Annotated in this window: 85 protein-coding genes and 1 pseudogene; 52 read left to right on the top strand and 34 right to left on the bottom strand. The window is 70.7% G+C overall.

Annotated features, from left to right (window positions below; all coding sequences use genetic code 11):
• Positions 1-114, top strand: a pseudogene (gene araD / locus ACIBK3_RS44690) (L-ribulose-5-phosphate 4-epimerase); the annotation flags it as partial.
• A gap of 25 nt (positions 115-139) precedes the next feature.
• On the opposite strand, the gene ACIBK3_RS44685 reads toward araD, so the two are convergent.
• Positions 140-1,471 (bottom strand): cytochrome P450, encoded by a 1,332-nt coding sequence (locus ACIBK3_RS44685; protein ID WP_399374255.1) that lies wholly within the window; start codon positions 1,469-1,471, stop codon positions 140-142.
• A gap of 232 nt (positions 1,472-1,703) precedes the next feature.
• Here ACIBK3_RS44685 and ACIBK3_RS44680 point away from each other — a divergent pair, with 232 nt between their 5' ends.
• Positions 1,704-2,597: a glycosyltransferase family 2 protein gene (locus ACIBK3_RS44680; protein ID WP_399374254.1), complete on the top strand. Its 894-nt coding sequence runs from the start codon at positions 1,704-1,706 to the stop codon at positions 2,595-2,597.
• A 269-nt stretch (positions 2,598-2,866) separates the two neighbouring features.
• Here the strand turns inward: ACIBK3_RS44680 and ACIBK3_RS44675 are convergent, their stop codons facing one another.
• Both ACIBK3_RS44675 and ACIBK3_RS44670 read right to left on the bottom strand, forming a co-directional pair.
• Entirely contained in the window at positions 2,867-4,546 is a 1,680-nt protein-coding gene (locus tag ACIBK3_RS44675) for a bifunctional 3'-5' exonuclease/DNA polymerase (protein ID WP_399374253.1), read from the bottom strand.
• A gap of 124 nt (positions 4,547-4,670) precedes the next feature.
• Complete coding sequence (locus tag ACIBK3_RS44670; protein ID WP_399374252.1) at positions 4,671-5,408, bottom strand: Clp protease N-terminal domain-containing protein; 738 nt, start codon at positions 5,406-5,408, stop codon at positions 4,671-4,673.
• A gap of 79 nt (positions 5,409-5,487) precedes the next feature.
• Here ACIBK3_RS44670 and ACIBK3_RS44665 point away from each other — a divergent pair, with 79 nt between their 5' ends.
• Positions 5,488-6,699 carry a DUF2786 domain-containing protein gene (locus ACIBK3_RS44665; RefSeq protein WP_399374251.1) on the top strand — a complete coding sequence of 404 codons (1,212 nt, stop codon included), beginning with the start codon at positions 5,488-5,490 and terminating at the stop codon, positions 6,697-6,699.
• An 89-nt stretch (positions 6,700-6,788) separates the two neighbouring features.
• On the opposite strand, the gene ACIBK3_RS44660 is transcribed toward ACIBK3_RS44665, so the two are convergent.
• Entirely contained in the window at positions 6,789-7,340 is a 552-nt protein-coding gene (locus tag ACIBK3_RS44660; RefSeq protein WP_399374249.1) for a DUF4232 domain-containing protein, read from the bottom strand.
• 154 nt (positions 7,341-7,494) lie between these two features.
• On the bottom strand, positions 7,495-7,977 hold the full coding sequence (locus ACIBK3_RS44655; protein ID WP_399374248.1) for a hypothetical protein: 483 nt from the start codon (positions 7,975-7,977) through the stop codon (positions 7,495-7,497).
• Between the two features lie 552 nt (positions 7,978-8,529).
• Here ACIBK3_RS44655 and ACIBK3_RS44650 point away from each other — a divergent pair.
• Positions 8,530-8,805, top strand: coding sequence for a DUF397 domain-containing protein (locus ACIBK3_RS44650; RefSeq protein WP_399374246.1), 276 nt, complete (start codon positions 8,530-8,532; stop codon positions 8,803-8,805).
• Positions 8,806-8,906: 101 nt separating this feature from the next.
• Here the strand turns inward: ACIBK3_RS44650 and ACIBK3_RS44645 are convergent, their stop codons facing one another.
• Positions 8,907-9,404, bottom strand: coding sequence for an ATP-binding protein (locus tag ACIBK3_RS44645; RefSeq protein ID WP_399374244.1), 498 nt, complete (start codon positions 9,402-9,404; stop codon positions 8,907-8,909).
• A gap of 355 nt (positions 9,405-9,759) precedes the next feature.
• On the opposite strand from ACIBK3_RS44645, the gene ACIBK3_RS44640 reads away from it, so the two are divergent.
• From ACIBK3_RS44640 to ACIBK3_RS44610, 7 genes are all read left to right on the top strand, one after another.
• Positions 9,760-10,584 (top strand): helix-turn-helix domain-containing protein, encoded by an 825-nt coding sequence (locus ACIBK3_RS44640; RefSeq protein ID WP_399374262.1) that lies wholly within the window; start codon positions 9,760-9,762, stop codon positions 10,582-10,584.
• Between the two features lie 112 nt (positions 10,585-10,696).
• Entirely contained in the window at positions 10,697-12,157 is a 1,461-nt protein-coding gene (locus ACIBK3_RS44635; RefSeq protein ID WP_399374243.1) for an aldehyde dehydrogenase family protein, read from the top strand.
• Positions 12,158-12,211: 54 nt separating this feature from the next.
• A complete protein-coding gene (locus ACIBK3_RS44630) occupies positions 12,212-12,475 on the top strand; it encodes a type II toxin-antitoxin system prevent-host-death family antitoxin (RefSeq protein WP_399374241.1) in 264 nt (87 codons plus the stop codon).
• Positions 12,472-12,723: a type II toxin-antitoxin system RelE/ParE family toxin gene (locus ACIBK3_RS44625; RefSeq protein ID WP_399374239.1), complete on the top strand. Its 252-nt coding sequence runs from the start codon at positions 12,472-12,474 to the stop codon at positions 12,721-12,723. The genes ACIBK3_RS44630 and ACIBK3_RS44625 overlap by 4 nt, the downstream gene beginning before the upstream one ends.
• A gap of 100 nt (positions 12,724-12,823) precedes the next feature.
• Positions 12,824-13,465: a PadR family transcriptional regulator gene (locus ACIBK3_RS44620; protein ID WP_399374238.1), complete on the top strand. Its 642-nt coding sequence runs from the start codon at positions 12,824-12,826 to the stop codon at positions 13,463-13,465.
• A gap of 116 nt (positions 13,466-13,581) precedes the next feature.
• Entirely contained in the window at positions 13,582-14,532 is a 951-nt protein-coding gene (locus tag ACIBK3_RS44615; RefSeq protein ID WP_399374237.1) for an ATP-binding cassette domain-containing protein, read from the top strand.
• Positions 14,529-15,290: an ABC transporter permease gene (locus tag ACIBK3_RS44610; RefSeq protein ID WP_399374235.1), complete on the top strand. Its 762-nt coding sequence runs from the start codon at positions 14,529-14,531 to the stop codon at positions 15,288-15,290. The genes ACIBK3_RS44615 and ACIBK3_RS44610 overlap by 4 nt, the downstream gene beginning before the upstream one ends.
• Positions 15,291-15,337: 47 nt before the next feature.
• Here ACIBK3_RS44610 and ACIBK3_RS44605 read toward each other — a convergent pair whose 3' ends face one another.
• A complete protein-coding gene (locus ACIBK3_RS44605; protein ID WP_399374234.1) occupies positions 15,338-16,750 on the bottom strand; it encodes a glutamate decarboxylase in 1,413 nt (470 codons plus the stop codon).
• Positions 16,751-17,048: 298 nt separating this feature from the next.
• On the opposite strand from ACIBK3_RS44605, the gene ACIBK3_RS44600 reads away from it, so the two are divergent.
• Positions 17,049-17,819 (top strand): MerR family transcriptional regulator, encoded by a 771-nt coding sequence (locus ACIBK3_RS44600; RefSeq protein WP_399374233.1) that lies wholly within the window; start codon positions 17,049-17,051, stop codon positions 17,817-17,819.
• Between the two features lie 67 nt (positions 17,820-17,886).
• Here the strand turns inward: ACIBK3_RS44600 and ACIBK3_RS44595 are convergent, their stop codons facing one another.
• The gene (locus tag ACIBK3_RS44595; RefSeq protein WP_030939664.1) at positions 17,887-18,252 is read right to left on the bottom strand and encodes a YbjQ family protein; all 366 of its coding nucleotides are present in this window, start codon (positions 18,250-18,252) and stop codon (positions 17,887-17,889) included.
• Between the two features lie 141 nt (positions 18,253-18,393).
• Between ACIBK3_RS44595 and ACIBK3_RS44590 the strand changes: the two genes are divergently transcribed.
• Entirely contained in the window at positions 18,394-19,287 is an 894-nt protein-coding gene (locus tag ACIBK3_RS44590) for a DedA family protein (protein WP_399374231.1), read from the top strand.
• A 141-nt stretch (positions 19,288-19,428) separates the two neighbouring features.
• On the opposite strand, the gene ACIBK3_RS44585 is transcribed toward ACIBK3_RS44590, so the two are convergent.
• Both ACIBK3_RS44585 and ACIBK3_RS44580 read right to left on the bottom strand, forming a co-directional pair.
• On the bottom strand, positions 19,429-21,090 hold the full coding sequence (locus ACIBK3_RS44585) for a threonine/serine exporter ThrE family protein (RefSeq protein WP_399374229.1): 1,662 nt from the start codon (positions 21,088-21,090) through the stop codon (positions 19,429-19,431).
• Positions 21,091-21,202: 112 nt separating this feature from the next.
• Positions 21,203-21,694, bottom strand: coding sequence for an inorganic diphosphatase (locus ACIBK3_RS44580; RefSeq protein ID WP_030680026.1), 492 nt, complete (start codon positions 21,692-21,694; stop codon positions 21,203-21,205).
• Positions 21,695-21,773: 79 nt separating this feature from the next.
• On the opposite strand from ACIBK3_RS44580, the gene dacB reads away from it, so the two are divergent.
• From dacB to folE, 6 genes are all read left to right on the top strand, one after another.
• Positions 21,774-23,468, top strand: coding sequence for a D-alanyl-D-alanine carboxypeptidase/D-alanyl-D-alanine-endopeptidase (gene dacB / locus ACIBK3_RS44575; RefSeq protein WP_399374227.1), 1,695 nt, complete (start codon positions 21,774-21,776; stop codon positions 23,466-23,468).
• Positions 23,469-23,576: 108 nt separating this feature from the next.
• Positions 23,577-24,698, top strand: coding sequence for a zinc-dependent metalloprotease (locus ACIBK3_RS44570; protein WP_399374225.1), 1,122 nt, complete (start codon positions 23,577-23,579; stop codon positions 24,696-24,698).
• Positions 24,699-24,892: 194 nt separating this feature from the next.
• Complete coding sequence (tilS, locus tag ACIBK3_RS44565; RefSeq protein WP_399374223.1) at positions 24,893-25,990, top strand: tRNA lysidine(34) synthetase TilS; 1,098 nt, start codon at positions 24,893-24,895, stop codon at positions 25,988-25,990.
• Between the two features lie 75 nt (positions 25,991-26,065).
• A complete protein-coding gene (hpt, locus tag ACIBK3_RS44560; protein ID WP_030939680.1) occupies positions 26,066-26,626 on the top strand; it encodes a hypoxanthine phosphoribosyltransferase in 561 nt (186 codons plus the stop codon).
• A gap of 185 nt (positions 26,627-26,811) precedes the next feature.
• The gene (gene ftsH, locus ACIBK3_RS44555; RefSeq protein ID WP_030680049.1) at positions 26,812-28,851 is read left to right on the top strand and encodes an ATP-dependent zinc metalloprotease FtsH; all 2,040 of its coding nucleotides are present in this window, start codon (positions 26,812-26,814) and stop codon (positions 28,849-28,851) included.
• Positions 28,852-29,011: 160 nt separating this feature from the next.
• Complete coding sequence (gene folE, locus ACIBK3_RS44550) at positions 29,012-29,617, top strand: GTP cyclohydrolase I FolE (RefSeq protein ID WP_399374221.1); 606 nt, start codon at positions 29,012-29,014, stop codon at positions 29,615-29,617.
• A 24-nt stretch (positions 29,618-29,641) separates the two neighbouring features.
• Here folE and ACIBK3_RS44545 read toward each other — a convergent pair whose 3' ends face one another.
• The 6 genes from ACIBK3_RS44545 to ACIBK3_RS44520 form a co-directional block, all read right to left on the bottom strand.
• Positions 29,642-30,127, bottom strand: a complete 486-nt coding sequence (locus ACIBK3_RS44545; RefSeq protein WP_399374220.1) for a DUF3180 domain-containing protein — start codon at positions 30,125-30,127, stop codon at positions 29,642-29,644.
• A 56-nt stretch (positions 30,128-30,183) separates the two neighbouring features.
• Positions 30,184-30,795: a 2-amino-4-hydroxy-6-hydroxymethyldihydropteridine diphosphokinase gene (folK, locus tag ACIBK3_RS44540; protein WP_399374218.1), complete on the bottom strand. Its 612-nt coding sequence runs from the start codon at positions 30,793-30,795 to the stop codon at positions 30,184-30,186.
• Entirely contained in the window at positions 30,792-31,151 is a 360-nt protein-coding gene (gene folB / locus ACIBK3_RS44535; protein ID WP_399374217.1) for a dihydroneopterin aldolase, read from the bottom strand. The genes folK and folB overlap by 4 nt, the downstream gene beginning before the upstream one ends.
• Before the next feature lie 295 nt (positions 31,152-31,446).
• Positions 31,447-31,950 carry a nuclear transport factor 2 family protein gene (locus ACIBK3_RS44530; RefSeq protein WP_399374215.1) on the bottom strand — a complete coding sequence of 168 codons (504 nt, stop codon included), beginning with the start codon at positions 31,948-31,950 and terminating at the stop codon, positions 31,447-31,449.
• On the bottom strand, positions 31,947-32,837 hold the full coding sequence (gene folP / locus ACIBK3_RS44525; RefSeq protein WP_399374213.1) for a dihydropteroate synthase: 891 nt from the start codon (positions 32,835-32,837) through the stop codon (positions 31,947-31,949). Before folP ends, ACIBK3_RS44530 begins: the two co-directional genes overlap by 4 nt.
• 166 nt (positions 32,838-33,003) lie before the next feature.
• Complete coding sequence (locus ACIBK3_RS44520; protein WP_399374211.1) at positions 33,004-34,815, bottom strand: phosphatidylglycerol lysyltransferase domain-containing protein; 1,812 nt, start codon at positions 34,813-34,815, stop codon at positions 33,004-33,006.
• 172 nt (positions 34,816-34,987) lie between these two features.
• On the opposite strand from ACIBK3_RS44520, the gene ACIBK3_RS44515 reads away from it, so the two are divergent.
• Entirely contained in the window at positions 34,988-36,115 is a 1,128-nt protein-coding gene (locus ACIBK3_RS44515) for an alpha/beta hydrolase (RefSeq protein WP_399374209.1), read from the top strand.
• 214 nt (positions 36,116-36,329) lie between these two features.
• Entirely contained in the window at positions 36,330-37,640 is a 1,311-nt protein-coding gene (locus ACIBK3_RS44510) for a hypothetical protein (protein WP_399374208.1), read from the top strand.
• A 46-nt stretch (positions 37,641-37,686) separates the two neighbouring features.
• On the opposite strand, the gene ACIBK3_RS44505 is transcribed toward ACIBK3_RS44510, so the two are convergent.
• Positions 37,687-39,024, bottom strand: coding sequence for a PH domain-containing protein (locus tag ACIBK3_RS44505; RefSeq protein ID WP_399374207.1), 1,338 nt, complete (start codon positions 39,022-39,024; stop codon positions 37,687-37,689).
• A complete protein-coding gene (locus ACIBK3_RS44500; protein ID WP_399374205.1) occupies positions 39,021-39,524 on the bottom strand; it encodes a PH domain-containing protein in 504 nt (167 codons plus the stop codon). Before ACIBK3_RS44500 ends, ACIBK3_RS44505 begins: the two co-directional genes overlap by 4 nt.
• Positions 39,525-39,555: 31 nt before the next feature.
• Between ACIBK3_RS44500 and ACIBK3_RS44495 the strand changes: the two genes are divergently transcribed.
• Positions 39,556-40,707, top strand: a complete 1,152-nt coding sequence (locus ACIBK3_RS44495; protein ID WP_399374203.1) for an NADH-quinone oxidoreductase subunit D — start codon at positions 39,556-39,558, stop codon at positions 40,705-40,707.
• Positions 40,708-40,816: 109 nt separating this feature from the next.
• Here ACIBK3_RS44495 and ACIBK3_RS44490 read toward each other — a convergent pair whose 3' ends face one another.
• Positions 40,817-41,821 (bottom strand): SAM-dependent methyltransferase, encoded by a 1,005-nt coding sequence (locus tag ACIBK3_RS44490; RefSeq protein WP_399374201.1) that lies wholly within the window; start codon positions 41,819-41,821, stop codon positions 40,817-40,819.
• A 117-nt stretch (positions 41,822-41,938) separates the two neighbouring features.
• Between ACIBK3_RS44490 and ACIBK3_RS44485 the strand changes: the two genes are divergently transcribed.
• A complete protein-coding gene (locus tag ACIBK3_RS44485) occupies positions 41,939-43,141 on the top strand; it encodes a sensor histidine kinase (RefSeq protein WP_399374200.1) in 1,203 nt (400 codons plus the stop codon).
• Between the two features lie 76 nt (positions 43,142-43,217).
• Entirely contained in the window at positions 43,218-43,889 is a 672-nt protein-coding gene (locus tag ACIBK3_RS44480) for a response regulator (protein WP_399374199.1), read from the top strand.
• Between the two features lie 84 nt (positions 43,890-43,973).
• On the opposite strand, the gene ACIBK3_RS44475 is transcribed toward ACIBK3_RS44480, so the two are convergent.
• Together ACIBK3_RS44475 and ACIBK3_RS44470 are read right to left on the bottom strand one after the other, a co-directional pair.
• Positions 43,974-44,111, bottom strand: coding sequence for a hypothetical protein (locus ACIBK3_RS44475; RefSeq protein ID WP_399374197.1), 138 nt, complete (start codon positions 44,109-44,111; stop codon positions 43,974-43,976).
• 102 nt (positions 44,112-44,213) lie between these two features.
• Complete coding sequence (locus ACIBK3_RS44470) at positions 44,214-45,416, bottom strand: threonine aldolase family protein (protein WP_399374195.1); 1,203 nt, start codon at positions 45,414-45,416, stop codon at positions 44,214-44,216.
• A 185-nt stretch (positions 45,417-45,601) separates the two neighbouring features.
• On the opposite strand from ACIBK3_RS44470, the gene ACIBK3_RS44465 reads away from it, so the two are divergent.
• The 10 genes from ACIBK3_RS44465 (at position 45,602) to ACIBK3_RS44420 (ending at position 54,238) form a co-directional block, all read left to right on the top strand.
• The gene (locus ACIBK3_RS44465) at positions 45,602-46,531 is read left to right on the top strand and encodes a Rossmann-like and DUF2520 domain-containing protein (protein WP_399374193.1); all 930 of its coding nucleotides are present in this window, start codon (positions 45,602-45,604) and stop codon (positions 46,529-46,531) included.
• A complete protein-coding gene (gene panC, locus ACIBK3_RS44460; protein WP_399374191.1) occupies positions 46,528-47,520 on the top strand; it encodes a pantoate--beta-alanine ligase in 993 nt (330 codons plus the stop codon). Before ACIBK3_RS44465 ends, panC begins: the two co-directional genes overlap by 4 nt.
• A gap of 11 nt (positions 47,521-47,531) precedes the next feature.
• The gene (locus ACIBK3_RS44455) at positions 47,532-49,295 is read left to right on the top strand and encodes an L-aspartate oxidase (protein WP_399374261.1); all 1,764 of its coding nucleotides are present in this window, start codon (positions 47,532-47,534) and stop codon (positions 49,293-49,295) included.
• 5 nt (positions 49,296-49,300) lie between these two features.
• Positions 49,301-50,287, top strand: a complete 987-nt coding sequence (gene nadC, locus ACIBK3_RS44450) for a carboxylating nicotinate-nucleotide diphosphorylase (protein ID WP_399374189.1) — start codon at positions 49,301-49,303, stop codon at positions 50,285-50,287.
• A gap of 5 nt (positions 50,288-50,292) precedes the next feature.
• The gene (locus ACIBK3_RS44445; RefSeq protein ID WP_399374187.1) at positions 50,293-51,090 is read left to right on the top strand and encodes a type III pantothenate kinase; all 798 of its coding nucleotides are present in this window, start codon (positions 50,293-50,295) and stop codon (positions 51,088-51,090) included.
• 349 nt (positions 51,091-51,439) lie between these two features.
• A complete protein-coding gene (locus ACIBK3_RS44440; protein ID WP_399374260.1) occupies positions 51,440-52,213 on the top strand; it encodes a hypothetical protein in 774 nt (257 codons plus the stop codon).
• 76 nt (positions 52,214-52,289) lie between these two features.
• Positions 52,290-52,469: a hypothetical protein gene (locus tag ACIBK3_RS44435; protein ID WP_399374186.1), complete on the top strand. Its 180-nt coding sequence runs from the start codon at positions 52,290-52,292 to the stop codon at positions 52,467-52,469.
• Between the two features lie 146 nt (positions 52,470-52,615).
• The gene (locus tag ACIBK3_RS44430; protein WP_399374184.1) at positions 52,616-53,047 is read left to right on the top strand and encodes a BlaI/MecI/CopY family transcriptional regulator; all 432 of its coding nucleotides are present in this window, start codon (positions 52,616-52,618) and stop codon (positions 53,045-53,047) included.
• A 9-nt stretch (positions 53,048-53,056) separates the two neighbouring features.
• Positions 53,057-53,641 carry an amino-acid N-acetyltransferase gene (locus tag ACIBK3_RS44425; protein WP_399374182.1) on the top strand — a complete coding sequence of 195 codons (585 nt, stop codon included), beginning with the start codon at positions 53,057-53,059 and terminating at the stop codon, positions 53,639-53,641.
• 261 nt (positions 53,642-53,902) lie between these two features.
• Positions 53,903-54,238 carry an Lsr2 family protein gene (locus ACIBK3_RS44420; RefSeq protein WP_399374180.1) on the top strand — a complete coding sequence of 112 codons (336 nt, stop codon included), beginning with the start codon at positions 53,903-53,905 and terminating at the stop codon, positions 54,236-54,238.
• A 63-nt stretch (positions 54,239-54,301) separates the two neighbouring features.
• Here ACIBK3_RS44420 and ACIBK3_RS44415 read toward each other — a convergent pair whose 3' ends face one another.
• Positions 54,302-55,153 carry an SCO3374 family protein gene (locus ACIBK3_RS44415; protein WP_399374178.1) on the bottom strand — a complete coding sequence of 284 codons (852 nt, stop codon included), beginning with the start codon at positions 55,151-55,153 and terminating at the stop codon, positions 54,302-54,304.
• Positions 55,154-55,594: 441 nt separating this feature from the next.
• Here ACIBK3_RS44415 and ACIBK3_RS44410 point away from each other — a divergent pair, with 441 nt between their 5' ends.
• Positions 55,595-58,120 (top strand): ATP-dependent Clp protease ATP-binding subunit, encoded by a 2,526-nt coding sequence (locus ACIBK3_RS44410; RefSeq protein ID WP_399374177.1) that lies wholly within the window; start codon positions 55,595-55,597, stop codon positions 58,118-58,120.
• A 101-nt stretch (positions 58,121-58,221) separates the two neighbouring features.
• Here the strand turns inward: ACIBK3_RS44410 and ACIBK3_RS44405 are convergent, their stop codons facing one another.
• Complete coding sequence (locus tag ACIBK3_RS44405; RefSeq protein ID WP_399374175.1) at positions 58,222-58,884, bottom strand: HAD family acid phosphatase; 663 nt, start codon at positions 58,882-58,884, stop codon at positions 58,222-58,224.
• Between the two features lie 452 nt (positions 58,885-59,336).
• Here ACIBK3_RS44405 and ACIBK3_RS44400 point away from each other — a divergent pair, with 452 nt between their 5' ends.
• A complete protein-coding gene (locus ACIBK3_RS44400; protein WP_399374174.1) occupies positions 59,337-59,939 on the top strand; it encodes a M23 family metallopeptidase in 603 nt (200 codons plus the stop codon).
• A gap of 49 nt (positions 59,940-59,988) precedes the next feature.
• Here the strand turns inward: ACIBK3_RS44400 and ACIBK3_RS44395 are convergent, their stop codons facing one another.
• On the bottom strand, positions 59,989-60,597 hold the full coding sequence (locus ACIBK3_RS44395; RefSeq protein WP_399374173.1) for a TetR/AcrR family transcriptional regulator: 609 nt from the start codon (positions 60,595-60,597) through the stop codon (positions 59,989-59,991).
• A gap of 121 nt (positions 60,598-60,718) precedes the next feature.
• On the opposite strand from ACIBK3_RS44395, the gene ACIBK3_RS44390 reads away from it, so the two are divergent.
• The 3 genes from ACIBK3_RS44390 (at position 60,719) to ACIBK3_RS44380 (ending at position 63,477) form a co-directional block, all read left to right on the top strand.
• A complete protein-coding gene (locus ACIBK3_RS44390; RefSeq protein ID WP_399374171.1) occupies positions 60,719-62,257 on the top strand; it encodes an MDR family MFS transporter in 1,539 nt (512 codons plus the stop codon).
• A gap of 296 nt (positions 62,258-62,553) precedes the next feature.
• Positions 62,554-62,976: a helix-turn-helix transcriptional regulator gene (locus ACIBK3_RS44385; RefSeq protein ID WP_399374259.1), complete on the top strand. Its 423-nt coding sequence runs from the start codon at positions 62,554-62,556 to the stop codon at positions 62,974-62,976.
• A 57-nt stretch (positions 62,977-63,033) separates the two neighbouring features.
• A complete protein-coding gene (locus tag ACIBK3_RS44380) occupies positions 63,034-63,477 on the top strand; it encodes a VOC family protein (protein ID WP_399374169.1) in 444 nt (147 codons plus the stop codon).
• A 9-nt stretch (positions 63,478-63,486) separates the two neighbouring features.
• On the opposite strand, the gene cseC is transcribed toward ACIBK3_RS44380, so the two are convergent.
• From cseC to ACIBK3_RS44355, 5 genes are all read right to left on the bottom strand, one after another.
• Positions 63,487-64,830 (bottom strand): two-component system sensor histidine kinase CseC, encoded by a 1,344-nt coding sequence (gene cseC / locus ACIBK3_RS44375; protein ID WP_399374167.1) that lies wholly within the window; start codon positions 64,828-64,830, stop codon positions 63,487-63,489.
• Between the two features lie 17 nt (positions 64,831-64,847).
• Positions 64,848-65,555 carry a two-component system response regulator CseB gene (gene cseB / locus ACIBK3_RS44370; RefSeq protein WP_399374165.1) on the bottom strand — a complete coding sequence of 236 codons (708 nt, stop codon included), beginning with the start codon at positions 65,553-65,555 and terminating at the stop codon, positions 64,848-64,850.
• Positions 65,556-65,759: 204 nt separating this feature from the next.
• Complete coding sequence (locus ACIBK3_RS44365; RefSeq protein ID WP_399374164.1) at positions 65,760-66,467, bottom strand: hypothetical protein; 708 nt, start codon at positions 66,465-66,467, stop codon at positions 65,760-65,762.
• The gene (locus ACIBK3_RS44360) at positions 66,455-67,003 is read right to left on the bottom strand and encodes a SigE family RNA polymerase sigma factor (protein ID WP_399374162.1); all 549 of its coding nucleotides are present in this window, start codon (positions 67,001-67,003) and stop codon (positions 66,455-66,457) included. The genes ACIBK3_RS44365 and ACIBK3_RS44360 overlap by 13 nt, the downstream gene beginning before the upstream one ends.
• Before the next feature lie 221 nt (positions 67,004-67,224).
• On the bottom strand, positions 67,225-68,178 hold the full coding sequence (locus tag ACIBK3_RS44355) for an A/G-specific adenine glycosylase (RefSeq protein WP_399374160.1): 954 nt from the start codon (positions 68,176-68,178) through the stop codon (positions 67,225-67,227).
• 525 nt (positions 68,179-68,703) lie between these two features.
• Here ACIBK3_RS44355 and ACIBK3_RS44350 point away from each other — a divergent pair.
• Positions 68,704-69,555: a hypothetical protein gene (locus ACIBK3_RS44350; RefSeq protein WP_399374158.1), complete on the top strand. Its 852-nt coding sequence runs from the start codon at positions 68,704-68,706 to the stop codon at positions 69,553-69,555.
• Between the two features lie 183 nt (positions 69,556-69,738).
• On the opposite strand, the gene disA is transcribed toward ACIBK3_RS44350, so the two are convergent.
• The gene (gene disA / locus ACIBK3_RS44345) at positions 69,739-70,863 is read right to left on the bottom strand and encodes a DNA integrity scanning diadenylate cyclase DisA (RefSeq protein WP_399374156.1); all 1,125 of its coding nucleotides are present in this window, start codon (positions 70,861-70,863) and stop codon (positions 69,739-69,741) included.
• Positions 70,864-70,944: 81 nt separating this feature from the next.
• Positions 70,945-72,354, bottom strand: coding sequence for a DNA repair protein RadA (radA, locus tag ACIBK3_RS44340; RefSeq protein ID WP_399374155.1), 1,410 nt, complete (start codon positions 72,352-72,354; stop codon positions 70,945-70,947).
• Positions 72,355-72,644: 290 nt separating this feature from the next.
• Here radA and ACIBK3_RS44335 point away from each other — a divergent pair, with 290 nt between their 5' ends.
• Entirely contained in the window at positions 72,645-74,411 is a 1,767-nt protein-coding gene (locus ACIBK3_RS44335; RefSeq protein WP_399374153.1) for a hypothetical protein, read from the top strand.
• A gap of 132 nt (positions 74,412-74,543) precedes the next feature.
• Here the strand turns inward: ACIBK3_RS44335 and ACIBK3_RS44330 are convergent, their stop codons facing one another.
• Positions 74,544-75,392 (bottom strand): hypothetical protein, encoded by an 849-nt coding sequence (locus ACIBK3_RS44330; RefSeq protein WP_399374152.1) that lies wholly within the window; start codon positions 75,390-75,392, stop codon positions 74,544-74,546.
• Positions 75,393-75,487: 95 nt separating this feature from the next.
• Between ACIBK3_RS44330 and ACIBK3_RS44325 the strand changes: the two genes are divergently transcribed.
• From ACIBK3_RS44325 to ilvD, 4 genes are all read left to right on the top strand, one after another.
• Positions 75,488-76,420: a Ppx/GppA family phosphatase gene (locus tag ACIBK3_RS44325; RefSeq protein WP_399374150.1), complete on the top strand. Its 933-nt coding sequence runs from the start codon at positions 75,488-75,490 to the stop codon at positions 76,418-76,420.
• Between the two features lie 180 nt (positions 76,421-76,600).
• On the top strand, positions 76,601-77,431 hold the full coding sequence (locus ACIBK3_RS44320; RefSeq protein ID WP_399374148.1) for a sugar phosphate isomerase/epimerase family protein: 831 nt from the start codon (positions 76,601-76,603) through the stop codon (positions 77,429-77,431).
• A 13-nt stretch (positions 77,432-77,444) separates the two neighbouring features.
• A complete protein-coding gene (locus tag ACIBK3_RS44315) occupies positions 77,445-78,050 on the top strand; it encodes a TetR family transcriptional regulator (RefSeq protein WP_399374147.1) in 606 nt (201 codons plus the stop codon).
• 325 nt (positions 78,051-78,375) lie between these two features.
• Positions 78,376-80,229, top strand: coding sequence for a dihydroxy-acid dehydratase (gene ilvD, locus ACIBK3_RS44310; RefSeq protein WP_399374145.1), 1,854 nt, complete (start codon positions 78,376-78,378; stop codon positions 80,227-80,229).
• Between the two features lie 131 nt (positions 80,230-80,360).
• On the opposite strand, the gene ACIBK3_RS44305 is transcribed toward ilvD, so the two are convergent.
• A complete protein-coding gene (locus ACIBK3_RS44305; protein WP_399374144.1) occupies positions 80,361-82,442 on the bottom strand; it encodes a serine/threonine-protein kinase in 2,082 nt (693 codons plus the stop codon).
• Positions 82,443-82,624: 182 nt separating this feature from the next.
• On the opposite strand from ACIBK3_RS44305, the gene ACIBK3_RS44300 reads away from it, so the two are divergent.
• From ACIBK3_RS44300 to proC, 7 genes are all read left to right on the top strand, one after another.
• Positions 82,625-82,948 carry an SH3 domain-containing protein gene (locus ACIBK3_RS44300; protein WP_399374142.1) on the top strand — a complete coding sequence of 108 codons (324 nt, stop codon included), beginning with the start codon at positions 82,625-82,627 and terminating at the stop codon, positions 82,946-82,948.
• 55 nt (positions 82,949-83,003) lie between these two features.
• Positions 83,004-83,309, top strand: coding sequence for an SH3 domain-containing protein (locus ACIBK3_RS44295; RefSeq protein WP_399374257.1), 306 nt, complete (start codon positions 83,004-83,006; stop codon positions 83,307-83,309).
• Positions 83,310-83,352: 43 nt separating this feature from the next.
• A complete protein-coding gene (locus ACIBK3_RS44290) occupies positions 83,353-83,859 on the top strand; it encodes an EamA/RhaT family transporter (protein ID WP_399374140.1) in 507 nt (168 codons plus the stop codon).
• Between the two features lie 192 nt (positions 83,860-84,051).
• On the top strand, positions 84,052-84,813 hold the full coding sequence (locus ACIBK3_RS44285; protein WP_399374138.1) for a class I SAM-dependent methyltransferase: 762 nt from the start codon (positions 84,052-84,054) through the stop codon (positions 84,811-84,813).
• 289 nt (positions 84,814-85,102) lie between these two features.
• Positions 85,103-85,915, top strand: a complete 813-nt coding sequence (locus ACIBK3_RS44280) for an ABC transporter ATP-binding protein (RefSeq protein WP_399374137.1) — start codon at positions 85,103-85,105, stop codon at positions 85,913-85,915.
• Positions 85,912-86,724 (top strand): ABC transporter permease, encoded by an 813-nt coding sequence (locus ACIBK3_RS44275; RefSeq protein WP_399374135.1) that lies wholly within the window; start codon positions 85,912-85,914, stop codon positions 86,722-86,724. Before ACIBK3_RS44280 ends, ACIBK3_RS44275 begins: the two co-directional genes overlap by 4 nt.
• A 208-nt stretch (positions 86,725-86,932) precedes the next feature.
• Complete coding sequence (gene proC, locus ACIBK3_RS44270; RefSeq protein ID WP_399374134.1) at positions 86,933-87,745, top strand: pyrroline-5-carboxylate reductase; 813 nt, start codon at positions 86,933-86,935, stop codon at positions 87,743-87,745.
• Between the two features lie 43 nt (positions 87,746-87,788).
• On the opposite strand, the gene trpS is transcribed toward proC, so the two are convergent.
• A complete protein-coding gene (gene trpS / locus ACIBK3_RS44265; protein WP_399374133.1) occupies positions 87,789-88,814 on the bottom strand; it encodes a tryptophan--tRNA ligase in 1,026 nt (341 codons plus the stop codon).
• Positions 88,815-89,420 lie beyond the last annotated feature (606 nt).

The raw sequence follows: 89,420 nt of genomic DNA, 5'->3' as shown, positions 1-89,420 counted from the left end.
ACCCTGGCCCCGGCGGGAGCCCCCCCGCCCCGCCACCTCCTCGACCGCCACTACACCCGCAAACACGGCCCCGACGCCTACTACGGCAACCCGGACCCGGCGACGTCCCTGTGACGGGGCGCCGCCCGCAGGTCAGGTCTCAGGTGAGCGAGGCTTCCTCCAAGGTCGCCGGCGTCGGCCCGTCAGGGCGGACCGTGATGCCGTAGGACGTTTTCGGGGGAGGGGAGTGGAACGTCAGGGTGTAGGCCGGGAGCAGGAGTTCGAGCAGGGTGGTGGATTCGCGGAGGGCGAATTGCAGGCCGAGGCAGGCGCGGGGGCCGATCCCGAAGGGCAGGTAGGCACCCGGGTGGCTGGGGCGGGCGGCCGGGGTGAGGAAGCGCCGGGGATCGAAGTGCTCCGGGCCGGGCCACAGTTCGGGGTCGCGGTGGGTGAGGTACGGGCAGATCAGGATGTCGGTGCCCGCCTCGACGGTGTAGCCGGCGAGGGTGTCGTCCTCGGTGGCGTGGCGGGGCAGGAGCCAGGCTGACGGGTAGAGGCGGAGCGTCTCGTGGACCAGGGCCTGGACGGCCAGGCGGCGTCGAGCCGGGTCCGCGCTGTCGGCGAGTGCGTGTTCGCGGGCCGCGGGGTGTCGGTCGAGGAGCAGGTAGAGCCAGGTCAGGGTGGTGGCGGTGGTCTCGTGCCCGGCCGCCAGCAAGGTGACCAGTTCGTCGCGGATCAGCCGGTCGGTGTACTCCGGTTGCTCCGTGGCGGCGTCGATCAGGACATGCAGCAGGCCCGGGCCGTCGGGGCCGGCCGCCCCGTTTCTCGCGGCCTCGATGGCGTGCCGGGCGACCGTGTCGATGCGGGCGAGATCGGCGGCGACGGCGTTGTGGGCGTCGGTGGGATCGGCGGGCAGAGTCGGAAGGGCGGCCCCCACGGCGGCCACGGCGGACAGTTCGTGCTCGGTCTCGTCGTCGAGGGGGTGCCCGGTGAGAGAGCGCCAGATGGCGTCCAGGGCGAAGCGGTGCATCTCCTGTCCGACGTCGAAGGTCTGCCCGGTACGGGCGTACGCGCCCCAGCGCTCCGCGGTGGTCCGGGCTGCCGCCGTGATCCGGTGTTCGTAGCGGCGCATGCCGGTACCGGTGAACTGGGACTGCAACAGGCGGCGTTGCCGCTTCCACGCCGTACCGGTCGCGGCGAGGACGCCGTCGCCGACCAGCAGGCGGGCGCGGTGGGAGCGCTTGACGTACTGCTCCGGACACACGGCGAGAACGTGCCGGACCGCCTGCGGGTCGGTGACGAGAACCGTGGGGGCCGGCCCGAGGCGGAACGCGGCGACGCCGCCGAGCTCCTCGCGCACCTGGGACAGCAGGTCGACCAGTTCGCCTCCCCCCGAACGCCACCGCGCCACGAGTCCGGGGTCGGCCTCGGGGGCCGGCCGTCCCGTTCCGGGAACGTACGGGACAGGGCCGGGACCGGCTTCGGTGTCCATGTTTCTGCTCCTGGTCAGCGCGTCTGCTTCTGGTCAGCCACGGGGGTGGCCGCTCACATTCTGTCGCTCGGGGCGCCGCGGAACGCACGGGAGCGTTGAAGCCGGTGTGGGGCTTCCGCGCTGACCCTTCGTCCGGCGGACCGACCCGCCCACCATCAGGCGTACTTGAAAAGTCCTTACCGTGAACGGCTAGCATCACGGGCGCCGTTGTCGGCCGGGATGGGGTGAGGACGTGGAGCTGCCAAGGGTCGCCGTGGCCGTCGTGACCATGGGGAACCGGCCCGAGGAGGTCGACGCGCTGCTGGAGTCCGTGGCCAAGCAGGACCTCGCCCCCGTAAGGATCGTGATCGTCGGCAACGGCTGCCGGCTGCCCGAGTTCGCCGGGCGGATCTCGTTGCCGTGCGAGGTCACCGCCATCGACGTCGAGGAGAACCTCGGGTGTCCCGGCGGGCGGAACGTGGCACTGGCCCGGCTCCGGGAGTTCGGGGACGTCGACGTGGTCGTCGAACTCGACGACGACGGGCTGCTGGTCGACCCTCATGTGCTGCGCCGGGTGGGGGAACTGTTCGCCGCCGACCCGCGCCTCGGCATCGTCGGCTTCCGCATCGCCGACGAGCACGGACAGACCCAGCAGCGGCACGTGCCGCGGATCGGCTCGTCGGACCCGCTGCGGGGCGGCTACGTCACCGGGTTCCTCGGCGGTGGGCACGGTTTCCGCATGGCGATGCTCGACCAGACGGGGGACTGGCCCGCCGAGTTCTTCTTCGCCCACGAGGAGATCGACCTGGCCTGGCGGGCCGTCGACCGCGGCTGGCGCATCCTGTACGCGCCCGAACTGCTGCTCCGGCACCCCAGGACCTCGCCCGCCCGGCACGCCATCTACTACCGGGTGAACGCCCGCAACCGGGTCTGGCTGGTCCGCCGCCGGCTCCCATGGGCGCTCATCCCCGTACATCTGGGCGTGTGGATCGCGCTCACCCTGCTGCGGGTGCGCTCGACAGCCGGGCTGCGGGCCTGGTTCGGCGGCTTCGTGGAGGGGCTGCGGGAACCCGCCGGCGAGCGGCGGCCGATGCGCTGGCGGACCGTGTGGCGGCTGACCCGGCTGGGGCGACCACCGGTGATCTGACGGACGTACACGGACGCCGTGTACGTCCGTCCACGGCGTCCGTGCACGTCCGCACGGCGTCCGTAGGACGGCCCGGCACTACGGCTCGCACGGCGGGCGCGCGGGAACGGCGGTAACCGGGCGACCGTGACCCCGCGAGCCCGTCGGCCACCCCGAGCACGGCCCTTCACTTCGGCTACCCGAGCCGAAGCCTCGCTCCGGCTACCCGAGCCGAAGCCTCGCTCCGGCTACCCGAGCCGGCCCCTAACTTGGGCCACCGAGCCGGCCCCTCATTTCGCGTCCGCATAACACTCCACCACCGCCGTGCTGAACGGAAACCGCACCGGCGTCTCCCCGAACGTCAACCGTCCCGCCAGGTCGGCCGCCTCCCGGATCGCCGCCGCCACCGTCTGCGCCTCCTCCTCGGGACAGTGCACGATCACCTCGTCGTGCTGGAAGAAGACCAGCTCGGCCGCCAGGTCCGCGCAGCTGCGGCGCAGCGCGGCGAGCAGGAGCAGGGCCCAGTCGGCGGCGCTGCCCTGGACGACGAAGTTACGGGCGAAGCGTCCGCGGGCCCGGGCGTCGGAGGAGGCGTAGCCGGGCACCCACTGCCGGCCGTCGGTCTCGTCCTCCCCGACGGGGATGCCGGCCTCCTCCGCCCCCGCGTCCGCCCCGACCGCCGGCGGGCAGGTCCGCCCCAGCCAGGTCCGCACCAGCCGCCCCTCCTCACCGGCCCGTGCCGCGTCGTCGACGTAGGCCACCGCGCGCGGGAAACGGCGTCTGAGCGCGGCGAGGTTCTTCAGACCGTCGCCGGAGGTCTGGCCGTACACCGCGCCGAGGACCGCGAGTTTGGCCTGGGCCCGGTCGCCCGAGAAGGCGCGCTCGGAGACGGACTGGTACAGGTCGCTCTCGCGGCCGGCCACCTCCATCAGCCCGGGGTCGCGGGAGATGGCGGCCAGCACCCTGGGTTCCATCTGGTCGGCGTCGGCGACGACGAGCCGCCAGCCGGGGTCGGCGACCACGGCCCGCCGGATCACCTTGGGGATCTGCAGCGCACCCCCGCCGTTGGTGACCCATCGGCCGGTGACCGTACCGCCCGCCAGGAACTCGGGCCGGAACCGTCCGTCGCGCACCCAGTCCTGCAGCCAGGACCAGCCGTGGGCGACCCGGATGCGATACAGCTTCTTGTACTCGAGCAGCGGTTTCACGGCCGGATGGTCGATCGACTCGATCTCCCACCGCCGGGTCGACCTCACCTTGATCCCGGCCTGCGCGAACGCCTTGATGACGTCGGCGGGGAGGTCCGGGCGGACCCGGCGGCCGAAGGCGGCGGACACCTCGTCGGCGAGTTCGGCCAGGCGCCGGGGCTCGCCGCCCGCGTACCGCTCGCCGAGCAGGTCGTGCAGCACCCGGCGGTGCACCTCGGCGCTCCACGGCAGCCCGGACCGGTTCATCTCGGCGGCCACCAGCATGCCCGCCGACTCGGCCGCGGTCAGCAGCCGCATACGGTCGGGATGCGCGGTGGCGTCATGCCGGCGCTGCTGGTCGGCGTACACCTCCACGAGGTCGGCCAGCGGCACGTGCACGGCCTGCGGCTCGAACAGGGGCGACTGCGAACCCGGTTCGGCGGACCGCTGCGGCGGATCGGGCGGTACCGGACCGCCACGCAGCCGGGCCAGGGCGGCGGCCGCCGACCGGGGTTCGCCGTAGCGCCCCTCGTGACCGAGGAGGAGCGTCTCCGCGTCCTCCACGTCGTAGCACCGCTCCACTCGCACCCCCGCGGCGAGCAGGCGCGGATACGTCTCGGTCGTCGACCGCCACACCCAGCGCGTGACCTCCGGCAGACCGCGCACGGCCTCGGCGGCGTCCGCCGCCCACCGCACCGGCCCCGCGAGCACCCCACCGGGGCCGAGGGGGGCGAACTCCACGCCACCACCCTCGGCCGGAGCGAGAGCCCACCGATCGGTCATGGTCATGAGTGTTGCAGGAGGGTCTGACAACGGGCCGTTCACCGAAAAGGCACCGCGGCCCACCGCCCGCGGTCCGTGGTCTGCGGCCCGCCGCCGGGCCGGACCGCAGCCCGCAGCCCGCGCCTCAGCTCTCCTCCTCCCCGAGCTTCACCGTGATCCTGGTGAGCACCGCGGCGAAGTACTCCTCCGCCGCCGGCTTGGTGATGCCGAGGCCGGACAGGACGCCCTCGCCGTTCTCGAACTCCAGCAGGGCGAGCAGGAGGTGCTCGGTGCCGATGTAGTTGTGGCCCAGACGCAGGGCCTCGCGGAAGGTGAGCTCCAGGACTTTCTTGGCGTCGGAGCCGTACGGGACGAGCTCCGGGACCTCTTCCGAGGCGGGCGGCAGCGCGGCGGTGGCGGCCTGGCGCACGGTGTCGAGGAGGACGCCCTGCGCGGTGATCGCCTTGGCGGCCAGCCCCTCCGGCTCGGCCAGCAGGCCGAGGACCAGGTGCTCGGGGCGGCCCTCGGGGTTGCGGGCGGCGATGGCCTCGTTGTGGGCGGCCATCACCACGTTGCGGGCGCGCGGGGTGTACCTGCCGAAGCCCGCGTTCGGGTCGAGGGCCGCCGACTCCTTCGGCACGAACCGCTTCTGCGCGGCCTGCCGGGTCACTCCCATGCTCTTGCCGATGTCCGTCCAGGACGCGCCCGAGCGGCGGGCCTGGTCCACGAAGTGGCCGATCAGATGGTCGGCCACCTCGCCGAGGTGGTCGGCCGCGATGACCGCGTCCTGGAGCTGGTCGAGCGCGTCCGTGTGGACCTTCTTGATGGCCGCGATGAGGTCGTCGAGGCGTACGGATGACGTGATGGCGGAGTTGGTCGTCATGCGTCAACCGTAGGTTGACACGCAGGGAGTGTCAACCCGAGGTTGACATCACTTCGAGGCCGGATGAGACGATCGCCGGGTGAGCAGCACCGAGAACTCGGACCGGGCGACCGGTGACGCCGACGGCCCGGCCGGCACCGTGGACCGCGCCTTCCGGGTCGCCCTCTACGCCGACTCCGACACCGCCCTGGACACCGGCGCCTCCCTCCTCGCGGCCGACCCCGCTGCGGACGCCGAACTGACCCGGCGTGGTGAGGAGTTCGTCGCGGCGGCCTGGCGGCGCGGCTGGCAGCCCGCGGACGTCGTACGGATCGTGCGGCGCGAACTGGACGACGTCCATGTACGCCTGACGGCCGCACTGATCCGCGCCCAGGCCCCGAACGACCGCCCGCGCGGCCACCGCTGGACCGCCCAGCTGACCAGGCTCGCCGAGCTCGCGGACACCGAGGACCCCACCGCGACCCCACCCCGCCCCGACCGCTTCACCCACGCGAGTGCCGTACTGGAGCTGTACCGGCTCCTCCTGCGCCTGCCCGCGCTGGAGCCCCTCGAAGAGCCACGGCAGATCGCCGGACCGCAGAACGGCAGGCACGGCACCCCGCACAGGCACGGCACCGCCTCCCGCATGCTCACCCGCATCCGCGCGCTGCTCGCCAAGGCGGAGGCGACCGGGTTCCCGGAGGAGGCGGAGGCGCTCAGCGCCAAGGCGCAGGAGTTGATGGCCCGGCACAGCATCGACGAGGCGCTCCTCGCGGACCGGGACCCGGCCCACGCCGCCGACGCGCCCGGCGCCTGCCGTATCGGAGTAGAACCGCCGTACGAGCAGGCCAAGGCGGTGCTCCTGGACGCGGTCGCCGCCGCCAACCACTGCCGGGCCGTGTGGAACGAACCCTTCGCCTTCTCCACGGTCGTCGGATTCGAACCCGACCTGGAGGTCGTCGAACTGCTCTACACCTCGCTGCTCGTCCAGGCCCAGTCCGCCCTGGCGAAGGCGGAGGCGGCACAGCGCGCGGGCGGCCGAAAGCGCACGAAGACCTTCCGGCAGTCCTTCCTCGCCGCTTACGCCCACCGCGTCGGCATCCGCCTGCGCGAGGCCGCCGCGGCCCCCGTGAGCGAGGACCTGCTCCCGGTTCTCGCCTCCCGCGAGGTGGCCGTCACCGACCGCCTGGACCGCATGTTCCCGCAGACGACCACGGCCCGACTGCGCGGAGTGAGCGACGAGGCGGGCTGGACGGAGGGCGCCCAGGCCGCCGACCGCGCCCAGGTCGCCTCCCGACGCCCGCTGGAATGACGGCCCCCGCGCGCGGGACATCCCCGACCCTGGCGCCGGACACCCCGCCCCGCGCGCGGGACACCCCCCAAGCTCCGTCTGACTCTTCTTCAGTCCCCCGCGCGCGTGAACGGCCCCACCGAGGCGTCCGGCGCCCCGCCCGCCGACTTCAGCGCCACCGGCCCGTACGACCAGGGGAAGCTCTTCACGTCGCCGGCGGCGCCGGGCATGCTGATCGACAGCGTCTTCGCCGCGAGGCTCTTCCCGCCGGCCGCGCCACCGCGCACGTAGGTGAGGGTGAAGGTCGCGCTCTCACCCTTGACGAGGGTCAGCTTCTCCGGCTTGGCGTCGCTCGCCCCGGGGACGGTCGTGGAGGTGTCGCCGGCCTTGAGGACGGCCCCGGGGATGCCGTCCAGGGTGCACGGCGCGCTCTGGTTGGTGAGCGAGACGGGGACGTCGCCCGAGTCACCGGGGCCCGGCGCGACGTTCGCCGGGCCGACCTCGACACCCAGCTGCCCGACCGCGCAGGCATCCCCGGCCTTGCCCGAGCCGGTGCCCCCGGCCTTCCCGGAACTGCCGCCGTCGTCGCCCCCGCCGCTGCCGCAGGCGGTCAGCAGGAGGGCGGCGGCGAGGGCGGTGACGGCGAGGGGAGCGGCGCGCATAAGAGGTCCTCTGGGAGCGAGACGGCAGTACGCGAGGATCATGACGTACGCGAGGGACCTTCACATGCCAAGGAAGCATCACACAGGAAGGGACCATTCGTACGAAGGGATCATCACCCACCACGGGGGCGACCCGTTCGCCGCCCCCCTCCGGCTACGACCCCGGGCTCGCCGCCGACAGCCCGTTCAGCAGCCCGGTCGGGAGCGTTCCGCCCTCCGCGCGGGTGTACGTCTCCTCGCCGAGGCCGCTCTTCCAGGTCACCTTCAGCGTCTTGCCCGACACGGAGTCGACCACGCCGTCGGTCCGGTCCTTGTTGCCGTCCTTGCAGGTGAGGCGGATGGTCCAGTGGTCGGAGGCCTCGGCCGCGGTGCCGCCGCACGTGGTCCCACCGGTGCTGAACAGGCCCGCCTTGGCTCCGGTGACCACCAGCGCCACGGCCTTGCCGCCGGTCGTGGCCAGCCAGTTCCCCTGCAGCGCCCCGGACGTCCCCTTGGACGTACTCGGCGCACCACCCCCGCCGCCCGTGTCCGCGCTCGCGGAGGCGGACGTACCGGAGCCGGTGGAGGGCTCGTCGTCGGAGCCCGCGTCGCCGCTGCACGCGGTCAGCGCGAGCGCGCCCGCGAGGCCGGCGGCCACGGCCGCGCCCCGCGTCCAACCGCGTGCGCCCCTGGTCGCTCTCGTCGCTCCGGTCGCCCAAGTCGTCCCAGTCACTGGAACCTCCAAGCTGTAGCGCTCGCCCCGGGCACACCGGGAGGACCGCAGCAAGCTACCAGGGGACTTTCAAGAGCGTCCCTGGGCCCGGGCGTGCCTGACCGACGTCATTCCGGCCACTGACCGACATCGCGGGAGGTGGTCCATTCCGGACCATTTCCCGATCCATGGAACACGAATGCCCCTTCATGCGTCTCTTCCTACAGCACGGGGGGATCGTGCACGGGAACATGATCGCAAGTCGTGCGCATGGTCCCGGAACTCCGGGGCAGGCGCCGGAACGAGTTCGGCACAGCAAACGTCACAGCTGTAACACGGACGAACACATCCCAGCTGTAACCGCAGGAACACCCCGCGTGCACGTGCATCTGCAGATGCAGCTGCCCATGCATCTGCACATGAACAGGGTTATGATCCGGGTCAATTGACCACTGCATCAATGGCCTCACCAGCCAGTGCACCACCGGGGAGCGACCTGTGGACCACGACGTGTACGACGCGTACGACGTTGCCGACGCGTCCGGCGTGTACAACGGCATGGCCGCCGCCCAGCTGCGGGTGGCCTGGCAGAAGAGTCGGCACAGCAACTCGCAGGGTTCCTGCGTGGAGTTCGCCCGGCTCCCCGGCGGGGAGGTGGCGGTGCGCAACTCCCGCTTTCCCGACGGTCCGGCGCTGGTATACACCCGCGCCGAGATCGAGGCCATGCTGCTGGGCATCAAGGACGGCGAGTTCGACCACCTGATAGTGGGCTGAACGCGATGCGGCTCGCGCGATGTGTGAGTAACCGACGGTAAGTACCGCTCGACGCCCCGTGACGCGCGTAGAACTCACACATCAACGGGTGCCGTCGCGTCTCATTCGGTCGGGGGCAGCCGGAACAGCGCCCAGACGACCTTGCCGCCCAGGGTGCCCGCGAGCGGGTGCCAGCCCCAGCCGTCGCTGAAGGAGTCGACGAGGAACAGGCCGCGGCCGCACTCCGCCGAGAAGTCGTCGGCGTCTCCCGTGACCGGGCTCTCCTGGCTCGGGTCGCGCACCGCGCACACCAGCCGCTCGGTCCACCGCATCAGGTGCAGCCGTACCGGCGGGCTCTGCTCGGGAATCCGTGGGACGTTGGCCGGCAGCGCGTGCCGCAGCGCGTTGGTCACGAGTTCGGAGACCACCAGGCACACGTCGTCGAAACGTTCGCCCAGGTCCCAGTGGTCGAGGGTGCCGCGCGTGAACCGCCGCGCCTCGCGCACCGCTTCGTAGCGGGCGGGCAGGGCGCAGGAGGCGGCGTTGGACACGGCCGCGGGATCCAGCGGCGGAAGGCCCTGCCGTAGTGGCTTGAGCATGGTCGATCCATTCGTTCCCATGCGTGGCACTCCCGGGAATTCGCGGTCGTTGCGATGCAGCGGTGGCGCGGGACCATGGTTTCGGATGCGTACAGCAGATGCAAGGGCAGATGCACGTGCAGCTGACCGAATTGACCCCTCCCGTACCGCTTGTTGGCCATTTTTTCCGCCATCTTCTCCCCAGGCTCTTGCCTGCCTCTTCCCGAAATCTGTTCCGCACCCGGCCCGTATCCCTGCGAAAACTTTGGCTTCTTTCCATCTCTGTAACCGGACGAGTACTGCTTGGAGTGTTTTAGTGGCAGACTTCGGCCCCTGAAGACGGTTGGGGAGGCTGGCGAACGTGAGCGCGGGAGAGCCCGGATCGGTGGTGCGGCGGATGCTGCTCGGCTCGCAACTCAGGCGGCTGCGTGAAGCACGCGGCATCACGCGCGAGGCGGCGGGATACTCCATCCGCGCCTCGGAGTCGAAGATCAGCCGGATGGAGCTGGGCCGGGTGAGCTTCAAGACACGCGATGTCGAGGACCTGCTGACGCTGTACGGCATCACGGACGAGGCGGAGCGCAACTCCCTGCTCTCCCTCGCCAAGGAGGCCAACGTCGCCGGGTGGTGGCACAGTTACTCGGACGTCCTGCCGAGCTGGTTCCCCACCTATGTGGGCCTGGAGGGCGCGGCGTCCCTGATCCGCGCGTACGAAGTCCAGTTCGTGCACGGCCTGTTGCAGACCGAGGCGTACGCCCGCGCGGTTGTGCGGCGCGGCATGAAGGGCGCGAGCGCTCAGGACGTGGAACGGCGGGTGGCGCTGCGCCTGGAGCGGCAGAAGTACCTGCTGGAGAAGAACGCCCCCGAATGCCACATCATCCTCGACGAGGCCGCCCTGCGCCGCCCGTACGGCGACCGCGAGGTGATGCGTGGCCAGTTCCAGCACCTGATCGACATCTCCGAACGCCCCAATCTGCGGCTGCAGATCATGCCGTTCGGCTTCGGCGGCCACTCCGGCGAGAGTGGCGCGTTCACGATCCTCTCCTTCCCGGAGTCGGACCTGTCCGACGTCGTGTACCTGGAGCAGCTCACCAGCGCCCTGTACCTCGACAAGAGCGAGGACGTGGCCCAGTACGAGAAGGCGCTCAAGGAACTCCAGCAGGACAGCCCGGGACCGGACGAGAGCCGGGACCTTCTCCGGGGCCTTCTCCAGCTTTCGTAGGGTTATCCCCAGAGCGTCGCACTCCGTCCCCAACTCGCCAGGCACACACGTACGATGACGTCTGATCAGACCGTGACGTCGATCGTGTGTCTGCTAGTGACTTGGGGATCACATGTCGTCCTACTTCACCGACCTGGCCCAGCAGTACATCGATGGTGAGTGGCGCCCGGGAACAGGTTCCTGGGACATCATCGACTTCAATCCGTACGACGGCGAGAAGCTGGCGTCGATCACCATAGCCACGGCCGACGAGGTGGACGACGCGTACCAGGCGGCGGCCCGCGCCCAGAAGGAGTGGGCCGCGGCCAGCCCGTACGCCCGCCGCGCGGTCTTCGAGAGAGCGCTGCGCCTGGTCGAGGAGCGCGAGCAGGAGATCAGCGAGGTGATCATCGCCGAGCTCGGCGGGACCCGGCTGAAGGCCGGCTTCGAGCTCCACCTCGCCAAGGAGTTCCTGCGCGAGGCGATCCAGGTGGCGCTGCGCCCCGAGGGCCGGATCCTGCCCTCGCCGGCCGACGGCAAGGAGAACCGCCTCTACCGCGTGCCGGTCGGCGTGGTGGGCGTCATCAGCCCCTTCAACTTCCCCTTCCTGCTCTCGATCAAGTCGGTCGCACCGGCGCTCGCGCTCGGCAACGCGGTCGTCCTCAAGCCGCACCAGAACACCCCGATCGTCGGCGGCTCCCTGGTCGCGAAGATCTTCGAGGACGCGGGCCTGCCCGGCGGTCTGCTCAACGTCGTCATCACCGACATCGCGGAGATCGGCGACGCCTTCATCGAGCACCCGATCCCCAAGGTCATCTCCTTCACCGGCTCCGACAAGGTCGGCCGTCATGTCGCGACCGTCTGCGCCGCCAACTTCAAGCGCTCGGTCCTCGAACTGGGCGGCAACAGCGCGCTGGTGGTCCTCGACGACGCCGACATCGACTACGCGGTCGACGCGGCCGTCTTCAGCCGGTACGTCCATCAGGGCCAGGTCTGCATGGCCGCGAACCGGGTCCTCGTGGACCGTTCGATCGCGGACGAGTTCACCGAGAAGTTCGTCGCCAAGGTCAGGACCCTCAAGGCCGGCGACCCGCGCGACCCCGAGACGGTCATCGGCCCGCTCATCAACTCCTCCCAGGCCGACGGGATCTCGGCCGTCGTCGAGCAGGCGATGGCCGAGGGCGCCACGGCTCTCGTGCACGGCACCAGGACCGACAACCTGGTCGAGCCGTCCGTTCTCACCGACGTCCCCGCCGACTCCGCCCTGCTCCGCCAGGAGGTCTTCGGTCCGGTCGCCTTCCTCATCCCCTTCGACGGCGAGGAGGAGGCCGTACGCCTCGTCAACGACACCCCCTACGGCCTGAGCGGCGCCGTCCACACCGGTGACATCGAGCGGGGCGTCTCCTTCGCCAAGCAGATCGACACCGGCATGTTCCACGTGAACGACGGCACGGTCCACGACGAGCCTGTCGTCCCCTTCGGCGGCGAGAAGCACTCCGGCATCGGCCGCCTGAACGGCGACACGTCGGCGGACTCCTTCACCACCCTGAAGTGGATCTCGGTGCAGCACGGGCGGAGCGGGTTCCCGTTCTGATACAGGTCTGTTCCACCGCCGGGGCGGACATGCATCCAGGTGTACACTAGATGCATGTCTGCTACGTATCCCATTGCTGAGGCCAGGGGCAAGCTCGGCGAGCTCGCCCGCCGGGCCGCCCAGCACGAGCACATCACCCTGACCGACCGCGGCGTTCCTGCGGCGGTCCTCATCTCCCCGGCCGAGCTGGAGGACCTTGAGGACGCCCTCGCCCTCGCGCGCCTGGAGCGGGACCGCGCACTTGGGCGCGCTGAGCCTCTCATCCCGCATGACGAGGCGCGCCGCGCGCTGCTCCAGGCGGCCGGGAGGGGCGAGTGACCTGGCCGGTCCTGTGGGAACCGGCCGCTCTCGATGCCGCCACCGGGCACCTCAAGAACGACCCCGGGGGCGTCGACGACCTTCTCCACGCGACTGACCAACTCGCCGACGATCCCAGGCCCGAAGGGTCTCGGGCTTGGGGTGTCGACCATCGTCGCCTGCACCATGGCTCCTGGCGCGTGCTCTACCGTCTCGATCCGGAGGCGCGGACGCTGCATATCGAGCACGTCGGCCGCAGGGAGGCCTGACCGGCCGGGAGTCCCTGGATGGCGCCACCGCCTTCGAACTGGTGGCGAAGGAGCAGGGCACCTCCGGGGGGTGAGGCCGGCGCGGCCTACTCTGGACGGCATGTCAGCGATCCGTCTCCTCGTGCTCGGCGCGGTCCGTCAGCACGGGCGGGCCCACGGCTACCAGGTGCGCAACGACCTGGAGTACTGGGGCGCCCACGAGTGGTCCAACGCCAAGCCCGGCTCGATCTACCACGCCCTGAAGCAGATGGCGAAACAGGGACTGCTGATCGCGCACGAGATCGCGCCGTCCACGGCCGGGGGGCCGCCGCGGACGGAGTACGAGATCACCGAGGCCGGCGAGGCGGAGTGCTTCAGGCTGGTGCGCGAGGCGCTGACCTCGTACGACCAGAAGATGGACCTGAAGTCGGCGGCCATCGGCTTCATGGTCGAACTGCCGCGCGCCGAGGCGGTGACGCTCCTGAAGGAACGGATCCGGGGGATCGAGCAGTGGCGCTCCTCCGTCACCGAGCACTACGTGCCCGAGGACGGCCCGGAGCAGCTCGGTCACATCGGCGAGATCATGAACCTCTGGATCCACACGGCCGACGCGGAGGCCGAGTGGACCCAGGGGCTGATCGCCCGCATCGAGGGCGGCGCTTACACCTTCGCCGGCGAGGGCGAACCGTTCGTCGGCATCCTGGCGGAGGGCGAGGAGAACCCGTACGCGACGGGGGAGCCGCACCCGGAGGACGCTCGCTAATCAAGTTTGACTAAGTCCCTGAACGGGCATACGTTCTGTCGGCGAGCTGGTAGTCAAGTTTGATCAGTCAGGTGGATCCGCCTGCTCGCTCCCTCACGCGATCCGGAAGGACCCCCATGACCGAAGCGATCGTCGCCGAAGGCCTGCGGAAGAGGTACGGCGACAAGGCGGCCCTGGACGGGCTCGATCTCACCGTGGCCCGCGGCACCGTCCACGGCGTGCTGGGCCCGAACGGCGCCGGCAAGACCACCGCCGTACGGATCCTGACCACCCTGCTGCGGCCTGACGAGGGCCGCGCCGAGGTGGCGGGCCGCGACGTGGTCCGGCAGGCCTACGACGTACGCCTGCGGATCGGCCTGCTCGGCCAGCACGCTGCCTTGGACGAGGAGCTCTCCGGCCGCCAGAACCTCGACCTCTTCGGCCGTCTCCACCACCTGGGCGCCCGCCACGCGCGCGTGCGCGCCGGCGAGCTCCTGGAACGCTTCGGCCTCACCGACACCGGCCGCAAACCGGTCCGTGCGTACAGCGGCGGCATGCGGCGCCGCCTGGACCTCGCGGCCTCCCTCATCACCGAACCGGAGGTCCTCTTCCTGGACGAACCCACCACCGGCCTCGACCCGCGCGGCCGCGCCGAGGTGTGGGCCGCGGTCCGTTCCCTCGTCGGCGGCGGTACGACGGTCCTGCTGACCACCCAGTATCTGGAGGAGGCCGACCAACTGGCCGACCGTATCTCGGTCGTCGACGCCGGCCGGGTCGTCGCCGACGGCACGGCCGACGAGCTCAAGGCGATGACCGGCGGCGACCGGATCGACGTGGTGCTGCGGGACGGCGGTCAACTGGGCGCGGCCCTCGCGCTGTTGCCGGCCTCGGGGGACGAGGTCTGCGTCGACACCGACCGCCGGCTGCTCAGCGCCCCGGTCACCGACCGGATGGCCGCCCTCTCCGGTGTCGTACGGGCCCTGGAGGAGGCCGGCATCGACGCGGAGGACGTCGTGCTGCGCCGCCCGACGCTGGACGAGGTGTTCCTGCACCTCACCGGCGACCACCGAGTGAAGGAGGCCGCGTGAGCGGTTACGCGCTGACCGATTCCTGGACCATGACCCGGCGTGAACTCGCCCACTGGAGCAGGCAGCCGGCGCAGGTCCTGGTGGGCCTTGTCTTCCCCGTGATGCTGCTGCTGATGTTCGGCTACCTCGTCGGCGGCGGCCGGGGCGTCGAGGGGGAGTACGTCGACTACCTGGTTCCCGGCATGCTCGCGCTCACCATGGCGTTCGGCCTGGAGAGCACGATGCTCGCCGTCACGCAGGACCTCAACAAGGGCGTCATCGACCGCTTCCGCTCCATGCCCATGACCAACGGCGCGGTCCTGGTGGGCCGTTCGGCCGCCGACATGCTCCAGTCGGCGCTGAGCCTGACCGTGATGATCGGGGTCGCCTGCGCGCTCGGCTGGCGGGCGCACGGCGGGGTCGGCGGTTTCCTGGGCGCGCTCGGACTCCTGCTGCTGTTCCGGTTCGCCATGCTGTGGATCGGCATCTACCTGGCGATGGTGGCCGGCAAGCCGGAACTGGTGCAGGCCGTGCAGATCCTCATCTGGCCGGTCGGCTTCCTCTCCAACGCGTTCGCGCTCCCCGACTCCATGCCGTCCTGGCTGGGCGCGGCGGTCGAGTGGAATCCCATGTCCCGGACGGCGACGGCGGTACGGGACCTGTTCGGCTGGCCGGGCGCGGAGGCGGGACATGTGGGGGCCGCCGTGCTGTGGCCCGTGATTCTGCTGGCGGTGTTCTTTCCGCTGGCCCTGCGGAGGTTCGCGCACCTCAGCCGATGAGCCGGGGCGGGCACTGAGCCGGGGAAAGCACTGAGCCGGGGCGGACGCTAGTGATGGAACCCGGTCGCGGCCCCCTTGTCCCGGGTCGACGGCCCCGACTGGCGCCTCAGTTCCGGCAGCAGCCGGGTCAGGTCCTCCACGAACAGGTCGGCGAGGTCGGCCGAGAAGCCGTTGCGGCAGACCACGCGCAGCACGGACAGGTCCTCACGGTTCGGCGGGAAGGTGTACGCGGGCACCAGCCAGCGCTGCTCCCGCAGCCGCCGGGAGACGTCGAAGACGTCGTACGCCTGCACTCCGGGCGCGGTCGTGAAGGCGAACACCGGAAGCTCGTCGCCCCGGGTCAGCAACCGGAAGTCACCGAGCGCCTCCACGCGGTCGGCGAGACTCATGGCCACGTCCCGCGCGGACTGCTGCACGGCTCTGAAGCCGTCGCGGCCCAGCCGGAGAAACGTGTAGTACTGCGCGACCACCTGGGCGCCGGGGCGGGAGAAGTTGAGGGCGAAGGTCGGCATGTCGCCGCCCAGGTAGTTGACGTGGAAGACGAGTTCCTCCGGCAGGGCCTCCTTGTCGCGCCACAGCGCCCAGCCGACGCCCGGGTACACCAGCCCGTACTTGTGCCCGGATGTGTTGATGGAGGCCACTCTCGGCAGCCGGAAGTCCCACACCAGGTCCTCGTCGAGGAACGGGGCGACCATCGCCCCGGACGCCCCGTCGACATGCACCGGGATGTCCAGGCCGGTCCGCTCCTGGAGGGCGTCGAGGGCGGCGCACAGGTCCGCGATCGGCTCGTAGGAGCCGTCGAAGGTGGAGCCGAGGATGCCGACGACCCCGATGGTGTTCTCGTCGCACAGGCCGGCGGCGGCATGTGGGTCGAGGTGGAAGCGGTCGCCCTCCATCGGGACCAGTCGGGCCTCCACCTCCCAGAAGTTGCAGAACTTCTCCCAGCAGACCTGGACGTTGACGCCCATGACGAGGTTCGGGCGCGCGTCCCGCGACGGATAGCGGTCGGCGTTGGCCCGCGCCCAGCGCCGCTTGAGCGCCAGGCCCGCGAGCATGCACGCCTCGCTCGACCCGGTCGTCGAACAGCCCACGGCCGCCGACGGGTCGGGCGCGTTCCACAGATTGGCGAGCATGGCCACACAGCGCCGCTCCAGCTCGGCGGTACGCGGGTACTCGTCCTTGTCGATCATGTTCTTGTCCCGGCACTCACCCATCAGGACACCGGCCTGCGGCTCCATCCAGGTGGTGACGAAGGTGGCGAGGTTCAGCCGCGCGTTGCCGTCCAGCATCAGCTCGTCGTGGACGAGTTGGTACGCCGTCGCCGGCGGCATGGGAGCGTCCGGGAGACGATGCTTGGGCGGGGCCTCCTGCATGCCGCCGACCGGGTCCGCCTCTCCGTAGAACGGGTTGACGGACAGGGGGCGCTCGTCGAGCTTCGCGGGACCTTTGTGGAGCGGCATCAATTCTCCTCGTGTCATGGGAAGAACGGTGATCAGCGGACCGGAGTTCCGTCCTCCCGCAGCTGGGTCCCAGGCCACCCCATCACTCACGATAAGGGGACAAAACCGGCGCGACATCCGGAGCGGACCGAAGTCGGCAGGGGAGCGGACCGGACCCATACCGAACAAGGACCGAAGCAGGACCGGTCCCATGCCGAACAAGGACCGGACCCGTACGAACCCGCGGCGGAAACGGGCTTGCACCTCACGTCGCGTGAGGTCCGAACGTGGAGTGCGTACCGAGAAGGGAGCGGACGAAGTGAGCTACTCCGTGGGACAGGTCGCCGGCTTCGCCGGAGTCACGGTGCGCACACTGCACCACTACGACGACATCGGCCTGCTCGTCCCCAGCGAGCGCAGCCACGCGGGCCACCGGCGTTACAGCGACGCCGACCTCGACCGGCTGCAGCAGATCCTGTTCTACCGGGAGCTCGGCTTCCCGCTCGACGAGGTCGCCGCCCTGCTCGAGGGCCTGGCCGCCGGCACGTCGGACCCGCGCGCGCACCTGCGCCGGCAGCACGAACTGCTGACCGCCCGGATCGAGAAGCTGCAGAAGATGGCGGCGGCCGTGGAGCACGCCATGGAGGCACACAAGATGGGCATCAACCTGACACCCGAGGAGAAGTTCGAGGTCTTCGGGGACAAGGATCCGGAACAGTACGCCGAGGAGGCGGAGGAACGCTGGGGCGGCACGGAGGCGTACGCCGAGTCGCAGCGCCGCGCCGCGCGCTACACCAAGGAGGACTGGAAGCGCCTGCAGGCCGAGGTCGACGACTGGAGCGAGCGCTACGCGGCGCTGATGGCGCGGGGTGAACCGCCCACCGGCGAGCGGGCCATGGACATGGCCGAGGAACACCGGCGGCACATCGGCATCTGGTACTACGAGTGCCCGTACGAGATGCACCAGGGTCTCGGCGACATGTACGTCTCCGACGAGCGCTTCAAGGCGTTCTACGACTCCATGCGTCCCGGACTCGCCGAACACCTCAGGGACGCGATCAGGGCGAACGCGGCCCGCCACACCTCCTGAGGTCCCGGCCCCGGGGCTCTCACTCCCGGGCCAGGACCGCACCTCCTGATGTCCCGGCCCGGGCGTCTCACTCCCGGGCCAGGACGACGGCCGTCCCGTAGGCACACACCTCGGTGCCGACGTCCGCCGCCTCCGTCACGTCGAAGCGGGACATCAGCACACCGTTCGCCCCGCGCGCGCGGGCCTGCTCCACCAGCCGCTCCATGGCCTGGTTCCGGGTCTGCACGAGCGTCTTGGTGAGCCCTTTCAACTCACCCCCCACCATCGACTTCAGACCCGCGCCGATCTGGCTCCCGAGGTGCCGAGAGCGCACGGTGAGCCCGAAGACCTCACCCAGCACTTCCTGGACCCGGTAGCCGGGAACGTCGTTCGTCGTCACGACCAGCACATCCGCTCCGGGACCCTGGCCGCCGCCGTAATCATCGATGCCCATGACTCACAGCTTGGTCCCGGACGACCCACAGTGCATCCTGAGGACACCGGTGGAACCTGGGGCGGACACATTGCGTTGATAGCTTTGTGCGGCCGCACCAGGACGCCGTACCATCCTCCACCCCCTCAGGAGCCCGGAACCGTGACGACGATTGCCCTCGGACCGAGCTGGCTGGACCCCAACTATCTGCTCGACACCTACAGCATCTGGGGCCTGCTGCTCATCGTCTTCGCGGAGTCGGGCCTGCTCATCGGCTTCTTCCTGCCGGGCGACTCGCTGCTGTTCACCGCCGGCCTGCTGATCACCTCGGGCCAGCTGGACTTCCCGCTGTGGGGGGCGATCGCCCTCATCTGCGTCGCCGCCGTCCTGGGCGACCAGGCGGGCTACATGTTCGGCAAGAAGGTCGGCCCGTCCCTCTTCAACCGCCCGGACTCCCGCCTCTTCAAGCAGGAGAACGTCGTCAAGGCGCACGAGTTCTTCGAGAAGTACGGCCCCAAGTCCCTGATCCTGGCCCGCTTCGTACCCATCGTGCGCACGTTCACGCCGATCGTCGCCGGTGTCAGCGGCATGCGGTACCGCTCGTTCCTGGTCTTCAACGTCATCGGCGGCGTCCTGTGGGGCGCGGGCGTGACCCTGCTCGGCTCCTGGCTCGGCAACATCGACTTCGTCAACAAGAACATCGAAGCGATCCTCATCCTGATCGTCCTCATCTCGGTGATCCCGATCGCCATCGAGTTCCTCCGGGCCCGCTCCAAGTCCAAGAAGACCCCGCCCCAGGCCCCCGCCCAGCAGCACCCCCAGCCCATGGACGACGCGACGACCCAGCTCCGCCGCATCCCCCAGACCGACGAGGGCCAGAACAACCAGCAGTACTACGGCAACCAGGGCAACCAGGACCAGCAGCAGTACGGCTACGACAACCGTTACTACGGCCAGCCTCAGCCCCAGCAGCAGCCGTACGCCCCACGGCAGCCGTACGGCACCCAGCAGGGCGCCCAGCAGAACGAGCAGTACCCGTACAACAGCGGCCACTGAAGCGCCCCGAAGGGGCGCGGGGCTGTTTCGATTTGCGGCTCCGCCGCGTGGGCGCGACCAGCCACAGCGCACCCCCAGCCGCGAGAGGACCAGAACCCCCGAGCTCCTGGGCGCCCAACGCTCACACCACGCACCCGGCGCTCAGAACCCCCGCGTCCTCTTCGCGGCCTTCCGCTTCCCGGCGGAGCCGATCCGCAGGAACATCCGCGAGATCTCCGACCCCAGATTCACCCCGATCGCGATGGCCATCGCCAGCGCCGCCGCCGTGGACAGCGACACCAGCCCCTTGTCCACGTTGTTCTGCGCGAACGACAACAGCCCGAAGTACGTCGCGGAACCCGGCAGCAGGGGCCCGATCGCCGCGGTCGTGTACGGCAGCGCCGACGCGAACTGGTACCGGGACAGCAACTGCCCGAACAACCCGACGAGCCCGGCGGCGACGGCCGTGGAGGCGACCGGTGACAGCTCGCCGGTGTAGGCCATGGCGCCGTACACCGACCACGCGACACCGCCGTTCAACGTCACTGCCAGCACGGTGGAACGTTCCTGCTGAAGCAGCACCGCGAAGGTCAGCGACAGCAGCATCGAGGCGCCGATCTGCCACAGCGGCCGCTCGGAGTTGCCCAGGGCCGCGTCGGGGTTGAGATGGGCACCCAGCTGCACGCCGACGTAGAGCATCATCAGCACCCCGACGACGATGCCCACGAAGAAGTACATGACCTCCAGCAGACGCGCCGCCGCGGTGATGTAGAAGCCGGTCAGACCGTCCTGCACGCCCGCGACCAGCGCCCGCCCGGGCAGCAGTGCGAACAGTCCACCGGTGACCACCGCGGACGCCTTCACGTCCACGTGCGCCAGCGTCAGCGCGATGCCGATCGCGGCCGGCGGCATCGCCGCGACCGTGAACTGGTAGAACTCCGGCAGCCCGCGCCCCGCGCACAGCCACGCCAGCCGGTCGCCGAGCATCGCGCCCAGCGCGGCCGCGACGAAGACCACCAGGTCACCACCGACGAGCACGGAGGCCGAACCCGCCAGCAGCCCGCTCGCACACGTCAGCACCCAGCCGGGGTACGGGTGCCGGTTGCGGCGGATCTCGGCGAGCCGCCGGTAGGCCTCCTCCAGCGAGATGTGCGTCTCGGGGTCGCTGAGGTCGTCGACCAGCTGGAACACGGCGGCGAGCCGGGTGTAGTCGGTGCCGCGGCGGCGCACGGTCCGCGACGCCGTCACCGGGTCCTCGACCAGGGACGGCTGGTACGAGATGGACAGCAGCGTGAAGGTGACGTTCGGCTCGCAGCGGTCCAGGCCGTAGGACCGGCAGACCGCGAACATCGCCGCCTCGACGTCCTCGGCGCCCTCACCACCGGCCAGCAGCAGCTCGCCGATACGCAGCGTCATGTCGAGCACGCGCGGAACGGCCGGGCCCTCTTCCTCCGCCTTGTGGACCGGCTCCAGCGCCGGCCGTTCGGCCACCGGCATCCGCAGCATCGTGCGCATCCGGTCCTGCCACGGCACGTCCTTGGTCAGACTGACCATCGGGATGCCGGTCGGTGGCGTGAACGCCGGCGGCGGGTGCTTGGCGCTGTACGTCCGCGGCGGGCTGAACGCCGACCCCTCCGGCTCGGCGGGCGGCGTCTGCGGGACGTCGAGGCCGTCCGGCAGGGCGAACTCGGAGGTGGCCTCCGACTCGCCCCCGGCCCTGGGTACGGCGAGCCCGTCGGGAACGGCGAACTCGGACGTGATCTCCGAGTCGAAGACGCCCCTCGCCTCGTCCGACGGCGGTTTGCGGTCCTCCGTGTACGTCACTCCGTTGTGCTCCCTGTACGACACGTTCAGCAAGCCTCAGTATGCGCACAGGGACGCGAACGGGCCGCGCCACCCCGGCAGGGGTCACGCGGCCCGCGGTGCACAGCGGCGATCAGTGGCCGCCCTGCTCCTTGAAGCGCTTGTACGACCGCTCGATCTCGGCCTCGGCGTCCGAGCGGCCCACCCAGTTGGCGCCCTCGACGGACTTGCCGGGCTCCAGGTCCTTGTAGACCTCGAAGAAGTGCTGGATCTCCAGGCGGTCGAACTCGGAGACGTGGTGAATGTCGCGCAGGTGCTCCACGCGCGGGTCGTGCGCGGGCACGCACAGCAGCTTGTCGTCGCCGCCGGCCTCGTCGGTCATGCGGAACATGCCGATCGTGCGGCACTGGATGAGGCAGCCGGGGAAGGTCGGCTCGTCCAGGATGACCAGCGCGTCCAGCGGATCGCCGTCCTCGCCGAGGGTGTTCTCGACGAAGCCGTAGTCGGCCGGGTAGCTGGTCGAGGTGAAGAGGCGACGGTCCAGGCGGATCCGACCGGTCTCGTGGTCCACCTCGTACTTGTTCCGCGAACCCTTCGGAATCTCGATCGTGACGTCGAACTCCACCGGTGGCTCCTCCATGATCAGCACATAGTTCTGGTGGTTAAGTGTCCCTCACGCAGGTGTGTGATCGCGAAAGGGGCTGGTGGTCGTGCCAGAGCTGAGGTCCTGGCGAGCCGCGAGACCGCGTGTGACGCGGGTCGCGAACGCCGTACGACCGCGTCTGGCACGCGCCAAGGACGCCGTACGGCACCCTGTCGCGCGAGCGGCGAACGCCGTACGACCCGGTGTCGCGCGGGCCGCTGACGCCGTACGCCCTCGTCTCGAACGCGCCGCGACGGCCGCGAAACCGCAGGTCGTGCGGCTGGCGCGGGCCGCGGGGCCGCAGCTCGCGCGGATCCCGAGGGCGAAGACCGTCAAGACCTGGCAGTACACCGCGACAGCCGCCACCGCCGGGCTGGCGCTGGCCGCCTCCGTGGTGACCGCGGCCGGCCCCTGGGACTCCACCGGTCAGCGTACGGCCGAGCGGGACCGGGCGGTTGCCCTGGAGCGCACGGGTGGCGCAGATCACGACGGTGCCTCCGGCACCCCGGGAGGGGCGCCCCGGCCCGCTCCCAGCGCGGCTTCCGTCCTCGCCGCCCTCGGCGGCGGCGCGCGCACCGTCACCCCGGCCCCGACCGGTCAGGGCCTGTCCGCCGTCCTGGGCCCGCTCCTGAGGGACGCGGCGCTCGGCACCCGGCGCGGCGCCGTCGTCGTGGACGTCGCCTCCGGCAAGCGCCTCTACGGCACCGGCGCCGACGTCCCCCTGACCCCCGCCTCCACCACGAAGATCGCCACCGCCGTGGCCGCGCTCACCGCGCTCGGCGCCGACCACCGCCTCACCACCCGGGCCGCCCTCGAACCCGACACCGGGGAACTCGTCCTCGTCGGCGGCGGCGACCCCACCCTCACCGCCCGCCAGGACGCCGAGGGGTGGGCGAGCCTGCGCACCCTCGCCGACCGGACGGCCGCCGCCCTCAAGAAGCGGGACATCCACGAGGTCACGCTCTCCTACGACACAACGCTGTACGCAGGCCCGCGACTTCACCCCATCGGGGTCAACGAGAACCTCGCCCCGGTCACCGCCCTGATGGCCGACGAGGCTCGCACGGACGACTCCGTCTCCGGCCCCGCGCTCCGCGTGAGCGACCCGGAGGCGGACGCGACCCGCAGGTTCGCCGCGTTCCTGAAGGCCGACGGCATCAGGACGACCGCCCCAGGCCCGTCCAAGGCCACGCGTCGCGCCGAGTCCCTCGCCACGGTCTCCTCGCCCCCGCTCTCCGCCCTCGTCGAACGCATGCTCACCAACAGCGACAACGACATCGCCGAGGCCCTGGCCCGTCAGACGGCCCTCGCGAGCGGCGGACGCGCCGACTTCGACGGCGCGGGCAAGGCCGTCGCCGGCCGGCTGAAGCAACTGGGACTTCCCCTTAAGGGGGCCCGCTTCCACGACGGCAGCGGTCTCGACCGCGCCGACCGCCTCACCGCGAACCTGCTCACGGCGCTGCTGGTCACGGCGGGCGACCGCGCCCACCCCGACCTCCGTACCGTCCTCACCGGCCTCCCGGTGGCCGGCTTCACCGGCACCCTGGCCGGCCGCTACACGAACGGCGCGGCCGGCATCGTACGAGCGAAAACGGGCACCCTCAGCGGTGTGAACACCCTCGCCGGAACGGTCGTCGACCAGGACGGCGACCTCCTCGCCTTCGCCTTCCTGACGGCGAACACGACGGATCCGGGCGCGGCCCAGTCGGCGCTGGACCGTACCGCGACGGCGCTGGCGGGGTGCGGCTGCCGCTGACGCGGCCGGCCGGTCCGGCCCGCGGCGCCCGTATCCACCCGCCGGCCCCCGGCAGCCGTCGGCCTCCGCGGCCTGCCCCAAGTGGGGCCGCTCACGTACGGTTGACGCATGACGAGCATCGGTGGTGCCGAGATGGTCGACTGGAATCTCGCGGTGGCGACCGCGACCCGGCTCGTACGGCCGGGCCCCGACGTGAGCCGTGACGAGGCCCGGGCCGTCGTCGCGGAACTGCGCCGGCATGCCAAGGCCTCGGAGGAACACGTCCGGGGCTTCACTCGTATGGGGACGGAAGAGACCCATGACACACCGATCCTCGTCGTCGACCGCCCCGGCTGGGTGAGGGCGAACGTCGCCGGGTTCCGGGAGATCCTCAAACCGCTTCTGGAGAAGATGCAGGAACGGCGCGGCAACACCCCCGGCGGCGCGGTCCTCGGGGCCGTGGGCGGCAAGGTGACCGGCGTCGAACTCGGGATGCTGCTGTCGTTCCTGTCCTCGCGCGTCCTCGGACAGTACGAGACCTTCGCCCCGTCCACACGCGAGCTCCCGGCAGGAGAGAACGGCGGCGGCCGCCTCCTCCTCGTCGCCCCGAACATCGTTCACGTGGAGCGCGAACTCGACGTGGAGCCCCACGACTTCCGGCTGTGGGTGTGCCTGCACGAGGAGACACACCGCACGCAGTTCACGGCCGTGCCCTGGCTGCGGGACCACCTGGAGGGCGAGATCCAGTCGTTCCTGGGGGAGACCGAGGTCGACCCCATGACCGTCCTGGAACGCATCCGGGAGGCCGCCCAGTCCCTGGCCGGCGGGCGCCCCGAGGGCGAGGAGGACGAGGGCAGGTCCCTCGTGGAGATCGTGCAGACGCCCGCCCAGCGGGAGATCCTCGCCCGCCTCACCGCCGTGATGTCCCTCCTGGAGGGCCATGCCGACTTCGTCATGGACGGAGTGGGCCCGCAGGTCGTGCCGACCGTCGCGGAGATCCGCGAGAAGTTCCAGCAGCGCCGCGCCAAGGGCGCCTCCCGGCTGGACATGGCCCTGCGCAAGCTGCTCGGCCTGGACGCCAAACTCCGGCAGTACCGCGACGGCGAACGCTTCGTACGGGCCGTCGTCGACCAGGTCGGCATGGACGGCTTCAACCGGGTGTGGACGTCCCCGAACACCCTCCCGACGAAGACGGAGATCGCCAAACCGGCGGACTGGATCGCGCGGGTGCATCGCAAGGCCGAGTCGTGAACCGCGTACCGGGGTCGTGAAACGAATCCGGCCGATGGCAGGCGAACGCCCCTGCAATCACCCGTCCGAGGGACCGTGAGCGATGGGTAGGCGTGCGATGCTCGGGGAACGGCCCGGTTCTGTCACCATCTACACACTCTGAGTGACCGAATGCCTCGGGCTCACCCCCGACAACTTCATGAAGGGAACCGGACATGGGTCCCCATCCTGCGGTCGCGGCGATACGCCTGGCGGTCCGCCGCGTCCTCCACGACATTCTCACCGAACACAGCCGTACGACGCAGAGCCGTACGGCACACAGTCGTACGGCACACAGCCCTGCGGCCGGAGTGCTCACCGCCTCCGAAGACGCCTTCCACGAGCGCCCGCCCTCGCCGCTCGTGCTCGTGGCGTGCTCCGGCGGCGCCGACTCCATGGCCCTCGCCTCCGCCCTCGCGTTCGAGGCCCCCAAGCTCGCCATCCGCGCCGGCGGCATCACCGTCGACCACGGCCTGCAGCCCGGCTCCGACCTGCGCGCCGAGGAAGTCGTCCTGCGTCTTCGCGAACTCGGCCTGGACCCGGTCGAGTCCACCGCGGTGACCGTCGGCCGCGAAGGCGGCCCGGAGGCCGCCGCCCGGGACGCCCGCTACGCCGCCCTCGACGCCGCGGCCGAACGCCACGGCGCCACCGCCGTCCTGCTCGGCCACACCCGGGACGACCAGGCGGAAACCGTCCTGCTCGGCCTCGCCCGCGGCTCCGGCATCCGCTCCCTGTCCGGAATGGCGGCCGTGTCCGGGGGCCCGGGAGCCGCCCGCCGCTACCGCCGCCCCTTCCTCCAGCTCGACCGGCAGACCGCCCGCAAGGCCTGCATGGCCCAGTCGCTGCCCGTATGGGACGACCCCCACAACGCCGACCCGGCATACACCCGTTCCCGGCTGCGCCACGAGGGCCTGCCCGCCCTGGAGAAGGCCCTCGGCAAGGGCGTCGTCGAAGCCCTCGCCCGTACCGCCCGGCTCTCCCGCGACGACGCCGACGCCCTCGACGCCTGGGCCGGCCAGGCCGAGGCCTCCGTACGGGACGCCGCCGGCCTGCTGGTGTGCGCCAAGCTGTACGCCCTGCCGCCCGCGGTGCGCCGCCGCATCCTGCGCCGTGCCGCCATCGAGGCCGGCGCCCCGGCCGGTTCCCTCTTCGCCCGGCACATCGAGGAGATCGACCGGCTGATCACCGGCTGGCGCGGTCAGGGAGCCATCAATCTCCCCGGCCGGGTCGTCGCCCAGCGGCAGGGTGGCAGACTGGTGATTCGGCAAGGCTGATTCCGGTGCCCGCCGACGGATCGCTGACGCGGCTCGTGGGCGGTCCGAACGGCCGGTGTGGGACGACCGAAAGTGATGCGGGTGGACGCGAAAGACATGGGCACCGACCTCAAAGAGGTGCTCATCACCAAGGAAGAGATCGACGCCAAGCTGGTCGAGCTGGCCGCGAAGATCGACGCGGAGTACGCGGACAAGGACCTGCTGATCGTCGGTGTCCTCAAGGGCGCGGTGATGGTCATGGCGGACCTCGCCCGGGCGCTGTCCACCCCTGTCACGATGGACTGGATGGCGGTGTCGTCCTACGGCGCGGGCACCCAGTCCTCCGGTGTGGTGCGGATCCTCAAGGACCTCGACACCGACATCAAGGGCAAGCACGTCCTGATCGTCGAGGACATCATCGACTCCGGACTGACCCTGTCCTGGCTGATCTCCAACCTCGGCTCGCGCGAGCCCGCGTCCCTCAAGGTGTGCACCCTGCTGCGCAAGCCCGAGGCCGCCAAGGTCGCCATCGACGTGGAGTGGGTCGGCTTCGACATCCCGAACGAGTTCGTCGTCGGATACGGCCTCGACTACGCCGAGAAGTACCGCAATCTCCCGTTCGTGGGTACGCTCGCGCCTCACGTCTACGGCGGCTGAGCCTCACAGCGACGCCCTTGTAAGACGATCGGGAACCTCAGAGGGTTTCGCGCCGTTGGAGCATTCAGACGGGTTCGCGAAGCTGTCCCGTGCGGCTTCGGTCCACAATGCTGGGGTACCGTCAGAAGAACTGTCTTATCAAACTCACTATGGCAGGAGGGACGGGGCGGCACCGCTCCGTATGGATGGACGTGAAGCGATACTTCCGTGGGCCGGTCATGTGGATCGTGCTGGCCGTCCTTGCCGTGGTCGTGTTGATGCAGGTCGTCGGCTCGTCCGGTGGCTACAAGACGGTGGACACCGGCCAGGTGATCCAGGCGATCAATGACAACAGGGTCGAGTCGGCCAAGCTGACCACCGGCGACGAGCAGACCATCAAGGTCGAGCTCAAGGACGGCGTAAAAGTCGAGGGCAGCTCGAAGATCCAGGCGAGCTACATCGGCGACCAGGGCGCGACCCTCGCCGGCACCTTGCAGAACAAGTACCAGGACAAGCAGATCCCCGACGGCTACACCGTCTCGCCGACGAAGCAGAACGCCTTCGTCGGGATCCTGCTCTCCCTGCTCCCCTTCGTCCTCATCGTGGTCGTCTTCCTGTTCCTGATGAATCAGATGCAGGGCGGCGGCTCCCGGGTGATGAACTTCGGGAAGTCCAAGGCGAAGCTCATCACCAAGGACACCCCGAAGACGACGTTCTCGGACGTCGCCGGGTCCGACGAGGCCGTCGAGGAGCTCCAGGAGATCAAGGAGTTCCTTCAGGAACCGGCGAAGTTCCAGGCCGTCGGCGCCAAGATTCCCAAGGGCGTGCTGTTGTACGGCCCGCCCGGCACCGGCAAGACCCTGCTCGCGCGTGCTGTCGCGGGCGAGGCCGGGGTCCCCTTCTACTCGATCTCCGGTTCCGACTTCGTCGAGATGTTCGTCGGTGTCGGTGCCTCCCGAGTCCGTGACCTGTTCGAGCAGGCCAAGGCGAACGCTCCGGCGATCGTCTTCGTCGACGAGATCGACGCGGTCGGCCGCCATCGCGGCGCCGGCCTCGGCGGTGGTCACGACGAGCGCGAGCAGACTCTGAACCAGCTGCTCGTCGAGATGGACGGTTTTGACGTCAAGGGTGGTGTGATTCTCATCGCAGCCACCAACCGTCCGGACATCCTCGACCCGGCGCTGCTGCGCCCCGGCCGCTTCGACCGCCAGATCGCGGTCGACCGCCCGGACATGCAGGGCCGTCTGGAGATCCTCAAGGTCCACCAGAAGGGCAAGCCGGTCGCTCCGGACGTCGACCTGTCGGCCGTCGCCCGACGGACGCCGGGCTTCACCGGTGCCGACCTGAGCAACGTCCTCAACGAGGCGGCGCTGCTCACGGCCCGGTCGAACGGGAAGCTCATCGACAACCACATGCTGGACGAGGCCATCGACCGCGTCGTGGCGGGCCCGCAGAAGCGGACCCGGATCATGTCGGACAAGGAAAAGAAGATCACCGCGTACCACGAGGGCGGTCACGCCCTGGTCGCGGCGGCCTCACCCAACTCCGATCCGGTCCACAAGATCACGATCCTCTCGAGAGGCCGTGCTCTGGGCTACACGATGGTCCTGCCGGACGAGGACAAGTACTCGACCACGCGCAACGAGATGCTGGACCAGCTGGCCTACATGCTGGGCGGCCGCGCGGCCGAGGAACTGGTCTTCCACGACCCGACCACCGGCGCTGCGAACGACATCGAGAAGGCCACCGCAACGGCCCGCGCGATGGTCACGCAGTACGGCATGACCGAGCGCCTGGGCGCCATCAAGTTCGGCGGCGACAACACCGAGCCGTTCCTCGGACGTGAGATGGCTCACCAGCGCGACTACTCGGAAGAGGTCGCCGCGCTGGTCGACGAAGAGGTCAAGAAGCTGATCGAGAACGCGCACAACGAGGCCTGGGAAATCCTGGTCGAGAACCGCGACGTCCTCGACAACCTCGTCCTCCAGCTGTTGGAGAAGGAGACGCTGAACAAGGAGCAGATCGCCGAGATCTTCGCCCCGATCGTCAAGCGTCCCCCGCGGCCGGCCTGGACCGGCTCCTCCCGCCGCACGCCGTCGACCCGTCCGCCGGTGCTCTCCCCCAAGGAGCTCGCACTGACGAACGGCGCCAACGGCGCGACCCCGGCGATCAGCACCGCGAAGTCCACCGCGGTGGAGTCCGCCCCGGTGGCCGAACCGGCCCCCGAGGACCGTCCGGAGAGCTGACTGACTCTCCCGGCTCCTCGAGCCGAGGTGCCTCACCTCACCTGGTCCGGAATGGATGCCGCGCCCCCCAAGGTTCTAGCCTGGGGGCGCGGCATTCGTGTATGTCCGCGAATGAGGCGCGTGGCCCACACGCGTGACAGGCACAGGAACGAGGCACCACATGACCGACCCCGTGACGCTGGACGGCGAGGGTCCCATCGGCGAGTTCGACGAGAAGCGCGCCGAGAACGCCGTACGCGAACTGCTGATCGCGGTCGGCGAGGATCCCGACCGCGAGGGCCTCAGGGAGACGCCGGGGCGGGTGGCGCGGGCGTACCGGGAGCTGCTGGTAGGGCAGACGCAGGAGCCCGAGGACGTCCTGACGACCACGTTCGACCTCGGGCACGACGAGATGATCCTGGTCAAGGACATCGAGATCGTCAGCCTGTGCGAGCACCACATGCTGCCGTTCCACGGTGTGGCCCACGTCGGGTACATCCCGGCGGAGAGCGGCAAGATCACGGGCCTGTCGAAGCTCGCCCGGCTGGTCGAGGTGTTCGCTCGTCGGCTCCAAGTGCAGGAACGGCTCACCACCCAGGTCGCCGACTCCCTCGTGAGGATCCTCGAGGCCCGCGGGGTGATCGTGGTCATCGAGGCCGAGCACATGTGCATGTCGGTACGGGGGATCAGGAAGCCCGGCGCCAAGACCACCACGTCGGCCGTGCGCGGCCAGTTGCGGGATGCCACGACGCGGGCCGAGGCGATGAGCCTGATACTGGCCCGCTGATCAAAGGGCCGGGCCGACTCGGCGTCACGCCGCCGAGGTGGCTCCGTTGTTGTCGTCCTCGTCCTCCGGGAGCTTGCAGACCCGCTCCAGGAAGATGGCGGCCGCTATGACGGCGATTCCCGCAAGGACCGAGAAGCCGGCGTAGATCGCCTGGTCGCGGCGGGCGGGGATGTCGAGGGACTCCAGGAGGAAGACTCCGGTTCCGCCGTACATACCGGAGACCAGGGCGGCGACCAGGGCGCTGGCCTGACCGAAGACGACCGCGCGGGCCGCCATCAGCGGGTCGACGCCCTTGGCCTCGGGACGGCGTTCACGCTGGGCCTTGAGGCGGGCGCGGATCGAGAGCGCCGTGGAGAGCAGCACGACGGCGATCAGGGCCAGGACGACGGGCGCGGCCAGGGGAACGCTGGGCAGGGTCCCGACCGAGTTCCACAGGCGGGCGCCCGCCCAGGACAGGATCCCGGCGACGCCGAACACGCCGACCAGCACCCTGATACGCAGCTCTCTCACGGTGTCCTTTCAGCTCCCCCGCGGTCCCCGGACTTTGCCCGTCTTGACCTTAACGGCTATTCGGGCAGCCGGAGTTCCAGGTCCTTGCGTGCTTCGACGCCTTCTTTGGTGACCGAGCCGAGGAGGTCGGCGACCGGGCCGCGTCCGGGCAGCTGGGCCTCGGGCTCCACGTCGTGCCAGGGAGCCAGGACGAAGGCGCGTTCGTGGGCGCGCGGGTGGGGGAGGGTCAGGTGCGGGTCGGCGGTGACGACATCGGCGTACGCCACGATGTCGACGTCGAGGGTACGCGCGCCCCAGCGCTCCTCGCGGACGCGGTGGAAAGCCTCCTCGACGGCGTGCGCCCGCTCCAGGAGGGAGGACGGGGGCAGGGTCGTCTTGAGGACGACGACCGCGTTGAAGTACGAGGGCTGGCTGCCGGGCTCGACGCCCCAGGGCTCCGTCTCGTACACCGGGGAGACCGCCTTGACGCGGACGCCCGGGGTGTCCTCCAGGGCGTCGATGGCGCCCTGCAGGGTCTCCAGACGGTTGCCGAGGTTGGAGCCCAGGGAGAGCACGGCCCGTTTCGGGTTGTGGAGGGTGGTGTCGGCGGCGTCGACCTTCTCGACGACGGAGGCGGGTACCGGCTGTACGGTCGGGTCGCTGTGACCCTTGGTGAAGGACGCGGTCATACTCGGCTCCGGGTGATGGTGACGGTCACGTCGTCGAAGGGGACGGTGATCGGCGCGTCCGGCTTGTGGACGCAGACCTCGACCTGCTCGACCCCTTCGTGCTTCAGACAGGCCTGGGCGATGCGCTCGGCGAGCGTCTCGATGAGGTTGACGGGCTCGCCCTCGACGACGGCCACCACCTCCTCCGCCACGATGCCGTAGTGCACGGTCTTCGTCAGGTCGTCGTCGGCGGCGGCCGGGCGGGTGTCCAGGCTCAGGACGAGGTCCACGAGAAAGGTCTGGCCCTCCTCGCGCTCCTTGGGGAACACACCGTGGTGCCCGCGGGCCTTCAGGCCGCGCAGCGCGACACGATCCACGCGAATCACTCCTGCAATCGTCGGTCACGGCCGGTCCGTACCGTGTGCGGGCGGTACACCGGCCTCAAAGGAATCTACCTGCGAGCACTGACAGAGCCGGGCCGCGGGACGCCTGCCCGTGCCCGGACCAGGAGGTTTCACCCGGTGTTTCCCCCGGGGAACCCGGCGGCTCACGGGCCGGTACCCGCCTTTACCCGGGGGTAGGTGATTCCAACCACTTCTTGGTCCCTGCGGGCGGTCCCGGATGGCTTCCGGGGGCCCGGCCTCCGGCCCGTCCACTGGGCCGCCTACCCACTCAGGCGGGGGTGTCGTCGCCCTCGTCCTCGTCGGTTTCGGCCAGAACCGGGGAGGCGTGGTGGGACCAGAGTTTCCAGCCGTCGGGGGTGCGGCGGAACACGTTGGTGGCGACCACCAGTTGGCCGACGAGGGGCCCGAGTTCCTCGCTGCCCTCGGGGGCGGGGCCGCCGCTGAGGATGTTCTCGGTGCAGGTCACCAGTGCGGTGTCGCCGCCGACGGAGACATGCACGTCGGTGAGGATGAACTGGATGTAGTCCGTGTTCGCCATGATCAGGGCGTACGACCTGAGGACCTCGCCGCGGCCGGTGAGCACCGGCCAGCCCGGGTGCACGCAGGAGATCACCCCGACGTCGGCCGGATCGTGGTACGACTCGTCGACGCCCAGGTCGGCCGGGGTGAGCCAGAGCGAGGACACCGTTTCGAAGTCACCGCGTTCCATGGCCTCGTAGAAAGAGGTGTTGGCGAGTTCGACCTCTTCCACATCGGTGTGGGGGGCGCTCACCGGACTCCTTCTGCTCCGTCGCCCGCGGCGCGTGCTCCCTCCACGGCGCGCGCGACCCGTACCGCGTCCGCCGTCGCGCGCACCTCGTGCACGCGTACCGCCCACGCGCCGGCGTGCGCCGCGAGCGCGGAGACGGCGGCCGTGGCGGCGTCGCGCTCACGCGCGGGCGGCGGCGAGCCCTGCGGGCCGGCCAGGACACGGCCCAGGAACCGCTTGCGGGAGGCGGCGACGAGCAGCGGATGCCCGAGGCCCAGCAGACGGTCGAGACGGGCGAGGAGGATGAGATCGTGCTCGGCGTCCTTGGAGAAGCCGAGGCCGGGGTCGACGACGACCCGGTCGGGGGCGATGCCGCCGGCCAGAACGGCTTCCACGCGCGCGTGGAGCTCATCGACGACCTCGCAGACGACGTCCTCGTACACGCCCCGGACGTTTCCGCCCTCCAGGAAGCCGCGCCAGTGCATGACGACGAAGGGGGCGCCCGACGCGGCGACGACCGGGATCATCGAGGGGTCGGCGAGACCGCCGCTGACGTCGTTGACGAGGGCGGCGCCGGCCGCGAGGGCCTGCTCGGCGACGGAGGCGCGCATGGTGTCGACGGAGACGGTGACGCCCTCGGAGGCGAGGCCGCGGACGACCGGGATGACCCGCTTGAGCTCTTCGGTCTCGTCGACACGGGTGGCGCCGGGGCGGGTGGACTCGCCGCCTACGTCGACCAGGTCGGCGCCCTCGGTCACCAGGTCGAGACCGTGTTTGACGGCGGCCGTGGTGTCGAAGAAGCGGCCGCCGTCGGAGAAGGAATCGGGGGTGACGTTCACGACTCCCATGACCGCGCAGCGATCCCACTCCGGAAGGCCCGCGACGCGCCCGCGTCCGCTCTGCTTGCTCATGAGTTCAGCCTAGGCCCAGCGCGGGCCCGCGCCGCCCGGGGCCCGGCCGACGTGGCCGTCGTACATCGGCGTGAAGGGACCCGAGCGGAGGCCTCCGGGCTGGAGGAGGGGGTGGGGCTTCCGCTCGGGCCCGTATCGGTGACCCACGGGCCGTGGGTCACCGCTGTCACGCCGCCCGGACGTTGCGTTCCGCCGTTCCGTGGGCACACACGCGGGCCGGGGCCGTACGGCGGCGCAGGAAGCGAGGCAGCGGAAGGGCGACGTTGACGAAGCCTTCGGCCTGCATGGCGGCGAAGCCGATGCGGGGCAGGTCGCCGGAGGCACGGTAGACGACGAAGCGGGGCTCCCAGCGGGGCTGGAACTTGGCGTTGAACTTGTAGAGGGACTCGATCTGGAACCAGCGGGAGAGGAAGACCAGCAGTCCGCGCCAGGCGCGCAGTACCGGGCCGGCACCGATCTTCTCGCCGCGGGCCAGGGCGGAGCGGAACATGGCGAAGTTCAGCGAGACACGGGTGACGCCGAGACGGGGGGCGGCCTGGAGAGCGGCGACGATGAGGAGTTCGTTCATGCCGGGGTCGGCGGCGCGGTCACGGCGCATCAGGTCGAGGGAGGCGCCGTCGGTGCCCCAGGGCACGAAGTGCAGGATCGCCTTGAGGTCGCCGTAGGGGCCGGGGTGGTCGTCGCTCTTGTGCGCGGTGGCGATGAGGCAGTCGCCGTCGGCGGGGTCGCCGATGCGGCCCAGGGCCATGGAGAAGCCGCGTTCGGTGTCGGTGCCGCGCCAGTCCTCGGCGGCGTGGCGGATGCGCTCCAGTTCGGCTTCGCCGAGGTCACGGACACGCCGTACCCGGGTCTCGTAACCGGCCCGCTCGATGCGTTTGACCATCTGGCGCACGTTGCGCATCGCGCGGCCGGCGAGCGAGAAATCCGCGACGTCCACCACCGCCTCGTCGCCCAGTTCGAGGGCGTCGAGGCCGGTTTCGCGGGTCCAGACCTCGCCGCCGGTTTCGGAGCAGCCCATGACGGCGGGGGTCCAGGAGTGGGCGCGGGCTTCGTCCATGAAGCGTTCGATGGCGCCGGGCCAGGCCTCGACGTCGCCGATGGGATCGCCGCTGGCGAGCATGACGCCGGAGACGACGCGGTAGGTGACCGCGGCTTTGCCGCTGGGGGAGAAGACGACGGCCTTGTCGCGGCGCAGGGCGAAGTGGCCCAGGGAGTCGCGGCCTCCATGTTTGTCCAGCAGGGCACGCAGGTGTGCTTCGTCCTCCTCGGTGAGGCGGGCCGCGGGGTGTTCGGGGCGGAAGGCCAGGTAGATCGTGGTGACGGCGGTGAGCAGGCCCAGGGCGCCCAGCGAGAAGGCGACCGTCCATGAGGTGTTGCCCTGGTAGTCGACCGGTCCCTCGAAGCCGAACAGGCCGTACAGGACGTGCGTGATGCGATCGGCCAGGCTCGGGTCGCCGACCATGCGGCCCGGGTGGGCGCTGACGATGACCAGCCCGAGGCCGAGGGAACCGGCGCCCATGAGGACGAAGTTGGCGAGTGCGCGCCAGCGGCTGCGCGGGTCGGGCAGGGCCGTGAACTGGTCGCGGTGGCGCAGCAGGGGCGCGAGCAGCGCCAGCGAGATCAGCATGCCCACCAGGGAGTGCCGGTACGTGAACTGGCCCACCGCGCCCGCCGGGAGCAGCACCACCGCGGCCCGCCAGGCGCGGCGTTTGTGGCGCTTGAGCCCGTGGGCGAGCAGCAGCAACAGCACACCGGCGCTGAGCGAGAGCGCGGCCGCGAACGGGCCGAGCGCGCCGGGCAGCACCTCCGCGATGGTGTGCATACGGCTGTGCCGGAAGCGCGGGAACACGCCCGCGGCGATGTCCACCAGGCCCACGAGGGCACAGGCTCTGCCGACGAGGGCGGGTACTGCTTCGGGGCGCGGGCCACGCAGTACGCGCCGCACCCGGGGTGATCGGGTCGGAACCCCGCCCGACATTTCCTCATCTGTCCTGACAGACATCGCATCCCGTAGTTCTGCGAGAGACCTTGGATCCGGTGCCGATTCGGGCATCCGGCGACATTGCGCCCTCTAGGACGGTGTCCAGGGGAGAGAGGTTCACTCATCTCCACAAAGGCGGTCCAAAGACCGAGGAAAGCGGAAGCAACCAATGGGTCTCACGAGCAACAACACGCTGGCAGTGGCGGTGCTGGCCGCCTTACTGCTGTTCGGCGGCACGGTCTGGCTGTGGCCGCGGCTGGCGCGGCGGAGTTGGCGGGCCGTCGGCGGGCGTGTGGGTCTGCTGCTCGCTACTCAGGTGGCGCTCTTCGTGTCGGTGGGTCTGGCCGCCAACCAGGCCTTCGGGTTCTACGCGTCCTGGGCGGACCTGTTCGGCCGGGAGACCGGCCAGGGCGTGGTCGTCGACCACACCGCGGGCGTCACCTCGGGCGGGCCTGTCCGGGTGATCGACACGGGAAGGGTGCGGGGCAGGGGCGGCTTCCGGCCGTCGTCGGACGGACAGATCGACGAGGTCGACCTGGTGGGGCGCACGACGCGCATCGCCACGCGCGCGTACGTGTATCTGCCGCCGGAGTACTTCCAGCCGCGCTACCGCACGCGGACCTTTCCCGCGGCCGTCGTCCTCACCGGTTATCCGGGCACCGCACGCGCGCTGGTGGACAAACTCCACTATCCGCGCACCGCTTTGGAACTCGCCCGGGACGGCCGTATGCGGCCGATGATCCTGGTGATGCTCCGGCCGACCGTGGCGCCGCCGCGGGACACGGAGTGCGCGGACATCCCTGGCGGCCCGCAGACCGAGTCGTTCTTCGCGAAGGACCTGCCCGACGCGGTGACCACGCACTACAGGGTGGACAGGAAACCGGGGAACTGGGGCATCATCGGCGACTCCACGGGCGGTTACTGCGCACTGAAACTCGCCCTGCACCATCCCGGGGTGTACGCCGCCGGGGCGGGCCTGTCGGCGTACTACAAAGCACCCGTCGACCCCACCACGGGCGACCTCTTCCACGGCGACAAGGGGCTGCGGGACCGCGCGAACCTCTGGTGGTACCTCACGCACATGCCCGGTCCCGACACTTCGCTGCTCGTCACCAGCAGCAAGGTCGGAGAGCCGAACTACAAGGACACCCTGAAGTTCATCGAGCGGGTCAAGGACACGAAGCGGACCCGTATCTCGTCGATCATCCTCGAAAGCGGCGGGCACAACTTCAACACCTGGAGACGGGAGATTCCGGCGACACTCCAGTGGATCAGCGGACGGCTGGGCGACCGGTGAGAACGATCTTGCTTTTCCGGTGTACTCGCCCTTGCTCGTCCGTACTCGTCGGCCCCGTCTTGCCGGTCCTGCCGAATTCGGTGACCGATCTGATTCCTGATGACGTGTGAAGGCCGCGGGATGGCTGTCTTTTTACGGGGTGGGCCACCAACATTCTCCTACTCGCGGTAAGTTTCTGGCCATGCCACGTGGACGTCACCGCCATTCCCCGCCTTTGCACAGACTGCTCCCTCCGTCGGCGATCGCAGGCGTCTCCCTCGTCTGCGCCCTGGGCCCATGGCTGTTCACGGATGCGACGGTGCTCCGTGGGCTGGCCGGGGCCGCCGCGGCGACGGCCATCGGCGGTGCGGTCGTCATGCGCCGCTGGGACACCCAGGCCGGCAAGCAGGTCGCCGACCTCACGCGCGCGCGGGCGAGCGACGAGTGGCGGTACGAGGAGCGGGTCGCCGAACTGGAGACCGACCTGGAGGAGTCGCGCGAGCTGCGGGCCAAGCTGGAGCAGCGGCTGCGGGCCAAGCGGTCGGAACTGGCGGGGCTGCGCAACGAACACGCGGCGCTGCTGCGGCGGTACGCCACGGCGGAGACCGAGCGGGCAAGTGCCCTGGAGGGCCGCCGTCTGCTGGAGATAGAGGCGTCGGCTCCGCCCCGCGAGCTGCTGCCGGCCCAGGCCGGTCCGGTGGCCGAGGCGGGGCCTGTGGCTGCCCCGGCCGACCCGGAGGCGGAGGAACGGCCCGAGGCACCCGCGATCTTCTCGCCGGAGGGGTCGCAGCTGTTCCTGCGGGCCATGGGGGCGCTGGCGCGCTTCGGTGGTGACGGTGACAACGACGGTACGGACGGTACCGCCACGGACTCCGTGGAGTCCGAGGTGGAGACCGAGGCCGACGAGGCCGACGAGTTCGAAGATGCCGACGCCGACGCCAAGAAGTCCCAGACCTCCAAGAACATCAGTTCTGCCGCGCGTTCCAAGAACTCCGAAGACCTCAAGAAGGCCGGTCACAAGGACGCCCCCAACGGCGTGCCCGAGGACGACCCCGACGGCGAGACGGTGAAGGTCCCCGCCGCCGAGGGCCCCGCGGCCGGTGCCGCCGGGAACGGTCAGCCGGAGGCCGCGCAGGAGGACGAGGCGCAGGGGAAGCCCGAGGCGGTCGACGGGCATCAGCGCGCGGCCGCCACCTCCTCGGCGAGGGCGGCCCAGCCCGCCCGCCAGTCCAGCGGGCACTTCGTCGCGCCGACCGCGGTGGCGGTCGTACCGCCGACGCCCGCGCGGCGTCCCTCGGTCGAGGGCGGCTTCGACTTCTTCGGTACGAAGCAGGGGGCCGCGCCGGCCGCCCTGGAGGCCGTGCAGAACGAGGACCTCGCCGACGTGGTCGGCCAGGAGGCGCTCGCCCTCCACAAGGCCGAGTCGGAGGCGGACTTCAAGCCGGCGGACGAGGGTGCGCGGGGCGTCGGCCAGGTGATCGACCTGACGGCCCACGACGAGACGGAACAGATCGACGTACAGGGCCTGCGGAGCGCGGTTTCCTGAGCCGGGCGGCACGTGTTTGCCGACGGGTGTCGGCCGGCGTCGGCGGCTAGGGAGCCATCCACCGGTCCGGCCGGGCGTCCCTGCGTCCCGTCCGTGACCTCTCCGCCTGGGCCCTGAGCAGCTCCGCCGCCTCCTGGGCGTCCCGCAGACGGGCTGTCACGGTCTTGTTGGCCCCCGTGTCCACGTGCACGTCCGCGATCCGCCACAGGCGCTGCCAGGGCCCTTGAGCGAGCCGAACGCTCTGCACCTTCGCGTGGGGGACGAGTGACAGGCTCCGGCGCAGCAGCCCGTGCCGGGCCGCGAACACGCCCTCGCTGACGGCGAGTCCGTACCCCCGCCACCACACCGGCAGGCACCGTCCGGCCCGCCGCGGCGGCCGGGACAGCGCCGACCTCGGCGGCACGGTCACCCCGGGCAGCACCCGCGCGACGACCGACTCGGCGATCGCGCGCGGGGCGACCGGTACCAGCACCGAGTTGGACGATCCCGCCACGTCCAGCTCCACCCGCACCCAGTCGCGCCGCCGCCACAGCAGCGGTTCCACGATCCGTACGGTCTGCACGCGGCCCGGCGGCACCGTCTCGTGCGTCCGGTCGAGCAGCCCGTGGTCGATGCGCAGCCCGTCCGGCGACTCGCCCACCGTCCAGTCGTACTCGCCGACGAACCGCCCCGCACTGCTCGCGCCCGCCGCGCCGAGCAGCGGCACACCGGTCGCGAGGACCGTCCACACGCTGTGGGTGGCCAGCCACAGCAGAGGGGGCACGACGAGCGCGGCGGCCAGCGCGCCCCAGGTCGCTCCGGTCAGCACCAGCGAGACGGCGAGGACACGCGGCGGCACACGCAGCAGCTCGCGGGAGGGCGCCTCGCCGACCTCGTGCGCCGTCTCGGGGGCGAACCCGGCGGCGCGCGCGAGGAGTTCCGCGCGCAGCGCACGCGCCTCGTCCTCGCCCAGGAAGGCCAGCTCGTCCTTCTTGTCGGTCCCTATGACGTCGAGTTTGAGTTTCGCGACGCCCGCGACCCGCGCGAGCAGCGGCTGGGTCACGTCGACGGCCTGGATCCGCTCCAGCCGGATGTGCGCGGTGCGCCGGAACACCAACCCGGTCCGGATGCGCAGTTCGCTGTCGGTCACCGCGAAGTGGGTGAACCACCAGGTCAGAAAGCCGTAGAGAGCGGCGGCCGGGACGAACACGGCGAGGCCGATCAGCAGGGTGGCCGTGGTCAGCCTGGCCAACTGCTCCTGCGCCTGGTTCGGATCGTGCACGGCCCAGCCGATGATCACGGCGATCGGCGCCCAGGCCCGCCTCAGCGGGGTCACGGGATGCAGCCGCCGCTCGGCCAGAGGCGGCGTCTCGCGTACTCCGCCCTCGACGCCCGGGGCCGTCACAGCCCCGCCGATCGGGCCTCGCCGAGCTCGGTGAGCCGGTCCCGCAGCCGTTCCGCCTCGGCCGGATCGAGCCCCGGGATGGTCGCGTCGGTCGCGGCGGCAGCGGTGTGCAGCTGCACGCTGGCCAGCCGGAAGTGCCGTTCGACGGGCCCTGAGGTGACCTCGACCAGCTGCATCCGCCCGTACGGCACCACGGTCTCCTCCTGCCACAGCACACCCCGGCTGATCAGCAGGTCGTCGGCGCGTTCGGCGTACCGCCAGGAGCGCCAGTTGCGGCCGAGCATCACCCATCCCCAGCCGCCCAGCGCCGGCGGCAGCAGCGCGAAGGCGGCCCAGCCGGGTCCGACCAGCAGCCCGAGCAGCAGCCCCAGGGCCACGGCGAGCAGGCCCAGCCACACCACCAGCAGCAGCCGCCGCATGCTCAGCAGTCTCGGCGGCAGCCCCGTCCACACCGGCTCGGCCCCTGTCGTGCCCGTGTCCGGTCCGCTCCCCGTCTCCATGGGGCCAGCGTACGTAGGAGAGACTGGGTCCATGACTCCTACGACGGAGACCATGGTCGGAATCGGCGGCGCCGCGGAGAGCACCGACATGGTGCTCAACATCGGCCCGCAGCATCCCTCCACGCACGGGGTGCTGCGTCTCAGGCTCGTCCTGGACGGCGAGCGGATCCAGCACGCGGAGCCGGTGATCGGCTATATGCACCGCGGCGCGGAGAAGCTCTTCGAGGCGCGCGACTACCGCCAGATCATCATGCTCGCCAACCGCCACGACTGGCTGTCGGCCTTCTCCAACGAGCTGGGTGTGGTCCTCGGCGTGGAGCGCATGCTCGGCATGGAGGTCCCCCCGCGCGCGGTGTGGACCCGCACGCTGCTCGCCGAGCTGAACCGGGTGCTGAACCACCTGATGTTCCTCGGCTCGTACCCTCTGGAGCTCGGCGGGATCACGCCGGTCTTCTACGCGTTCCGGGAACGCGAGGTCCTCCAGAACGTCATGGAGGAGGTCTCCGGCGGCCGTATGCACTACATGTTCAACCGCGTCGGCGGCCTCAAGGAGGACCTGCCCGCGGGATGGGCCGCACGCGCGCGTGCGGCGGTCGCGGCCGTGCGCTCGCGCATGGACCGGTTCGACGACCTGGTGCTCGGCAACGAGATCTTCCGGGGGCGCACGCGGGGCGTGGGTGTCCTCGCGCCGGAGACCGTGCACGCGTACGGCGTGAGCGGGCCGGTCGCGCGCGCCTCGGGCGTCGACTTCGACCTGCGCCGCGACGAGCCGTACCTCGCGTACGGGGAGCTGCAGGACACCCTGAAGGTGGTGATCCGGAAGGAGGGCGACTGCCTCGCCCGCTTCGAGGTCCTGCTGGAGCAGACGCACAACTCCCTGGATCTCGCCGACGCCTGCCTCGACCGGCTCGCCGAGCTGCCGCCCGGGCCGGTCAACCAGCGGCTCCCCAAGGTCCTGAAGGCGCCCGAGGGCCACACGTACGCGTGGACCGAGAACCCCCTCGGCATCAACGGCTACTACCTGGTCAGCAAGGGCGAGAAGACCCCGTACCGGCTCAAGCTGCGCTCGGCCTCGTACAACAACATCCAGGCGCTGGCGGAGCTGCTGCCGGGCACGCTGGTGGCGGACATGGTGGCGATTCTGGGGTCGCTGTTCTTCGTGGTCGGAGACATCGACAAGTAGCCGACAAGCAGCCGACAAGCAGCCGTCGAGCGGCTGTCTCGGATCAGCGCACAGCCCGGCCGCGGGGAGTTACGGACGCGCCCGGGAAAGAGCCGGTCGGTGGGCAGGTTCAGTCGGCGAGGACGTCCGCGACGCCGACCGGCTGGAGCAGCCAGCGGAAGTCGCCGAGTCCGCCCGCCGCGGTGAGTTCGGCGGCCTCGCCGGCGCTCGCGAGGGCGCGCACGTAGGCCGTGGGCTGAGTGGACGCCATCGCGAGCGAGGGGCGTGCGCCGCTGATGCCGAGGGTGCGCAAGGCGTCGCGCTGGGTCAGGAGGCGCCCGCCGGGGAGCGCACACGCGTCCAGGCACGCGTCCAGTGCGACATGCGCCGTGATGTCACAGGACCCGTCCGGCACGGGTGCAGTCGCCCGCCCCTCCCGGAAGCCGGTGAGCGTTCCGAACGGCGGGCGCGCGTCCCTCGTGTGCGCGTAGTCCACCGCCACCGCGAGGCCCCGCTCCACGGTCGCGACCGCCGTCGCCCACGCCTCGTCGCGGGGCAGCCCGATCTCCGCCCGTGCCCCCTCCTCGGCCGGCAGCGGCCACCATCGGGCGAGCCACCCCGCCTCCGCGCCGGAGACCGGCTCCCCGAGCCGCTCCCGCCCGTCCTCCCGTACGAGCACCCGCCGCGCCTCGCCCGCGGAGTCCACCTCGGCGACCTCCACGGGCACGTTGTCCAGCCACTCGTTGGCGAACAGCAGCCCGGTGATCCCCTTCGGGGGCTCGGCCAGCCACTCGATCCGGTGATGGAGGCCCTCGGGGCGCTCGGTGATCTCGACGGCGTACCCGCGCGCGCGGGCGGCCACCTCGGCCGGCAGCGCGGCGAGCACTCCGGCGGCCAGCTCGCCGCGCCCCGCGGCCATGTCGACGAAGCCGAGCTCCGCGGGCCGCCCCAGCGCCTCGTCGACCCGGCACAGCAGCCGGGCCACGGCCTGGGCGAACAACGGCGACGCGTGCACGGACGTACGGAAGTGCCCGGCCGGTCCCTCGGGCCTGCGATAGAAGCCGTCCGGGCCGTACAAAGCCGCCTCGGCCGCCGCCCGCCAGCCCTGCCACTCGCCCGCCGCCTCTGCCGCCACCGGCCCAGGTTAGGGAACGCAATCACCAAAACTCCACCTTGCGGAGTATGCGGGCGAGACAGGGATCGGTCCTCCGGTTGACCCCTGCACGCATCTGACTTCCCTACGCTGGGTTACGTGCAGCGCCTCTACGATTTCCTCCGCAGACACCCGACATGGGTCGACATTGTCTGGGCCGTTGTCCTGCTCGGGATCTCGGTGGCGAGCGAGGACGCCCGGCAGGTCGGCCGGGGGACGGACTCCCCCGGTGTGATCGTCCCGGTCATGCTGCTGCTGTGCCTGGTGGTCGCGCTGCGCCGGAAAATGCCGGAGAAGATGCTGCTGCTGGGCCTCGGGCTCGGTGTCGCGCAGGTCGCGCTGGACGTCGAGACGATGGCCGCCGACTTCGCCCTGCTGGCGATCGTCTACACCGTGGCCGCCACGGGCGAGCGCTGGGCCTCCCGGCTCGCGCTGGCGACGGGTCTGTGCGCGGCTCCGGTGGCCCAGTTGCGCTGGCCCAACCAGGACACGAGCGCCCTGGGCAACGTCGCCCTCATGGTCTTCCAGACGGTGCCGTTCGCGCTGGCCTGGGTCCTCGGCGACTCGATCCGCACCCGCCGCGCCTACTTCGCGCAGCTGGAGGAGCGGGCCGCGCGGCTGGAGAGGGAGCGCGAGGCGCAGTCCAAGGTCGCGGTCGCCGCCGAGCGCGCGCGGATCGCGCGCGAGCTGCACGACGTCGTCGCGCACAACGTCTCGGTGATGGTGGTCCAGGCCGACGGCGCCGCCTACGTCCTCGACGCGGCCCCCGACCAGGCGAAAAAGGCCCTGGAGACCATCTCCTCCACCGGCCGCCAGGCGCTCGCCGAGATGCGCCGCCTGCTGGGCGTGCTGCGCACCGGCGAGCACCAGGAGGGCGGCGAGTACGTCCCGCAGCCCGACGTGGAGCAGATCGAGGACCTGGTCGAGCAGTGCCGGGGCTCCGGACTGCCCGTCGACTTCAAGATCGAGGGCACCCCGCGACCGCTGCCCAGCGGCGTCGAGCTCACGGCGTACCGCATCGTGCAGGAGGCGCTGACCAACACGCGCAAGCACGGCGGCCCGAACGCGGGCGCCAGCGTCCGGCTGGTCTACTTCGACGACGGCCTCGGCCTGCTCGTCGAGGACGACGGCAAGGGCGCCCCGCACGAGCTGTACGAGGAGGGCGGCGTCGACGGCGCCGGCCACGGCCTGATCGGTATGCGCGAGCGGGTCGGCATGGTCGGCGGCACCCTGGACGCGGGCCCGCGTCCCGGCGGAGGATTCCGCATCAGCGCCCTGCTCCCGCTCAAACCGGCGCACTGACGCCTACGTACGCCCTCGGTTGACACCTGTCACGCCCCCTGCCCCGCACCCCGCAACAACCCACGGAAGAGGCCCCATGACGATCCGCGTGATGCTCGTCGACGACCAGGTGCTGCTGCGCACCGGGTTCCGGATGGTGCTCGCGGCCCAGCCGGACATGGAGGTCGTCGCGGAGGCGGGCGACGGTGTCGAGGCCCTTCAGGTGCTGCGCTCGACCGCCGTGGACGTCGTGCTGATGGACGTCCGGATGCCGAAGCTGGACGGGGTGGAGACCACCCGCCGCATCTGCTCGGAGCCCGACCCGCCGAAGGTGCTGATCCTGACCACCTTCGACCTGGACGAGTACGCGTTCTCCGGGCTGAAGGCGGGCGCCTCCGGCTTCATGCTCAAGGACGTGCCGCCCGGCGAGCTGCTCACCGCGATCCGCTCGGTGCACAGCGGCGACGCGGTGGTGGCGCCGTCGACCACGCGCCGGCTGCTCGACCGCTTCGCTCCGATGCTGCCGAGTGCCGGCAAGGAGCCCCAGTACAAGGAGCTGGAGCGGCTCACCGACCGGGAGCGAGAGGTCATGGTGCTGGTCGCCCAGGGCCTGTCCAACGGCGAGATCGCGGCCCGGCTCGTGCTGTCCGAGGCGACCGTCAAGACCCATGTGGGCCGCATCCTGACCAAGCTGGGGCTGCGGGACCGGGTACAGGTCGTCGTCCTGGCCTACGAGACGGGTCTGGTGCGCGCGGGCGGGCGCGGCTAGCGGGGGCTCCATGGCCGACGCCTGGCGGGGATGCATGGTCGACGCCTGGCGGGGATCCATCAGAAGCCGGCTGGTGGGGATTCATCAGAAGCCGCCTGGCGGGGCATCCACCAGCACCTCCTGGACACGTACCGGGCCCGGCAGCTCGGTGGGCAGGCGCCGCACGCGCCCGGCGCCCACGACATCCCCGGACACCGGCAGGTCGTCCGGGAACTGCGGCACCGCCCGCCTTCCGTGCGGTGCTCGCCGAACGACCGGCCCGCGGGCGGATGACGGCCGGCCGTGAGCCGCCGGCTGCGGCCACGGCTCCGGTCCGGCTGCGGGTCAGCTGCCGTCCCCGGCGCTCAGCAGGGAGACGAAGTCCGCCACCGCCGACTTCACGTCGTCCGGCGTCCACTCCAGGCCGGAGGCCCGTATGTAGACCTCCGTCGCGGCCAGACCCGGGCCCTTGTCTTCCCACGGGTTGGCGAACAGGACGGTCCTCGTCTCCTCGGCCTGCCGGATCGCGGCCTCCGAGACGGTTTCCACGTCGTACGGCAGCCAGACCTGGAAGTCGTGGGTGTGCGGCACCTCGGGGTGTACGCGCGCCCATGGCACCCCGGCCGCCGCGAACCCCTCGCGCAGCGCGTCGGCCACCACGCGCGCGTGGGCCACGTACTCGGGCAGCCGCGGCAGCTCGCGCTCCAGTCCGGCCAGTACCGACAGCACGGTCGGGAACTGCTGGAAGACCGTGCCGCCGTACCGGTGCCGCCAGGCCTTCGCCTCCTCGATGAGAGTCTTCGGGCCGGCGAGAGCGGCGCCGCCGTAGCCCTCCAGAGACTTGTAGAACGACACGTAGACGCTGTCGGCCAGCCCCGCGATCTCTTCCAGAGGCCGGCCGAAGTGCACGGTGGACTCCCACAGGCGGGCCCCGTCGAAGTGGACCACCGCGTCGCGTTCCCGGGCGGCCTCGACGACCTCGACCAGCTCCTCCCAGGAGGGCAGCACGAAACCGGCGTCCCTGAGGGGGAGTTCCAGCATCAATGCCCCGAAGGGCTCGTCGAAGCGCCGTACCTCGTCCGCGGTCGGCAGCCGGGGCTCGCTCGTCATCCGGACCGGGCGCAATCCGCTGACCTGGCTGAACGCGTTCCGCTCGTGCAGCTCTGGGTGGGACAGCCCGTGCAGGGCGACGGCCGGGTCGCCGGTGCGGCCCGCCCAGCAGCGCAGGGCGACCTGCTGGGCCATCGTGCCCGTCGGGAAGAAGGCGGCGGCCTCCGTGCCGAGCAGTCCGGCGACCTTGTTCTCCAGGGCCTCGACGATTCCGTCGCCATACATGTCCGACGTCTCGTCGAGGTCGTACAGCTCCGACGCCGCGTCCAGCAGGGCCAGGCGCTCCCGGAGGGTGCCGAGGACGCCCAGGCGCGCGAGGGCGCGGTCCGCGCCTCTACAGGCGGCTATGCGCCGCGCTCTGCGCTGTGGACGCCGTTCTTCGTCCGAGATCCGCTCCCGATCCTGGCTGTTCTCTGCCTGCTCCGCCGTGTCGCTCATCCCCGGATGATGCCCGCAGCCCCTCCGCGCGGGCACCCGGTTTTCAGCACGTGCGGTCAATAGGTGCGGGGCGCACGGGAACCCACAGCCTGTGGACAACCGACCGCCCCCGGAACCAATCGCGTTAACATGACGAGAAATCGTCCGGTACCCAGAGCGGACTGGAACGGGAAGGCCGCCGTCGCGTGAGTACAGTCCAACAGCCAGACACCCAGGACCGCCCCGCGCGGCTCACCGTCGGCGTCGTCGGCGCCGGCCGCGTGGGCCCCGCGCTCGCCGCGTCCCTCCAACTCGCCGGCCACCGGCCGGTGGCCGCCTCCGGCGTCTCCGACGCCTCCCGGCGCCGGGCCGCGCAACTGCTGCCCGACGTGCCGCTCGTCCCGCCCGCCGAGGTCATGGAGCGGGCCGACCTGGTGCTGCTGACCGTCCCCGACGACGTCCTGCCCGGCCTCGTCAAGGGCCTCGCCGAGACCGGCGCGGTCCGGCCCGGCCAGCTGCTGGTGCACACCTCCGGGCGGTACGGCGCCAAGGTCCTGGACCCCGCTCTGCGCGCCGGCGCGCTGCCGCTGGCCCTGCACCCGGCGATGACCTTCACCGGCACCCCCGTGGACGTACAGCGCCTGGCCGGATGCTCCTTCGGCGTCACCGCGCCCCAGGAGCTGCGACTCGCGGCCGAGGCCCTGGTCATCGAGATGGGCGGCGAACCCGAGTGGATCGCGGAGGAGATGCGGCCGCTGTACCACGCGGCCCTCGCGCTGGGCGCCAACCACCTGGTGACGCTGGTCGCCCAGTCCATGGAGCTGTTGCGCGCCTCCGGAGTCGAGGCCCCCGACCGGATGCTCGGCCCGCTGCTCGGCGCCGCCCTCGACAACACCCTGCGCTCCGGCGACGCGGCGCTCACCGGCCCCGTCGCGCGCGGGGACGCCGGCACGGTCGCCGCCCACGTCGAGGAGCTGCGCAAGCACGCCCCGCAGGCCGTCGCCGGCTATCTGGCGATGGCCCGCGCGACGGCGGACCGGGCGCTCGCCCACGGCCTGCTGAAGCCGGAACTCGCTCAGGACCTCCTCGGGGTACTCGCCCACGGGACCAACGGCGCCGAAGGGGATGCCCGATGAGCACCGTCCTGCTGCGTACCGCTGACGAACTGCACGCCCGCGCGCGGACGGGCCGCCGCGTCGTCGTGATGACCATGGGTGCCCTGCACGAGGGCCACGCCACGCTGATCCGCACCGCCCGCGAGATCGCCGGCCCGGACGGCGAGGTCGTCGTCACGGTCTTCGTGAACCCCCTGCAGTTCGGCCAGGGCGAGGACCTCGACCGCTATCCGCGCACCCTGGACGCCGACGTCAAGCTCGCCGACGAGTCGGGCGCGGACGTCGTGTTCGCCCCCTCCGTGGACGAGGTGTACCCGGGCGGCGAGCCTCAGGTCCGCATCAGCGCCGGCCCCATGGGGGAGCGCCTGGAAGGCGCGTCGCGCCCCGGCCACTTCGACGGCATGCTCACCGTCGTCGCCAAGCTGCTGCACCTCACCCGCCCCGACGTGGCGCTGTACGGCCAGAAGGACGCCCAGCAGCTCGCCCTGATCCGCCGCATGGTGCGGGACCTGAACTTCGGCGTCGAGATCGTCGGCGTACCGACCGTGCGCGAGGACGACGGGCTGGCCCTGTCCAGCCGCAACCGCTACCTTTCGCCGGCCGAACGGCGCACGGCGCTCGTGCTGTCCCGCGCGCTGTTCGCCGGCCGTGACCGGCACGCGGCGCAGGAGGCGCTGCGCGCGCGGGCGCTCGAGGTGCCCGCCACGCGTGCGCGTGCCGAGGCCCTGAGCGCCATCGGGGAGTCCCGCGCCGCGGCCGACGCCCACGCCGTCGCCAAGGCGCTCCCGGGCGCCCCGTCGGCCGTCCGCGCGGCCGCCCGCCTGGTCCTCGACGACGCCGCCCGCCTGGATCCCCCGCTCGCGCTGGACTACCTCGCCCTCGTCGACCCGTCCGACTTCTCGGAGATCGAGGACGACTTCACCGGCGAGGCCGTTCTCGCCGTCGCCGCCCGGGTCGGGACGACCCGGCTGATCGACAACATCCCCCTCACCTTCGGAGCCGCCTCGTGACCAGCACAGGCATACGCCCGCCCGTCGCCCACCACCACCCTCAGACGAGAGCGCTTCGCGCTCACCTCCGCTTGCATGCGCCCGTGCCCGGGTGGAACATCGCCGCGGACGTCGTGGTCGTCGGCTCGGGCGTCGCCGGCCTGACCACCGCCCTGCGCTGCGAGGCGGCCGGTCTCAGCACGGTCGTGGTCACCAAGGCCCGCCTCGACGACGGCTCCACCCGCTGGGCGCAGGGCGGTATCGCAGCCGCCCTCGGCGAGGGCGACACGCCCGAACAGCACCTGGACGACACCCTGGTCGCCGGCGCGGGCCTGTGCGACGAGGAGGCCGTACGGATCCTCGTCACCGAGGGTCCCGACGCAGTACGCCGCCTGATCGCGACCGGCGCGCACTTCGACGAGTCCGAAGCGGGCGACCTGGAGCTCACCCGCGAGGGTGGCCACCACCGCCGCCGTATCGCCCACGCGGGCGGCGACGCGACCGGCGCGGAGATCTCCCGCGCACTGGTCGAAGCCGTCCGCGCGCGGGGGCTGCGCACGATCGAGAACGCGCTCGTCCTGGACCTCCTCACGGACGAGGACGGCCGGACGGCGGGTGTGACCCTGCACGTCATGGGCGAGGGCCAGCACGACGGTGTGGGCGCGGTGCACGCGCCCGCGGTGGTCCTCGCGACCGGCGGGATGGGCCAGGTCTTCTCGGCGACCACCAACCCGTCCGTGTCGACGGGCGACGGCGTGGCGCTCGCCCTGCGCGCCGGCGCGGAGGTCTCCGACCTCGAGTTCGTCCAGTTCCACCCCACCGTGCTGTTCCTCGGTGCGGACGCCGAGGGCCAGCAGCCGCTCGTGTCCGAAGCGGTACGGGGCGAGGGCGCCCACCTCGTGGACGCCGACGGTGTGCGCTTCATGGCCGGCCGGCACGAACTCGCCGAGCTGGCGCCCCGGGACATCGTCGCCAAGGGCATCATGCGGCGCATGCAGGAGCAGGACGCCGAGCACATGTTCCTCGACGCCCGGCACTTCGGCGCCGACATGTGGGAGCACCGTTTCCCGACGATCCTGGCCGCCTGCCGCGCCCACGGCATCGACCCGGTCCACGAGCCCATCCCGATCGCCCCGGCCGCCCACTACGCCTCCGGCGGCGTCCGCACCGACGACCACGGCCGCACCACCGTTCCCGGCCTGTACGCGTGCGGCGAGGTCGCGTGCACCGGCGTGCACGGCGCCAACCGGCTCGCGTCGAACTCCCTCCTGGAGGGTCTGGTCTACGCCGAGCGCATCGCCGCCGACATCGGGGCGAGCCGGGCGGAAAACGGCCTCCACGCGCGCGTGCCCGCCCCCTTCGACCACCCGGAGAAGCCCGCCCACCCGCTGCTGGCGCCCGAGGCCCGGTTCGCGATCCAGCGGACCATGACACGGGGCGCGGGCGTCCTGCGCTCCGCAGGCTCCCTGGCCACCGCCGCGGACGCCCTCCAGCGGCTGCACAGCGACGCCCGGGACGCCCTCGACGAGAACGGCAAGACCGCCGAGCCCGGCGTCGACACCTGGGAGGCCACCAACCTCCTGTGTGTGGCCCGCGTCCTGGTCGCCGCGGCCAGCCTGCGCGAGGAGACCCGGGGCTGCCACTGGCGCGAGGACCACGCCGAGCGCGACGACACGGCCTGGCGCCGCCACATCGTCGTACGGCTGAATCCGGACCGCACCCTCGCCGTACACACCACCGATACCGCAGACTTCCCCCCGACCCGGCAGTACCGGCAGCCCCACCAGGAGCAGTGACAGAAGTGAGCACCCCCGACCTTCCCCTCGCGTCGACCGGCGGCTGCGGCGACGGCTGCGCCTGTGGCGCCGACGGCTACGAGGAAGCCGCAGAATACGCGGAGTGCGGGCTCGACCCCGCGCTCGCACAGCTCCTGACCGACGCCGGGCTCGACCCCGTGGAGGTCGAGGACATCGCCAACGTCGCCATCCAGGAGGACCTCGACCACGGCGTGGACGTCACGACCGTCGCGACCATCCCGGAGGAGGCCGTCGCCACCGCCGACTTCACCGCGCGCGAGGCGGGCGTGGTGGCCGGCCTCAGGGTCGCCGAGGCGGTCGTCTCGGTGGTCTGCACGGACGAGTTCGAGGTCGAGCGGCACGTTGAGGACGGCGACCGCGTGGAGGCCGGACAGAAGCTGCTGTCGGTCACCACCCGCACCCGTGACCTGCTGACCGCCGAACGCAGCGCGCTCAACCTCCTGTGCCGCCTGTCGGGCATCGCGACCGCCACGCGCGCGTGGGCGGACGCCCTGGAGGGCACCAAGGCGCGCGTCCGCGACACCCGCAAGACGACACCGGGCCTGCGCTCCCTGGAGAAGTTCGCGGTCCGCTGCGGCGGCGGCGTCAACCACCGTATGTCGCTGTCCGACGCAGCCCTCGTCAAGGACAACCACGTGGTCGCCGCGGGCGGCGTCGCCCAGGCCTTCAAGGCCGTACGGGAGGCCTTCCCGGAGGTGCCGATCGAGGTGGAGGTCGACACCCTGCACCAGCTGCGCGAGGTCGTCGACGCGGGCGCCGACCTGATCCTGCTGGACAACTTCACGCCGGGCGAGTGCGAGGAGGCGGTGGCGATCGTCCACGGCCGCGCGGCCCTGGAGGCGTCGGGCCGCCTGACGCTGGACAACGCGCGCGCGTACGCCGACACCGGCGTCGACTACCTCGCCGTAGGGGCCCTCACCCACTCCTCGCCGATCCTGGACATCGGCCTGGACCTGCGCGAGGCGGAGTAGTCGCGATGCTCCTCACCATCGACGTGGGCAACACGCACACGGTTCTGGGCCTGTTCGACGGCGAGGACATCGTCGAGCACTGGCGCATCTCCACGGACGCGCGCCGCACCGCCGACGAGCTGGCGGTCCTGCTGCAGGGCCTGATGGGCATGCACCCCCTCCTCGGCGACGAGCTGGGCGACGGCATCGACGGCATCGCGATCTGCGCGACCGTCCCGTCGGTCCTGCACGAGTTGCGCGAGGTCACGCGGCGCTATTACGGCGACGTGCCCGCGGTCCTGGTCGAGCCGGGCGTGAAGACGGGGGTGCCGGTCCTCACCGACAACCCCAAGGAGGTCGGCGCGGACCGGATCATCAACGCGGTGGCGGCCGTCGAGTTGTACGGCGGACCGGCCATCGTCGTGGACTTCGGTACGGCGACCACGTTCGACGCGGTCTCCGCGCGCGGGGAGTACGTCGGCGGTGTCATCGCACCCGGTATCGAGATCTCCGTCGAGGCGCTCGGTGTGAAGGGAGCGCAGCTGCGGAAGATCGAGGTGGCGCGGCCGCGCAGCGTGATCGGCAAGAACACCGTCGAAGCCATGCAGTCCGGGATCATCTACGGGTTCGCGGGCCAGGTGGACGGCGTCGTGAACCGGATGGCACGGGAACTCGCGGACGAGCCTGAGGACGTGACGGTCATCGCGACGGGGGGACTGGCGCCGATGGTGCTGGGGGAGTCCGCGGTCATCGACGAGCACGAGCCGTGGCTGACGTTGATCGGGTTGCGCTTGGTGTACGAGCGGAACGTGTCGCGGATGTGAGGGGTGCGCGTGCGGGCGGGGGGCGAGCGCAGGGCTGATTCTTCGCCCCCCTCCGCCCTTACGCGTCCCGTCCTCCCCTGTCGCCCTTGCCCGTCCCGTCCTCCCCGTCGCCCTTGCCTCCCGTCCGCTTCCGTCCCTTCGGCCCCGGTCGGGGCCGGGCTCAAGAAGTCGGCTTGGGCCGTGCGCCTTCGACCGCCGCCAGACTGCACCGCGTCCTCCGGACCCGCCGGTGCCCCCGGACCCGCCGGCCGGGTGGCTGTGGACGCGACACCCGGGTGACTTATGTCGAGTTTGTCTGATTAGCGCGTATCGTCGCCACATGCCCACGCCATACGGATCCCGCGGCGGCATGGCGTTCGGTGTGGAGGAGCTGCGTGTGCTCCGCCGCGCTCTCGCCCTCGCCCTGAACCCCACGCCCGCCTCCGCCGAGGACGTCCAGGCCTGCCTCCGCCTCGCCGAGTCCCTCGACGAGGCGACGCGTGAGGGTGCCCGGATGCGCGCCTTCCTGGTGGCCGACCTCGCCCGGTACCGCGCCGCACTCCCCGGCACCGCCGCCGGATTCCTCGCGCTGCTGGAGGAGGCGCTGGGCGCCGGGCACCGCCCGGACCCCGACGATCTGGCCGGCCTCAGGGCCCTGCGCGGCAACCCCCTCGCCGCCGCCCTCCTCGACCGCTGCGAAGCCCTCGTGGAACGGGACGTGCGTGCCCGTCTGTCCCGCAACGCCACCCGCCTGGCCTCCTGCTCAACCCCGGCCGTCCCCGCCTCCCGTACCCGCCTCCTGGCCCTCCCTGGGGGCCGTTCGGCGGCCAGGGACGACCACCCGGCCGGGTGGCACACCGCCGAGCGGGACGCAACGAACCGCGCCGCCAAGGATCCGGCGAAGGAACCCGCACGGAAGCCCCCGCAGAAGCCCGCCGAGCGACCGGAGCGACCGGAGCGGCCTGACCGGCCACAGCGGCCCGGTGCGCCCGAACCGTCCAGGCCGGCCGCTCCCGAGCCGCCCGGTCCTGCCGGGCCCAAGCCGGCGCGCCCCATCCCCACGCCGGGCGAGGTCTTCCCGCGGCGCAAACCCGCCACCCCGCCGTCCGCGACCCCTCCGCGACAACTGGTCGTCGCAGGCTGAAGCGCACTGTCTCGCCTCGCCCCACTTCGCCCCACCCCGCCCCGAGCGTCCCCCGGCCCCTGGCTACCCTGGACGCATGGACTACGTCTCCGCGCTCGTGCCCCCGGTCGTCATGGCCGTGTTCTTCATCGGTGTGATCAGGGTGATCGTGAAGACCCAGGGCGGGGCCAACAAGGCCAAGGAGGACGCGGTCGTCGACGCCGCCCTGGCGCGCGCCGAGGACGCCCGTCAGAGCTCGGCGCACACCGACGCCTGAGCGGACGGACAGCGCGCCTCACCGGTGTACGACTCCACACCCTGTCGAGTCGTACACCCCTTTTGCGCTTGTTTGATGATGAAAGAGCACGTTCGTCACGCCAATACCGGTATCTCCCACTATTGTGCTGAGTTGTGCCTCGCCCATTGGGAGAACTCGAAGACGCGGTCATGACGCGGGTGTGGAAGTGGAACCGCCCGGTGACCGTTCGAGAAGTCCTGGAAGATCTTCAGCAGGAACGGTCCATCGCCTACACCACGGTGATGACCGTTCTGGACAATCTCCATCAGAAGGGCTGGGTTCGTCGTGAGGCCGAAGGCCGGGCCTATCGATATGAGGCGGTCTCCACGCGCGCCGCGTACGCCGCGGCCCTGATGAACGAGGCCTGGTCGCAGAGCGACAACCCGGCCGCCGCTCTCGTCGCGTTCTTCGGCATGATGAGCGAGGAACAGCGAGTTGCCCTGCGGGACGCCGTCCGCATCGTTCAGGGCCCGGAATCCCCGGAGCCCGCCCCGGCCTCCGCCCCCGATACCGCGCGGACGAACCCCGGCTCGGCACCGGAGGGCCGCGGGCGATAGCGTCCGCTCATGTCAACAGAGAGCTCAGCAGAGAGCTCAGCGCAGAGCTCGGCGGAGAGTCCCTCCGTCGCGAGTCCCGAAGTCACCGCAAAAGCCATCACCGTCCGGCGTGCCCGTACCGGCGATGTCCCGGCCGTGCGCCGTCTCCTTGACGCGTACGTCCGTGGCGGCATCCTTCTCGACAAAGCGACGGTGACGCTTTACGAGGACATCCAGGAGTTCTGGGTCGCCGAACGGGACGACAACGCCGAGGTCGTGGGCTGTGGCGCCCTGCACGTGATGTGGGAAGACCTCGCGGAAGTCCGTACTCTCGCCGTGAAGCCCGGCCTGAAGGGCGCCGGTGTCGGCCATCAGCTACTGGAGAAGTTGCTGCACACCGCGCGCTGGCTCGGTGTTCGTCGCGTTTTCTGTCTGACCTTCGAAGTGGACTTCTTCGGCAAGCACGGCTTCGTGGAGATCGGTGAGACACCCGTCGACACCGATGTCTACGCGGAGCTCCTGCGTTCCTATGACGAAGGCGTGGCGGAGTTCCTCGGTCTCGAACGAGTGAAACCGAACACCTTGGGCAACAGCCGGATGCTTCTGCATCTGTGATCGCCCGGACGGGACAAGGGACGACAAGACGGGATCCGGAAGGCGTATTCCGTCCGGACGAGCCCTGCCCGGGTTCCCTATGTCCGAAACGCGCACGTTTCCGGACTGTGGGAGGTCGGTCGGTCTCTCCCAGGGGTTTGTGTTTTTCCGGCAAAAGCGGTTTGCTTTCCGACGTAGTGCAGTACTGCATATAACAGGGGACGGCGAAACGGCGGACGCCGCAGACTCCCGGCCCTCACGTTATGGATGAAAGGAAATCCGGTGGCACAGAAGGTTCAGGTCCTTCTTGTCGACGACCTCGACGGCGGCGAGGCGGACGAGACTGTCACGTTCGCGTTGGACGGCAAGACGTACGAGATCGATCTCACGACCGCCAATGCGGACAAGCTGCGCGGCCTTCTTGACCCTTACGTGAAGGGCGGCCGCCGTACCGGAGGCCGTGCTTCGGGTGGGCGTGGAAAGGCGCGTGCGGCTTCCGGCGGCAGCCAGGACACCGCGCAGATCCGTGCCTGGGCGAAGGAGAACGGTTACGAGGTCAATGACCGCGGCCGTGTTCCGCAGTCCATTCGCGAGGCTTACGAGAAGGCCAACGGCTGATCGAGGGACCCGGCGCAGCGTGGATCCTGTGCAGCGTGGATCCTGCCCGAAGCGCGGCCTGGCTCAGTGCCGGGTCCGGGGGAGGACGGCCGACGGCAGGGCTTGCGCGCGTCGAAGCCGCAGGCGGTGGCATTGCGTTGCCACCGTGTTCAGCACGCGTACGAGATCGGGGGCGCCCCCAACGCCCCCACCGCGCCCCACGACCGACAGTGTCGGCAGCGAGGCCTCGACCTCGCCTTCAGGCTCGGGGGGCCGCACCCACACGGCGGCCCCCTGCGCGGCCCCCGAGCAGCCCACGGGCAGCGTCCACACGTCGGCCGGCCCCGTCGGCCTGGTCGGTCCCGCGGACCCAGGAAGCGTCGGTTCGGGCGCGGACCCGGGTCTGCGCGTCAGCCCCGCCGCCATCGCCGCCCTCGCATCGGCAGGCAGCGGCGCGTCCATCACGCCGCCGTCGCCGATCATCGTGAGGTCGAGCGGCAGCGAGCCCCACTCCAGCCACTCCAGCACGCCCGGCACGTCCTCCGCGCTGCCCGCCGCCACCAGGATCCGCATCCGGCCGCCCTGCAGGGCCACCGGAGAGTCCGCGGCGAGGTGCCGCAGGGCCGCCCGTCCCGCCTCGGCCGGCACCTCCAGGACGTCGAAACGCGGGCCCACGCGGAGCCGGACCGGACAGGCGGGGACACCTGGAGTTGCGGCGGGCTCTGGACGCGCGGGCACTGTCGGCCAGCCCAGGTCGTTCTCGTACCACCGACGGATCTCGTACCACCGACGGCTCTCCTCCCGCGGGCAGATCTCCTCGCTCGGATCGAGCGGCCGACGGGGGAGCGGGACCGTGGCGAGGCCCGTGGGACCCTTGGGAAGGTCCGAGGAACCCGTGCGAAGGTCCGTGGTGATCGGGGGGAGGGCGCCAACCATGCCAGGCGCAACCGTCGAAAGGGCGCGCAAGTTACGCTCTGTGGTACGGCGAATGCGCAGAGTGCTGGAAATGGGGGCGTGCGGGGGCACGGCGGAGCACAAGGTTGTTCGCCCATAGCGGAGGGAACGGGGGCGCGCGGCATGGACTGTCCGTGCGAGCGGGTAAGACATCCCTAGTGGGAGGGGGCGACACGCAGGACAGGCCGTCTCACGTTCGCCATCGGCGTACTGATGGTGGGGGTAACAGCTTGGCCTGCGGGAACATCGTCTCGCACCATCAGGTTGGAGCATATGTCGGCGTTCGGGGTCAGGAGGCAGTGTTGGTTCTCGGTCCGGTGTCGGCAGTTGGAATGAGCGGTCCCCGCTTGCGGGACTAAGCTGCGGAAGGACAGGGAGGGGAAGTTCCCCCCACTGCCTGACCGCTCTGAGGAGCGATTAACGATGTTCGAGAGGTTCACCGACCGCGCGCGGCGGGTTGTCGTCCTGGCTCAGGAAGAAGCCCGGATGCTCAACCACAACTACATCGGCACCGAGCACATCCTCCTGGGCCTGATCCACGAGGGTGAGGGTGTCGCCGCCAAGGCCCTTGAGAGCCTCGGGATTTCGCTCGAGGCGGTCCGCCAGCAGGTGGAGGAGATCATCGGGCAGGGGCAGCAGGCCCCGTCCGGGCACATCCCCTTCACCCCCCGTGCCAAGAAGGTCCTGGAGCTGTCGCTCCGCGAGGCCCTTCAGCTGGGCCACAACTACATCGGCACGGAGCACATCCTGCTCGGCCTGATCCGTGAGGGCGAGGGCGTCGCCGCCCAGGTCCTGGTCAAGCTGGGCGCAGATCTCAACCGGGTGCGGCAGCAGGTCATCCAGCTGCTCTCCGGTTACCAGGGCAAGGAGACCGCCGCCGCCGGCGGGCCTGCCGAGGGCACGCCCTCGACGTCCCTGGTCCTCGACCAGTTCGGCCGGAACCTCACCCAGGCCGCTCGTGAGTCCAAGCTCGACCCGGTCATCGGGCGCGAGAAGGAGATCGAGCGGGTCATGCAGGTGCTGTCCCGTCGTACGAAGAACAACCCGGTCCTGATCGGTGAGCCCGGTGTCGGCAAGACCGCCGTCGTCGAGGGTCTCGCCCAGGCCATCGTCAAGGGCGAGGTGCCCGAGACCCTCAAGGACAAGCACCTCTACACCCTGGACCTCGGCGCGCTGGTCGCCGGCTCCCGCTACCGCGGTGACTTCGAGGAGCGCCTGAAGAAGGTCCTCAAGGAGATCCGCACCCGCGGTGACATCATCCTGTTCATCGACGAGCTGCACACGCTGGTCGGTGCGGGTGCCGCCGAGGGCGCCATCGACGCGGCTTCGATCCTGAAGCCGATGCTGGCCCGCGGTGAGCTGCAGACCATCGGTGCGACGACGCTGGACGAGTACCGCAAGCACCTGGAGAAGGACGCGGCCCTCGAGCGCCGCTTCCAGCCCATCCAGGTGGCGGAGCCGTCCCTGCCGCACACCATCGAGATCCTCAAGGGTCTGCGTGACCGGTACGAGGCGCACCACCGCGTCTCCATCACCGACGAGGCGCTGGTCCAGGCCGCCACTCTGGCCGACCGGTACATCTCGGACCGCTTCCTGCCGGACAAGGCGATCGACCTGATCGACGAGGCCGGCTCCCGGATGCGCATCCGCCGGATGACCGCGCCGCCGGACCTGCGCGAGTTCGACGAGAAGATCGCCGGTGTCCGCCGGGACAAGGAGTCCGCGATCGATTCGCAGGACTTCGAGAAGGCCGCCTCCCTCCGCGACAAGGAGAAGCAGCTCCTGGCCGCCAAGGCCAAGCGGGAGAAGGAGTGGAAGGCCGGCGACATGGACGTCGTCGCCGAGGTCGACGGCGAGCTGATCGCCGAGGTCCTCGCGACCGCCACCGGCATCCCGGTCTTCAAGCTGACCGAGGAGGAGTCCTCGCGTCTGCTGCGCATGGAGGACGAGCTCCACAAGCGGGTCATCGGCCAGAAGGACGCCGTCAAGGCGCTGTCGAAGGCGATCCGTCGTACGCGTGCGGGCCTCAAGGACCCGAAGCGTCCCGGTGGTTCGTTCATCTTCGCCGGCCCGTCCGGTGTCGGTAAGACCGAACTCTCCAAGGCCCTCGCCGAGTTCCTCTTCGGTGACGAGGACGCGCTGATCTCCCTCGACATGTCGGAGTTCAGCGAGAAGCACACGGTGTCGCGTCTGTTCGGTTCGCCCCCCGGATACGTGGGCTACGAAGAGGGCGGCCAGCTGACCGAGAAGGTGCGCCGCAAGCCGTTCTCGGTCGTCCTCTTCGACGAGGTCGAGAAGGCCCACCCGGACATCTTCAACTCGCTGCTGCAGATCCTGGAGGACGGTCGCCTGACCGACTCCCAGGGCCGGGTCGTGGACTTCAAGAACACGGTCATCATCATGACGACCAACCTCGGCACCCGGGACATCTCCAAGGGCTTCAACCTCGGCTTCGCCGCCGCGGGTGACACGAAGTCCAACTACGAGCGCATGAAGAACAAGGTCTCGGACGAGCTCAAGCAGCACTTCCGCCCCGAGTTCCTCAACCGCGTCGACGACGTGGTCGTCTTCCCGCAGCTGACCCAGGCCGACATCCTCGCGATCGTCGACCTCATGGTCGGCAAGGTGGACGAGCGCCTCAAGGACCGGGACATGGGCATCGAGCTCTCCCAGTCCGCCAAGGAACTGCTGTCCAAGAAGGGCTACGACCCGGTGCTGGGTGCGCGTCCGCTGCGTCGCACCATCCAGCGCGAGATCGAGGACTCGCTCTCCGAGAAGATCCTCTTCGGCGAGCTGCGTCCCGGTCACATCGTGGTCGTGGACACCGAGGGCGAAGGCGAGACGGCGACCTTCACCTTCCGGGGTGAGGAGAAGTCGGCCCTGCCCGACGTCCCGCCGATCGAGCAGGCGGCCGGCGGAGCCGGACCGAACCTGAGCAAGGAGGCGTAAGCCTCAGGGCTGCGGCGCCACGGAAAGGGGCCGGTGCTTTCGAGCACCGGCCCCTTTCGCACGCCTCGGGGGCGGGCAATGATCGCCTGCTTTGTGGGCGGTTACGACAACTGACCGTCGTAGTCCGGCAGTTTGTACGTCTTCTCGGCGTGGCCGCCCGAGAGGTCCGTGGCGCTGTTGCCGATGTTCGCGATGATCGTGTAGCCCTTGGACTCGATGTCGACGCGCTGGGCGGTCTTGTAGGCGGCGACGTCCTTGAAGAGGTCGGCGAAGCCGCGGACATAGAGCCCGGAGACCTTGTAGCCGACGTGGGCGAGGTTGTAGTCGGTCACCGAGGCGATGATCCCCGGACGAGCCGTGACGAAGAACAGGGAGACGCCGTGCTCCTGCGCGTACTTGGCGACGGCCAGGACGGGCTTGTTGGCCGGCTGCGGGTAGCTGAAGCCGAAGTCGGTCTCCAGGGTGGTGTTGTCGACGTCGAAGACGATCGCCTGCTTCTCGCCCGGCTTCGTCGCCGCCATGCGCTGCTTCAGATAGGGCAGGGCCTGGTCCATCACGGCCTGGCAGTCCTTCTGCCAGGTCGCGTAGTCGGCGTCCTCGGCAGCCGCGGTGGTGGCCGTTGTGGTGACAGTGGCCGTCGTTGCGGTCGTCAAGGTGCCCGTGGTGGTCGTCGCGGCCTCGGCGGGGACGGCAAGGGCCGCGAGGGCGGCGGCGGAGGCGGCGGTGACGGCTGCGCGGCACGCCCAGGGGCGTCTCGTGGTCATGTGGGGGGTTCCTCTCACGTCCAGACGTTCTGCAGTTGTCGGGTGCATGCTCGTGGGTGAGGGTGGCGTGAGGGGAACCGTAGGGTTACTGGGCGGTAAGTCGCCAGAGACCTGCGTCACATGACGGTCGCTCATCGAAGATCGGGAGCGGTGGGGCCGGTGATAAGCAGCACAGGCGATTTGCCCGATACTAGCCGGAATAGTAGAAACATCAATACGGTCAAAAGCCGCATTTCGCCATGAATTTATGGGTGAATTGCGCCGCATTGATGCGATTGACCCTTGATGGCTCATCTGTCAAGAAGGGCGACTTTCCGGTGTGAAGTACTAGATTCTGTCGTAGAACAGCTGTTTGGGGGTATGTGGGGTCGGCGGTTACCAAGGGGTGGCTCCATCCGGCGGATGTCCGTACGCCGGGTGGCCTTTCTGTCCCCGTCCCCATGAGGTTCCGAATGTCCCCGCGTGTCTCGTCCCGTTCTTCCCGTACGTCCGTCCTCCGCACCCGTGCGGCTGTGCTGGCCGCCGGCCTCGGAGTGTCGGTCGCGCTGGGCGCAGGGGTCGCGGCCGCCGCCACTCCCGCGGCGGCCGCCACCGCAACCGTCGTCCACACCCAGACCGCCGCCGCCAAGAAGGCCGCGTCCTGGATCGACCCGGTGAAGAACTACAAGCTGTCCGCGGGCTTCGCCCAGGCCGGTGCTCTGTGGCAGTCCACCCACAGCGGTCAGGACTTCGCTGTGCCGAGCGGCACCAATGTCATGGCCGCGCACGGCGGCACCGTCGTCAAGGCGGGCGGCAACGGCGCCGGTGACGGTCCCGCGTACGGCAACGCCATCGTCATCAGGCACAGCAGCGGGACGTACTCCCAGTACGCCCACCTGTCGCGGATCGACGTGAGGGTCGGCCAGATCGTCGGCACCGGTCAGCACATCGCCCGGTCCGGAAACACCGGCAACTCCACCGGCCCGCACCTGCACTTCGAGATCCGTACGACCCCGAATTACGGCTCGGCCATCGACCCGGTCGCCTTCCTGCACTCCAAGGGCGTGAAGGTCTGAGGGAAGCCCTCCGAGGGAGGGCCCAAGCCCCCGGGTCCCCTCCGTGGGGCTACGCCCCCCGGGCCCCCTCACGGGTCCCCTCGTGGGCCTGGGTCACCAGGTCCGTCGCCACCTCCAGGACCGCCTTGCGTTTCTCCTCGGGAGAGGCGTCCAGGTCCTGGAGGAAGAACATCCCGGCGTGCAGGGTGAAGATCGCGCTGATGCAGCGGACCTGGTCGGCGAGGGCCGTGTCCGGGTCGGCGATGATCTCGCGCAGGCCCTTCATGCGCTCCTTGAAGGTCTCGCCGACCCGTAGTTCCCGTACCGCCGCCTGGTTCTCCTGCATGAAGCGGAACAGTGGTGCCGCACCTGCCAGGATCTCGCTGTACCGGCGTACGATCTCCTGCTTCGTCTCCAGGGTGTGCGGCTGCTGCCGGCCCCACTCGATCAGGTCGAGGATCGGCCGTGTGCGGTCCTCGAAGATGCTGACGAGGATCTCTTCCTTGGTCTTGAAGTGGTAGTACAGGGCCGCCTTGGTGACGTCGAGGTGCTCGGCGATCTCGCGCAGGGAGGTCTTCTCGTAACCCTGCTCGGCGAACAGGTCGAGGGCCACGTCCTGGATGCGCTGGCGGGTGTTGCCGCGGCGCTGCTGCTTGGTGCCGTCCATGGTGCCGCCCATCGTCGCACTCCTGAAAACTTACTTGACGCCCGGCTAGTTACGGGTCTACCTTCCCCAGTGTAGTCAACTAGCCGGGCGACAAGTAAGTAGCCGACCGGTGCAGCACCAGGGAGTGGGAGCGATGGCGGACACACAGACGGTCGCGACGAAACCGGTCGAGACGGAACCGGAGAAACAACCGAAGAGCGTACGGGTCGTGCTGCTCGCGCTCATGATCACCATGATGCTCGCCATGCTCGACAACATGATCGTGGGCACCGCGATGCCGACGATCGTCGGCGAACTCGGCGGACTCGAACACCTTTCGTGGGTCGTGACCGGGTACACGCTCGCCACCGCCGCCTCCACCCCGCTGTGGGGCAAGATCGGCGACATGTACGGGCGCAAGGGCGTCTTCATGAGCTCGATCGTGCTCTTCCTGATCGGCTCCGCGCTCAGCGGTATGGCCCAGGACATGGGGCAGCTGATCGGCTTCCGTGCGATACAGGGCCTGGGCGCCGGTGGTCTGATGGTCGGCGTCATGGCGATCATCGGGGACCTGATTCCGCCGCGGGAACGCGGCAAGTACCAGGGCATGATGGCCGGCGTCATGGCGCTCGCGATGATAGGCGGACCGCTGGTCGGCGGCACCATCACCGACCACTGGGGCTGGCGCTGGGCGTTCTACATCAACCTGCCGCTCGGCGTGGTGGCGCTGGCCGCGATCAGTGTCGTACTGCACCTGCCGAAGAAGCGGGCGCAGGCGCGGATCGACTACCTGGGCGCCGGACTGCTGACCGTCGGCATCACCGCGATCGTGCTCGTCACCACCTGGGGCGGATCCGAGTACGCCTGGACGTCCGCGCGGATCATGGAGCTGATCGGGATCGGCGTCGCCGCGCTCATCGGGTTCGTGTTCTGGCAGACCAAGGCCGCCGAGCCGGTCGTACCGCTGCACATCTTCCGCAGCCGCAACTTCACCCTCATGTCGGTCATCGGCTTCGTCACCGGCTTCGTGATGTTCGGCGCGACCCTCTTCCTGCCGCTGTACCAGCAGTCCGTGCAGGGCGCCTCCGCGACCAACTCCGGTCTGCTGCTCCTGCCGATGCTGGGCGCGATGCTGGTGACCTCGATGGTCGCGGGCCGAGTGACCACCAGCACCGGCAAGTACAAGGTCTTCCCGGTCGTCGGCAGTGTGCTGATGGTCGTCGGGCTCTACCTGCTGTCGACGATGGACACCGACACCACCCGGTTCATGTCCGGCGTGTTCATGGCCGTCGTCGGTCTCGGCATGGGCTGCCTGATGCAGATCACCATGCTGGTCGCGCAGAACAGCGTGGAGATGAAGGACATGGGCGTCGCGTCCTCGTCCACCACCCTGTTCCGCACGCTCGGCTCCTCCTTCGGTGTCGCGATCATGGGCGCGCTGTTCAACAACCGCGTCCAGCACGTCATGACCGAGCGGGCCGGGGCGATCGGGTCCAAGGTGACCGAGAAGTCCGCACAGCTCGACGCGGCGAGCCTGAAGAAGCTGCCGGCGGTGGCCCGGGAGGCGTACCAGCACGCGGTGTCCTCCGGCACGCACTCGGCGTTCCTGCTCGGCGCGGTGGTCGCGGTGGTCGCGCTGGCGGCGGCGGTGTTCGTCAAGGAGGTCCCGCTCAAGGGCGCCGGACCGCAGTAGGCGGGCGAGGACTCGACCGACGGTGCCGCGGCGCAGCCGCCCATGGTCGAGGCGTGTGACCCGCGCATGAGCTGAAGGCCCCCGGATGGTGTCCGCCCCGGGGGCCTTCGCCCGCCCGGATCCAGGGGATCTTCGCCCGTACCGGGATCCAGGAGATCTCCATCCGCGCCCGGCCCCAGGAGATCTTCACCCGCCGGGATCCCGGGAATCTTCGCCCGCCGGGATCCCGGGAATCTTCGCCCGCCGGATCCAGGGGCGCTGTCAGTGGCCCGTGCCACCATCGCCGTATGGACAAGATGCGGCAGGTGCGGCTGGCCAAAGACGCCATGGACCGGGACTGGGCCGACCCGGAGCTCGACCTGGACGCGGTCGCCGCGCACGCCGGGTACTCGCGGTTTCACTTCATACGCGCCTTCCGGGAGACGTACGGCGAGACGCCCGGCCAGTACCTCACGCACCGCCGCATCGAGCGGGCGGAGGAGATGCTGCGCACCGCGAACCTGTCGGTGACGGAGATCTGCCATCTCGTCGGCTTCAGCAGCCTGGGCACCTTCTCGACCCGGTTCAAGGCGTGGACCGGGCTGACCCCCACCGAGTACCGGACCAAGCACGTCGGCCGCGGAGCCGCCCTGATACCCGGCTGCTACGCCATGCTGTGGGCCGGAGGCTTCCGCACCGCTCCGGGCGGCGCACAGCGCAATTCTGAAGAAGCGATCTGACGGCGCCGCTGCCTACCGTGACAGGGCACGACCGACGACCGCCGACAGGAGTACGCCATGATCAAGGGTCTCGCCATCTCGACCGTCTGGGTCCTCGACCAGGACCGGGCCAAGGAGTTCTACACCCAGAAGCTCGGCCTCGAGGTCCGCACCGACATGACGATGGGCGAGGGCGGCATGCGCTGGCTCACCGTCGGCTCCCCGGACCAGCCCGACGTCGAGCTCACGCTGATGGTTCCGGGCGGACACGCGATGGATCCCGAGTCCGCCGAGATGATCAGGACACTGGTGGCCAAGGGCGCGCTCGGCGCGGGAGTGCTGACCACCGACGACATCCACGGCGACTACAAGAAGCTCAAGGATCGCGGCGTGGAGTTCCTGCAGGAGCCGCAGGAGCGTCCCTACGGCACGGAGGCGCTCTTCCGCGACGACTCCGGAAACTGGTTCTCCTTCACCCAGCCCCGCGAGGGCGGCCTCGACATGGACCAGGACTGGTCCTGAGGGGCGGGCCTACGGCAGCATCGGATAGCTGCCCGTGTTCGTCGGGGCGTGCTCCGGCAGCCACAGCACGGCGACCGCGCCCTCCGCGGGTACGTCCTCCGGCGCGCCCGCCGGCCGTACGTTGCGGAAGGTCAGCCGGGCGCCCATGACGCGGGCCTGGCCGGCCGCGATGGTCAGGCCCAGACCGTGGCCCTGGCCGGAGCGGTCGGTGCTGCCCGTGCGGAAGCGGCTCGGTCCATCGGCGAGCAGGTGTCCGGGGAAGCCGGGGCCATGGTCGCGGACCCGGATCACCCGGCCCTCGACGCTGACCTGGATCGGCGGCTTGCCGTGCCGGGCCGCGTTGGCGAGCAGGTTGAACAGCACCCGCTCCAGGCGGCGCGGGTCGGTCGTGACCTCCGACTCGTGCACCACCCGTACCTCGATCTCCGGATCCTTCGCGGCCACCCGTCGGCTGACGAACTCGCCGAGCAGGATGTCCTGCAACTCGGCCCGCTCGGAGGCGCCGTCGAGGCGGGCGACCTCCAGGACGTCCTCGACGAGGGTGCGCATGGCCTTCGCCCGGTCGAGGACCAGCTCGGTGGGACGGCCGGGGGGCAGCAACTCGGCCGCCGTCAGCAGACCGGTCACCGGGGTGCGCAGCTCGTGCGCGATGTCGGCGGTGACCCGGCGCTCCGCCTCCAGCCGCTCCTGCAGCGCGTCCGCCATGGCGTCCACCGCCCGCGCGAGGTCGTCGGTCTCGTCCCGTACGACTCCGCCGATGGCGTCCCGCACCCGCACGTCCGGCTCCCCCCTGGCGACCCGGTTCGCCGCGGCCGCCGCCTTGCGCAGCCGACGCGACAACTGTCCGCCGATGAGCACGCCGAGCGCGCTGCCGCCCAAAACGACCGCGATGGAGCCGATCACCAGGGCCTGGTCGAGGTCGTTGAGGATGTCGGTGCTGCGGTCGGTGAACCCGGTGTGCAGAGAGAGCACATGGCCGCCCTTGACCGGTACGGCCGCCCAGATGTCAGGCGCCCCGCCCGGCATGTCGGACACATAAGTCGCCCGGCGGCCCCGCTCGACCTTCGCCCGCAGTTCCCCGGGCAGCTCCGGGTCGTCGATCTTGATGTTGGGGAAGTTCGGGCGGTCGGACAGCTCGTAGTTGCGCTGCGCGATCAGGACTCGTTCGTCGGCGAGGTCGCGCGCGTTGTCCAGCATCGAGACCCGGGCCGCGTTGTGCACCACGAGGCTGAGCGCGATCGCCACCAGAGCCCCGACCAGCGCGATGGCGGCGCTCAGCTTCCAGCGCAGGCCCGTACGGAGGCCGAGTCGGTCGGTGGCGGCTGTCACCGGTCGCCGCAGGTTCCCCCTCATGCCCCTGACACTCCTGCTCAGGCCTTCAACTTGTAGCCGAAGCCGCGGACCGTCTCGATCCGGTCCTGGCCGATCTTCGTCCGCAGCCGCTGCACATGGACGTCGACGACCCGGGTGTCACCGCCCCAGCCGTAGTCCCACACCCGCTCCAGCAGCTTGTCGCGCGAGAGCACCGTGCCCGGCGCGGAGGAGAACTCCAGCAGCAGCCGCATCTCGGTCGGCGTCAACGCCACCGGCACTCCCGTCCGGCGCACCTCCATGCCCTCGGTGTCGATCTCCAGCTCGCCGAAGGTCAGCAGCCCGCCGCCGGGCGCCGGGGCGGCGGGATCGTCCGTACGGTCGCCGCCGCTCGCGTGGCCGAAGCGGCGCAGCACCGCGCGGATCCGGGCGACCAGGACCGCGCCGTCGAACGGCTTGGTCACGTAGTCGTCGGCGCCCGCCTCCAGCCCCAGCACCACGTCGATCGAGTCGGCGCGCGCGGACAGCATGATCACCGGGACGGTCGACTCGTCCCGGATACGGCGGCACAGCGAAACCCCGTCGAGCCCGGGGACCATCACGTCCAGCAGCGCGATGTCGGGGCGGTCGGCCCGGAACGCCTCCAGGCCCGACAGCCCGTCGGGCATGGCGGTGACCGCGAAGCCGTCCCGCTCCAGGGCGAGCTGGGTGGCCTCGCGGATGACGTCGTCGTCCTCGACGAACAGAACGTGGGTCTGGTCTGCCATCCGCTGCTCTCTGCTCTCGGTGGTCCGGGCGGGCCCAGGCGGGTCCGGGTGCGCTGGGTGCTCTGTGTGGTCTGTGTCCTCGGTCGTTTCGGAGCCCGCGTCGTGTCCTACCAGGTGGACGGATCGAGCGGCCCGATCGGTTCACGCCGTCGACAGTCCGTTCGGTTCCCGGTGCCGTGGACGGGGAGCCGATCCACCGGCGGATCAGTTGTCCGGCACCGGGGTCGGTCCGTCCCCGGCCGTCTTTCCGTAGTCGTTGTGCATGGTGTACGCCTGGGTGAAGCGGGTCCCGCTCCAGCGGTACGTGATCACGTTCTCGCCGGAGGGCGCCGACACCGGGTCACCCTTCTCGTACACCTGTTTGGTCACCACCAGGTCGCCGCGGTCGATCTCCGCGTAGACCGGCGGCTCTTCGGCCTTGAAGACATTCTGGTACGAGCCACCCTTCTCGCGATACACATACGAGCCGATACCGACCGCGTCCCCGCAGGTCAGCACATTGACGATGACGTCGTCCGCCGACTGGCCGGTCAGGTCGCCGTACGACACGTCGACCGGGTACTGGTCGGCCACGCACGGCTTCAGCTCGCGCTTGACCTCCGCGGAGACCGCGGGATCCGCCTTGACGAGCCGGACCGCGTCCAGCCGCTCGGCCGTCCGGGACGGGACCGGCGCGGCGGAGGGGGCGGTGCCGGCAACCGAGTCGGCGTGCGCCGGACCTTCGTCGCGGGCGCCGGTACCACCGGTGCCGCACGCGGACATGAAAAGGGTGAGGGCGGCGAGCACGGCCACTGCCGTGATCGCCGCCTGGAGGGTCCCCCGGGCGGGCGTGGGCCCGGGCCGGAGGGGTCCGCTGCAGGGATCCCCTCCCGTGTGCCCGGTGCCGCTGGCCCTCGTGCCTAGGCCGCGCAACGCTCCCGCTCCTCACGCTCCGGCGCGCGTACGCCGAGCTCGGCGTTGTCCCTGCTCTCCAGCTCCTCGCGGAGCCGGGCGAGCGCCCGGTGCAGCGTGCTCTTGACCGTTCCGGCCGACATGCCGAGGGCGGCGGCCGTCTCCTCCGTGGACATCTGCTCCCAGTGTCGCAGGACGACGACGCTGCGTTGCTTCGGGGCGAGAACCTTCATGATGTCCATCAGCAGGGCGCGGTCCGCGTGCTGCTCGGTGGAGTCGTCGACCGAGGCGTCCGGCAGCTGCTCGGTCGGCACCTCCTCCAGCTTCCGTGCCCGCCACCACTCGGTCCTGGTGTTGATCATCACCCGGCGCAGATAGGCGTCCGCGAGCCGCTTGTCCGCGATCCCGTCCCAGCGGCCGTACGTCCGAACCAGCGCCGTCTGGAGCAGGTCCTGCGCGTCGACCGGGTCCGGTACCAGCCGGCGTGCGCTGCGCAGCAGCGCGTCCTGCCGGGTGCGGACGTACTCCTCGAACTCGAGCACCTCTCCCTGCGCCATGTCGACCGCCTCCTGATCCCCGTTTCCGCCGGCCGCTTCGCCGTCGGTTCGTTCCTCGTCGTCCCGGGTCCGCCCGGTACGCCAATGAAGCTACGGAGCGGTTGTCACGGGGCTGTCCGAAGCAGCGCGCGGCTAGGACTCGGCTGTCCGTCGGTTGTGTAACGGAAGTAGGAAAGGGGTAAAGCGATACGCCTATTCGCGCCGTTTGGGGGGTTTTGGCGTCAGCTCCGTGTCAACGGCAGCCGATACAAACCACCCGGGAGGGGTTCCACCAGGCCGTCCGCGACGAGACCGTCCAGGGCCCGGGCGCGCTGCACGGGCTCGTGCCACACCCGGTCGAGCGCCGCCTGCGGGACGGGCCCGCGGGCCTCGCGCAGGACGGCGAGCAGCTTGCCGCGGACCTGGCGGTCCGTACCGGCGTACGTCTGCCCCCGGCGCGGTGGACCGTCGTGCTCCGGCTTGCCCGCGAGCCGCCAGGCGCACTGGGCGGCGATCGGACAGCGCTGGCAGGTCTCGTTCTTGGCCGTGCAGACGAGCGCGCCGAGCTCCATGGAGGCGGCGGCCCACCGCGCGGCCGTCCGCTCGTCCAGCGGCAACAGCGCGCGGGCCAGCTTGCGTTCGGCGGCGGTGGTGGCGTTCGGCGGGTACTGCACACCGGTGACGGCACGCGCGAGCACCCGGCGGACGTTGGTGTCCAGCACCGCGTGCCGCTGCCCGTACGCGAAGGAGGCGACCGCGGCGGCCGTGTACTCCCCGATACCGGGCAGCGCCAGCAGTTGCGCGTGGTCCGTGGGTACGTCGCCGCCGTGCCGTTCCGTTATGGCGACGGCGGCGCCGTGCAGCCGCAGGGCGCGCCGCGGATAACCGAGCCGGCCCCAGGCGCGCACGGCCTCGCCGGGCGCCTCCCGGGCCAGGTCGGCGGGGCGCGGCCAGCGGGCCAGCCACTGCTCGTAGACGGGCAGCACACGGCTCACCGGGGTCTGCTGCAACATGAACTCACTGACCATCACGCCCCAGGGACCGGCGTCGGGCCGCCGCCATGGCAGATCACGGGCGTGCTCGTCGAACCAGTCGATGACAGGGGTGTGAAGCGGCTCGCCGGGGGCGTCACCGGCGGGGCTGTTCCCGGGGTGCGGGGACTTCGTGGACTTCGGGGGCATCGTGGGCACAGTCATGGCCTTCCGATCCTGCCATGGGGAGGGGCCGAGCGCGTGCTGTGGCGTGCGCGTTCCCGGCGCAGGTCGCCCCGCTGCACCCACCCGCTGCCCTGCCCTGCCACCGCCGTGACCGCGGCCGGACGAAAAGTCCTCGCACCCATGGGCTCGCTTCTGTGGTCGGCCCGGGTGCCCGCGTCGGTGACCGCTCGACATCAACGGACCTTTGTGGAGCCGGACTTGAGTACCTCGCCGCAGATGTACGCCAAAAGTCGTGGGTCCGTCCCTGTCTCGACGGCATGTTGTCCCCACGGTGGGTGTCCTGGGCGGTGTCGGTGATGTCGCGGTAGAGCCCTGCGCCCTCGAAGTTCGCGATTACAGACAGTAATTGTCGGGCCGATACGGTCACAGCTTGCGATCGACAGGTGCCGCATCCGACGAAAGACAGGGATGGGCGGCCGGTTCCGGAATGATGATCCGGAAAACTTGTGAGCTCGGCGGCGGGTGGGGCCAGCGAAGGCGCCGATCTCTCGTACAGTTTGCGCCGTGGGATCTCTGCGCAATCCGGTCGGGCCGCTTCCCTCCTCCATCTACTGGCGTCGGAGGGTCGTACTGGTGTCCGTGGTCGCCCTGCTGGCGCTGCTGATCGCCTGGATCGTCACCTCGGACGGCGGAGGCGGCAAGAACGGTGCCGACGGATCCAACGACAAGAATCCCTCACCCTCGACGATCACGCCGGGTCCGTCGGGCTCCGGGCCCGCGATCAGTCAAGCGCCGGGTGGGCGGGACGAGTCGAGCGGCAGCGGCTCGGGCGGATCGGGGTCCGGCAGTGGGTCGGGCGACGGCTCCGGCGGCGGTTCGGGGGATGGTTCGGGTGCGAATGCCGGTTCTGGTTCCGGCGGCTCCGCCGGGTCGGGGGCTTCCGGCGGCGGGACGGCGGGCGGCGCGGGCAGCGGCGTCAGCGCCGGCGACGCGCTTGCGGCGGGTTCCTCGCTTCCCAACTGCACAGCCGGCGCGGTGAAGGTGACCGTGCGCAGTCTCCACAACGCGTACGGGCCCGGTGACACGCCCGCGCTGCTGCTGACCGCGACGAACTCCTCCGGCGGCGACTGCAAGGTCGATCTCGGTCCGAAGAACGCGGTGCTGACCATCACGCAGGCGGGCAGCGAGGACGACTACTGGTCCTCCGCGGACTGCCCCAAGGTCTCGGCCGGCCTGGTGTTCCGGGTGCCGGCGGGCAGCAGCATCACTTACACCGTGAAGTGGGACCGCAAGCCGAGTGCCCCGAAGTGCGCGACGCCTCCCGCGGGGGCGGCCGCGGCGGGGACGTACCTGGTGGAGGCCAGGACGCCGGGATTCGGAACGGTGCAGACGTCGTTCGTGCTGGAGAAGGACTGAGGGGCGACACCGCCGCCTTCAAGGCGCCCCGGCCCCGGTGCCGTGCCGGTGTCGAAGGACCTGCCCCTGGTGCGACTGCGGGCCAGGACGCTCGCGATCACCGCGGCCGCGCTCGCCCTCGTCACACCACAGCTGTGGCGGGTGCGCGCATCCGCCTCGCCCCGGCTGCCCGCCGCGGGCTCGTCAGACGTATCGCTCCAGGATCGACGACTCGGCCAGCCGTGACAGCCCCTCCCGCACGCTGCGCGCCCGCGCCTCGCCGACCCCGTCCACCGTCTGCAGGTCGTCCACGCTCGCGGCGAGCAGTTTCTGCAGGCCCCCGAAGTGTTCCACCAGGCGGTCGATGATCGCGCCAGGCAGCCTCGGTACCTTCGCCAGCAGGCGGAAACCGCGCGGGGACACCGCGGAGTCGAGCGCCTCCGGAGAGCCGGTGTATCCCAACGCGCGGGCCACGGTGGGCAGTTCGAGGAGCTCGGCGTGGGTGAGCGCGTCGAGCTCGTAGAGCGCCTCCTCGACCGTGCGGGAGCGCTTCGCGGTGGGCTCGGGGACGTAGTCCCGGACCACCAGTTCCCGCTCGGGCTCCACGCCGGCGATCAACTCGTCCAGCTGGAGGGCCAGGAGCCGCCCGTCGGTGCCGAGTTCGACCACGTACTCGGCGATCTCCGTGGCGATGCGGCGGACCATCTCCAGGCGCTGGGCCACGGCCGAGACGTCCCGGACGGTCACCAGGTCCTCGATCTCCAGCGCGGACAGCGTGCCCGCGACCTCGTCGAGGCGGAGCTTGTAGCGCTCCAGGGTCGCCAGGGCCTGGTTGGCGCGGGACAGGATGGCCGCCGAGTCCTCCAGGACGCGGCGCTGACCGTCGACGTACAGGGCGATCAGGCGCATCGACTGGGAGACCGAGACGACCGGGAAGCCGACCTGCTTGCTCACCCGGTCCGCGGTGCGGTGCCGCGTGCCCGTCTCCTCGGTGGGGATCGTCGGGTCGGGCAGCAGCTGGACGCCCGCCCGGAGAATCTTCGACAGGTCGGAGGAGAGCACGATGCCACCGTCGAGCTTGCACAGCTCGCGCAGACGCGTCGCCGTGAACTCGACATCCAGGACGAAACCGCCCGTACACATCGATTCGACGGTCTTGTCGGAGCCGAGCACGATGAGACCGCCGGTGTTGCCGCGGAGAACCCGCTCAAGGCCGTCGCGCAGCGCCGTGCCGGGTGCCACGGCGCTCAGTGAGGCGCGCATCAGGCCATCGGCACCGGAACTCCCGCCGGATTTTCCGGGAGCTGCTGCCCGGTCGTTGGCTGCCACTGCACTCCTCCGGTCGCAGGTTCTGGGGCGCTCCCGTTTCGCACACGTTGTTCGTACGGACGGGCGAGACCTGGGCAAAGTCTACCGGCGCTCCTCCTCGTCCCGTGGGGCGTCTCGCCGACGCGAGCGGGGAAGGACCCTCAGAGCGTCTCCTATGTCGGCGACTTCCAGGACCTTCATGCCCGACGGGACCTTGCCCGGATCGCCCGGGACGAGCGCGTGCGTGAAGCCCAGGCGGTGTGCTTCGGCGAGCCGGCGCTGTACCCCCGTGACCCGTCTGACCTCGCCCGCGAGGCCGACTTCGCCGATCGCGACGAGGTTCTTCGGGAGCGGGGTGTCGCTGGCCGCGGAGGCCAGCGCGAGGGCGATGGCGAGGTCGGCGGCGGGTTCCGACAACTTCACGCCGCCCACCGTCGCGGAGTAGATGTCCCTCTTGCCCAGGGCACTGATCCGGCCGCGCTGTTCCAGGACCGCGAGCATCATCGACACCCGGGAGGTCTCCAGACCGGAGGTCGTACGCCTCGGAGAGGGGATCTGGGAGTCCACCGTGAGCGCCTGGACCTCGGCGACCAGCGGGCGGCGGCCCTCCAGCGTGACGGTCAGGCAGGTGCCGGGGACCGGTTCGGCACGCCGGGTCAGGAACAGGCCGCTGGGGTCGGCGAGGCCGACGATGCCCTCGTCGTGCAGTTCGAAGCAGCCGACCTCGTCGGTGGCGCCGTAGCGGTTCTTGACGCCTCGTACGAGCCTCAGGCGCGCGTGCCGGTCGCCCTCGAAGCTCAGCACCACGTCCACGAGGTGCTCCAGGAGGCGCGGGCCCGCGATCGCGCCGTCCTTGGTGACGTGGCCCACCAGAAGGGTGGACATCCCGCGTTCCTTGGAGGCGCGGATCAGGGCTCCCGCCACCTCCCGCACCTGGGCCATGCCGCCGGGTGCGCCGTCGATCTCCGGGGAGGCCACCGTCTGCACCGAGTCGAGGATCAGCAAAGACGGCTTCACCGCGTCCAAGTGTCCGAGCACCGCGGCCAGGTCCGTCTCGGCGGCGAGATACAGGTGGTCCGCGATCGCCCCGATACGGTCGGCGCGCAGCCGGACCTGGCTCGCCGACTCCTCGCCGGTGACATAGAGCGTGCGGTGCTCGTCGCTCGCCGACTTGGCCGCCACGTCGAGCAGCAACGTCGACTTGCCGACGCCGGGCTCGCCCGCGAGGAGGGCGACCGCGCCGGGCACCAGGCCGCCTCCGAGCACCCGGTCCAGCTCCGGCACGCCGGTGGGGCGGGCGGTCGCCTGCCGTCCGTCGACCTGGCCGATGGGCAGGGCGGAGGTGGTGACGCGGCCGGGTGTCGTCGTCCGTACGGCGGGCACGCCGTACTCCTCGATCGTCCCCCAGGCCTGGCACTCGGGACAGCGACCGAGCCACTTCGCCGTCTGCCAGCCGCACTCGGTGCAGCGGTAGGACGGACGCTCCTTGGTGGACTTCGTACGGGCAGCCATGCAGGAACCGTAACCGCCACCACTGACAACGCGGATGGCGACCGCCACCGACGCCGCGGCCGGCGTCCGCGGCGTCGGTGGCGGTCGCCGTGGACGGTGACGCCGCAGGCGCCTCGAACGGCCCGGTGGCCATCGCGGCGTCACCTCACACGAACCAGCCACTCAGGACTCGAACAAGCCACGGAAAGAGTCGTTGCTGTCCCCTATTGAGGGATCGTTTCACCCGTATGGATTAAAAGTGCTGAAGGGACAAGATGGGGCGAACGCGCGCCCCCTACGGTCCACAGGTGATGAGCAGCAGTCCGGAGACCTCGACCCGCACCACCGGCGCACACAGGGCGCACCGGGAGGGGCGCGACCGCGCGGCGGCGCGCACGCTGGCGCAGCGCCCGCCCGCGCGCTACGAGCCGTACCTGGACGGCCTGTTCACCTACTGCCTGTCCGTGCTCTGCGATCACGACGCGGCCACCGCCGCCCTCGGCGACGTCCTCGCGCTCGCCGAGAAGCGCCGCGGCCCGGAGTCCCCCGGGGACCGCAGGGCCTGGCTGTACGCCCTGGTCCGCTGGGCCTGCCTGCGCAAGCTGGCCGAGGCCAAGCAGAAACGTCAGGCCACGCACGCGGCGGGGCGCACCCGCACCGACCGGCGACAGAGCGCGCAGCCCGCCGCCCCGCGGGTCTCCGAGGAGGTCCAGGAGGAGCGCCGGCGCGAACTGGCGCTGCTTGCCTGGCCGGAGGCGGCCGGCACCACGCCGGAGCAGCGCGAGGCGCTCGAACTCGCCGTGCGCCACCACCTCGCCGCCCACGAGGTCGCCGCGGTTCTCGGCCTGGACCTCGCCGCCGCCCGGGAACTGCTGGCCTCCGCCGCCTGCGAGGTCGAGCGCACGCGCGCGGCCCTCGCCGTCGTGGAGACCGGAAGCTGCCCGAGCGTCGCCCGGCTCACCGGTGACAACCAGCTGGTGCTCAGCGCGGCGCTGCGCCGCGAACTCGTCCGGCACGTCGACGACTGCCCGTGCTGCCGCCGTACCGCCGGACGCGCGGTCCCCGGCCACTGGCCCGGCGCCGCCGTCACCCCCTCCGAACTGCCGGTCCTCCCGGCGCCCCGCGCGGCTCTGCACGTGGCGACGGCACACCTGCCGCGCGCGCGGGGGACAGCGCCCCGCTTCGACCGGCGCGGTTTCCCGATGGACCCCAAGGACCGCGCCGCGCGACGGGACCGCCTCCGCGCGCGTGCCGTGACCACGACCGTCGTCGCCACCGTCGTCGCGGCCCCCGTGCTGGCCCTGTGGGCCGCCTACCGAGGTACACCGACCGGCGAGGGCTCCGACGGCCACTCCGCCAGCGCCCGCGAGGCGCACGGTCCCGACACCCTCGACAGCGAGACGGCGAGCGGCGGCTACGAGAACGCCGGCAACGCCAGGACCAGGCCCGGCGGCCGCTTCGCCCGGGGTAACGAGCCCGACGTCTCCGTGGAGGTCGTCAGTGTCACCGGTGTCGGCAGGAAGGGCGCCGGACACCTGGAGGTCGCGGCCGGCAACAGCGGCGACACCACGCTGATCACCCTCACCGCGACCGGCTCTGCGCCCGTGCACTGGTTCGCGGCCACCGGAGCGGACTGGCTCTACCTCAGCCAGGCTTCGGGAACCCTCGCCCCCGGCGAGACGTTGACGATCAAGGTGTACGTCGACCATCTGCGTGAGCCGTCCGGGTACTGGAGCGCGCGGGTGGTGGTCTCACCGGCCGGCGCCATCGTGTCCATCGAGGGCTACGGCACCGCGCCCAGCCCCTCCGACCCCGGACCGACCGATCCCGGTCACGGTGCCGGCCACGGCCACCAAGGACCTGGCTCCGGCCCCGGCACCCCCAGCGGCCCGCCCCCGTCCGACCCCGGCCCGGACCCGACGCCCCCGCCCTCCTCCGACCCCACACCGACCGATCCGCCCTCGTCCGCCGACCCGGACCCGACCCCGACCGACCCGGCCTCCTCCGGACCGGGGGGCCCGGGGAGCCCGACGCCGCCACCCGGCGAGGGCGGCGACCCGAGCCCGTACACGTCGTAGACACAGGCCTCTTCAAGTCCTCGTGGACACAGGCCTTCCAGGTCCTCGTGACACAGGCCTTTCAGGTCCTCGTGAGGCCCTTGTCTCGTCGGACCGCGGGACCAGGCCCTCGGACCGCGGGGCCAGGCCCCGTCAGACCACAGGATCCGCCGGATGCGGTGCCAGCAAAGGCAGCTGGGAGGCCAGTCGCTCCTCGCACAGCTCGACCAGGCGGTCGTAGCCCGCCTTGCCCATCAGCTCGATCAGTTCCGGCCGGTAGGACACGTACACCGGGTCGCCCGCGCCGTGCGCCGAGGTCGCCGACGTGCACCACCAGTGGAGGTCGTGGCCGCCCGGACCCCAGCCACGCCGGTCGTACTCACCGATCGACACCTGGAGCACGCGGGTGTCGTCGGGCCGGTCGATCCAGTCGTACGTCCGTCGCACCGGCAGCTGCCAGCAGACGTCCGGCTTGGTCTCCAGCGGCTCCCGGCCCTCCTTGAGGGCGAGGATGTGCAGCGAGCAGCCGGCGCCGCCCGCGAACCCGGGCCGGTTCTGGAAGATGCACGAGCCCTGGAAGGGACGCGTCTGCCGGTCCCCGTCCTCGTCCTCCGAGACCCAGCCGCGCGCCAGGCCCTCGTCGTGGTGCTGCCAGATGTCCGGAGTGAGCCGGGCCACATGTTCGGCGACCCGCTTCTCGTCGTCCTCGTCGGAGAAGTGGGCACCCAAGGTGCAGCACCCGTCGTCCGCGCGGCCCGCCTGGATGCCCTGGCAGCCGCTGCCGAAGATGCAGTTCCAGCGAGAGGTCAGCCATGTCAGGTCGCACCGGAAGACCTGCTCGTCGTCCGCCGGATCAGGGAATTCCACCCATGCGCGCGCGAAGTCGAGACCTTTCTCGTCGGCTGCCAGGGCCTTCTTCGACTTCTTCGGTGCTGTCACCGGCGAAGAACCCTGGAGCGTTTTGGCCGTCTTGTCATTCTTCGCCTTTTTCGTCTTTGGCACCCGTCCAGGGTAAGTCGCCCGAGGCCGGTCCAGGGACAGCCGCGAGCACGGCCGCGGAGGCGGTGCACGGCTCCGCTGGCAGTAGCGTTCCGTACATGAGACTCGGTGTCCTCGACGTGGGATCGAACACGGTGCATCTGCTGGTGGTGGACGCGCACCCCGGGGCGTGCCCCCTGCCCGCGCACTCGCACAAGGCGGAGCTTCGCCTTGCCCAACTTCTCGACGAGGACGGTGCCATCGGCCCCGAAGGGGTCGACAAACTCGTCGGCGTCATCCAGCAGGCGCTCCAGGCGGCCGAGGACAAGGGCGTCGTGGACCTGCTGCCGTTCGCCACCTCCGCCGTGCGGGAGGCCAGCAACGCCGACGACGTCCTCGCACGCGTGCAGGCCGAGACAGGCGTCGACCTCCAGGTCCTCACCGGCGCCGAGGAAGCCCGGCTGACCTTCCTCGCCGCCCGCCGCTGGTTCGGCTGGTCGGCCGGAAAGCTGCTGGTCCTGGACATCGGCGGCGGCTCCCTGGAGATCGCGTACGGCATCGACGAGGAACCGGACGCCGCGGTGTCGCTGCCCCTCGGCGCCGGCCGCCTCACCGCGGGCTGGCTGCCCGGCGACCCCCCGGACCCCGAGGCGATAAGGGCCCTGCGCCGCCATGTCCGCGCCCAGATCGCCGGTACGGTGGGCGAGTTCAGCCGCTTCGGCACGCCCGACCACGTGGTCGCCACGTCCAAGACCTTCAAGCAGCTGGCCCGCCTGGCCGGCGCGGCCCGCTCCACCGAGGGCCTCTACGTCCAGCGCGAGCTCAAGCGGGAGTCCCTGGAGGCATGGGTGCCGAGGCTCGCCGGCATGACGACGGCCGAGCGAGCCGACCTGCCGGGCGTCTCCGAGGGCCGCGCGGGCCAGCTCCTCGCCGGCGCCCTGGTCGCCGAGGGCGCGCTGGACCTGTTCGGTGTGGAGACGGTCGAGATCTGCCCGTGGGCGCTGAGGGAGGGCGTGATCCTGCGGAAGCTTGATCACATGGGATCGGCGTAGTGCTCCCCACGGGGCGCGCGGACGGCGCGCCGTGGGGAACGCGGACCGCGCGCCGTGGGGAACGCGGACCGCGCGAACAACCAGACCAACCACATGCACGCGCACCCACCCCGTGGCGAACACCACAACGGCGAACAGGCACCCCGCACCCACCCAACCGCACCCCTTAGGCTGGCCCCCGTGGCTGAACCAAGGGACGTAGTCCGCATCCCGGATGCGAAGGTCGCCCTGTCGACGGCCTCCGTCTACCCCGAGTCGACGGCGACGGCCTTCGAGATCGCCGCGCGCCTCGGATACGACGGTGTCGAAGTCATGGTGTGGACCGACCCCGTCAGCCAGGACATCGAGGCGCTGCGCAGACTCAGCGACTATCACGGCATCCCGATCCTCGCCGTGCACGCGCCCTGTCTGCTCATCACGCAGCGCGTGTGGTCCACCGACCCCTGGGTCAAGCTCCAGCGCGCCCGCGCGGCCGCCGAGAAGCTCGGCGCGAGCACGGTCGTCGTCCACCCGCCGTTCCGCTGGCAGCGCCAGTACGCCCGTGACTTCGTCACCGGGATCTGGCGCATGGCGAACGAGACGGACGTACGGTTCGCTGTCGAGAACATGTACCCGTGGCGCTACCGCGACCGCGAGATGCTCGCCTACGCCCCCGACTGGGACGTGACGAAGGACGACTACCGTCACTTCACGATCGACCTCAGTCACGCGGCGACCGCCCGGGCCGACGCCCTCCAGATGCTCGACCGCATGGACGACCGACTCGGCCACGTCCACCTCGCCGACGGCAGGGGCTCGGCGAAGGATGAGCACCTGGTCCCCGGCCGCGGCACCCAGCCCTGCGCCGAGCTGCTCGAACGTCTCGCCCTGAGCGGGTTCGACGGCCACGTCGTCATCGAGGTCAACACCCGCCGGGCCATGTCCGCCGCCGAACGGGAGGCCGACCTCGCCGAGGCCCTGGCCTTCACCCGCCTGCACCTGGCCTCCGCCGTGAAGGTGCCCCGGCCATGAGGACGTCCCGACGATGAGCGACGTCACCGCACGGAAGCGCGGCCGGCCCCCTCGTACGGAATCGGCCGACACCCGCGACCGCATCCTGGCCGCGGCCCGCGAGGAGTTCTCCGAGCGCGGCTACGAGAAGACGTCCGTGCGCGGCATCGCGAAGGCCGCCGGGGTGGACTCGGCGCTGGTCCACCACTACTTCGGCACCAAGGAGCAGGTCTTCGAGGCGGCCGTCGAGATCGCCGCCGCCCCCGCGCTGAACGCCCCGGATCTGGTGGCCGACGGTCCCCTCGACGGGGTCGGCGAGCGTCTGACGCGCTACATCTTCGGCGTCTGGGAGAACCCGGCGACCCGTGTGCCCCTGCTGGCCGTCGTCCGCTCAGCTGTGACCAACGAGACCGCGGCCGCCGTCTTCCGCCGCCTCGTCGCGACCCAACTGCTGCGCCGCATCGCCGGCCAGCTGAACACACCGGACGCCGAACTGCGCGCCGAACTGGCAGCCGCACAACTGGTCGGTACGGCGATGCTCCGATACGTGATCAAGGTGGAGCCGCTGGCCTCGGCGGACGTGGAGCAGATCATCGCGCGGGTGGCACCGGTGGTGCAGGGGCATCTATCGGGGCCCTGACGGGTCGCGGATTGCTGACGGGTCGCCGGATGGTCGCTGACGGGTCGCGCGGGGCGCGCGGGTCGCGGACGGTCGCTGACGGCGAGCTTCAGCGACGGGTGATGGCGCCGCCTGGCTGCGCCCGCTGGTCGAGCCCGCCGGGCTGCGCCCCCGCTGGTCGAGCCCGCCGGGCTGCGACCGCGCCGTCTGACCGAGCCCGGACGGCTGGGCCAAGCACCCCGCACCCACGAGACACCAGTCCCGCATCCCGGACACCCTGTCCCGACCCCTGGATGACCGGCGTACGCTCAGTAGGAGCCAGATCTGTCTGAAGGAGCGAGCGACGATGCCCGAGCTGAGGTCCCGCACAGTCACCCACGGCCGCAACATGGCGGGCGCACGCGCCCTTATGCGCGCCTCCGGTGTACCCGGCGCGGACATCGGCCGGAAGCCGATCATCGCGGTCGCCAACAGCTTCACGGAGTTCGTGCCGGGCCACACCCATCTGCAGCCGGTCGGCCGGATCGTCAGCGAGGCGATCGTCGAGGCCGGCGGTATCCCGCGGGAGTTCAACACGATCGCCGTCGATGACGGCATCGCGATGGGCCACGGCGGCATGCTGTACAGCCTCCCGTCCCGCGACCTGATCGCGGACTCGGTCGAGTACATGGTCGAGGCCCACTGCGCCGACGCCCTGGTCTGCATCTCCAACTGCGACAAGATCACCCCGGGCATGCTGAACGCGGCCCTGCGCCTGAACATCCCGACGGTCTTCGTCTCCGGCGGCCCGATGGAGTCCGGCCGCGCGACCCTGGTCGACGGCACGGTCCGTACGCTCGACCTGGTCGACGCGATCTCCGACGCCGTGAACGACAAGATCTCGGACGAGGACATCCTCCGTATCGAGGAGAACGCCTGCCCGACCTGCGGCAGCTGTTCCGGCATGTTCACCGCCAACTCGATGAACTGCCTGACGGAGGCGATCGGCCTCTCCCTCCCCGGCAACGGCTCGGTCCTGGCCACCCACACGGCCCGCAAGCAGCTGTACGTGAACGCGGCCCGCACGGTGATGGACATCACCCGCCGCTACTACGAGCAGGACGACGAGACGGTTCTGCCGCGTTCGATCGCCACCTTCGCGGCCTTCGAGAACGCGATGGCCCTGGACATCGCCATGGGCGGCTCCACGAACACGATCCTGCACCTGCTGGCCGCGGCCCAGGAGGCGGGGGTCCCGTTCGGCCTGGAGGAGATCAACGAGGTCTCGCGCCGCGTTCCCTGCCTCGCGAAGGTCGCGCCGAACGTCGCCAAGGACCGCACGTACTACATGGAGGACGTGCACCGCGCCGGCGGCATCCCCGCCCTCCTCGGCGAACTGCACCGCGCCGGCCTGCTGAACGAGGACGTGCACTCGGTGCACAGCCCGTCCCTGTCGGACTGGCTGAAGACCTGGGACGTCCGCGGCGGCTCGCCCTCCCCGGAAGCCCTGGAACTGTGGCACGCGGCCCCCGGGTGCGTCCGCTCCGCCGAGGCCTTCTCCCAGTCCGAGCGCTGGGAGGCGCTGGACGAGGACGCCGAGGGCGGCTGCATCCGCAGCGCCGAGCACGCGTACTCGAAGGACGGCGGCCTGGCGGTCCTCAAGGGCAACCTGGCGGTCGACGGCTGCGTGGTGAAGACGGCCGGTGTCGACGAGTCCATCTGGACCTTCGAGGGCCCGGCGGTCGTCTGCGAGTCCCAGGAAGAGGCCGTCGAGAAGATCCTCAACAAGCAGATCACGCACGGCGACGTCGTCGTCATCCGCTACGAGGGCCCCAAGGGCGGCCCCGGCATGCAGGAGATGCTCTACCCGACCTCCTTCCTGAAGGGCCGTGGCCTCGGCAAGACCTGCGCCCTGATCACCGACGGCCGCTTCTCCGGCGGCACGTCCGGCCTCTCGATCGGCCACGCCTCCCCGGAGGCGGCCTCCGGCGGCACCATCGCCCTCGTCGAGGACGGCGACCGCATCCGCATCGACATCCCCAACCGCACCATCGAACTCCTCGTCGACGACGCGGAACTCACCCGCCGCGAGCAGTCCCTGAACGGCGTCTACGCCCCCAAGAACCGTGAGCGCAAGGTCTCCGCCGCACTCCGCGCCTACGCCGCGATGGCAACCAGCGCGGACAAGGGCGCGGTCCGCGACGTGAGCAAGCTGGGCTGAGACCGCCGCGGTCGGTCATCCGCGGTCACATCCGCGGTCATCCGCTCTCGTTGACAGGCATCACAGGCATCACAGTCATCACTGGTCATTCGCTGTCAGGGGCCGTCCCTCGGGGCGGCCCCTGCCGCGTCCTACCAGCTCGAGGGGTCCCGCGCGTCCACGGCGAAGACGGTGCCGTCGGGGGCGCCGGCGTAGACGCGGTGGTCGGCGATCACGGGTTCGGGCAGGTCGGCTGTGACCTGCCCCGCGTCCGGGCTGAGCCGTGGAGGCGTCTGTGCGAGGAGGCTGCCCTCGCGGGCGTCCACGGCGAGCAGCCGTCCGTCAGGCGCCGTGAAGTAGACGTGCCGACCGTCCGCGACCGGAGCGGAGCCTCGGGACACGCCCGTCTCCAGCGTCCACCGCTGCTTCCGCGCCGCCACGTCGACAGCCACCAGCGAGCCGCCCGTACCCATGAGGTACACGACGTCATCGTGCACGGTGACGTGTGCCTGCTGGACCGGGACCGGCAGTGCCACCCGCCGGGAAGTGCCGCTGTCCGGGGCGTACCGGACCACGGCCTCCGCGTCCCCGTACACCTCGTCGACTGCCACGAAGTAGACGGACCCGCCTGCCGAACCGGCGGGCTCCAGCGATCCCCGCAACCGAGCGTCCCAGCGCACGTCACCCGTGCCAGGATCCACCGCGGTGACCTTCGTGCTCGACCCGTCCTGCGAGACGCTCGCCGTGTACGCCAGCGGATCCCCTGCGAATGAGGCGAAATGCGGCGCCTTGTGCCCTGGGATCCGGTGGCTCCACCGCGTGGCGCCCGAAGCGCCGTCCACCCCGGTGACCGTGCCGTCGACACCGGTGAGCAACAACATGCCCCCGCTGCTCACCAGCCCGCCGTAGGCGATGTCCCGCTGCCAGCGTGCCTTGCCCGAGGCGGGATCGAGTGCCTCCAGGCGCCGGCCCTGACCGAGTGACGGCTGCACGAGGCCGCCCGCCACGACCGGAGGGCCCGACCTCCGGGCCTCGGCCACGGAGTGGCGCCACACCAGCCGGCCGTCGGACGGGTCGAGGGCGAACACCAGCCCGGTCTGGGCGCAGAGCAACTTCCCCGCGCCGTACGAACAATGGGGCGTACTCCGTGTGGACGACGATGTCGCCGCCCATCCGCTGAACGCGGCCGACGTGGTCCGTGGTGTGCCGCTCCTCGGTGCCCCGGTCTCACCGCCGAACAACTGGGCCGAGACCAGAGCGAGGACCGCGGCCAGCCCGAGGGCGCCGCCCGCGAGGGCCGCCCGCTTGCCCGGACGCCTCCTGCGGCGGGGTTCTTCGGGGCGGGGCTCCGGTCGGGGCGCCTCGCCCGTCCGTTGCTCCGGTATGAACACCTGCGTGTCGTAGGAGGCCGCCACCGACCGCAGTTCCCGCATCAACTCGTCGGGTGTCGGCCGGTCCTCGGGCTCCTTGGCGAGACACCGCTCGATGAGCGGCGCGAGATTCCCGGGTACACCGGCCAGGTCGGGTTCGTCGTGGACGACCTGGTAGGCGACGACGTACGGACTGTCGGAGTCGAACGGCCCACGCCCCGTGGCCGCGTGCACCATCACGGACCCGAGGGCGAAGACGTCCGCGGCGGGACCGACCTCCCGGGGCCGCCGGAACTGCTCGGGAGCCATGAAGGGCGGGGTGCCGATCAACTTGCCCGTCTCGGTCCGCAGTTCGCTGTCCTTTGGCCGAGAAATGCCGAAGTCGATGACCTTCGGCCCGTCCTCGGCGAGCAGTACGTTGCTCGGTTTCAGATCCCGGTGCACGACACCGACCCGATGGATGTCACGGAGCGCCTCGGCCAGTCCCGCCATCAGCCGGCGCAGCTGGGAGGGCGACATCGGACCGTTCCGCTTCACCTGGTCGGACAATGTGGGACCCGGGATGAACAGCGTGGCCATCCAAGGCCGTTCGGCCTCGGGATCGGCATCGACGACAGACGCGGTGAAGGCCCCGCTCACCCTCCGCGCCGCGGCGACCTCCTGCCGGAACCGCCCTCTGAACTCGGGGTCCTTCGCGAACTGGCCGTGTACGACCTTCACCGCGAGCTTCATGCCGGAGGTGCTGCGGGCCAGGTGCACGACTCCCATGCCACCGGAGCCGAGACACGACTCCAGGCGGTAGTGGCCGGCGTATTCGGGAAGTTCCGCTTCCGCGCCCGCTCCGCTGTTGCGCTGTGGCGTCATGGAACCACCCCCGTGCTGTTCGTCCGCGCGCGCGACGCACGGAGCCTAGTCGATGACTCGTGCGGGACGGAGGAGGCTTGCTAGCCTCCGCGTGCGAGTTGCGCATATGTGTTTCATGGCGCGATTCAGGGGAATCAACGGGACCCCATGGCAGCCATGGGGATCAACGGGGGAGGTATCTCATGTCTGTTGACCGTGCCGAAGAGGTGGAGAGCGGCGGAGCGGCGGAAGCCGTGACCACGGCGGCCACGGCGGTGCGCTACTACTCGGTCGCGCCGGGCGTCCGTCTCAATGTCCGCAGCGGACCCGGCACCGGCTACACCGTCGTCCGGGTCCTGCCCGAGGGGGCGAAGGTCCCGATCTTCTGTCAGACGCCGGGCACCACGGTGTCGGGTCCGTACGGCACATCGAACATCTGGGACAACATCGACGACGGCGAATTCGTCTCGGACACCTACGTGAACACGGGCAGCGACGGCTACATCCGCCCTCGCTGCTCCTTCTGAACCGGCCACCACCACTCAGGGGACGCAGTTGACACCCATCAAACGCAGATCCGTCATGCTCGCGGGCCTCACCGGAGCCTTCCTCATGGTGGGCGCGGCCACCGCTCAGGCCGCGACCACCTATCCGGTCGCGCCGGGCTACCAGGTCAACGTCCGCAGCGGCCCGGGCACCAACTACAGCATCGTGCGTGTCCTGCCCGAGGGTTCCCGCGTTCCGATCTACTGCCAGAGTCCAGGCACGACGGTCACCGGCCCGTACGGCACGTCGAACATCTGGGACAACATCAGCAACGGCCAGTACATCTCGGACACCTATGTGAACACCGGCAGCGACGGCTACGTGGCTTCGCGCTGCGCCTGAGCCCGCCCGGAGCCCGCGGCCGGCCTGGAGCCATAATCGACGCGTGAGCGACGAAACCGGCCCCCAGGAAACCCCCGCCGCGGGCTCCACCGGCCCCCGCCCGGAACCCCTGCGCTTCTTCGGCACGACCTGGGTGACCCACGACAAGGGCTACACCCCGCGCCGCATCGCGGCAGCCCTCGGCTCCCTCGTCGCCGCAGTCGCCTCCTGCCTGGTCCTCCGCTTCGCCTACGAAGGCCTCCAGATCGCCGACACCGGCAGCCTGGTCACCGTCCTGGTCGTCGCGATGTTCGCCATCTGCAGCGCTCTGGCCTTCCGCCACACCTGGGACGGTTTCAGCGAGCGCCCCGACCCCGACCGCCAGGCCTCCCTCCGCGGCCTCCTCGCCATCGGCTTCGTCGGCTCACTCCTCGCCTACTTCTTCCGCTCCCTCACCGAGGCCCCCGGCGAGAAACTCCACCGCGAGGAGTACGAGGCAGCCCTCGAGCAGCACAAGAAGCGCTCAACCCGCCGCACCGGCAACCCGTCGAAGAAGCGCCGCCGCGGTTAAGGACCGGCCCAGCGGCTCGAGCCACAGGCAAACAGCGATTCCTCAGATCCGTCCTCGGACCGTCCCGCCGGACAGGCCAACGCCGGCCCATCCCCTTCCCCCGACCCCTCACTGCTCATCCTCAGCTCTCAACTCTCACCTCTCACCGAAAACCAACTGCACCCCGCCCCCCAACGTCGCCACCATGGCCTCATGACGGCCTCCTGTACCACCCGCGCCCACTCCTTCAACGCCGCCGCAGCCCAGTACGCAGCCAACCGCCCCTCCTACCCGCCGGCCCTCTTCGGCGCCATCGAGGAGCTGGCAGACCGCCCCCTCGCCGGCGCCCGCGTAGCGGACATCGGCGCCGGCACGGGAATCGCGACCGCTCTCCTGCACGCCCGCGGCGCCGACGTCATCGCCGTGGAGCCCGGCGACGGCATGGCGGCACAGTTCCGCGGCACCCACCCCGACATCCCGATCGTCAGGGGCGACGGCAACACCCTCCCGCTGACCACCGCCTCCATCGACTTCGTCACGTACGCCCAGGCGTGGCACTGGACCGACCCCGCCCGGGCGGTTCCGGAGGCGCTTCGCGTCCTGCGCCCGGGCGGCGCGCTCGCCCTGTGGTGGAACACGGACGCCCTCGACGTACCGTGGATCTCCGAGGCCGCTGACCGCACCGCGCGCTACTTCGGCGTGAACGTCTCCGCCGAGAAACGGAATGTCAACGCCCACGCCGCGGACCCCACCGGCCGCCTCGACTTCGCCCGCCGCGAGGTCCGCTGGAGCCGTCGCGTCCCGCTCGACACCCACCTCGCCAACATCGGCAGCCACTCGGTCTTCCTGGTCCACGGCGAGGAGGCGACCGCCGCCTACCTGGCCGAGGAACGCGAACACCTCCTACGTACCTTCCCCGACGGAACCGTCGAAGAGGTCTACGAGGTCATCCTGCTCCTGGCCACCACACCCTGACGGTGGCCTGTTCCCCGCGTGGCCTGTTCCCCGCTCCCCGCGCTCCCTATCCCCGCCCCCCGAATCCCCACCTCCATCTGCCTCCGCGCCACCCGCGCATGCGCCGCCGCCACCGCTGAGGGGGCCCGCTCCCGGCAGTCCCACGCCATCTGCCGCCGCCCCGTCAGCCGGCGCCGCACAGCCCCAGCCGTCACCCGCCTGCCCCACCTCCCCGACCACTCCGTCATGCGCCTGTGCAGCCGTACTTCACCGCTTGACGCGACCTACCCCCGGCAGCACTATTCAGCATGTGATGAATTATTCCCCCAGCCCACCCGAGAGGGAAACAGCCGCGCACACGGCCCCCGCTGTCCGCGCCGAAACCCTCACCGTCGTCCGTGGCCCCCGCACGGCCCTGCGTGACCTCGACTTCACCGTCCCGCGTGGCCAGATCACCGGCCTGCTCGGCCCCTCAGGCTGCGGCAAGTCGACCCTGATGCGCGCGATCGTAGGCACCCAGGCCAAGGTCACCGGCACCCTCGACGTTCTCGGCAGCCCGGCCGGCCACCCCTCCCTCCGCACCCGCATCGGTTACGTCACCCAAGCCCCCTCCGTCTACGACGACCTGACCGTCCGCCAGAACCTCGACTACTTCGCCGCGATCCTGGACCCGGGCCGCACCGCCGCCGAACGCCGCCACGCCAACGTCACCCGAGCCATCGACGACGTGGACCTGACCACCTACACCGACGCCCTCGCCGGCAACCTCTCCGGCGGCCAGCGCAGCCGTGTCTCCCTGGCCGTCGCCCTCCTCGGCACCCCCGAACTCCTGGTCCTCGACGAACCGACCGTCGGCCTGGACCCCGTCCTCCGCCGCGACCTGTGGAACCTCTTCCACGACATCGCGGCCCAGCGCGGCGCGACCCTGCTGATCTCCTCCCACGTCATGGACGAAGCCGAACGCTGCCACCGCCTCCTCCTCATGCGCGAAGGCGCGATCCTCGCCGACGACACACCGGACGCCCTGCGAAACCGGACCCACTCCGACACGGTCGAGGCGGCATTCCTGCACCTGGTCGACGAGGCGATCGCAGCCGGCCACACGAAGGAGACCGCACGATGAGCACCCACACGCCGGGCACCACCACCCTGAGCACACCGGGTACGACGATGACGCCCGCACCACCCCGCGCCCTGAACGCCTCCCGCACCACCGCCACCGCGGCCCGCGTCCTGCGCCAACTGGGTCACGACCCGCGCACCATCGCGATGATGATCCTCATCCCCTGCGTGATGCTCTTCCTGCTGCGCTACGTGTTCGACGGCAGCCCTCGCACCTTCGACAGCATCGGCGCCTCCCTCCTCGGGATCTTCCCCCTGATCACGATGTTCCTGGTCACCTCCATCGCCACCCTCCGCGAACGCACCTCCGGCACCCTCGAACGCCTCCTCGCCATGCCCCTCGGCAAGGGCGACCTCATCGCCGGCTACGCCCTCGCCTTCGGCGCCCTCGCGATCATCCAGTCCGCCCTCGCGACGGGCCTGGCGGTCTGGTTCCTCGATCTGGACGTCACCGGCAGCCCCTGGCTGCTGCTCCTCGTAGCCCTCCTCGACGCTCTGCTCGGCACCGCACTCGGCCTCTTCGTCTCGGCCTTCGCCGCCTCGGAGTTCCAGGCGGTCCAGTTCATGCCGGCGGTGATCTTCCCCCAACTCCTCCTCTGCGGCCTCTTCACTCCCCGCGACAACATGCACCCCGTCCTCGAGGCCATCTCCGACGCACTCCCCATGTCCTACGCCGTCGACGGCATGAACGAGGTCCTCACCCACACGGACATGACAGCCACCTTCGTACGGGACGTGCTGGTCGTGGCCGGGTGCGCGCTACTAGTCCTGGGACTGGGCGCGGCGACCCTCCGACGCAGGACGCCGTAGACCCCGGCCTGCCGCAGCACACGCGGCCCGTCGGCGCTCCCGTCCCGCCCACTCGGCGAAGCCACATCCCGCCGACCCGGCAATGCCACACCCCGCCCACCGCACAACCCCATCCCCGATGTCCCGCCCACCGGACACCCCACCCGCACAGACATCCCCGGTGCGAGGATGAACCCGGACGACGCACCCCCCGGAGGGCACCCCAGCCATGACCCAGAAAGTCGCAGTCCTCGGCACCGGCAAGATCGGCGAAGCCCTGCTCAGCGGAATGATCCGCGCGGGCTGGGCCCCGGCCGACCTCCTGGTCACCGCCCGCCGCCCCGAGCGAGCCGAAGAACTCCGCACCCGCTACGGAGTCACCCCGGTCACCAACCCGGAAGCCGCCAAGACCGCCGACACCCTGATCCTCACGGTCAAACCGCAGGACATGGGCACCCTGCTGGACGAACTGGCCCCGCACGTCCCCGCCGACCGCCTCATCGTCAGCGGCGCGGCCGGTATCCCCACCTCCTTCTTCGAGGAACGCCTCGCCGCTGGCACCCCTGTCGTCCGCGTCATGACGAACACGCCCGCTCTGGTCGACGAGGCCATGTCCGTCATCTCCGCCGGCACCCACGCCACCGCCGACCACCTCGCCCACGCCGAGGAGATCTTCGGTGCCGTCGGCAAGACGCTCCGCGTCCCCGAGTCCCAGCAGGACGCCTGCACCGCCCTCTCCGGCTCCGGCCCGGCGTACTTCTTCTACCTGGTCGAAGCCATGACGGACGCGGGCATCCTCCTCGGCCTGCCCCGCGACAAGGCCCACGACCTGATCGTCCAGTCCGCGATCGGCGCCGCCGTCATGCTCCGCGACAGCGGCGAACACCCGGTCAAGCTCCGCGAGAACGTCACCTCTCCCGCGGGCACGACCATCAGCGCCATCCGCGAACTGGAAAACCACGGCGTACGAGCCGCCCTCATCGCCGCCCTCGAAGCCGCCCGCGACCGCAGCCGCCAACTGGCCTCCGGCAACAACAGCTGACGCCCGGCCGCCCCCCAGGGGGCGGCACACGGACCCCGCCCGCCTACCGAGCCGCGCTCACCGCGATATCGGACGCGGCCGGCAGCAACCCGATCGCGCGATAAGCGGCATCCACGGTCGGCCGCGCCATCGCACGAGCCCGCTCCGCACCATCTCGCAGCACCCCCTCCACAAAGCCAGGATCCGCGCACAGCTCCCTGTGCCTGTCCTGCACGGGCCTGAGAATCTGGACCACCGCCTCCACGGTGTCCTTCTTCAAGGCGCCGTACGTTTCATATACACCGCTCAGGTCCGAAGGGTTCCCACCCGTGCACGCGGCGAGGATCTCCAGCAGATTGGCCAGTCCCGGCCGCGACTCCCGGTCGTAGACGACCTCCCGCCCACTGTCGGTCACGGCCCGCATGACCTTCTTCCGCACCACGTCCGGCTCGTCGAGCAGATAGACGATCCCCGGCCCGGTGCCGTCGCTCTTCCCCATCTTCGACGTCGGCTCCTGCAGGTTCATCACCCGAGCCGCCACCTCCGGGGGCGTCGCCCGAGGCACCACGAACGTATGTCCGTACCGCTGGTTGAACCGCACCGCCAGATCCCGCGTCAGCTCCACATGCTGCGTCTGATCGTCCCCGACCGGCACCTCGTCAGCCCCGTACGCCAGGATGTCCGCCGCCATCAGCACCGGGTACGTCAGCAGCGACAGCCGCACACTCCTGCCCCGTTCCCGCTCCCGCGCGGCCTTCTCCTTGTACTGGATCATCCGACGCATCTCGCCGTCCGTGGCCACACACTCCAGCACGTACGACAGCCGCGCGTGCTCATCCACATGGCTCTGCACGAACACGGTGCACAGCTCGGGATCCAGCCCCGACGCCAGCAGCAGCGTCGCCGCCTGGCGACTCAGCCGTCGCACCCGCGCCGGGTCGTGGTCCACGGTCAGTGCGTGCAGGTCGACGATGCAGAACAGCGCGTCGGCCTGATGCTGGTCGACGGCAGCCCACCGCCGCATGGCCCCGAGGTAGTTCCCCAGCGTCAGATGCCCCGTCGGCTTGACCCCGCTGAATACCCGCGTCATCTCTCCCTCTCCTCCTGGCCGGGCCCGCCGCCCCGACCGGCCGGCTGCCCCTCGGAGTACTGGAGGGAGAAACAGAAACGGCCGCCGAAGCGGCGGCCGTTGAGTGCATACGTGAGGACAGCCGCCGTCAGGCGGCCCACCACAGCTGGGTACACGCATGCGTAGTCATGCCCTCCAGGCTACGCGTCCCTGGCAGAGTCAGGGCTGAAGTTGACACACCTGAACCCGGTACGTAGTGTTCTCCGAGTTGTCCGACGTGAGCGCCGACCTCGGTCGGTCCCCGGACAGCCATTCCGCAGGACCACCAATACCCGACGAGAGTCGTTCTGTCGTCGTGTCCTTGGTATGCGTCTGTGCGAAATGAGGAATCCGCGTTCGAAAGAACGCAGCCCCCGATTAGCGTCGGGAGCAGGGAATCCGCTAAAGTCTCACTCGTCGGAACGGCCCAACAGCCGCGAAGACGGATCCCGCTGACTGGGAATCGGGCCGGAAACGGTCTGATAAAGTCGGAACCGCCGGAAAGGGAAACGCGAGAGCGGGAACCTGGAAAGCACCGAGGAAATCGGACCGGAAACAGTCTGATAGAGTCGGAAACGCAAGACCGAA

It is taken from the genome of Streptomyces sp. NPDC050287, from assembly GCF_044459385.1.
Lineage (GTDB): Bacteria > Actinomycetota > Actinomycetes > Streptomycetales > Streptomycetaceae > Streptomyces.
Note: the sequence above shows the minus strand (reverse complement) of the source record. Positions and strands in the feature narration are given on the sequence as shown.

Bases quoted from the DNA above. Each gene is read 5' to 3' on its own strand.
- ACIBK3_RS44685 (WP_399374255.1), bottom strand. From the start codon at position 1,471: ATGGACACCGAAGCCGGTCCCGGCCCTGTCCCGTACGTTCCCGGAACG.
- ACIBK3_RS44675 (WP_399374253.1), bottom strand. From the start codon at position 4,546: ATGACCGATCGGTGGGCTCTCGCTCCGGCCGAGGGTGGTGGCGTGGAG.
- ACIBK3_RS44670 (WP_399374252.1), bottom strand. From the start codon at position 5,408: ATGACGACCAACTCCGCCATCACGTCATCCGTACGCCTCGACGACCTC.
- ACIBK3_RS44660 (WP_399374249.1), bottom strand. From the start codon at position 7,340: ATGCGCGCCGCTCCCCTCGCCGTCACCGCCCTCGCCGCCGCCCTCCTG.
- ACIBK3_RS44645 (WP_399374244.1), bottom strand. From the start codon at position 9,404: ATGGGAACGAATGGATCGACCATGCTCAAGCCACTACGGCAGGGCCTT.
- ACIBK3_RS44640 (WP_399374262.1), top strand. From the start codon at position 9,760: ATGCTGCTCGGCTCGCAACTCAGGCGGCTGCGTGAAGCACGCGGCATC.
- ACIBK3_RS44635 (WP_399374243.1), top strand. From the start codon at position 10,697: ATGTCGTCCTACTTCACCGACCTGGCCCAGCAGTACATCGATGGTGAG.
- ACIBK3_RS44630 (WP_399374241.1), top strand. From the start codon at position 12,212: ATGTCTGCTACGTATCCCATTGCTGAGGCCAGGGGCAAGCTCGGCGAG.
- ACIBK3_RS44620 (WP_399374238.1), top strand. From the start codon at position 12,824: ATGTCAGCGATCCGTCTCCTCGTGCTCGGCGCGGTCCGTCAGCACGGG.
- ACIBK3_RS44615 (WP_399374237.1), top strand. From the start codon at position 13,582: ATGACCGAAGCGATCGTCGCCGAAGGCCTGCGGAAGAGGTACGGCGAC.
- ACIBK3_RS44605 (WP_399374234.1), bottom strand. From the start codon at position 16,750: ATGCCGCTCCACAAAGGTCCCGCGAAGCTCGACGAGCGCCCCCTGTCC.
- ACIBK3_RS44595 (WP_030939664.1), bottom strand. From the start codon at position 18,252: ATGGGCATCGATGATTACGGCGGCGGCCAGGGTCCCGGAGCGGATGTG.
- ACIBK3_RS44570 (WP_399374225.1), top strand. From the start codon at position 23,577: ATGACGAGCATCGGTGGTGCCGAGATGGTCGACTGGAATCTCGCGGTG.
- tilS (WP_399374223.1), top strand. From the start codon at position 24,893: ATGGGTCCCCATCCTGCGGTCGCGGCGATACGCCTGGCGGTCCGCCGC.
- hpt (WP_030939680.1), top strand. From the start codon at position 26,066: ATGCGGGTGGACGCGAAAGACATGGGCACCGACCTCAAAGAGGTGCTC.
- ftsH (WP_030680049.1), top strand. From the start codon at position 26,812: ATGGACGTGAAGCGATACTTCCGTGGGCCGGTCATGTGGATCGTGCTG.
- folE (WP_399374221.1), top strand. From the start codon at position 29,012: ATGACCGACCCCGTGACGCTGGACGGCGAGGGTCCCATCGGCGAGTTC.
- folK (WP_399374218.1), bottom strand. From the start codon at position 30,795: ATGACCGCGTCCTTCACCAAGGGTCACAGCGACCCGACCGTACAGCCG.
- folP (WP_399374213.1), bottom strand. From the start codon at position 32,837: ATGAGCAAGCAGAGCGGACGCGGGCGCGTCGCGGGCCTTCCGGAGTGG.
- ACIBK3_RS44520 (WP_399374211.1), bottom strand. From the start codon at position 34,815: ATGTCGGGCGGGGTTCCGACCCGATCACCCCGGGTGCGGCGCGTACTG.
- ACIBK3_RS44515 (WP_399374209.1), top strand. From the start codon at position 34,988: ATGGGTCTCACGAGCAACAACACGCTGGCAGTGGCGGTGCTGGCCGCC.
- ACIBK3_RS44500 (WP_399374205.1), bottom strand. From the start codon at position 39,524: ATGGAGACGGGGAGCGGACCGGACACGGGCACGACAGGGGCCGAGCCG.
- ACIBK3_RS44495 (WP_399374203.1), top strand. From the start codon at position 39,556: ATGACTCCTACGACGGAGACCATGGTCGGAATCGGCGGCGCCGCGGAG.
- ACIBK3_RS44480 (WP_399374199.1), top strand. From the start codon at position 43,218: ATGACGATCCGCGTGATGCTCGTCGACGACCAGGTGCTGCTGCGCACC.
- ACIBK3_RS44470 (WP_399374195.1), bottom strand. From the start codon at position 45,416: ATGAGCGACACGGCGGAGCAGGCAGAGAACAGCCAGGATCGGGAGCGG.
- panC (WP_399374191.1), top strand. From the start codon at position 46,528: ATGAGCACCGTCCTGCTGCGTACCGCTGACGAACTGCACGCCCGCGCG.
- ACIBK3_RS44445 (WP_399374187.1), top strand. From the start codon at position 50,293: ATGCTCCTCACCATCGACGTGGGCAACACGCACACGGTTCTGGGCCTG.
- ACIBK3_RS44440 (WP_399374260.1), top strand. From the start codon at position 51,440: ATGGCGTTCGGTGTGGAGGAGCTGCGTGTGCTCCGCCGCGCTCTCGCC.
- ACIBK3_RS44435 (WP_399374186.1), top strand. From the start codon at position 52,290: ATGGACTACGTCTCCGCGCTCGTGCCCCCGGTCGTCATGGCCGTGTTC.
- ACIBK3_RS44425 (WP_399374182.1), top strand. From the start codon at position 53,057: ATGTCAACAGAGAGCTCAGCAGAGAGCTCAGCGCAGAGCTCGGCGGAG.
- ACIBK3_RS44415 (WP_399374178.1), bottom strand. From the start codon at position 55,153: ATGGTTGGCGCCCTCCCCCCGATCACCACGGACCTTCGCACGGGTTCC.
- ACIBK3_RS44410 (WP_399374177.1), top strand. From the start codon at position 55,595: ATGTTCGAGAGGTTCACCGACCGCGCGCGGCGGGTTGTCGTCCTGGCT.
- ACIBK3_RS44405 (WP_399374175.1), bottom strand. From the start codon at position 58,884: ATGACCACGAGACGCCCCTGGGCGTGCCGCGCAGCCGTCACCGCCGCC.
- ACIBK3_RS44400 (WP_399374174.1), top strand. From the start codon at position 59,337: ATGTCCCCGCGTGTCTCGTCCCGTTCTTCCCGTACGTCCGTCCTCCGC.
- ACIBK3_RS44395 (WP_399374173.1), bottom strand. From the start codon at position 60,597: ATGGGCGGCACCATGGACGGCACCAAGCAGCAGCGCCGCGGCAACACC.
- ACIBK3_RS44390 (WP_399374171.1), top strand. From the start codon at position 60,719: ATGGCGGACACACAGACGGTCGCGACGAAACCGGTCGAGACGGAACCG.
- ACIBK3_RS44385 (WP_399374259.1), top strand. From the start codon at position 62,554: ATGCGGCAGGTGCGGCTGGCCAAAGACGCCATGGACCGGGACTGGGCC.
- ACIBK3_RS44380 (WP_399374169.1), top strand. From the start codon at position 63,034: ATGATCAAGGGTCTCGCCATCTCGACCGTCTGGGTCCTCGACCAGGAC.
- cseC (WP_399374167.1), bottom strand. From the start codon at position 64,830: ATGAGGGGGAACCTGCGGCGACCGGTGACAGCCGCCACCGACCGACTC.
- cseB (WP_399374165.1), bottom strand. From the start codon at position 65,555: ATGGCAGACCAGACCCACGTTCTGTTCGTCGAGGACGACGACGTCATC.
- ACIBK3_RS44360 (WP_399374162.1), bottom strand. From the start codon at position 67,003: ATGGCGCAGGGAGAGGTGCTCGAGTTCGAGGAGTACGTCCGCACCCGG.
- ACIBK3_RS44355 (WP_399374160.1), bottom strand. From the start codon at position 68,178: ATGACTGTGCCCACGATGCCCCCGAAGTCCACGAAGTCCCCGCACCCC.
- radA (WP_399374155.1), bottom strand. From the start codon at position 72,354: ATGGCTGCCCGTACGAAGTCCACCAAGGAGCGTCCGTCCTACCGCTGC.
- ACIBK3_RS44335 (WP_399374153.1), top strand. From the start codon at position 72,645: ATGAGCAGCAGTCCGGAGACCTCGACCCGCACCACCGGCGCACACAGG.
- ACIBK3_RS44325 (WP_399374150.1), top strand. From the start codon at position 75,488: ATGAGACTCGGTGTCCTCGACGTGGGATCGAACACGGTGCATCTGCTG.
- ACIBK3_RS44315 (WP_399374147.1), top strand. From the start codon at position 77,445: ATGAGCGACGTCACCGCACGGAAGCGCGGCCGGCCCCCTCGTACGGAA.
- ilvD (WP_399374145.1), top strand. From the start codon at position 78,376: ATGCCCGAGCTGAGGTCCCGCACAGTCACCCACGGCCGCAACATGGCG.
- ACIBK3_RS44305 (WP_399374144.1), bottom strand. From the start codon at position 82,442: ATGACGCCACAGCGCAACAGCGGAGCGGGCGCGGAAGCGGAACTTCCC.
- ACIBK3_RS44300 (WP_399374142.1), top strand. From the start codon at position 82,625: ATGTCTGTTGACCGTGCCGAAGAGGTGGAGAGCGGCGGAGCGGCGGAA.
- ACIBK3_RS44295 (WP_399374257.1), top strand. From the start codon at position 83,004: ATGCTCGCGGGCCTCACCGGAGCCTTCCTCATGGTGGGCGCGGCCACC.
- ACIBK3_RS44285 (WP_399374138.1), top strand. From the start codon at position 84,052: ATGACGGCCTCCTGTACCACCCGCGCCCACTCCTTCAACGCCGCCGCA.
- ACIBK3_RS44275 (WP_399374135.1), top strand. From the start codon at position 85,912: ATGAGCACCCACACGCCGGGCACCACCACCCTGAGCACACCGGGTACG.
- proC (WP_399374134.1), top strand. From the start codon at position 86,933: ATGACCCAGAAAGTCGCAGTCCTCGGCACCGGCAAGATCGGCGAAGCC.
- trpS (WP_399374133.1), bottom strand. From the start codon at position 88,814: ATGACGCGGGTATTCAGCGGGGTCAAGCCGACGGGGCATCTGACGCTG.